Source organism: Longivirga aurantiaca, assembly GCF_042660085.1.
Classification (GTDB): domain Bacteria; phylum Actinomycetota; class Actinomycetes; order S36-B12; family CAIYMF01; genus Longivirga; species Longivirga aurantiaca.
Genome location: NZ_JBHSTI010000008.1, coordinates 725,607 through 840,179 on the forward strand (window position 1 = coordinate 725,607; position 114,573 = coordinate 840,179).

A 114,573-nucleotide genomic window follows, 5' to 3' on the forward strand; every position below is an offset into this window, starting at 1 on the left:
GATCAACCGCGTTGCCGAGCAGTTCGGTGGTGTGTCGGTCTTCGCCGGCGTCGGCGAGCGCACCCGTGAGGGCAACGACCTCTTCGGTGAGATGACCGAGTCCGGCGTCATCAACAAGACCGCGCTGGTCTTCGGCCAGATGGACGAGCCGCCGGGCACGCGTCTTCGCGTCGCCCTGTCCGCCCTCACGATGGCGGAGTACTTCCGCGACGTGCAGAAGCAGGACGTGCTGCTGTTCATCGACAACATCTTCCGCTTCACCCAGGCGGGCTCCGAGGTCTCCACGCTCCTCGGCCGCATGCCGTCCGCGGTGGGCTACCAGCCCACGCTCGCCGACGAGATGGGCCAGCTCCAGGAGCGCATCACCTCGACGCGCGGTCACTCGATCACCTCGCTGCAGGCGATCTACGTCCCAGCGGACGACCTGACCGACCCGGCCCCGGCCACCACGTTCGCGCACCTCGACGCCACGACGACCCTGTCGCGCCCGATCTCCGAGCTCGGCATCTACCCGGCCGTGGACCCGCTCGACTCGACCTCGCGCATCCTCGACCCGCGCTACATCGGCGAGGAGCACTACCGCGTCGCGGCCCGCGTCAAGGAGATCCTGCAGCGCTACAAGGACCTCCAGGACATCATCGCGATCCTCGGTATCGACGAGCTCTCCGAGGAGGACAAGATCCTCGTCGGCCGTGCCCGTCGCATCCAGCGCTTCCTGTCGCAGAACCTCTTCGTGGCCGAGCAGTTCACCGGCCAGCCCGGCTCGTTCGTGCCGGTCGAGGAGACCATCGAGTCGTTCCGGCTCCTCTGCGAGGGCGAGTACGACCACCTGCCCGAGCAGGCGTTCTTCCTCTGCGGCGGTATCGAGGACGTCGAGAAGAACGCCGCGAAGCTGGCAGGCTGACCATGGCAGAGCTCAACGTCAGCCTCGTCGCGGTCGACCGCAAGATCTGGTCGGGGACGGCGACGATGGTGGTCGCCAAGACCCTCGAGGGCGAGATCGGCATCCTGCCCCGGCACGAGCCCGTGCTCGCGCTGCTGGCGAACAGCCCGGTCCGCATCACCACGACCGAGGGCAACGTCATCTCGGCCGCGGTGCACGGCGGGTTCTTCTCGGTCGACTCGGACAACGTCTCGATCCTCGCCGAGAGCGCCGAGCTGTCGGGCGAGATCGACGTCGACCGTGCGCGGCTCGCTCTCGAGCGGGCCAAGGCGGCCGGGGCCGACACCGCCGACGAGATGGCAGCCATCGAGCGCGCCGAGGTGCGCCTGAAGGTCGCCCTCGCCGAGCAGCACAAGGAGCACGCGGCCGGCGGCCGCTGACATCCAGCACGCACAGCACGTCAGAACGGCCGGTCCCGCAGGGGGCCGGCCGTTCTGCTGTTGCCGCCGTGAAGGGGGCTCCGGCGTCCTTCTGGGCCGGGTTCCTCCGCCGGCCCTGTCGGACTGGAGCGACTGCATCCCGCCGGGGTCGAGCACGAGTGGGACGACGTGCTGCGCCAGGTCGCGGCCGCCCTGGCTGCGACGGGTGGCGAGGCGCTGGTCTAGCGCTCGCCGCCCGGCTTCCAGAGCACGTCGCCGCCCGCGGACAGGTTCGCGTGGCGCGCGAGGATGAACAGCAGGTCGGAGAGGCGGTTCAGGTACGTCGCCGTCAGCTCGTTCATGGTGGCGCCGTGCACCTCGAGCGCGGCCCAGGCCTGCCGCTCGGCGCGGCGCACGACGGTGCGGGAGACGTGCAGCAGGGCCGATCCCGGCGTGCCGCCCGGCAGGATGAACGAGCGCAGGGCCTCGAGCTGCTCGTTGTACTCGTCGCAGGCCGCCTCGAGGCGCTCGACGTAGTCGGGGAGCACGCGCAGCGGGGGGTACTCGGGGGCCGGCACGATCGGGGTGCACAGGTCGGCGCCGACGTCGAAGAGGTCGTTCTGGATGCGCGTCAGGAGAGCCACGACGTCGTCGGAGAGGCTTCCCAGGGCGATCGCCACGCCGATCGAGGAGTTGGCCTCGTCGGTGTCGGCGTACGCCAGGAGGCGCGCGTCGTTCTTGCTCACCCGGGACAGGTCGCCGAGGGCCGTGGTTCCGTGGTCGCCGGTGCGTGTGTAGATGCGGGTGAGGTTGACCATGTCGCGAGCCTATCCGTGCGGGTTCGGGACGGCCTCCCGCAGCGTGGGCGGCTGATCGCGTACCGGCTGGTAACCGATGGGCCGCCGGACGGCCTATCCTCGGGGCCGTGGAGGCCTTCCGGATCGTGGGTGGGGCCCGGCTGGCCGGCGAGGTGCGGGTCACCGGGGCCAAGAACAGCGTGCTCAAGCTGATGGCGGCCTCGCTGCTGGCCGAGGGCACCAGCGTGCTGCACGAGGTGCCGGACATCCTCGACGTCGAGTACATGGCCGAGCTGCTGCGCCGCCTCGGCTGCGACGTCGTCCGCGACCGGGCCACCCGCTCGGTCAGCATCACCGTGCCCGAGGTGCCGCACCACAAGGCCGACTACGACCTCGTCCGCAAGCTCCGCGCGTCGATCAACGTGCTCGGCCCGCTGCTCGCCCGCTGCGGCGAGGCCGACGTCGCCCTCCCGGGCGGCGACAACATCGGCAGCCGCGGCCTCGACATGCACATCGCCGGCCTCGAGCGGCTCGGCGCCACCGTGCGCAGCGAGCACGGCTTCCTCATCGCCACCCGCGACGAGCGCCTGCACGGCGCGACGGTCTGGCTCGACTTCCCGAGCGTGGGCGCCACCGAGAACCTGCTCATGGCCTCGGTGCTCGCCAAGGGCACGACCGTGATCGACAACGCCGCTCGCGAGCCCGAGATCGTCGACATCTGCACGATGCTGCAGAAGATGGGCGGCCAGATCGAGGGGGTCGGTACGTCGACCCTCGTGATCGAGGGCGTCGAGGCGCTGTCGCCCACCGAGCACACCACCGTGCCCGACCGCCTCGTGGTCGGCACCTGGGCTGTCGGTGCGGTCATGACGCGCGGCGACATCACGATCCACAACGCCGTCGCGGCTCATCTCGAGATCGCCCTCGACAAGCTCGTCCGCGCGGGCGCCATCGTCGACGAGGTGCCGGACGGCTTCCGGGTCGCGTGCCACGACCGGCCGCGCGCGGTCGACGTCGTCACGCTGCCCTACCCGGGCTTCCCGACCGACCTGCAGCCGCAGTTCATCGCGCTCAACTCGATCGCGCACGGCTCGGCGATGGTGACCGAGAACCTCTTCGAGGCGCGGTTCCGCTTCGTCAACGAGATGGTCCGCCTCGGCGCCGACGTCCGCACCGACGGGCACCACGCGATGGTGCGCGGCCGCCAGAGCCTCTCGGGCGCGCCCGTCGAGGCGGCCGACATCCGCGCGGGTGCTGGTCTCGTGCTCGCGGGCCTCGTGGCCGAGGGCTGCACCACCGTGTACGAGCCGCACCACGTCGACCGCGGGTACGACGGCTTCATCGACGACCTCGTGCGCCTCGGCGCCGACGTCTCGCGCGTCGACGTCTGACGCGCCCTAGAGGCGCTCGATCAGGGCGCGCGCCCGGTCCTCGTCGTCGGGGAACACCATCACGCGCGGGCCGGACAGCGTCTGGGTGAGCGTCGCGCGGACACCGGCGTCCTCCAGCGTGCGGCGCATGATCTCGCCCTCGACGTACGTGCCGGGGCTGGCTACGGGCACGAGGAGCCCGTACTCGTCGTCGGCGCCCGGCTTGGGCTTCCTGGCCACGACCGAGACACCGGTGCGGAAGGTCCAGCGCAGGAGCAGCACGAGGACCCCGACGCCCGCGAACGCGATCAGCGGACCCACGAGGAAGGACGCGCTGGTGCCGTTCACCGGCCCATGGTGCGCCCTCCGGCCTCCCCTGGCCACCGCGGCGCCCCGGTACACCGGGGCCCTACTGTGGGGGAGTCAGTGAGCGGGCGATAACCGGAGGAACGGACATGGTTCAGCAGGTCGCCGTCATCGGTGCGGGCCTCATGGGCGGCGGCATCGCCCAGGTCGCGGCGCAGGCCGGGTACGACGTGATCCTCCGCGATGTCACGCCCGAGGCGCTCGAGCGCGGGCTCGGCGCGATCCGCACGTCGTACGACCGGTTCGTCGACAAGGGCCGCATGACGGCCGACGACCGCGACGCCGCGCTCGCGCGCATCACGCCCACCACCGACCTCGAGGCCGTGGCACCGGCCGACCTCGTGGTCGAGGCGGTGTTCGAGAAGCTCGAGGTCAAGGCCGAGCTCTTCGCCGAGCTCGACCGGATCTGCGGCGACGGCACCACGCTCGCATCGAACACCTCGGCCATCCCGATCACCTCGATCGCCGCCGCCACCTCGCGCCCCGAGCGCGTCGTCGGCACCCACTTCTTCTCGCCCGTGCCGATGATGAGGCTCTGCGAGCTCGTCCGCGGCTACAAGACCTCGGACGAGGCGCTCGCCGTCGCGCGGGAGTTCGCCGAGGGCGTGGGCAAGACCTGCATCGTGGTCAACCGCGACGTGGCCGGCTTCGTCACCACCCGTCTCATCAGCGCGCTCGCCATGGAGGCCGTCGCCCTGCTCGAGAGCGGGGTGGCGAGCGCGGAGGACATCGACACCGCGTGCCGCCTCGGCTTCGGCCACGCGATGGGCCCGCTCGAGACGATCGACCTCACCGGCGTCGACATCATGCTGAACGCCGCGACGAACGTGTACCTCGACACCCAGGACGAGAAGTTCGCAGCGCCCGAGCTGCTGCGCCGCATGGTCGCCGCGGGCGACCTCGGCCGCAAGACCGGCCGCGGCTTCTACCCGCACGGCTAGGAGGACGACGATGCGCGACAAGCCGTGGTTGATGCGGACGTACGCCGGGCACAGCTCGGCGTCGGAGTCGAACGCGCTCTATCGGCGCAACCTCGAGAAGGGCCAGACCGGCCTCTCGGTGGCGTTCGACCTGCCCACCCAAACCGGCTACGACCCCGACGACCTCCTCGCGCGCGGCGAGGTCGGCAAGGTCGGCGTCCCGGTGTCGCACATCGGCGACATGCGGGCGCTGTTCGACGGCATCCCGCTCGACACGATGAACACCTCGATGACCATCAACGCCACGGCGATGTGGCTGCTGGCGCTCTACGCGACCGTGGCCGAGGAGCAGGGCGCGCCGTTCTCGGCGCTGTCGGGCACGACCCAGAACGACATCATCAAGGAGTACCTGTCGCGGGGCACGTACGTCTTCCCGCCCGGGCCGTCGCTGCGGCTGATCACCGACATGATCGCGTGGACCGTCACCGACGTCCCGAAGTGGAACCCGACCAACATCTGCAGCTACCACCTGCAGGAGGCCGGAGCGACGCCCGAGCAGGAGATCGCCTACGCGATGTGCACGGCCATCGCCGTGCTCGACGCCGTCCGTGACTCCGGCCAGGTGCCGGCCGAGCGCTTCGGGGAGGTCGTCGCCCGCATCTCGTTCTTCGTGAACGCCGGCGTGCGGTTCGTCGAGGAGATGTGCAAGATGCGCGCCTTCGTCCAGCTCTGGGACGAGCTCACCCGCGAGCGCTACGGCATCACCGACGCCAAGCAGCGCCGCTTCCGCTACGGCGTGCAGGTCAACTCCCTCGGGCTCACCGAGGCGCAGCCCGAGAACAACGTGCAGCGCATCGTGCTCGAGATGCTGGCGGTCACGCTGTCGAAGGACGCCCGCGCCCGCGCGGTGCAGCTGCCCGCGTGGAACGAGGCCCTCGGCCTGCCGCGACCGTGGGACCAGCAGTGGTCGCTGCGCATCCAGCAGGTGCTGGCGTACGAGAGCGACCTCCTCGAGTACGACGACCTCTTCACCGGGTCCGTCGTCGTCGAGCAGAAGGTGGCCGATCTCGTCGCGAAGGCCAAGGCCGAGATCGACCGCGTGCAGGAGATGGGCGGCGCGGTTGCGGCCGTCGAGTCGGGCTACATGAAGGGCCAGCTCGTCGCCTCGCACGCCGCGCGGCGCGGCAAGGTCGAGAGCGGGGAGGACGTCGTCGTCGGCGTCAACATGTTCACCACCACCGAGCCCAGCCCGCTGACGGAGAACCTCGAGACCGCGATCCAGTACGTCGATCCTGCCGTCGAGGCCGCCGCGGTCGAGCGCATCGCCGCCTGGCGTGCCTCGCGCGACGACGCTGCGGTCACGGCCGCGCTGGCCGAGCTGCGCCGCGTGGCCCGCACGACCGACAACCTCGTGCCCGCCACGCTGGCCTGCGCCCGCGCCGGCGTGACGACGGGGGAGTGGTCGTGGGCCCTGCGCGAGGAGTTCGGCGAGTACCGAGCGCCCACCGGCGTGAGCGGCGTCGTCGGCGTCGGGCCGCTCACGGGCGAGCTCGAGACCGTCCGCAGCGCCGTGGCGGCCACCGGCGACGAGCTCGGTGCGCACCTGCGGATGCTGGTCGGCAAGCCCGGGCTCGACGGCCACAGCAACGGTGCCGAGCAGATCGCCGTCCGCGCGCGCGACGCCGGCTTCGAGGTGGTCTACCAGGGCATCCGGCTCACGCCGGCCCAGATCGTCGCGGCCGCCGTGGAGGAGGACGTCGACGTCGTCGGCCTCTCGATCCTGTCGGGGTCGCACCTCGAGCTCGTGCCGATGGTGCTCGACGGCCTGCGCGAGGCCGGCCTGACGGACGTGCCGGTCGTGGTCGGAGGGATCATCCCCGAGGCCGACGAGCGCACGCTGCTCGAGTGGGGCGTGGCCGCGGTCTTCACGCCGAAGGACTACGACGCGACCACGATCATGGCCCAGGTGCTCGACGAGGTCCGTGCTGCGAAGGGTCTGCCGCGGCTGCTCCAGCCGGCGTGACAGGCTGGCCCCGTGCCTGCTGAGACCTCCCGCATCCTGCTCGTCCGACACGGCCAGAGCGAGGGCAACGTCGCCCGCGTGTGGACCAGTGCTCGCGGCGGCTTCCCGCTGACCGAGGTCGGGCACGAGCAGGCGCGTGCAGTGGCCTCGACCTTCGTGGGGCGCGACGTCGTCGCCGTCTACGGCTCGCCGCTCGTGCGCGCCCAGGAGACCGCCGCCGAGATCGCCGCGGTGCTCGGGCTGCAGCACGACGAGCTCGAGGGCGTGGAGGAGCTGCACGTCGGCATCCACGAAGGCGTGCACGACGACACCGTCGGCCCGGTGGCCGAGCAGGTGTTCGGCGCCTGGTGGCGCGACAACGACCTCTCGGGCGGGTTCGAGGGCGGCGAGACCGGGCTGGAGATCGCCGCCCGCATGCGGGACGCGCTCGACCTCGTGGCCGACAGGCACGTCGGCGAGAGGTCCGTCGTCGTCTCGCACGGCGGCGCGATGGCCGTGGGCGTCATCTCGCTGTGCGATCTCGACGCGGCCTTCGTCGCGACGCACCTGCTCAAGAACTGCGACGTCGTCGAGCTCGAGCGCGAGGATGGCGCCTGGCTCTGCGCCTCCTGGGCCGGCGAGCGCCCGCCCCTGCGCGCCTGAACCGGCGCCGCGTCAGTCCTCGGCGGCCTTGACGGCGACGACAGGGCAGTCGGCACCGAGCAGGATGCGCTGCGACGTGCTGCCCATGACGAACTTGCCGACCGCCGAACGCCGACGCAGCCCGATGACGAGGAGCTCGGCCCCGGCCTTGTCCACCGCGTCCAGGATCGCCTGCGCGACGTCCCCCGTGGGCGGGACCTGCCAGATCTCGGCGTTCAGCCCGAGGGCGGCGAAGCGCTCGGCGACGGCGTCCAGGGTCTGCTCGGCCGAGAACGGCGAGTCGATGTCGGCCTGCGGTCGGGTCACGTTGAGGACGACGGCGTCCGTGGCCCGCAGCTGGGTCTCCTGCACGGCGACGGTCAGGGCGGCGTCGCCCTCGGGGGTGCGGACGTAGGCGAGCAGGACGGTCACGGTTCCTCCGAGGGGCCGTTCGGTGAGCCTGAAGCCTCGCAGACCCGGCCTCGTCCCGCGCACGGAACCGAGCCGGTGCTCGTTCGGCCCTGGTCGGGACCCGCGAAACGGATGCCGCCTCCCGGGGCGACGTGCGGCGCGAACGGTGTCCGGCGGGGCAGACTCGACCTGTCTCGGGTCCGGGAGGGGAGCCATGGGCCGTCGGATCGTCGCCGCCGTGCTCGTTGCCGCCGTCGCAGCTCTCGTCGGTGCGGTCGGTGCTGCCCCGTCGTACGCCGCCGACGACGCAGCGACGCAGCTCGCGCAGAAGTACTCGCCCGTCGTGGTCGTGCGCGACCAGAGCGAGGCCTGCGCCGACGGCGAGCCCTACGTGCCGACCGCGGTCGAGACGGTGCTGGGCAACGGCGACGTCACCCTCATCGGTCCGGACGGGCAGTCGTTCGACGCGCCGACGGCGTCCGACCTCGCGGGCAAGGGCGAGGGCTGGTACCTCGACCTGCCGGGCAACCCGCTCGACCCGGGCTGCGACTACGACCGCTGGTTCCGCGAGGCCGCTGCCGGCACGCCGTCGACCGTCTACTCCCGAGTGGCCTCCGACCCGGCCGACAGGGGCAAGGTCGTCCTGCAGTACTGGATGTTCTGGGTCTTCAACGACTGGAACGACAAGCACGAGGGCGACTGGGAGATGATCCAGCTCGTCTTCCCCGCGAGCACGGCCGAGGAGGCGCTGACGGTCGCGCCCGAGAGCACGGCCTTCGCCCAGCACGAGGGGTCCGAGGTGGCCCAGTGGGACGCCGACAAGGTGCACAAGGACGGCGACCACGTCGCGGTCTACCCCGGGCAGGGCTCGCACGCGGCGTACTACACGCAGGCGCAGTGGTTCGGGAAGAGCGCCGCGGCCGGCTTCGGCTGCGACAGCACCATGGCCATGGGACGCGAGGTCCGTCCCGAGGTCGTGATGCTGCCCGAGACCCCGACCGGCGACTTCGCGTGGCTGACCTTCACCGGGCGCTGGGGTCAGAAGGCGCCGTCGTTCAACAACGGCCCGACCGGCCCGAGCAGCAAGACGCAGTGGGCCGAACCCGTGCAGTGGCAGCTCGAGCAGGGGCGGCCTGACGCCGTGCCGCTCCCGACCATCGGCGGACCCTCAGTCACGGGCTTCTGCGAGCTCACCCAGGCGGTCTCGCTGCTGTTCGTCGACCTGCTGAACTCACCCGGGATCGTGCTCGGCGTCATCATCGGGGCGCTGATGCTGCTCGCGTTCGTCGCCGCGCGCACCGACTTCTTCAACGACGACGACCCCACCATCGACCGGCGCCGCAAGGCGGGCCAGATCGCGGTGGCCTCGCTCGACCTGATGCGCAAGAAGACCGGTGCCTTCTGGGTGCCAGGACTCATCGTGATGGGCTCGGTCGCCTTCAACCTGCTCGTCGCGCGGATCCTCGTGCGCGCGACACCGGGCGACACCCTCACCGACGTCAACGGTCTTAGCGAGCAGGTCACCGGCGCCGTGCTCACGATCCTGGTGTCGCTGCTCCTGCTGCCCGTGGTGGCGTTCGCGATGGCCACCACGGTCGAGATCGTCGACGCGATCGCCCGGGGCCGGGAGATCTCCGGTCCGGTGGCGTTCCACCGTGTGCTGGTGCACCCCGGCGGCTGGGTCGTCGCGATCATCGCGTACGTCGTCGTCACGCTCATGGCGTCGACCTGGTGGCTGCTGCCGATCGCGCTGTACCTGCTGGCCCGCTGGTCGGTCGCGCTGCCCGCGACCGAGCTCGAGGACGAGGGCGTGCGGGCCGGGCTGCGGCGCAGCTCGCAGATCACGAAGGGCCACCGCCTGCGCGCGGCACTGCTCGGAGGCTTCCTCGTCTGGCTCGCTTTCTCGCTGCCCGCGAGCATCGGCGCGATCGTCCTGCTCGTCACGGGCTGGCCGTTCTGGACCACCAACCTCATCGCGCTGGTGATCGCCGCCGTCCTGGTGCCCGTCGCCACGATCGGTCTCACGCTGCTCTACTACGACTTGCGCAGCAGGCACGACGTGCCCGACCCGGTGCCGTCAGCCGCCGGGTGAGGGCAGCAGGCCGCGCTCGAGCGCGTGGGTGACGGCCGCGGTGCGGTCGGAGACGCCGAGCTTGTCGAACACGTGCAGCAGGTGCGACTTCACCGTCGCCTCGCCGATGAACAGGTCGCGGGCGATGTCCGGGTTCGACTTCCCCTGCGCCACGAGCGCGAGCACCTCGAGCTCGCGGGGCGTGAGCTGGTCGCCACCGCGCACCTGCCGCATGAGCTTGGCCGCAAGCGGTGCCGCCAGCACCGTCTCGCCCCGCGCCGCAGCCCGCACTGCGGCGAGCAGCTGGTCGCGCGGCGTGTCCTTGAGCAGGTAGCCGGTCGCGCCGGCCTCGACCGCGCGCAGGATGTCGCCGTCGGTGTCGTACGTCGTGAGCACCAGCACGCGCGCGGTTCCTGCCGCCGTGATCTCCGCGGTCGCGGACGCGCCGTCGAGCACGGGCATCCGCAGGTCCATGAGCACGACGTCCGGCGTCAGCGACGCCGCGAGCGTCACGCCCTCGCGGCCGTTGCCGGCCTCACCGACCACCTCGAGGTCGGCCTCGCTGCCGAGCAGGCCCACGAGCCCGCTGCGCACCACCGGGTGGTCGTCGACGACCAGCACGCGGATCACGGCACCCTCACCCTCACACGCGTCCCCGCCCCGGGGGTCGACTCGACCGACGACAGGCCGCCGACGGACTCGACCCGCTGAGCCAGCCCGTCGAGACCGTAGCCGGGTCGCGGGGCGGCGGGGTCGAAGCCGGCGCCGTCGTCGCTCACCGACACGGTCGCGCCGTCCTCGTCGTAATGGAGCACCACGTCCACGCGGGTCGCACCCGCGTGCTTGCGCACGTTCGCGAGCGCCTCCTGGGTGGCGCGCAGGGCGACGACGTCCGACGTCGACGACAGCGGTCCGGCCTCGCCCTCGACGCAGAACGTCGATGCGATGCCCGTGTCGCGGCTGAAGCGGTCGACGAGCCGGGCGAGCGCGTCGGGCAGCCTGTCGCCCTCGAGAGCCGGGGGCGTCATGGCGCCGACCAGTGCGCGCGCCTCGGCTAGGCCCTCGCGGGCGGTCTCCTGGATCTGGCGCAGCCGTGCGACGGCCTCGGCGCTCTGCCCGTCTGCCGCTGCGGTCTCTCCCGCCTGCGACAGCATCACGATGCTCGTGAAGCCTTGGGCGAGCGTGTCGTGGATGTCGCGCGCGAGGCGCTCGCGCTCGGCCACGGCGCCGGCCTCGCGCTCGAGGGCCGCCAGCTCTCCCTGGGTGGTCTGCAGCTGCTCGAGCAGCTGCTTGCGTGCCCGGCTCTCGCGCACGATCCCGTCGATGAACAGACCGATCACAAGTGCGAACACGATGTTGCCGACGGCCATGAAACCGTTGAGCAGCAACGCATCACGGCTGAAGCCGTCGCGAGCAGCAAGGGTGAGCGTGAAGGTCAGCGTGATCGCGACGGTCGCGATGATCGCTCCCCGTCGCTCGAGGAGCACGAAGCCGAGCGGGTAGATCGCGAACAGGATCACGAGCGACGCCGGGTCGCGGTAGGTCATGAGCGCGATGACCACGCACGCCACCACGAGGAACGGCACCGACCTGCGCAGCGAGGCGCACCCCTGGCGGGGGAACCACACGAGCAGGTACGCCGCGACCAGCACCATCAGCAGCGGGACGATGGAGGCCGCGCTGCCGTTGAGCGCGGTCAGCACCGCCGTCGCGACGACCATGGCGCCGAAGAGCACGTGCCAGCCGACGAGAGTCCGCTCGGCGAAGTCGCGCTCCTCGGTGCCGGTCATGTCGTTCAGTTCTCGCCGCGCTTGTTCCAGCGGAAGAACACCAGGCTGAGCACGAGCCCGCCGATGGTCCAGGCGATCAGCACGGCGGCGCACTTGGCGAGCTCGAACGAGCCGGTCACCTCGAGCGCCGCGGCGGACTCCGGCAGGAACACGCTGCGCATCGCCTGGGTGAGCCACTTCAGCGGGAACAGCGACGCGAACTGCTGCATCCACGTCGGAAGGTTCTGGAAGAGGAAGAACACGCCGGACGTGAACTGCAGCACCAGCACGATCGGGCTGACGACCGCCGAGGCACCCTTGGCGTTCTTGGGCACCACGCTGAACGCGATGCCGAGCAAGGTGCACGACACCAGGCCGAGCACCGACGCCCAGGCGAAGGTGAACCACTGGCTGCCGCTCGGAAGCTCGATGCCGTAGAAGGCGACGCCGATGAGGATCAGCAGCGTCACCTGGGCGGCGTACGCCACGAAGACGAGGCCGATCTTGCCGATGAAGTAGGAGACCTTCGGCATGGGCGTGCCCTGGATGCGCTTGAGCGTGCCGTCGTCGCGCTCCATCGGGATGGCGATCGCGAGGTTCTGGAAGCTCGTGTAGAGCACGCCCGAGGCGATCATGCCCGCGACGAAGTACTGCGCGAACGTGATGCCGGTGGGTCCGAGCGTCTGGCCGCCGAAGACCGAGCCGAAGATGATCATCAGCAGCATCGGCAGGGCGAAGTTCCAGACCGCGGAGTTCCTGTCGCGGAAGAACGACTTGAGCTCGATCGCGACGCGGCGGCGGCCGAGGCTGAAGGCCCCGGGGGGCGCGAGCGGCGCGGCCGGTGCGGGGTGGGCCGTGGTCGTCGTCATGATGCGTCCTCGTCCTCGTTGTCGTGACCGATGAGCGAGAGGTACACGTCCTCGAGGCTCGGCCGGTGGATGGCGAGCCCCGGCACCTCGCCGCCGAAGCGGGCGGCGAGCTCGCCGACGACCCGGGTGGGCTCGGTGGTCTGCTCGGTGCGGACCTCCTCGCCCTCCTTCCAGGTCAGCGTGGCGTGCGACTCGTCGCGGCCGCCGAGGCGCGACGGGATGTCGCAGGCGATGACGCGCCCGCGGGCGATGACCGCCACGCGGTCGGCCAGCACCTCGGCCTCGTCGAGGTAGTGCGTCGTCAGCAGGATGGTCGTGCCCTCGCCCTTGAGGTCCGCGATGAGGCCCCAGAACTCCCGGCGCGCCTCGGGGTCGAAGCCGGTCGTCGGCTCGTCGAGGAACAGCAGCTCCGGCCGCCCGATGATGCCGAGAGCGACGTCGAGCCGGCGGCGCTGGCCGCCGGACAGGTTGCTGCCGCGCGTCGTGCGCTTCTCGGTGAGGCCGACCCAGTCGATGACCTCGTCGACGTCGCGCGGTCTCGGGTAGTAGCCGGCGAAGTGCTTCACCGACTCCTCGACCGTGAGGTCGCCGAGGTCCGCAGCGGTCTGCAGGACGATGCCGAGGCGGCTGCGCCACAGCGGGTCGGTGTGCGACGGGTCCTGACCGAGCACGGACACCTCGCCGGCGTCACGGTGGCGGTAGCCCTCGAGGATCTCGGTCGTGGTCGTCTTGCCGGCGCCGTTGGGGCCGAGCAGGGCGAGCACCTCGCCGCGCACGACGTCGAGATCGACGCCGTCGCAGGCCCTGGTCTCGCCGTACGACTTGGCCAGGCCGCGCACGCGCACGGCGACGTCGGCGTCGTCGGGCACGGGGACGACCAGGGCGTCACCGGATGTCGTGGTCGTTGTCATGGGTCCACCATCCCGCAGCACAGGCATCCGACGCAGCGAACCAGCGGTTGCTTCTCGCCTCCACCGGTCGGTGGAGGCGGCAGTCCACCCGCGAGCGGTCAGAAGAGCCGGGAGTCGACGTCGTCGAGCCCTCGGAGGGCGTCGTAGTCGAGCACCACGCACTCGATGCCGCGGTCGGCCGCGAGCACCTTGGCCTGGGGCTTGATCTCCTGCGCGGCGAAGATCCCGCGCACGGGGGCCAGCAGCGGGTCGCGGTTGAGGAGCTCGAGGTAGCGGGTCAGCTGCTCCACGCCGTCGATCTCGCCCCGGCGCTTGATCTCGATCGCGACGGCGAGGCCGTCGGCGTCGCGGGCCATGATGTCGACCGGCCCGATGGCGGTCGGGAACTCGCGGCGCACGAGCCGCCAGCCCTCGCCGAGGGTCTCGATCTGGGCGGCCAGCAGCGCCTGGAGGTGTGCCTCGACGCCGTCCTTCACCAGGCCCGGGTCCTGGCCCAGCACGTGCTCGGTGTCGTGGTGCACTGCCTCGAGCGTGATCACGAGCGTCTCGCCCGCCTTGTTCGTGACGGTCCACGTGCCGGTGCCGTCGTCAGCCTCGTCCACGGCCAGGGAGCAGGGCGGGCTCATCCAGTTCAGCGGCTTGTACGACCCGCCGTCGGAGTGCACGAGCACGGAGCCGTCGGCCTTCACCAGGAGCAGCCTCATGGCGCTCGGGAGGTGGGCGGTGAGACGGCCCGCATAGTCGACGGAGCACGTGGCGATGACGAGGCGCACCCGCTGCACGCTAGTGCCTCGACCCGGTCGTCCGGACCCCCGGGTGGGCCGGACCCGGGCGCTGCTTCCGGTACATCCGGTGCCACGATGGTCCCAGACCTCGCCGCCGCGGTCGTCCGCCCCGGCGTGCCGTGCGGGGCAGCACAGACTGAGGAGACAAGTCCATGTCGCGTGACATCCGCCGGATCGGCGTCGTCGGCCTCGGCACCATGGGTGCAGGCATCGCGGAGGTGTTCGCCGCGAACGGTTACGACGTCGTCGGCGTCGACGCCAACGACGCCGCGGTCGAGCGCGGCCGCGGCCACGTCGAGGGCTCCACCTCGCGCGCCGTGAAGCGCGGGAAGCTTACCGAGGACGAGCGCGCCGCCACCCTCGGCCGGATCCGCTACGCCACCGACCTCGCCGAGCTGGCCGACCGCGACCTCGTGGTCGAGGCCGTCAGCGAGAGCCTCGATCTCAAGCGCGGGATCTTCGAGCAGCTCGACGCCATCGTCGGCCCCGACGCCATCCTCGCGACCAACACCTCCTCCCTCTCGGTCACCGACATCGCCGTCGCGACGGGCCGCCCTGCGCAGGTCGTGGGCATGCACTTCTTCAACCCGGCGCCGGTCCTGAAGTTCGTCGAGGTCGTGCGCACGGTCGTCTCCGACCCGGGTGTGGTGCAGGACGTCGAGGCGCTCGCCTCCTCGCTCGGCAAGCTGCCCGTCGTCGTCGACGACAAGGCGGGCTTCATCGCCAACGCGCTGCTGTTCGGCTACCTCAACCACGCGGTGTCGATGTTCGAGACGAAGTACGCCACCCGCGAGGACATCGACGCGTCGATGAAGCTCGGCTGCGGCCTCCCGATGGGTCCGCTCGCTCTGCTCGACCTCATCGGCCTCGACACGGCGTACGAGATCCTCGACACGATGTACAAGCAGGGGCGCGACCGCCTGCACGCACCGAGCCCGGCGCTCAAGCAGATGGTCACCGCGGGCCTGCGCGGCCGCAAGACCGGTCGCGGCTTCTACACGTATGAGGCGCCCAACTCGCCCGTCGTCATCGCCGACGCGCTCACCCCGGTCGACGGCGGTGCGTCCGACACCCCGCTGCGCCCGGTCGACAAGGTCGGCGTCGTCGGCTCCGGCACCATGGCGACCGGCATCATCGAGGTCTTCGCGAAGGCCGGAATCCCCGTGCTCTACGTCGCCCGCGGCGACGACAAGGTCGCGCGCGTGCGCACCAACCTCGAGCGCTCGCTCGACAAGGGCGTCGCCCGCGGCAAGCTCACGCAGGAGGCGCGCGACGCCGCGCTCGCGATCGTGTCCGGCACGACGGAGCTCGACGACCTCGCCGACGTCGACCTCGTGGTCGAGGCCGTGGTCGAGGACCTCGCAGTCAAGACGGTGCTCTTCGGGGCGCTCGACGAGATCTGCAAGCCGGGCGCGATCCTCGCGACCACGACGTCGAGCCTCTCGGTCGTCGACCTCGCCGCGGTCACGAAGTACCCGCAGGACGTGGTGGGCCTGCACTTCTTCAACCCCGCGCCGATCATGAAGCTCGTCGAGGTCGTCTCGACGGTCGCCACCGCGGCCGACGTCGTGGCCACGTCCGTCGACCTCTGCCGGCGCATCGGCAAGCACCCGGTGACCTGCGGCGACCGTGCCGGCTTCATCGTCAACGCGCTGCTGTTCCCCTACCTCAACGACGCCGTGCGGATGCTCGAGGCCAACTACGCCACGGCCGACGACATCGACACCGCCATGAAGACCGGATGCGGCTACCCCATGGGCCCGTTCGAGCTGCTCGACGTCGTGGGCCTCGACGTGTCGCTGGCGATCCAGCGCACGCTGTACCTCGAGTTCCGCGAGCCGGGCTTCGCGCCGGCCCCGCGGCTCGAGCACCTCGTGACGGCCGGCTACCTCGGCCGCAAGACCGGCCGCGGCTTCCGCACCTACGACTGACCTACGATCGACGGGTGGCACGTCGCAACCGTAGGGCGGAGGACTCCGGCCCCCGTCCCCTCCGCGGGGACTTCCAGCAGGTCGAGGAGCACCCGGACGGCGACTGGGCCGTGCGGAGCATCAGCGGCTCGTCGGCGTCCAAGACCTACCGCTGCCCGGGGTGCGACCAGGAGATCCGCCCGGGCGTGCCGCATGTCGTCGCGTGGCCGGCCGACCGGTCCTCGGGCGAGGACGACCGACGGCACTGGCACACGCCGTGCTGGAACGCGCGCGGCCGCCGCAGCCCGCGCACGAGCCGCGGCAGCGCCCCGCGCCACTGAGCACCCGAGTGCCGAGCACCCGCGTCACCACGAACCCGGAGGACCGAGTTGGCCGAGATCATCGCGGGGAGCGTGCTGCCCGCCCGGCGGGAGGCGCTGACGCTGACGACGTCGGACGGCTTGCGCCTCGTCGGCGAGCTCGCCCTGCCGGAGGATCGCGACCCGGTCGCCACGATCGTGTGCCTGCACCCGTTGCCCACGCACGGCGGCTTCATGGACAGCCACCTCTACCGCAAGGCCGCGTGGCGGCTCCCGGCGCTCGCCGGCGTCGCGGTGCTGCGCTTCAACACCCGTGGCACCACGAGCCCCGCGGGCACGAGCGAGGGCGCGTTCGACAGCGGCGAGGGCGAGGGCAGGGACCTCGTCGCGGCGGTCCTCGAGACCATCCACCGCGGCCTCCCCGATCCGTGGCTGGTCGGATGGTCGTTCGGCACCGACGTCGTGCTGAAGCACGGAAACACCGACCCGGTGCTCGGCGCGTTCCTCATCTCGCCGCCTCTGCGCTTCTCGGTCGACGACGACCTCGACCAGTGGGCGATGTCGGGGCGGCCGGTCACGTGCCTCGTGCCCGAGCTCGACGACTACCTGCGCCCCGACGAGGCCCGCGAGCGGTTCGCGCGCATCCCCCAGGCCGAGGTGATCGGCGTCGAGGGCGCCAAGCACCTGTGGGTGGGGGAGAAGTACGTCAGGATCGTGCACGACACGCTCGTCGAGCGGCTGGTGCCCGGCGGGCCGCCGATCGACTACGACTGGCACGGACCCATGGAGAGGTGGAGCGACCTGTGAGCAGCTTCCGGCTCGACGGCAAGACCGCACTCGTCACCGGTGCCTCGCGCGGCATCGGCCGGTCGATCGCCGAGGCGTACGCCGACGCCGGTGCGGACGTCGCACTGCTCGCGCGCGACGCCGAGAAGCTCGGCGAGGTCGCCGCGGTGATCGAGGCCAAGGGACGCCGTGCCGTCGTCCTGCCGTGCGACGTGACCGACATCGAGGCCGTGCAGGCGTCGGTGGCCCGGGCCATCGCCGAGCTCGGCCACATCGACATCCTGGTCAACAACGCGGGCGGCAACTCGTTCTCGATGCCGCTGGCCGGCATGCGCTTCTCCGGCTGGGAGAAGACGCTGCGCCTCAACCTCGACTCCGTGGTGCACGTGCTGCAGGCGACGCTCCCGCACTTCCTCGAGCGGCACAGCGGAGTCGTCGTCAACATCGCGTCGGTTGCCGGCCTGCGCGGCGCCCCGATGATGAGCCACTACGGCGCCGCGAAGGCCGCGCTCCTCTCGCTGACGCAGTCGGTGGCCGTCGAGACCGCCTGGGCCGGCGTGCGGGTGAACGCGCTCGTGCCGGGCTGGATCGAGACCGAGCTGACCGACTTCCTGCGGGCCAACGAGGACGCCGAGAAGGGCACGCTCGCGCGCGTGCCGATGGCCCGCTGGGGCACCGCGCACGAGATCGCGGACCCGGCCGTGTTCCTGGCCTCGGACGCGTCGTCGTTCATGACCGGGCAGGCGCTGGTCGTCGACGGCGGCCTGTCGGCGATGCCCTGACGGTCGTTCTGTAGGTTCATCGCATGGCCCCCGCAGTCGTGCTCCTTCACGCATTCCCGCTCGACAAGCGCATGTGGGACGACGTCGTCGGCCCGATCGCCGACAGCGGCTGGGACGTCGTCGTCCCCGACCTCATCGGCTTCGGCGAGTCCGTGCTCGACGAGGACGACCTCGACGAGACGCCGTCGCTCGCCGCGCAGGCGCGCGGTGTGCTGAGCATCCTCGACCAGATCGGCCTGTCGAACGTCGTCGTGTGCGGGCTCTCGCTCGGCGGCTACGTGGCGATGGAGATGATCCGACAGGACCCGTCGCGCATCGCCGGCCTCGCGCTCGTCGACACCAAGGCGACGGCCGACACCGAGGAGGCTCGCGCCAACCGGCTGCGCGTCGCCGACCAGGTGCTGGAGTCGGAGTCGACCGAGGCGCTCTCGCGCGCCATGCTGCCGAACCTGCTCGGCGCCACCACGCACCAGACGCGGCCCGACGTGGTCGAGAAGGTGCGCGGCTGGATCCGCGAGGCCGACCCGATCGGCGTGGCGATCGCCCAGCGCGCGATGGCCGCCCGCCCCGACTCGCTCGCCGACCTCGCCTCGCTCGCCGTCCCCGGCCTCGTGCTGTGGGGGAGCGAGGACACCCTCTCGCCGCGCGCCGAGCAGGACCTCATGGTCGACGCCATGCGCGACGCCCGCTTCGTCGAGATCCCCGGCTGCGGCCACCTCGCCGCCGTCGAGGCCCCCGAGGCCACCGCTGCCGCTCTCATCACGTTCCTGCGCGACGTCGAGCGCCTCCCCTCCGCGACTTGATCCCAGCGATTCGGTAGTGAGATCTCGCAGCGGACCGCGAGAACCCACTACCGAATCGGGAGAGGCGAGGTCAGAGGTTGCGGAAGCGGTTGATCTCGGTGAGGTGCTTCGCGCGGAGCTCCTCGTCGCGGACGCCGAGGCCCTCCTCGGGGGCGAGGCAGAGCACACCGACCTTGCCCTGGTGCAGGTTGCGGTGCACGTCGTACGCCGCCTGCCCGGTCTGCTCGAGGCTGTAGGCCTTGGACAGCGTCGGGTGGATCTTGCCGCGCTGGATGAGGCGGTTGGCCTCCCACGCCTCGCGGTAGTTGGCGAAGTGCGAGCCGACGATGCGCTTCAGGTTCATCCAGAGGAAGCGGTTGTCGTACTCGTGCATGTAGCCCGAGGTCGACGCGCAGGTGACGATCGTGCCGCCCTTGCGGGCGACATAGACCGAGGCGCCGAACGTCTCGCGGCCCGGGTGCTCGAAGACGATGTCGACGTCGTCGCCGCCGGTGAGCTCGCGGATCCTGGCTCCGAGCCGGCGCCACTCCTTCGGGTCCTGGGTGTGCTCGTCCTTCCAGAACGTGTAGCCCTCGGCCTTGCGGTCGATGATGAGCTCCGCGCCCATCGACCGGCAGATGTCGGCCTTGTCCTCGCTGGAGACGACGCACACCGGGGTCGCGCCGCCGTTGAGCGCCATCTGCGTGGCGTAGGAGCCGAGACCGCCTGAGGCGCCCCAGATCAGGACGGTGTCGCCCTGCTTCATGCCGGCGCCGTTCTGCGACACGAGCTGGCGGTACGCCGTGGAGTTCACGAGACCGGGCGAGGCCGCCTCCTCCCACGTCAGGTGCGTGGGCTTGTGCAGCAGCTGGTTGGCCTTGACGATCGCGAGCTCGGCGAGGCCGCCGAAGTTGGTCTCGTAGCCCCAGATGCGCTGCTCGGGGTCGAGCATCGTGTCGTTGTGGCCGAGCGGGCTCTCGAGCTCCACCGACAGGCAGTGCGCGACGACCTCGTCACCGGGGTTCCACGTGTGCACGCCGGGGCCGGTGCGCAGGACGACGCCCGCGAGGTCGGAGCCGATCACGTGGTACGGCAGGTCGTGCCGCTTGGCGATCGGGTTGGTGCGGCCGTAGCGCTCGAGGTAGCCGAAGGTGGAGACCGGCTCGAAGATCGCAGACCAGACGGTGTTGAAGTTCACCGCGCTCGCCATGACCGCCACGAGCGCCTCGCCCGGGCCGAGCTCGGGCACGGGGACGTCGTCGAGGTGCAGCGACTCGCGGGGGTCCTTCTCCCACGTGGACTTGCCGGCGAACATCTCCTGCTCGTCCTTGTGCACGGTGATGCCGCGGTAGGACTCGGGGATCTGCAGGGCGGCGTAGTCCGCGCTGGTCGCGGTGCCGGACAGGATCGTGTCGAGGATGGTCTTCACGTCGGCCTCCAGGGTCGGCGTACTGCTCGGGGAGCAGGTCGGTCGGTACGCGTCGGTCGCGTCCGTGAACCGACGCTAACCAGGGCATGTACCGGGCCCATGAGGCAGGGTGCGACGGTTGACGCCGCAACCGCTTGCACCTGCGGGGCGCAGGCCGCGCGGGTCAGTGGTGCGCGCCGGCCGCGGGCTCGACGAGCTCGACGAGGACGCCGCCGCAATCCTTCGGGTGCACGAAGTTCACCCGTGAGTCCGCGGTGCCGCGCTTCGGCACGTCGTACAGCAGGCGCAGGCCCGCTGCCCGCAACCGATCGGCGGCGACGTCGATGTCCGATACCCGGAACGCCACTTGCTGGATTCCCTCGCCGTTGCGCTCGAGGAACTTCCCGATGGGGGAGTCAGGCCGCAGCGGAGCCAGCAGCTGGATCGCGGAGTCGCCGATGCCGACCATCGCCTCGCGCACGCCCTGCTCCTCGTTCACCTCCTCGTGCAGGAGAGGGAGCCCGAAGGCGCGGCCGTAGAAGGCGACCGCCTCGTCCAGGTCTCGAACGGCGAACCCGACGTGGTCGATGGCGGTGACCACGGGGCCCAGGGCCTCGGCAGGGGTTGGGGTACTCACGTGAGTATCGTGACAAGGCCAGGTACCGGTGTCTGCAGAAGGTCGGGGTAGTCAACGTGGGAAACGTCATCGTCGCGGGTGCCCGTACGCCGATGGGTCGCCTGCTGGGTTCGCTCAAGGGATTCAGCGGCGCAGACCTCGGCGGCTTCGCCATCAAGGGCGCGCTGGACCGTTCGGGCGTGGCGCCCGACCAGGTCGACTACGTGATCATGGGCCAGGTCATCCAGGCCGGCGCCGGGCAGATCACCGCCCGTCAGGCCGCTGTGAAGGCCGGCATCCCCATGGACGTGCCGGCCCTCACGATCAACAAGGTCTGCCTCTCCGGCCTCGACGCGATCGCGCTGGCCGACCAGCTCATCCGCGCGGGCGAGTTCGAGATCGTCGTCGCGGGCGGCATGGAGTCGATGACCAACGCGCCGCACCTGCTGCCGAAGAGCCGCGAGGGCTTCAAGTACGGCGACGTGAACCTCGTCGACTCGATGGCCTTCGACGCGCTCACCTGTGCGTTCGACCAGGTCGCGATGGGCATCTCGACCGATAACCACAACGCGAAGTACCCCGCGGTCACGCGCGAGGCGCAGGACGCGTTCTCGGCCCGCTCGCACCAGCTCGCCGCGATCGCCCAGAAGAACGGCGTCTTCGCCGAGGAGATCGTGCCCGTCGAGATCCCGAGCCGTAAGGGCGACCCGATCGTCTTCTCCGAGGACGAGGGCATCCGCGCCGACACCACGGCCGAGTCCCTCGGCAAGCTCCGCCCGGCGTTCGCCAAGGACGGCACCATCACGGCCGGATCGTCGTCGCAGATCTCCGACGGCGCCGCTGCCGTCGTTGTGATGAGCAAGGAGAAGGCCGAGTCGCTCGGACTCACCTGGCTCGCCGAGATCGGCGCCCACGGCGTCGTTGCCGGTCCGGACGCCTCGCTGCAGGAGCAGCCGGCCAACGCGATCCTCAAGGCGCTCGCGCGCGAGAACCTCGAGGTGTCCGACCTCGACCTCGTGGAGATCAACGAGGCCTTCGCGGCGGTCGGCCTCGCGAGCACCGCCAAGCTCGGCATCGACCCCGAGAAGGTCAACGTCAACGGCGGCGCCATCGCGCTCGGCCACCCCGTCGGCATGAGCGGCGCGCGCGTGGTGCTCCACCTCGCGCTCGAGCTCAAGCGGCGCGGCGGCGGTGTCGGTGCTGCAGCGCTCTGCGGCGGCGGCGGGCAGGGCGACGCCCTGGTCGTGCGCGTCCCGTCGGCCTGACGGCGCTGACCGACAGGTGGCCGTCGACGTCGACGACCTCGTCACGCGGGCGCGCGAGGGTCAGCCTCGCGCGGTCGCGCGGCTGATCTCGTTCGTCGAGGACGGCTCACCCCTGCTGCGCGAGGTCACCGCCGCGCTCGCGCCGCACGCCGGCCGTGCCCACGTCATCGGGCTCACCGGCGCCCCCGGGGTCGGGAAGTCGACGTCGACCTCGGCGATCGTCACGCGGCTGCGCGCCCGCGACCTCCGGGTCGGAGTGCTGGCGGTCGATCCGTCGTCGCCGTTCTCCGGCGGCGCGCTGCTCGGCGACCGCGTGCGCATGCAGGAGCACGCGACCGACCCGCAGGTGTTCATCCGGTCGATGGCATCCCGCGGCCACCTGGGCGGCCTGTCGTGGGCTACCCCTCAGGCCGTGCGCGTGCTCGACGCCGCCGGCTGCGACATCGTCCTCGTGGAGACCGTCGGCGTCGGCCAGAGCGAGGTCGAGGTCGCGGGTGCTGCCGACACCACCGTGGTGCTGCTCGCCCCGGGCATGGGCGACGGGATCCAGGCGGCCAAGGCGGGCATCCTCGAGATCGGCGACCTGTTCGTGGTCAACAAGGCCGACCGCGACGGCGCCGAGTCGACCGTGCGCGAGCTCCGGCACATGCTCACGCTCGGGGCGGGTCCGCGGTCAGGTCCCGCCGGCGACCGGTGGAAGCCGCCGGTCCTCAAGACCGTCGCCGCCAAGGGCGAGGGCGCCGAGGAGGTCGTCGAGGCGCTGTTCGAGCACCACGCCTGGCTCGAGCGCACCGGCGAGCTCGCCGGGCGCCGCCGCGCCCGGGCGGCGGTCGAGATCGAGGCGATCGCGTTCGGCATGCTGCGCGCCCGCATCGGCGACCTGCGCGGCGACGCCACGCTCGACGTGCTCGCCGAGCGCGTCGCCGCCGGCGACACCGACCCGTACGCCGCGGCCGACGTGCTCGTCGCCGGTCTCGCGCTCTAGACGCCGTCGCTCTCGGTGCCGCCGCGAACGCTCACGGCGAGGGCCGCGAACGGTCGTGCTCGCGACCTACGTCGGCAGGAACTGCTGACCCGCGGCGCCTCGCGGACGCGGCTGCCCGGGGCTGCCAGGATGACGGCGTGCAGTTGACCCCGTCCGAGCGTGACCGGCTCCTGATCTTCACCGTGGCCGAGCTCGCGCGCGCCCGCCGTGCCCGCGGCCTCCGGCTCAACGTGCCGGAGGCGACCGCCCTCATCGCTGACACCGTGGCCGAGGCCGCGCGCGACGGCCGCCGGCACGCCGAAGCCATCGAGGTCGGCCGCTCGGTGCTCGGGCCCGACGACGTGCTGCCCGGCGTCGCCGACGTGCTGGCCGACGTCAAGGTCGAGGCCGTGTTCGACGACGGCACGCGGCTCGTGGTCGTGCCCGACCCGATCGGCGGGGGGCACCTCGGCCTCGGCGCCCCCGGTGCGATCGAGGTCGCGGCCGACCCGGACGCCGACCCGACCCTCGACGCCGAGCGCAGCGCGCGCCTCGACGTGATCGAGGTGGACGTGGCCAACACCGCGGCCGTGCCGATCACCGTCACCAGCCACTTCCACTTCTTCGAGGTCAACCCGCGCCTCGCGTTCGACCGGGGGGCGGCCTACGGCCGGCACCTCGACGTCGCATCAGGCAGCAGCACGCTCTTCCCGCCGGGGGAGACCGTCCGCGTGCGGCTCGTGCCCATCCGCGGCGAGCGCGTCGTGATCGGCTTCGCCGGCCTCGTCGACGGTCCGCTCGACGCCCCCGGCGCGAAGGAGGGGGCGCTGGATCTGTTGCACGCCACGGGATTCCTCGATACCGCGGTGGAGGGCGGCGACCCGGAGGGCGCCGTCGCCGCCGTACGACGTCACCTCGCGCAGCACCGTGAGGTGCAGGGATGATGGAGGGCGAGGCATGACGCTCAACCCGGCGGCCCACGCCGAGACGTACGGCCCGCGCAGCGGCGACCGCGTGCGCCTCGGCGACACCGGCCTCGTCGTGCAGGTGCAGGCGCACAGCCAGCCGGACGACGACGAGTTCCTCCTCGGCTTCGGCAAGACCGGGCGCGACGGCATCGGCCTGCGCGCGGTGACGACGGCCGAGTCGTGCGACGTCGTGATCACCAACGTCCTCGTGCTCGACGCGGTCCTCGGCATCCGGACGGCCAGCATCGGCATCCGCGACGGCCGCATCCTCGCCGTCGGGCGTGCCGGCAACCCGGACACCACCGACGACGTCGACGTCGTGGTCGGCACCGGCACGGTCGTCATCAACGGCGAGGGGCTCATCGCCACCGCCGGCGCGGTCGACACGCATGTGCACCTGCTCTCGCCGCGGGTGATGGAGGCGGCGCTCGCGAGCGGCGTCACGACCGTGATCGGCCAGGAGTTCGGCCCGTTCTGGGGCGTCGGCGTCAACGCTGCCGCGCCCCTGCGCACGGCGTACGCCGCCTTCGACGCGTACCCCATCAACGTCGGTCTGCTCGGCCGAGGCTCGGCCAGCCGCACCGGCACCATGCTCGAGGGCATCGAGGCCGGTGTCTGCGGCTTCAAGGTGCACGAGGACACCGGCGCGCACCTGCGCTCGCTCGACACCTGCCTCACGGTGGCCGAGGAGCACGACGTGCAGGTGGCCGTGCACACCGACGGCCTCAACGAGGGCCTGTCCGTCGACGACACGCTCGCGGTGTCGGACGGCCGGGTCTTCCACGCGTACCACGTGGAGGGCTGCGGCGGCGGGCACACGCCCGACGTGCTGCGCCTCGCCGGCGTCCCGCACGTGCTCGCGTCGTCGACCAACCCCACGCTGCCGTACGGCCGCGACGCGGTCGCCGAGCACTTCGCGATGATCATGACGGTGCACGCGCTCAAGCCCGACCTCCCGGGCGACGCCGACATCGTCCGCGCCCGCGTGCGCGCCGCAACGATGGCGGCGGAGAACGTGCTGCACGACCGCGGCGTCATCCCGATCACGAGCAGCGACGCCCAGGGCATGGGGCGGGCGGGCGAGACCGTGCGGCGCACCTTCCAGCTCGCGTCGGTGCTGAAGCCTGCGGACGACGACAGCCCGCACGACAACGACCGCGTGCTGCGCTACCTCGCGAAGCTCACGATCAACCCCGCTCTGGCGCACGGGCTCTCGCACGAGGTCGGCTCGCTGCAGCCGGGTCGGATGGCCGACATCGTGCTGTGGTCGCCCGCGACGTTCGGCGCCAAGCCCTACCTGGTGCTGAAGTCGGGGCTGCCGGCCTGGGGCACGGTCGGCGACCCGAACTCGGTCATCGACATCGCCGAGCCTCGCCAGATCGCCGCGCAGTTCGGCGGCATCGGCGGTGCCGCGGTCGACCTCGCCGTCGTCTTCACCAACCGCGCCGCGGTCGACTCCGGCAGCGACGTGTTCCCCACCCGCCGTCGCCGCGTGGCCGTGCGGGGCTGCCGCGATGTCGGGCTCGGCTCGATGGTCGGGCACCGTGCGTCGGCGTCCGTCGTGGTGGACCCGCGCGGGGGAGAGGTGCACCTCGACGGCGAACGCCTCGCCATGGACCCCGTGCAGCAGGTGCCGCTCTCGCGGCTGTACTTCCTGTAGTCAGGCGGTGTGCGGCCCGATGCCGAGCGCACCGATCACAGTGCGCGTGAGCGTCTCGACGAACGCGTCGTCGACATCCTCCCCGCGCACGAGCATGCGGTGCAGCAGGGTGCCGGCGAGGACGTCGAAGAGCAGGTCGGCCTGGGTGTCGGCTGCCGCAGCGTCGATATCCCCGCGCTCGACGCCCATCGCGAGCCGCTCGGCGATCATCGTGCGGGCGGGCCCGAGCACCTGGACGTCGACCGCACGCCGCAGGTCGGCGTCGCGGCCGGTCTCGGCGAGCACCGCGAGGTAGGCGGCGCGGGCTGCCGGGAGCCGGTAGACGTCGGCGGTCGCGAGGATCGAGCGGCGCACCTGCTCCTCCGGCGCGCAGTCCGGGTCGATCGGCACCATCGCGGCCTCGACGAGCTGCGCCACCGCCGCCACCGCGAGGTCGGTGCGCGAGGAGAAGCGGCGGTAGACGGTCGTCTTGGCCACGCCTGCGCGGGCGGCGACGCCCTCGATCGTCAGCGCCGCCCAGCCGTGCTCGGCCAGGAGCTCGCGGGTGGCGTCGAGGATCGCGGCATCGGCCTCGGACGACCGCGGCCGACCGCGCGGCGGCGCGGTGGCGGGGGAGGGCGATGCGTTCATCGGGCCGAGCCTCCCACGGACGTGCGGTCGCCGTTCAGGTGGACACAGCGATGGTTTATAGATACGCTACGAAGCGTAGTGATAGTCCATCGATCCTGAGGAGGCCGTCATGGCCACCACCGAGCTCCGCGCTGTGTCCACCACGACCAGCACCGCCGTGGTCGCCCCGACCCGCCCGTGGGTCGCTCCGGCCGTCGCCGCATCCGTCGGTGCCCTCGCCGCTGTCGCCACCGCCTGGTGGGTCGCCGGCCTCGAGCTGACGATGCGCACCGTCGGCTTCTGACCGGCGCACCCCGGCGCCGTGCGCGGGCTGCACCGCATAGGACAATGACGCCGTGAGCACGCCGAACCCCGCTGCCCGGGTCCCGCTCCGCGGGGCCGTCGACCTGGCCGCCGTCGCTGCGGCCCGTGAGGCCCAGGCCAAGGCCGAGGAGCGCCTCGCCCAGCAGGGCGGCGCCCCGACGTCGTCCGCGCTCGTCCTCGACGTGGACGAGGCCGGCTTCCAGGAGGTCGTCGACCTCTCCTTCCGGGTGCCCGTCGTCATCGACTTCTGGGCGACCTGGTGCGAGCCGTGCAAGGCCCTCTCGCCGATCCTCGAGCGCCTCGCGCTGCAGGACGCCGGTCGCTGGGTGCTCGTGAAGGTCGACGTCGACGCCAACCCGCGCATCGGCCAGGCCTTCCAGGTGCAGTCGATCCCCGCGATCTTCGCGATCGTGAAGGGCCAGCCCGTCCCGCTCTTCCAGGGCGCGCTGCCCGAGCCCGAGGTGCGCCAGTACCTCGACGAGCTCATGCGCGTCGCCGAGGCCAACGGCGTCACCGGCCGCATCGATCCCGAGGGTGCCGTCGAGGGCGACGCCGAGACTGTGCTCGACGACGAGCCCGTGGGCGACCCTCGCTTCGACGCGGCGTACGACGCGATCGAGAACGGCGACTGGGACGCCGCGGAGGCGGCCTACCAGGCCGTGCTGTCGCAGACACCGGCCGACGTTGACGCCAAGGCGGGCCTCGCCCAGGTGGCGCTGCTGCGTCGAACCGAGGGCGCCGATCCCGAGACGGCACTCGCCGCCGCCGAGGCCGCGCCCGACTCGCTCGAGGCCCAGGCGCTCGCGGCCGACCTCGAGCTGCTCACGGGGCGCGTCGACGAGTCGTTCGACCGGATCATCGCGCTTGTCCGGCGTACGTCGGGTGACGAGCGCGCGGCCGCCCGCGACCACCTGCTCGGGCTGTTCCTGCTCGTCGGCGACGACCCTCGCGTGACCCGCGCCCGCGCCGCCCTCGCGAGCGCCCTCTTCTAGCGGCACTGCCGGACGCCGCGCGCACGGCGCCGGCCCCGAGACCGGGCATGCCGTGGAGCCAGGACGGTCCGAGCAGACGTGCCGAGTGGGAGCGTGCCTGAGCACGGGGACGGGAAGCCGCACACGTCACAGGCTGAGCAGTCGCATGCCGGATCTCCCCGGTGAAGACTGGAGGTGGAACAGTCGACTCGCGAGTCGACTGGGCCGGTGGGGGCCGGGCCGCCAGGTAGGACGTGGATGATGAAGCGTCTCGCTCTTGGATGGTGCGTCTGCGCACTGGTGCTGGCCGGGTGCGGCACATCCGGCAGAGGCCCAGCCACCCCGACGGCAGACTCGACGCCGACAGCACCGAGGCCCGTGGCGACCAGCAGCGCTGCGCCTCACCAGGCGGGGCCCGCAGAGCCACCACTTCTCGTGGTGCCGGGCTACGGGTACGAGGACCTCACAGCTGGCCAGGCCGAAGCCCTTCGTGACCTGCGAATATGCGGGCAGATCAACGATGGTCACCCGGGGGCCTGCGTCGCGGAATCGGGGCACAACGTCCACGGACCGAACGCAGGGTGGATCACCATCTTCGAGGTCTCGCTGCGCTCCGACCAGGTGCCTGCAGGGTTCGGCAGTTCGTGGACTGACGGATACGCACGGAAGTGCGAGTCGGAAGGTGCCACCGTGCAGATCCAGATGATGTCCACGGAGAGGGTCGTCCATGCGGCATCGCCTGCGGGCGGTCACCTGTACGCGTGGGTCCACGACGACATGATCACGATCGTGGTGGGCGAGACTGCCGACGACACCGAGGCGTTCACCACCTCCTATCTCTTCGCAGCTCACATGGTCTGACGCGACGGTGATCGTCGAGGCGATGCACGTGAGCATGGACGCCGACGCCGCCGACGCCGCCGCCGACGTCTCCCTGGCCACGCCGCCCCGCAGCCCTCACCCGTTCCCGGCAAGGGGCCGGAGCCATGTCCGGGAGAGGGATCAAGGCGTGCGGCGGGGGCTCGCGTCGTAGGCGCTGTCGTCGTACGACCGCTCGTCCTCGCGCGGCTCGACGTGGGTGCTGACCTCGACGCCGTCGAGCGCGGCCTTGAGGTCGGCCTCGACCACCTCGACGACATCGTGCGCCTGCTGCACCGACCAGGCCCCGGGCACGAGCACGTGCACGGCGACGAACCGGTGGCGGCCGCTCGTGCGCGTCTGCAGGCCGTGGAAGTCGACGTCGGCGCTGCGGTGCGCCTCGAGGACCGAGGTGACCACCTCGAGCTCGCCGGGGCTGAGCGCGGCGTCGAGCAGGGCGGACGTCGAGTGCGAGACGAGCTTGGCGCCCGTCACGAGGATGTTCAGGGCGACGGCGATCGCGACGATCGCATCGAGCTGGAGCCAGCCCGTGATCGCCACGAGCAGCACGCCGACGACGACGCCGGCCGAGGTCCAGACGTCGGTCATGAGGTGCTTGCCGTCGGCGGTGAGCGTGGCCGAGCGGTGCTGGCGGCCCACGCGGATCAGCAGCAGCCCGACGAATCCGTTGATACCTGTGGCGACCAGCGAGATCGCGAGACCGATGCCGAGGCTCTCGAGCTCGACCGGGTTGAGCAGCCGCTGCACGGCGGTCACGAGGATCACGGCGGCGGCCACGAAGATCATGAGGCCCTCGATGGCGGCGCTGAAGTACTCCGCCTTGCCGTGCCCGTAGTGGTGCTCGGCGTCCGGCGGGCGGGCCGCCACCGTGAGCGCGACGAGCGCGATCACGGCGGCGACCAGGTTCACCACGGACTCAGCGGCATCCGACAGCAGGCCGACCGACCCGGTGATCCACCAGGCGCCGGTCTTGAGCGCGATCGTCGCGAGAGCTGCCGCGATCGACAGCCACGCGTACTTCGTGAGGTTCACGGCTCCCGAGGGAGCGGTGCCGTGAGGGGCCTCCTGCGGCTCGGACATGCCCTCAGCCTGCCCCACCCGCGGGCGGGTTGGCGCCTCAGGCGACCCTCACCCCGTTCAGCGCCCGGACGGCACCTGCTGCGTGATGCAGTGGACGTTTCCGCCGCCGAGCAGGATCTCCCGGCCCGGCACCGTGAGGATGCGTCGGTCGGGGAAGAGCTCCTCGTACGCCGCGACAGCAGCGGCGTCGTTCGGATCGTCGAAGACGGGAAGGACGACGATGCCGTTGCCGACGTAGGAGTTCACGTACGACCCGGCGAGCCGCTCGCCGGCCTCGCGCGGCTGGCTCCCCGGCACCACGTCGATCCCGGCGGCCTCCTCCTCCGTCATGTGCAGCGGCCCGGGCTGCGCGAGCTTCACCACCCGCAGGGGCCGGCCCTGGGCGTCCGTGGCCGCCTCGAGGACGGCGAGCGCCTCGGCGCTGCGCGCGTGCTGCGGGTCGCTCTCGTCGTCGGTCCAGGTCAGCATCACGACCCCGGGAGCGGCGAACCGCGCCATGTTGTCGACGTGGCCGTCGGTCTCGTCGAGGTGGACGCCGCGGGGGAGCCAGATCACCTTCGTCGTGCCGAGGTGGGCGTGCAGCAGCGACTCGATCTGCTCGCGGGTGAGGTCGGGGTTGCGGTTGGGGTTGAGCAGGCACTCCTCGGTGGTGAGCACCGTGCCCTCGCCGTCGACGTCGATCGAGCCGCCCTCGAGGACCAGGTCGGGCTGGTAGACGGGCACCCGCTCGAGGTCGCAGACCTTGGGGCCGACGAGGTCGTCGGCGTCCCACGGGAAGTAGAGGCCGCCGCGCAGGCCGCCCCAGGCGTTGAACCGCCACGACACCCCGCGCACCGCGCCGTCGCCGTCGCGGACGAAGGTCGGGCCGGTATCGCGCACCCACGCGTCGTTCGTGGTGGTCTCGACCAGCCGGACGTGCGGCGGGAGCTGGCCGCGGGCGTTCTGGTACTGCCGGTGCGAGACGAGCACGGTGACCGGCTCGGCCGTCGCGATCGTCTCGATGAGCTGCCGCCACACGCGCTGGGCCGGCTTCGCGCCGTCGCGCCAGTTGTCCGTGCGCTCGGGCCAGACCAGGAAGCAGCCGGCGTGGTCGTCCCACTCGCCCGGCATCCGGAAGCCGTCGGCGGCGGGCAGGCTGCTCAGGGTCTGCGACATGGCCGTCAGGGTGCCATGCGCGTCGGCGCCGCCGACCTCGGGGGAGCCGGTGAACGTCGACAGAAGGTGAGGTGAACGCTCACCCGGATGGTCCATCCGGCCGATGAAACCCCTGTGACGCACACGTACAGTGACCGTATGAGGAAACGCCCGTTGGTCGTCTTCCTCGACTCGTACTCGTGGCAGGCCTTCACCGACCTCGCCGGAGGGCTGCGGCAGCGAGGGATCCGGGTCGCCCGGGTCGGGTCGCGCACGCGGTCGCCGCGCGTCCTGCTCATGCAGACGATCGAGTCGTGGGTCTACGGCCGCACCCGTGGTCGCGTCGAGGGCGGTGTGCTGCTCGGACGCCCGGCCGAGCTCTCGCTCGCCGACCTCCGCGCCGCCGTGCCCCAGGACGCCGCGGACGTGCAGATGCAGGAGGACCTCATCGGGTTCGGCATGGCCGACGCCGGCGGCCCCGCCGACATCAGTCGCAGGGTCCGGGCGGACGTCGACCCGCGCGTGCTCGTGGACAAGTGGGTCCAGGGCGAGTGGGCCGAGCGCGCCGGCGTGCCGACGCCCCGCACGTGGGAGGGGCCCGTCTCCGAGGAGTACCCGGTCGTCGTGAAGACGCGGGTGGGCTTCGGCGGCAACGGCGTGCGCGTGGTCCGCGACGGCGACGCCCTGGCCGACGCCTGGGCGGAGCTCACCGGGCCAGACGGCCAGCCGCCCTTCCTGCAGGAGTGCCTCACCCCGTCGCTGCACACCGGCGGCGTCGCCCTCGACGGCGAGACGCTCATCAACGTGGCCTACGACGGCCGCCCCGCGCCCGACGACCCCACGGGTCCGCCGTACACGGTGTTCGCGGTCCGCGACGCCCAGGTCGTGCAGGCGACCGAGCGGTTCCTCGCCGAGATCGGCTACACCGGCTTCTTCTGCTTCGACTGGGTCGCCGACGACGACGGCACGCTGAAGCTCATCGACTTCAACTCCCGCGTGTTCGGCTCCTGGCCGGCCCTTCAGGAGCTCGGCTTCGACTTCCTGTCGGCCTACGCCCACGTGCTGGGTGCCGGGCCTCGACCGGCGACCTCGGTGGGCCGGTACGACGAGCCGACGACGACGCTGCGCTACCCGTGCCCGGACACCTCGTCGCGCGAGGCCGTCGAGCGCTGGCGCGACGAGACGCACCAGATCGTCCGCCGCCGCCGGTCCCTGCTGGGCAGCCGCTGGGCCACCGTGATCCGCATCCGCACCGCGCTGGGCACGGCCCGTGCGCTGCGCAAGCTGCGGGGCGGCTCGGGCTCGGCCCCGGCCACGCCCGACGACGCCGCGGGCGGCCGGCCAGCGGGTGGGTCGCTGACCTCCTCGAGCGCCGCGTGAGCGGCAGCAGCGCCGGCGAGATCCTCCTGCAGGACCCGTACCACCCCTACGCCGTCCGGTTCCTCGAGCTCGCGGGCGGGCGCGGGCTGCGCGCCGTGTGCCTGTACACCGACGCCGCGGACATGGTGCGCAACATCCGGAAGTTCCCGGCGCTCGCCGGGCCGCTCGTGTCGGCGAGCTACCTCGTCGAGGGCCGTTCGCTCGAGGACATGGCCGCCCACCTGCGCGGGCACCACAGCATCCAGGCAGTCGTGCCCCACATGGAGCCGACCGTCCTGCCTCTGGGGCGGATCGCCGAGCTGCTCGACCTGCCGTGGGCGCAGCCGGGCGTGCTCGAGCGGTTCCGCGACAAGTTCGCGCTGAAGTCCTACCTCCGCTCGGTGCCCGACGGCCCGCGCATCAACTCGATCGCGTCGGTGACGACGGGCGACGACGTACGCCGTGCGATCGCGACCGGCGACTTCGCGCGGTTCGTCCTCAAGCCGAACGACGGCTTCGGCAACACCACCATCGGCTTCTTCGACGCCGACGGCGACCCCGCCGAGCTCGAGCGCTACCTCTCCGACCGGGCGGGTGCCCGGCTGCTCATGGAGGAGTACATCGGCGGCGAGGAGTACTTCGTCGACGGTCAGGTGGACGCCGATGGCGAGGTGGAGAGCTTCGCCGTGTGGAAGTACCGCCGCCGCGACCTCAACGGCCGCAGGGCCGTCTCGGTGGGCGACATCGCCGTGCCCACGACCGACCCCGACTTCGGCGCGATCGTCGACTACACCGCACGCGTGATGCAGGCCTCGGGCCTGCGCAGCAGCCCGTTCCACCTCGAGCTCAAGGTGGACGACGCCGGCCCCTGCCTGATCGAGGTCGGAGCTCGCCTGGTGGGGGGCGACCTCGCCGAGTTCGACCCGCTGCTGCACGGCTCGCTCGACATGATGGCGGTCGCGCTGCACTACTACCTGGGCGAGACCGGGCACCTCGAGAGCAACCTCGACTGGGAGCACTACGACCGCAACCGGCTGGGCACGGTCAACGGCATCTCGACCACGACGGGCCTGGTCTACGAGATCGACGGCCTGGACGAGGTCGAGGCGCGGCCCGACTTCGTGGCCTGGGCGCAGCGCCCCAGGATCGGCGCCCGGCTGACTCCGACGGTCGACCTCCTCAACCGTCCGTGGCGCGCGGTCGTCCGGGTGGGGTCCGACGCCGACTACGACCGGATCGCGTCCGAGCTGCACGCCGGCCTGCGGCTCAACGACTCCTCGACCGGGGCGAGAAGGCTCGTCCGTCGGGGGCTCGGCTACGGCCCCCTCGTGCGGTCCCGGCTCGAGCGCATGCGACGTCCCCCCACGTTCGTGGTGCCGCTGCCCTGACCCGTTCCGGCGGGGCGGTTTCGTCCGGCCGGGGTCGATGGCGCAAGATGGTCTGCCCGTCGTACGACGGCACCGACCGGACGAAGGACCATGCAGGGTCATCCCGACACCGTCGAGGAGCAGGCGCACCTCGACGAGGCCTACAGCAGGCTCGACGCGCTGCGCGCGCTCTCGCGCGCCCGGCTGGCCTCGACGATGGCGCAGGGCTCGAGCGGCACGCACCAGAACCGTTCCGAGCGCGACTCCTTCGTCTCGATGTACACCGACCGGCTCGCGGCCCTGGAGTCCGTGGAGGCGCGGCTGCTGTTCGGCCGGCTCGACACCGCCACCGGTCCCACCTGGATCGGGCGCATCGGCCTCACCGACGAGTCGCAGAAGGTGCTGCAGATCGACTGGCGCGCACCGGCGGCGGCGCCGTTCTACCAGGCGACGGCGGCCAGCCCGCAGGGCGTCGTACGCCGTCGGCACATCACCACCGAGGACCGCCGCGTGGTGGGGCTCTCCGACGAGGTGCTCGACCCCGACCTCGTCGACCCGGACGCCGTCGACTCCGGCAGCGACTCCGCGCTGCTCGCAGCGCTGGGGGCGGCCCGCACCGGTCGCATGGGCGACATCGTGGCCACCATCCAGGCCGAGCAGGACCGCATCATCCGCTCGGGCGCCAAGGGTGCTCTGGTCGTGCAGGGCGGGCCCGGCACGGGCAAGACGGCCGTGGCCCTGCACCGCGCGGCCTACCTGCTCTACACGCACCGCGACCGGCTCGAGCAGTCCGGCGTGCTCGTGCTCGGCCCGACGGGCGTCTTCCTGCGCTACGTCGAGGCCGTGCTGCCCTCGCTCGGCGAGACCGGCGTGGTGCTGTCGTCGATCGCCGAGCTGATCCCCGGCGTCACCCCGACCACGCGCGATCGCGACCACGTCGCGCTCGTGAAGGGCGACTCGGTCATGGTCACGGTGCTCGCGAACGCCGTGCGTGCCCGTCAGCGCGTGCCGAAGCAGGGCGTCACCATGCGCGTCGGCGACACCGACGTGCACCTGTCGGCCGGCACGATCGCGCAGTCGGGCCGCGAGGCGCGGCGCGACAACGACACGCACAACGGCGCACGCATCGCGTTCCTCACCCACGCGCTCAACCAGTCGGCCACCCGTCTCGCGCGCAGGCGCAAGCTCGATCCGGGCGACGCCTACGTGCGCGAGGACCTGCTCGAGGAGCTGCGCGACACCAAGGCCGTCCGCCGCGAGCTCAACCTGCTCTGGATGCCGCTCACGCCGCAGCGCGTGCTGCGCGACCTCTTCGCCAAGCCCGACGTGCTCGGCGAGGCGGCGGGCGGCCTGCTGACCCGTGACCAGCAGCGCCTGCTGCTGCGCGACGCCGACTCCGACTTCACGGTCGACGACGTGCCCCTGCTCGACGAGCTCGCCGAGCTGCTCGGCGACGACGCCGTGGCCAGCACGGCCGACCGGGCCCGCGAGGCGGCGGCCGAGGCGCGCGCGGCGGCGTACGCGCAGAGCGTGCTCGACGCGACCGAGGGCATGGACGACGGCGGTCTCGACGCGATCGCGTCGATGGTGTCGGGTGCCGACGTCGCAGCCCGCTACGCCGACACCGGCCCCTCGCTCACGCTGGCCGAGCGGGCGTCGTCCGACCGCGAGTGGGCCTACGGCCACGTGGTGGTCGACGAGGCGCAGGAGCTCTCGCCGATGGCGTGGCGAGCGGTGGCGCGGCGCTGCCCGTCGCGGTCGATGACGGTGGTCGGAGACCTCGCGCAGACCTCGAGCGGCTCGGGCGCCCGGTCGTGGGCCGAGGCCCTCGACGAGGTGACGCGCGGCGTCTGGCGCGTCGAGGAGCTCACGATCAACTACCGCACGCCGGCCCGCATCGCGCGCGTGGCCGACCGCGTGCTGGCCGCGATGGATCGCGACGTCACCGCGCCGACCGCCGTGCGCGAGGGCGACCACGACCCCAGCGACCGTCTGGTGACCGACCTCCCGGCCGCGGTGCTCGACGTCGTGCGCGGGTACGTCGCCGAGCCCGGCCGCTCGGTCGTCATCGCGCCGCCCGACCTCGTCGCGTCGCTCTTGGACTCCCTGCGTGAGGCGGGCATCGACGTGGCCGCCGGCGCCCGTGGCCTCGATGCCGCGGTCGGCGTCATGACACCCACGCAGGTGAAGGGCCTCGAGTTCGACCACGTGCTCGTCGTCGAGCCGGGCGTGGTGGGGGCGGGCGCCAGCGGCCTCGCCGACCTCTACGTGGCGCTCACCCGTGCCACGTCGCGCCTCGACCTCGTGCGCACCGGCGACCTCCCGCCGTGCCTGCTCGGCGCCTTCTGACGATTCGGTAGTGGTTTCTCGCGCCAGGCTGCGAGAAACCACTACCGAATCCGGGCAGGTCACGATCCGGCGACCGGCACGGCGTCCGGCCCTGAGGGCTGCTGCACTCGGGCCATGGGGGACCAGCGCGCGCGCCGTCGTCGTACGGCGGGGTCGCTCGCCTTCGTCGTCCTCGTGACCAGCCTCGTCACGGGCCTCTTCGTGCCCGCGGCCCGCGCGAGCTGTGCAGGACCGACCATCGCGGTCGGTCCGGCCGGGACGAGCCCGTCGCCGAGCGTGGCCGGAACGGCGTCCACGGAGTCCGTGCTCGACGCGGCCGCTGGCGAGGCGCTCTCGGTCACCGGCACGTACTTCCTCGACGGCTGCGACGACACCGTGTCGTGCTCGGCCGGGTGCGGCGGCTGCCAGAGCGCGTACCCGGCCGGGCCGTTGGAGGACGTGCAGCTCGTGCTCGTCACCTCGGCGGGGGAGACGGTGCTCGGCGAGCAGGACGCCGAGGGGGATGCCGGCGAGATCCGGTGGGACGTGGCCGTCCCGTCCGGGGCTCCACCGGGCCCGGCGACGCTCGAGGCGCGGCACGCGCAGTACACGGACCCGCTGGTGCGCGTGCCGATCACCCTCACCTGAATCTTGACTAGGTCCAGAAAAGGGTGGAGAGTCGGGGCGTGCCCACGACGACGGACGTCGAGACGCTGCTGCGCAGCGCCGACCTCCGCGTGACCCGGCCCCGGGTCGCGGTGCTCACCGCCCTGTTCGAGCACCCGCACTCCGACACCGACTCCGTGATCCGCGTCGTCCGCGACGCGCACGGCGACGTGTCCAAGCAGGCCGTGTACGACGTCCTGCGCGTGCTCACCGAGTCCGGCCTCGTGCGCCGCATCGAGCCGTCGGGCTCGGTCGCGCGCTACGAGACGCGCGTTGCCGACAACCACCACCACCTGATCTGCCGCTCCTGCGGCGAGATCGTCGACATCGACTGCGCCGTCGGCGACATCCCCTGCCTCACCGCGTCCGACGACCACGGCTACTCGATCGACGAGGCCGAGGTCGTCTACTGGGGGCTCTGCCCCGCCTGCACCGCCGCTCCACGCACGTAGACCGGTCCATCGAAACGCCCTGCCCCGGAAGGATCCCCCCGTGTCTGACAGTCATGATGCAGTCGTAGGCGACATGAACGAGGACGGCGCTGCGAAGTGCCCCGTCGTGCACACCGCAGGTGGCACCTCGAACCGCGACTGGTGGCCCAACCAGCTCGACGTCAGCGTGCTCGCGGCCAACTCGCCCAAGAGCGACCCGCTCGGTGGCGACTTCGACTACGCCGAGGCGTTCAAGAGCCTCGACCTCGCCGCGGTGAAGGCCGACATCGCCGCGCTCATGACCGACTCGCAGGACTGGTGGCCGGCGGACTTCGGCCACTACGGCCCGTTCTTCATCCGCATGACCTGGCACGCGGCCGGCACCTACCGCATCACCGACGGCCGTGGCGGCGGCGGCACCGGGCAGCAGCGCTTCGCCCCGCTCAACAGCTGGCCGGACAACGGCAACCTCGACAAGGCCCGCCGTCTGGTGTGGCCGGTGAAGAAGAAGTACGGCAACGCCCTCTCGTGGGCCGACCTCCTGATCCTCACCGGCAACGTCGCGCTCGAGACCATGGGCTTCGACACCTTCGGCTTCGGCGGCGGTCGTGCCGACGTCTGGGAGCCCGAGGAGGTCAACTGGGGTGCGGAGACCGAGTGGCTCGGCGACGCCCGCTACACCGGCGACCGCCAGCTCGAGAAGCCGCTCGGCGCGGTCCAGATGGGCCTCATCTACGTCAACCCCGAGGGCCCCAACGGCGAGCCCAGCGCGCTCGCAGCCGCCCGCGACATCCGCGAGACCTTCGCGCGCATGGCCATGAACGACGAGGAGACCGTCGCACTCATCGCCGGCGGCCACACGTTCGGCAAGACCCACGGCGCCGGCGACCCCAACGAGTACGTCGGCCGCGAGCCCGAGGCCGCGCCGATCGAGCAGCAGGGCCTGGGCTGGAAGAACTCCCTCGGCACCGGCAACGGCGGCTCGACCATCACCAGCGGCCTCGAAGGCACCTGGACCCCCACGCCGACCACCTGGGACAACAGCTACTTCGAGACCCTGTTCAAGTACGACTGGGACCTCGTGAAGAGCCCGGCCGGTGCGAACCAGTGGATCCCCACCGACCCCACCGCCGCCTCGACCGTCGTCGACGCCCACGACCCCAGCAAGACCCACCCGCCGGTCATGCTCACCACCGACCTCGCCCTGCGCATGGACCCGGCCTACGCCGTGATCTCGCGCCGGTTCCTGGAGAACCCCGACCAGTTCGCCGACGCCTTCGCCCGCGCGTGGTTCAAGCTCACCCACCGCGACATGGGCCCGAAGTCGCGCTACCTCGGCCCCGAGGTTCCGGCTGAGGACCTCATCTGGCAGGACCCGGTTCCGGCCGTCGATCACCCGCTGGTCGGCGACGCCGACGTCGCTGCGCTCAAGGCCGCGATCGACGCCTCGGGCCTCTCGGTCAGCCAGCTCGTCAGCACCGCCTGGGCGTCGGCCTCGACGTTCCGCGGCACCGACAAGCGCGGCGGCGCCAACGGCGCCCGCGTGCGTCTCGCCCCGCAGAACGGCTGGGACGCCAACAACCCGGCGGAGCTCGCCGCGGTGCTCGGCACCCTCGAGGGCATCCAGGCCGAGTTCAACGCCTCGCACGTCGGCGGCGTGCAGATCTCGCTGGCCGACCTCATCGTGCTCGCGGGCGGCGTCGGCGTGGAGAAGGCGGCCAAGGCTGCCGGCCACGACGTCACCGTGCCGTTCACGCCGGGCCGCACCGACGCGTCGCAGGAGCAGACCGACGTCGACTCCTTCGCCGTCCTGGAGCCGGAGTCGGACGGGTTCCGCAACTACGCCGGCAAGGCCACCAAGCCGGCCGAGTTCGCGCTCGTGGACAAGGCCCGGCTGCTCAACCTCACGGCCCCGGAGATGACCGTGCTCGTCGGCGGTCTGCGCGTGCTCGGCGCCAACCACGGCGGCACGTCGCACGGCGTGCTCACGTCCACCCCGGGCGCGCTCACGAACGACTTCTTCGTGAACCTGCTCGACCTCGGAACCACGTGGTCGGCGACGACGCCTGCCGAGGACGTGTTCGAGGGCAAGGACCGCACCACCGGTGCCGCGAAGTGGACCGGCACCCGTGCCGACCTCGTCTTCGGCTCGCACTCGGTGCTGCGCGCCATCGCCGAGGTCTACGCCCAGGACGACGCGCAGGCGAAGTTCGCGAAGGACTTCGTCGCCGCGTGGGTCAAGGTCATGGAGCTCGACCGCTTCGACATCTGACCTCCCGCTGAACGAGCAGGGCCCCCGGCGTGATGCCGGGGGCCCTGCTCGTCGCTGACCGGGCTACGTGGCCGGGCGGAGCCAGAGGGCGCCGAGCGGGGGGACGCGGACGAGGGCCGAGAACGGTCGCCCGTGCCACGGCACCTCCTCGGCCACCACGCGGCCGAGGTTGCCGACGCCAGAGCCGCCGTACAGCTCGGCATCGGTGTTGACCACCTCGTCCCACGTCCCGCCGTGCGGCAGGCCGATGCGGTACTCCTCGTGCGGGCCGCCGGACAGGTTGACCACGCAGGCGAGCGCCGAGCCGTCGGTGCCCCAGCGCAGCCACGAGAACGTGTTGCCCGCGGAGTCGTCGGCGTCGATCCACTCGAAGCCGGCCGAGGAGTTGTCCTGCGACCACAGGGCCGGCGTGTCCTTGTAGACGCGGTTGAGGTCGGCGAGGCACTGCTGCACGCCGCGGTGGTCGGAGTTGTCGAGCAGCCACCAGTCGAGGCCGCGCGACTCGCTCCACTCGGCGTACTGCCCGAACTCCGAGCCCATGAACAGCAGCTGCTTGCCGGGGTGCGCCCACATGTAGGCGAGGTAGGCGCGCAGGCCCGCGAGCTGCTGCCAGCGGTCGCCGGGCATCTTGGCGATGAGCGAGCCCTTGCCGTGCACGACCTCGTCGTGGCTGATGGGCAGCACGTACTGCTCGCTCCACGCGTAGACGAGCGCGAACGTCATCTCGTGGTGGTGCCACTGCCGGTGGACGGGCTGGCGGTGGACGTACTGCAGCGTGTCGTTCATCCAGCCCATGTTCCACTTCAGGCCGAAGCCGAGCCCGCCGAGGTGCGTGGGCCGGGTGACGCCCGGCCACGCCGTCGACTCCTCGGCGATGGTGACGACACCCGGGGAGCGCTTGTACGCCGTGGCGTTGGTCTCCTGCAGGAACGACACCGCCTCGAGGTTCTCGCGGCCGCCGTAGATGTTGGGGCTCCACTCGCCGTCCTTGCGCGAGTAGTCGAGGTAGAGCATCGACGCGACGGCGTCCACGCGCAGGCCGTCGACGTGGAACTCCTCGAGCCAGTACGTCGCGTTCGACACGAGGAAGTTGCGCACCTCGCGGCGTCCGAAGTCGAAGACGTAGGTGCCCCAGTCGGGCTGCTCGCCGCGGCGCGGGTCGGCGTGCTCGTAGAGCGGCGTGCCGTCGAAGCGCGCGAGCGCCCACTCGTCCTTCGGGAAGTGCGCGGGCACCCAGTCGAGGATCACGCCGATGCCGGCCTGGTGGAGCTTGTCGACCAGGAAGCGGAACTCGTCGGGCGAGCCGAAGCGCGAGGTCGGCGCGAAGTACGACGTGACCTGGTAGCCCCAGCTCGGCGCGTACGGGTGCTCCATCACGGGCATGAGCTCGACGTGGGTGAACCCGAGCTCGACGACGTACGCGACGAGCTCGTCGGCGAGCTGGGTGTAGGTGAGGCCCGGGCGCCACGAGCCGAGGTGCACCTCGTACGTCGACATCGCGGAGTTCTGCGGGTCGCGCGCGGCACGGGCGGTGAGCCAGTCGGCGTCCTGCCACTCGTACTGCGAGGTGTAGACGACCGACGCGGTGGCCGGCGGGTGCTCGGTGTGCTGGGCGAGCGGGTCGGCCTTGGTGCGCCAGACGCCGTCGCGGCCGAGGATCGCGAACTTGTAGCGCGAGCCGGCGCCGACCCCCGGGACGAAGACCTCCCAGACGCCGCTCGAACCGAGCGAGCGCATCGGGGTGCCCGTGCCGTCCCAGTGGTTGTGGTCGCCGACCACGCGCACGCCCTGGGCGTTGGGCGCCCAGACCGCGAACGAGGTGCCGTGCACGTCGCCGAGCGAGGAGGGGTAGACGTGCTCGTGCGCACCGAGCACGGTCCAGAGGGTCTCGTGCCGGCCCTCGCCGAGGAGGTGGAGGTCCATGTCGCCGAGCGTCGGCAGGAAGCGGTACGGATCGTCGAGCACCGCCGGCTCGCCGCCGTACGCGACCTCGAGGCGGTAGTCGGGCACCTCGGCGAGGTCGAGCAGCCCGGTGAAGATGCCGCCGTGCTCGTGCATGAGCTCGTAGCGCTTCTCGCCGTCCGGGGTCGCGACGAGCGCCACGACCGAGGTCGCCCACGGGCGCAGGGTGCGGATGGTGACGGCGCCCGCGTGCACGTGCGGGCCGAGGATGGAGTGCGGGTCGTGGTGGCGGCCCTCGATGACGCGCTGCAGGTCGTGGACGTCGACGGGTGCGACCGTCGGCGCCTTGATCTTCTTGGCCTTCACCGGCTTGTCGGCCTTCGGCGCCTTCGCGGCAGCCTGGGGATCGGGCTTGTCGGACTTGGGCATGTCACACCGCTCCGGCTCGGACATGGATCACGTGGGCCACCTGGACGTGCGGGTCGAGGCGGACGTACGGGTGCTGGCCCCACACGTACGTGGCACCACTGATGAGGTCGCGCGCTGCGAACTGGTCGCCCCAGCCGAGGCCGAGGGCGGGCAGGTCGAGCGAGAGCACGCCCTCGCGCACACCGTACGGGTCCAGCGTGCACACCACGAGCACGACGTCGTCGCCCTCGCGCTTGCTGTAGACGACGAGCTTGTCGTTGTCGCAGTGGTGGAAGTGCAGGTTGCGCAGCCGTCGCAGCGACGGGTGCGAGCTGCGCAGCGCGTTGAGCTGCCCGAGGTACGGCGCGAGCGTGACGCCGGAGGCGTCCGCGGCCGCCCAGTCGCGCGGCTTGTACTCGTACTTCTCGGAGTCGAGGTACTCCTCGCGCCCGGGCGCGACCGGCACGTGCTCGTAGAGCTCGAACCCGGCGTACACGCCCCAGGTGGGCGAGAGCGTGGCGGCCAGGGTCGCGCGGATCGCGAAGGCCGGCGGTCCGCCGTACTGCAGGAACGTGGGGAGGATGTCGGGCGTGTTGACGAACGCGTTCGGCCGCATCGAGGCGGCGAGCGGGCCCGACAGCTCGCGGAAGTACTCCTCGATCTCCCACTTGTCGTTGCGCCACGTGAAGTAGGTGTACGACTGCTGGAAGCCGACCTCGCCGAGCAGCTTCATCATCGCGGGCTTGGTGAACGCCTCCGCCAGGAAGATGACGTCCGGATCGGTGGCGTTGATGCTGCCGAACAGCCGCTCCCAGAAGTGCACGGGCTTGGTGTGCGGGTTGTCGACGCGGAAGATGCGGACGCCCTCGGCCATCCAGTGCCGCAGGATGCGGTCGCACTCGGCCAGGATGCCGTCGAAGTCGTCGTCGAAGTAGACGGGGTAGATGTCCTGGTACTTCTTGGGCGGGTTCTCGGCGTACGCGATCGTGCCGTCGGCGCGGTGCGCGAACCAGTTCGGGTGCTCGGTGACCCACGGGTGGTCCGGGGAGCACTGGAGGGCGAAGTCGAGGGCGATCTCGATGCCGAGCTCGGCGGCGCGGCCGACGAAGTAGCGGAAGTCGTCGATCGTGCCGAGGTCCGGGTGGATCGCGTCGTGGCCGCCTGCGGCCGAGCCGATGCCCCACGGCACGCCGGGGTCGTCCGGGCCCGGGTCGAGGGTGTTGTTGCGGCCCTTGCGGTTGGTGAACCCGACCGGGTGGATCGGCGGCAGGTAGAGGACGTCGAAGCCCATCGCCGCCACGGCCGGCAGCCGCTCGGCCGCCGTACGGAACGTGCCGGACCGCACCGGGTCGAGGGTGGCCCCCTCCGAGCGCGGGAAGAACTCGTACCAGGAGCCGAAGAGCGCGCGCTCGCGCTCGACGAGCACGGGCACCTGCGTCGAGGGGGTGACGTGCTCGCGCAGGGGGTAGGCCTCGAGCAGCGCGGTGACCGTGGGGTCGAGCGCGACGGCGAGGCGGGCGGGGCCGGGGCGCTCCGCGTCGCGCAGCGCGTGGACGGCGGCCTTGAGCGGGTCGCGCACCTTGCCGCGCGGGAGGCCCGCCATCGCCGTCTCGAGGACCCGGGCGCCCTCCTCGAGCTCGAGCTCGACGTCGAGACCCGCGGGCACCTTCACCTCGGCGCGGTGCCGCCAGGTCTCGACCGGGTCGCCCCAGGCCTCCACGACGTAGTGCCCGAGGCCCTCGGTGGTCGCGGTGACCTCGGCCTCCCACCGGTCGACCCCCACGTGGCGCATGGGGACGGCGGCGCTCGAGCCGTCGGCGCCGGTGAGCACCAGGGTGGCGGCGACGGCGTCGTGGCCCTCGCGGAAGACGGTGGCCCGCACGGTGAGGCGCTCGCCGACCACGGCCTTGACCGGGCGGGTGCCGAGCGCGACGACCGGGTCGAGGTCCTCGACGGGGTAGCGGCCGACGCTGGCGGGGCGCAGCGGCGCGGCCGGAGCCGCCGGGGCGGCGGCCTTCCCGGGTGCCTGGGCGCCCTTGGCGGCGGGTCTCGGGCGCGCGGCGGGCGTGCTCGTACGGTCAGGGGCGCTGGGAGACGTCGACTTCTGGGGTTCTCCGGTCGACGTACGACGGCGAGGCGGCATCACTCTGAGCCTAGCGACGTAACAGGACGTCACGAGATGTAAACCTCATGAACCCCCTTGTAACGGCAGGGCGGGTTGCCTCCTCGTAACAAAACCGCCCTATCGTGGAGCGGGTGAGAGCAATCCGACGGTTCACCGTCCGCACAGTCCTGCCCGAAGCCCTCGAGCCGCTGGCCGCCGTCGCGGCCAACCTGCGGTGGTCGTGGAGCCCGGAGACCCAGGACCTCTTCGCCCGCATCGACCCCACCCTCTGGGACGAGGTCGGCCATGACCCGGTACGCCTGCTCGGCGAGGTTCCCGCCTCCCGCTGGGCGGAGCTCGCCACCGACGAGGACTTCGTCGGGCACGTGGGCTGGGTCGCCGACGGTCTCCAGACCTACCTGACCGGCGACCGCTGGTACCAGTCGCTCGGCGCGGACGCGCCGAAGGCGATCGCGTACTTCTCGCCGGAGTTCGGCATCACCGAGGTGCTGCCGCAGTACTCCGGCGGCCTGGGCATCCTCGCCGGCGACCACCTGAAGTCGGCGTCCGACCTCGGTGTGCCGATCATCGGCGTCGGCCTGTTCTACCGGGCGGGCTACTTCCGCCAGTCGCTCTCGCTCGACGGCTGGCAGCAGGAGCAGTACCCCGTGCTCGACCCCGACGGCCTGCCGCTGTCGCTGCTGCGCGAGGCCGACGGGTCGCCCGTCGTCATCAAGATCGGCATCCCCGGAGGCCGCACCCTGCACGCGCACGTGTGGAAGGCCGACGTCGGCCGCGTGCCGATGCTCATGCTCGACTCCGACGTCGAGGAGAACGACCGCGCCGAGCGCGAGGTCACCGACCGCCTGTACGGCGGCGGCGGCGAGCACCGGCTCCAGCAGGAGCTGCTGCTCGGCGTCGGCGGCGTCCGTGCGCTCCGCGCGTACGCCCGCATCACCGGCGCCCCCGAGCCCGAGGTGTTCCACACCAACGAGGGCCACGCCGGCTTCCTCGGCCTCGAGCGCATCCGTGAGCTCGTGCAGGCGCAGGGCCTCACCTTCGACGAGGCGCTGTCGGCAGCGCGTGCCGGCACGGTCTTCACCACGCACACCCCGGTGCCCGCGGGCATCGACCGCTTCGCCCGCACGCTGGTCGAGCAGTACTTCGGCGGGGACAACGCAGCGCCGGGCGTGCCCGTCGACCGCGTGCTCGCGCTCGGTGCCGAGGACTACGAGGGCGGCGACCCGACGGTCTTCAACATGGCCGTCATGGGCCTGCGCCTCGGCCAGCGCGCCAACGGCGTCTCGGTGCTGCACGGCGAGGTGAGCCGTGGCATGTTCTCCGGCCTCTGGCCGGGCTTCGACGAGGACGAGGTGCCGATCGGCTCGATCACCAACGGCGTGCACGCCCCGACGTGGGTGGCGCGCGAGGTGCGCGACCTGCTCGCGGCGATCGTCGGCCCCGAGGACGCCGAGGAGAGCCGCGGCTGGGAGGCGGCGACGCAGATCCCCGCCGCCGACCTCTGGTCGACCAAGCGCGTGCTGCGCGAGCGGCTCGTGCAGGACGTCCGCCGTCGCCTGCGCGCCTCGTGGGTGCAGCGCGGCGCGTCGGACGCCGAGCTCGGCTGGATCGACGACGTGCTCGACCCCGACGTGCTCACGATCGGCTTCGCCCGCCGTGTGCCGTCGTACAAGCGGCTCACGCTGATGCTGCGCGACCCCGCGCGTCTGAAGGCCCTGCTCCTGCACCCGGACCGCCCGGTGCAGCTGATCATCGCCGGCAAGTCGCACCCCGCGGACGACGGCGGCAAGAAGCTGATCCAGAAGCTCGTGCACTTCGCCGACGACCCCGAGGTCCGCCACCGCATCGTGTTCCTGCCCGACTACGACATCGGCATGGCGCGCCTGCTCTACCCGGGCTGCGACGTCTGGCTCAACAACCCGCTGCGCCCGCTCGAGGCCTGCGGCACGTCGGGCATGAAGGCGGCGCTCAACGGCGGCCTCAACCTGTCGATCCTCGACGGGTGGTGGGACGAGTGGTACGACGGTGAGAACGGCTGGGCCATCCCGACGGCCGACGGCGTCGTCGACGCCGACCGCCGTGACGACCTCGAGGCTTCCGCGCTCTACGACCTCGTGGAGAAGTCGGTCGCGTCGCGCTACTACGACCTCGACGCCTCGGGCCTGCCGATGCGCTGGATCACCATGCTCCAGCACACGCTCTCGACGCTGGGCCCGAAGGTCCTCGCCTCGCGCATGGTGCGCGACTACGTCAACAAGCTCTACGCGCCGGCCGCCGTGTCGTCGCGCGAGGTGCTCGCCGGCAACGCGGCGCTCGCCAAGGACCTCGCGACGTACGAGGCCAAGGTGCGCAAGGCGTGGAGCGGCGTCCGCGTGGAGCACGTCGAGGCCTCGGGCGTCGGCGACTCCCCGGAGCGCGGCACCCAGCTCACCGTGCGCGCGTACGTCGCACTCGGCGACCTCACGGGCGGCGACGTCGTGGTCGAGCTCGTGAGCGGCCGTGTCGACCACAACGACCGGATCGTCGAGTCGCGGCACACCGCGCTCGTCCCGGTCGAGGCGTACGAGGCCAACCGGTGGCGCTACGAGATCAAGCTGGCGCTCGAGGACACCGGCCCGTTCGGCTACACCGTCCGCGTCCTGCCGACCCACGCCGGTCTGACGAACCCGTCCGAGCTCGGCCTGCAGGCCGTGCCCACCGTGGCGGCCGCCGAGTCCGCCTGATCCACCCGCACTGCCCGTTCAGCAAGCACGACGACGGCGCCGCCCCCGCGAGGGAGCGGCGCCGTCGCCGTTGCACGCGGAGGTCAGTCGTGGAGCTGGAGGCTCGCGACGTGGGCGCCCGGCGGCAGGTCCTTCACCTGCTCGTGGATCTGGCCGAGCAGATTGACCGAGACGATGAAGTCGAGCAGCTCGATGTTGGCCGGCTCCATCTCGCCGCCGAGCACCGGCGGACGGGTGAACGAGTAGACCTCGTCCTCGCCCGGTACGACGCCCGCCGCCTCAGCGGCCTCCGCCAGGCCGACCAGGAGGTACTGCTCCTGGCCCGTGACGGTGTTGAGCTCGGCGTGGCAGGCCTCGGCGGTGTCCCAGCGACGCGTCAGCGTGCCCTCGAGCGTGTCGAGGAACCACCAGCCGTCGACGCCCTCGAGGAACACGTCGCCGAACGGCGAGCAGAAGCGCGGCTCCTTGCCGAACAGGTCGGTCCACGCCCAGGACTCCAGCGCACGGGCGTAGGCCTCGGGGCTGAATCGACGGATGACGTCCATGGCCCCATCAAACTCCGGTGCCGCGGCGGATGCACGGGGACCGACTAGGTGGTCTCGACCCGGAAGAGCGCGACCGAGCGCGGCGCCACCCGGACGGTCGAACCGGTCCTGTCGGTCTTGGTGGCCGTTGTCGGGCGCTTGTCGTCGGTGTCGAGCAGGCGTCGGTAGGAGTCGCCGTACGGCGTGCGCGGGAGCACCAGCGGCACCTCCTCGTCGCCGCGGTTGAGCACCACGAGGAACGCGGAGTCGCGCAGCGGGTGGCCGTCGACGTCGCGCTCGCCGAGCTCTCCGTTGAGCGCCATCACGAGGCAGTCGGTGCCGGGGGAGTTCCAGTCGGCGTCGGTCATGGCGGTGCCGTCGGGGCGCAGCCACTCGAGGTCCTTCGGCTGCCCCTCGGCCACCGGGCGGCCGTCGAAGAAGTTCGTCTGCCGCAGCGTGGGGTGGTGCCGGCGGGCGTTCAGCGTGACGCGCGTCCACTCGAGCAGGTCGACCTGCCACGGCTCGAGGTTCCAGTCGATCCAGGAGATCTCGTTGTCCTGGTTGTAGGCGTTGTTGTTGCCGCCCTGGGTGCGGCCCATCTCGTCGCCGGCGACGATCATCGGCGTGCCGGCCGAGAGCAGCAGCGTGGCCATCATCGCGCGGCCGGTGCGCAGGCGCGCGAGGTTGACCTCGCGGTCGGCGGTCGGTCCCTCGACGCCGTGGTTCCACGACGAGTTGTTGTCGGTGCCGTCGCGGTTGTCCTCGCCGTTGGCCTCGTTGTGCTTCTGGTCGTACGACACGAGGTCGCGCATGGTGAAGCCGTCGTGGGCGGTGAGGAAGTTGAGCGAGGCGGACGGCGTACGGCCGGAGAACACGTCCTGCGAGCCGGTGAGCCGCCACCCGAGGTCGGCGGGCGCCTCCTTCGCGGAGGGCCCTCCGCGCCAGAACCGGCGTACGTCGTCGCGGTAGGCGTCGTTCCACTCGGCCCAGGGGGATCCGAACTGGCCGAGGCGGTATCCGCCGGGGCCGAGGTCCCAGGGCTCGGAGATGAGCTTGACCTGGCGCAGGATCGGGTCCTGGTGGACGGCGGCGAGGAAGGGCGACCGCTCGTCGAAGTCCATGCGCTCGCGGGTGAGCGCGGTGGCGAGGTCGAACCGGAACCCGTCGACGTGCATCTCGGTGACCCAGTAGCGCAGCGAGTCCATCACCAGGCGCAGGACGTCGAGGTCGCCGACGTCGAGCGTGTTGCCGCACCCGGTGGTGTCGACGTAGTGGCCGCTGTGCGGCGCGAGCTTGTAGAAGTCGCGCTCGCCGAGCCCGCGGAACGACAGCGACGGGCCGTCGGGGCCGCCCTCGCACGTGTGGTTGTAGACGACGTCGAGGATGACCTCGATGCCTGCGGCGTGCAGCTCGCGGACCATGTACTTGAACTCGCCGACCTGCGCCCCGGGGCTCTTGTCGGCGGAGTACGCCGCGTGCGGCGCGAAGAAGCCGAGCGTGGAGTAGCCCCAGTAGTTCCGGGTGCCGCGCGCGGCGAGCGCCGGCTCGGCCACCGAGTGGTGCACGGGCAGCAGCTCGACGGCGGTGACACCCAGCGACGTGAGGTGCTCGATCGCCGCCGGGTGCGCGAGCCCGGCGTACGTGCCCTGGATGTTCCCGGGGATGAGCGGGTGCCGCTTGGTGTAGCCCTTCACGTGCATCTCGTAGACGACGGTCTCGCCCCACGGGGTCGCGGGCGGCTCGTCGCCGCGCCAGTCGAAGCCGTCGCTGACGACGACGCCGCGCGGCACGTACGGCGCGGAGTCGCGCGGGTCGGGCTTGGACGCATCGGTGGGCAGCCCCGGGCGCGGCACGTCGGCCGACGTGACATCGCCGGTGATCGCGCGGGCGTACGGGTCGACGAGCAGCTTGGCCGGGTTGAAGCGCAGGCCGTGGTCGGGCACCCAGGGGCCGTGCGCCCGGAGGCCGTACTGCGTCCCGAGCTCGATCCCCGGGAGGAACGCGTGGTGGACGCCGTGGCTGCGCGCCTCGAGCGGCACGCGCACCTCCTCGTCGCCGAGGAAGAGGCAGGCCTCCACGAGCTCGGCCGACGGGGCGCGGACGGCGAGGTTGAGGCCCTCGGGGGTCCAGGTGGCGCCCAGGGGGGTGGGCAGGCCGGGAGGCCGCACGACCGTCGGGGACGGCAGCTCGTGCGAGGACGCGTCCGTGGACACGCGGGGACCCCCTGGGGCCGCTGGGCCGCCGTACGGCGGGGCCGCGTGCGCGCGGCCGGGGACAGTCTGCCCGACCGTCCCGGGGTCGCGCGGGGAGGCCCGTGGCTAGGCTCGCGACGTCGGCGGCGCGGGTGCCGCGGCGGCCGCGCGGCGGCCGGAGCGCAAGGAGGACGACGTGGGCGAGCTCGTGCACCTCGAGGTGGCGGACGGCGTCGGCACGATCCGGCTCGACCGCCCGCCCATGAACGCCCTCTCCCGGCAGGTGCAGGAGGAGATCCGAGCGGCCGCGCTCGAGGCCACCGAGCGTGCCGAGGTCCGCGCCGTGGTCGTGTACGGCGGCCCGAAGGTGTTCGCCGCCGGTGCCGACGTCAAGGAGATGGCGGGCTGGTCGTACCAGCAGATGGTCGACAACTCCGTCGGGCTCGGCTCGTCGTTCACCGCCGTGGCCGCCATCCCGAAGCCGACGATCGCGGCGATCACCGGCTACGCCCTCGGCGGCGGCTGCGAGCTCGCGCTGTGCTGCGACCTGCGTATCGCCGGCGACAACGCCAGGCTCGGGCAGCCGGAGATCCTGCTCGGCATCATCCCGGGAGCCGGCGGCACGCAGCGCCTCACGCGCCTCGTCGGCCCGTCCCGCGCGAAGGACCTGATCTTCACCGGCCGCTTCGTCGACGCCGCGGAGGCGCTCGCGATCGGTCTCGTCGACCGCGTCGTCGCGCCCGACGACGTGTACGCCGAGGCCCTCGCGCTCGCAGCCAAGCTGGCCGCGGGTGCGCCGTACGCCCTGCGCGCGGCGAAGGAGGCCATCGACCGCGGGCTCGAGGTCGACCTCGCGACCGGGCTGGAGATCGAGCGGCTGCAGTTCACCGGGCTGTTCGCCACCGAGGACCGCTCGATCGGCATGGCGTCCTTCATCGAGAACGGCCCCGGCAAGGCCGTCTGGTCCGGCCGCTGACCGTCTCGTTCCTCGAGCGTCCTTCGGGTTGACGGCGGAGGACAGCGGCGTCAGGCGGTTCGACGGACGGTGTACGGCCGACATAGCCTCGGCGCATGAGCGACCCGTCCGTCGACGTCCCTGTCGAGACCGACGCGCCCGTGCCGGGTGCCGCGGCCACGCGCGAGCAGGTCGAGGCGGCGTTCCACGACCCGAAGCTCGCGAACGTGCTGTATCACGACTGGGAAGCGGCGACGTACGACGAGAAGTGGTCGATCTCGTACGACGAGCGCTGCATCGCGTACGCCCGCGAGCGGTTCGCGCACGTGGCGGGCACCGACGGCTGGCCGTACGGCTCTGCGCTCGAGCTCGGCTGCGGCACCGGCTTCTTCCTGCTCAACCTCAAGCAGGCCGGCGTGCTCGACGAGGGCCACGTGACCGACCTGTCGCCCGGCATGGTGAAGGTCGCGGTGCGCAACGCCGAGTCGCTCGGCTTCACCGTCGAGGGACGCGTGGCCGACGCCGAGTCGCTGCCGTACGACGACGACACGTTCGACCTCGTCGTGGGGCATGCCGTGCTGCACCACATCCCCGACCTCGACCTCGCGATGCGCGAGGTGATGCGCGTCCTGAAGCCCGGTGGCCGGTTCGTGTTCGCGGGCGAGCCGACCGAGAAGGGCGACTGGGTCGCGCGGCGGCTCTCGCGCCTCACCTGGTGGGCCGCGAAGAAGGTCACGCGCCTGCCGCCGCTGCAGCAGAAGTGGGCGCGGCCGGTCGCCGAGCTCGAGGAGTCCTCCCGTGCGGCGGCGCTCGAGTCGGTCGTCGACATCCACACGTTCGACCCCGACCGCCTCGCGGCCCTCGCGCTCCGGGCCGGCGCGATCGACGTACGCACCGTCACCGAGGAGCTCACAGCATCCTGGTTCGGCTGGCCGGTGCGCACGTTCGAGGCTGCGGTGAAGCCCGGAGCCCTCGGCTGGAACTGGGCGATGTTCGCCTACCAGGGCTGGCTGCGGCTGTCGTGGCTCGACGAGAACGTGATGAGCAAGGTCGTCCCAGACGAGCTCTTCTACAACGTCTGCATCACCGGCACCAAGCCCGCCGTGAATGCCTAGTTTGTTGCGCTCTGAGCAACGAGGGCCCCCTTCATCGCGAAGGTCAGGCGGAGAGGGTGCGCAGGGTGGGGCCGGTGAGCGGGAGCACCGTCTGCACGAGGCCGTCCTCGCCCTGGTGGAACTGCGGGTGCAGGGCGCCCGAGCGCAGGCGCCGCATGAGCGCGTGCGCGCCGGTCGAGGTCTGCAGCGAGTAGGTCACCACGCGGTCGATGCCCCAGGCGTCGGCCACGTCGAGCGCAGCCTCGGCCAGGGCGAGGCCGACGCCGTACCGCTGCCACGCGTCCTCCACCAGCAGCGCCAGCTCGACGGGCTGGCCCTGGTGGTCGGCGAGGTGCCCGAGCCCGACCACCTCGTGGCCCACCTCGGCCACCAGCGCGAGCCGTGTCTCGAGCAGCCGTGCCTGCAGCGTGGGGGAGATCGCGGGTACGGCGCTGAAGTACCGACGGAACACCGTGTCCGTCGAGCACCGGTGGTGCATCCGTTCGACCGCGGCGAGGTCGCCGGGTCGGGCGGTGCGCACCACGACAGGCCCACGGGCAGTCATCAGCTCGCGCGGGAGCAGGCGGCCGAGCTCGTCGGTGTCCATGCCCCCACGGTGACCCCTGCGGGTTACGCCGCCGTGTCATGGACGCGTCCTGCAGGTTGCCCCGTTCGTACGTCGCCGAGCACCCGACGTACGCTGCGCACGTGATCCTGGAGGCCGTCGGCGCAGTGGCGCGACGCGTGCGCGGCCTGCCGCCGCGCGACGCGCGCCAGGCGAAGTTCGTCACGCTCGACTCGCTCCGGTGGTGCTGGCGCAACCGCGCGTTCGACCGGTGGTACCTCACCCGCTACTGGCGGCTCATGTGGCTGCGCCTGCTCCACCCGGACGTCGTCACCGAGGGCATGGTGTTCATCGGCAAGCGCGTCGAGCTCTTCGCCCGCACCGGCTACGCGCGGCTCATCCTCGGCCGCTGGGTGCACGTCGGCGACGAGAACCGGCTGCGCGCGCACGAGGGCACGCTGCGCGTCGGCGACAAGTGCGTCTTCGGCCGCGACAACACCATCAACTGCTACCTCGACGTCGAGTTCGGGCAGGGCACGATCGTGGCCGACTGGGTCTACATCTGCGACTTCGACCACGTGTACGACGACATCCATGTGCCCATCAAGGACCAGGGCATCGTGAAGTCGCCCGTGCGGATCGGGCCCGACTGCTGGATCGGCGCGAAGGTCACCGTCCTGCGCGGCTCGACCGTGGGCCACGGCTGCGTGCTGGCTGCGCACACCGTCGTCCGCGGCGACGTGCCGCCGATGGCGATCGTCGGCGGAGTTCCGGGCAAGGTCCTCAAGGACCGCGTCGAGGTGTACGAGGCGAAGGCCGCCACGCGGGCCGCCCTCGAGGACATCGCGCGCAAGACCGCCCGCGCCGCAGGCACCCTCAAGGAGCCTGCGTGACGAGCCCGATGCGCACGATCGGTCTCCTCGGCGGCACCTCGTGGGAGTCGACCGCCGACTACTACGCCCTGCTGAACCGTGGCGCGGCCGAGCGGCTCGGCCCCTTGCGGCAGCCGCCGATCGTCCTGCACTCCGTGGACTTCGCCGAGCTCGCGGCGCTGCAGGCCGCAGACCGCTGGGACGTCCTCGCCGAGCAGTACGCCGCCATCACGCACGCGCTCGTCGACGCGGGTGCGACGGTCCTCGGCATCTGCGCCAACTCGATGCACCTGGTGGCCGACCAGGTCCGCGCGGCGGCGGGGGAGTCGGCAGCTCTCGTCCACATCGTCGACGCGACCGCCGAGGCGGTCCGCCGCGAGGGTGCCTCACGCGTCGCTCTGCTCGGCACGGCGTACACGATGGAGAAGCCGTTCTACGTCGAGGCTCTCCGGACGAGGGGCCTCGACGTCGTCGTCCCGGCCGCCGACGAGCGAGCCGAGCTGCAGCGGATCATCTACTCCGAGCTGACGCAGGGCGTGGTCCGGCCTGAGTCGCGCGCCTACCTGCTCGAGGTCGTACGTCGCTGCGCGGATGAGGGTGCCGAGGCGGCGCTGCTCGCGTGCACCGAGTTCCAGATGCTCGTCACGCCCGGCGCCCCCGACTCCGCGCTGCCGCTCGTGGACACCACCCGCGAGCACGCCCGTGCGCTGCTCGACGCCGCGATCGACGGACCGGCATGACCAAGGAGGGTGGCGTCGGACCGATCGTCGAGTCGGTGTTCGTCCCGGCAGACCCTGAGGCTGTTTACGCCGCCTTCACGGACGGCATCGGCACGTGGTGGCCGGTCGGCACGCACTCCGTCTCCGGGGTCGTCGTCGAGGGCCTCGAGCTCGAGGCGCACGCCGGCGGGCTGCTCGTGGAGGTGTGGGCCGACGGCACGCGTGCGCCGTGGGCGCACGTGGTCACCGTGGTGCCGGCGTCGCTCCTCTCGTTCGCGTGGAACCCGGGCGGCGGCCCACGCCCCGCCACGACCGTCGAGGTCGCCTTCACGGCTGTGGCCGAGGGCACCCAGGTGCGCGTGACGCACTCCGGCTGGGAGCCCCTCGGCGAGGAGGCGCGGATGGACTACGTGGCGGGCTGGCCGTTCGTGCTCGACCGCCTGGCGCTGCACGTGAGCCGACCCGGACCGCGCGCAGACTGGGCCTGAGCGGCCGCCGTCAGACCAGGGCGGCGGTGACCGTGGGCGCGGTGCGCAGCGTCTGCAGCACCACGCAGTAGCGCTCGGTGAGCCGCAGCAGCGTCGCCAGCGCGTCGGCGTCGGCGTCCGACTGGACGTCGAACGACAGGCGGATGTCGGAGAACCCGACCGGTGCCTCCTTGTCGACGCCGAGGGTCCCGCGGAAGTCGAGGTCGCCGTCGGCGGTGATGCTGCCGGAGGCGATGGTGATCCCCATCGACGTCGCCACCGCCTGCATCGTGACGCCGGCGCACGCCACGAGGGCCTGCAGCAGCATGTCGCCGGAGCAGACCGCCATGCCGCTGCCGCCGGTGGCCGGGTGAAGGCCGGCCTCCACGAGGGCGCGCCCCGTCTGCACGGAGCAGGTGAGCCCCTCGGTCAGGTCGCCGGTGGCCGACAGGGTGACGAGCGCGGTCGCAGCGTCCTCGCGGTAGCGCTCCTTGAGCGGTGCCTGCAGCGCCTTGAGCTCGTCCTGGAGCATGGCGACGTCCCTTCCTCGAAGTGCTAGGCCAGTACGAGCGCGACGACCGAGGCGAGCGAGAGCACGTACATCGCGATGATCAGCACGGCCTCGTCCTTGGCCGCCGCGCTGCCCTCCTTCTTCACCGAGCCGCCCACCACGAGGCTGAGGTCGAAGAGGAAGTGCAGCACGATCGGGAGCCACAGCGAGCCGGTCAGCACCAGCGAGGCGAAGAGGCCGAGGCCCATGAGCGCGGAGGCCACGACCTGCTGCACCGTGGTCTTCGCGTCCTGCCCGTTGAGGATGTTGGCCCCGTGCAGCAGCCCGAAGACCACCGACGAGACCACACCGACCCAGACCAGGCCGAGCCCGGCCTCCTGCAGCGCGCCGACGAAGTAGCCGCGGATGAGCAGCTCCTCGGACAGCCCCACGAGGAACGTCGCGAGCAGTGCGACGCCGACGAAGCGCCCGTTCACCTGCGACCAGGGATTGCGCACCAGGCGCAGGACGACGCCGAGCAGGATCACGACCGGGATCGCCCACAGCCACGCCGCGGAGACGGTCGGCGCGAAGGAGAAGGCGTCGGCCAGCCGTCCGGTCGCGGCGAGGAAAGCCACGAGCACCGCCGTCATGACCGCGACGGGGATGAGCACGCCCTTGCGGAGGTTCGGCTCGCTCTCGGCGATGGCGACGTACGGCACGCCTGACGCCTTCTGCAGCGCTATCAGCCCGGCCAGGTACACCGCGCACACGACGATCCCGAGCAGCATGGCACCACCTCGCCGGGCGCCGGCCCCTCGGTGGCGTCCGCACCGACTCTAGCGACGCGTGCGAGGCTGGACCCGTGGACATCTCCCGTGAGCTCGACGTCGTCGTCTTCGGTGCCAGCGGCTTCGTCGGCCGCCTGACGGCCGAGCACCTCGCCGCACATGCCCCCAGCGGCACGCGCATCGGCCTCTCCGGCCGCTCGCTCGAACGCCTCACGGAGGTGCGCGACTCGCTCGGCCCGGATGCCGCCGGCTGGCCGCTGATCGTCGCCGACGTCGACGAGCCGGCGTCGCTGCGGGCGCTCGCCGCACGCACCCGCGTGCTCGCGACCACCGTCGGTCCCTACCTGAAGTACGGCCTCGGAGTCGTCGAGGCGTGCGCGTCGGCCGGCACCGACTACGTCGACCTCACCGGGGAGGTCCTGTTCGTCCGCGAGTCTCTCGACCACTGGGCCGACGTGGCCCGCGACTCCGGCGCGCGCATCGTGCACTCGTGCGGCTTCGACTCCATCCCGTCCGACCTGGGCGTCCTGCTGCTCGCCGAGGCGGCGCACGCCGACGGCGCCGGCACGCTCGAGGAGACCGTGCTGGTCGTGCGCTCGTTCGGCGGCGGGGTGAGCGGCGGCACGATCGACTCCGCGCGGACGATGGCGATGGCCGTCGCCGACGACCGCTCCCTGCTCAAGGTCCTCGGCGACCCGTACGCCCTCAGCCCCGACCGCGACGCCGAGCCCGACACCGCGCAGCCGTCCGACAACGCGCGCATCCGCCGCAGCGCCGGGCTGGGCACGTGGGTCGGCCCGTTCGTGATGGCGTCGTACAACACCCGCGTGGTGCGGATGTCCAACGCGCTGCAGGACTGGGCCTACGGCCGCACCTTCCGCTACGGCGAGGAGATGGCGTACGGCGGCGACGTGCTGGCCCCCGTCCGTGCGGCGGCGGTGAACGCCGGGCTGGCCGCGGGCGTGGCGGCCTTCGCGTTCGGGCCGACCCGCGCGGTCGTCGACCGCTTCCTGCCCAAGCCGGGCGAGGGGCCGAGCGAGGAGACGCGGATGAACGGCCACTTCAGCGTCGAGGTCCGCAGCCGTACGACCAGCGGGGCGACGTACGGCGCGGTCATCGCCGCCGACGGCGACCCCGGCTACCAGGCGACGTCGGTGATGCTCGGCGAGAGCGCGCTCGCGCTCGTGCACGACCGCGACCGTCTGCCCGACCGTGCGGGCGTGCTCACAGCGGCGTCGGGGATCGGCAGCGTGCTCGCGGAGCGCCTGCGCGCGCAGGGCTTCACGATCACGGTCCAGCGCATCTGACTCAGGCTGGATGCCAGATCCCGGGCCCCGTCCCGGAAACCGGCATCCAACCTCGCACCTACTGGAGCTGGCTCAGGAGGAACGCCGCGGCGAAGCCGGTCGTGGTCACGAGCCCGACGAGCCGGCCGCCGTTCTCGAAGGCCTCCGGCATCATCGTGTCGGCCAGCATCGTGAGGATGGCGCCGGCGGCGAAGGCCTGGATGACTGCGAGCACGGCGGGATCCGCGTCGCCGAGCAGGACGTAGGCGAGCATCGCGACGAGGCCCGAGGCGACCGCGACGCCCGACCACAGCATCAGGATCCAGCGCGGGGAGTGGCCCGCCTTGCGCAGGCCGGTGGCCGCCGACATCGCCTCGGGGATGTTCGACAGGAAGACCGCGACGACGACCGCGAGGCCCACCGGGCCGCCGCCGACGAGCGTGATGCCGATCGCCGCCGACTCCGGGATGCCGTCGAGCAGCGCGCCGAGCACGAGGCCCTTCGCGTCCTCGCCCGGCCCGCTCTGCTTCCCGCCCGACCGCTTGCGGTGCCGGCCGCCGATGCGGTCCAGGAGCCGGTCGCCGACGTAGAACGTGAGTGCGCCCGCTGCGAGGCCGATGACCACCTCGCGCGCCCCGGCGGAGTCGTACGCCTCCTTGGTGAGCTCGAACGCGAGCGCGCTGATGAGCACGCCGGCGCCGAACGCCATGACGAGGCCGATGGTTCGCGGGGAGAACTGCCGGGCCAGGCCGAGCACGGCGCCGACCACGAGGGCGATCCCGCCCACGAAGCCCCACATCCCGGCGATCAGCACGCCGCCACCCTCTCACCGGGAGCACCGGGACGGTGGCTCGGCGAGCGCGAGATGCGTCGGCTACGGGGTCGGCGGCTTCGGGCCGAAGCGGCGTACCTCCTGGGGCCAGCCGCACGCCTCGGCGAGCCTGCCGGCCCAGTACCGCGCGGCCTCGACGTCGGGCACCTCCACGACCGTGAGCCCCCCGAGGTGCTCCTTGGTCTCGGCATAGGGGCCGTCGGTGAACACGAGCGCGCCGCTGGTGGCGTCGGCGGCGAAGGCGTCGGACGTGTCGAGCTCGAGCCCGCCGGCGAAGAGGTAGACGCCGGCGGCCTTCATCTCCTCGACCACGGCCATCGCGAGAGGTCCCCGCGACGCGAACCACTCCGCGGGGTGGTCGCCGACCCACTGGTGGTTGAAGTAGATGAGGTACTCGGCCATGGCTGCTCCTCCTGCCCCGGGCGGACGTCGTGCCCGCGTCACCACCTGTACGAACGGCGAGCGGCCCGATCGACACGGTCGTGCGGCCGCCGTGCCCACATCCTGGCGGCTCGGATCGTCCCCGTCCGGGAACGGCCGGTCAGGTGGCGTCGCGCAGGAGGTTGCCGTCGCGGACGACCATGGCGAGGCGCGGCTGGGTGTAGGGGTAGGGCGTGGTGGCGAGGAGCTCGCGCTCCTCCACGACGGCCTGCTCGTACGTCGCGACCGTGCGGGCGGCAAGGGTCGGCCAGTCGTGGTCGCGGCCGAGGACGGCCCGGGCCTGCCGCACGACGCGCTGGGCCAGCACGTCGCTGCGCAGCACCTCGGTGACGGCATCGGCGAGCGCTGCGGCGTCGAGCGCGGGGAAGGTCAGCCCGGTCTCGCCGTTGGTGACGATCTCGGCCAGGCCGCCGGCGTCCGACACCACGAGCGGTGTGCCGAGCGCCGCAGCCTCGAGCGCGACGAGGCCGAAGGGCTCGTAGACCGAGGGCACCACGGCGACGTCGGCCGCGGCCGACACGGCCATGAGCTCGGTCTCGGTGAGCCAGCCCGTGAAGACGACCGACCGCGAGACGCGGAGCCGGCGCGCGAGGTCGGCGAGCGCCTCCTGCTGCGACCCCTTGCCCACCACGACGAGGCGCAGACCTGGGAACCGGCGACGCAGCCGAGGCATCGCCTCGACCAGCGTGTGCACACCCTTCTCCCACTCCAGGCGCCCGCTGAACAGCACCAGCGGGCCGTCGCCGCCCCAGCGGGCCCGGGCCTCGCCGACCTCGGCGTCGGAGACGGTCCACTCCGACAGGTCGATGCCGTTCGCGATCACGTCGACCTTGCCGGGAGGCAGCTCGAACAGCCGCGTGACCTCCCAGCTCATGTGCTGCGAGCACGTGACGACGCGGCGGGCCTCGTAGGTGAGCCACCACTCGACGGTGTGGATGGCCTTGGAGAAGTGGTTGGGCAGCCAGCCCTGGTGCCGGCCGGCCTCGGTCGCGTGGATGGTCGCGACGATCGGCACCTCGAACGCCTGGCGCAGGCTCGCGGCGGCATGGGCCACGATCCAGTCGTGCGCGTGCACCACCTCGGGCCGCCACGTACGGCCGAGGGCGAGGCCCGCGCGCGTCATCGAGTGCTCGAGCGCGATGACCCACGCGAGGAAGTCCTCGGACATCGTGATCTCGCTCGAGTCGTGCGGCGCGCGCACCACGCGCACGCCGTTCACGACCTCGTCGAGGGCCAGCCCGACCTCCCCGGGGTGCTGCGTGACGACGACGACGTCGTGCCCGGCCGCAGCCTGCGCCTCGGCGAGAGCGTGGACGTGCCGGCCGAGGCCGCCGTACACGAGCGGCGGGTACTCCCACGACAGGTGCAGGATCCGCACGTCAGACCACCCACTCGTGGGGGAGGTCGGGATCGGCGAGCCGGCGCGCATCGAGATGGCCGAAAGGCCTGTCGGCAGAACGCATCTCGACCGCATGGCGCACGGCGTCGGGGGAGCCGCGCTCGATCAGGGTCGCGAGCTCGTGCGTCTGCAGGTGGTGCCGGCGGTGCCGGTCTCGCGCATAGCCCGCGGCGGAGTCCTTGGTGACCATGAACGCCCAGTCGCTCGAGAGCGCGAGCAGCGCCGAGCGCACGAGCTGGTCGCGTGCGGCGTCCCGCGCGTAGGGGCGCGACTCCGCGTCGAGCACCTTGAGCACCCGCTGGCGCAGCAGGGCGTTGTCGTCGACGAGGTCGGCCACGGCCTCGCCGTCCCACACCCGCCAGTCCTTGCCCGACCCCCACGAGCCCGCCTCGAGGTCGAGCGCGCCGCCCACGTGCCCTGCCTCGACCGCGCCCCGCAGCGTCGTGACCCGCACGCCCGCCTCGGGCAGCAGCCGGAGCACGCGCTCGAGCCACTGCGGCCCCTCGTGCCACCAGTGCCCGAAGAGCTCGGTGTCGTACGCCGCGACGACGAGTCCCGGCCGTCCGTCCCGCTGGGCCGCGATGTCGGCGAGCCGGCGGCGCACCACCTCCACGAAGTCGGCCGCGTCCTCCTCGACGGCGAGCCGCGCGCGGTCCGGGTCGTACGGCGCCTTCTCGTGCGACGGCGTCGTCGTGCTGGTCACGCGCGCGGGTCGGAAGCCCGACGGGTGGTCGAAGGTGTGGAAGTCGCGGTACCACCGCCCGCCCGGGTAGCCCTTCTTGGGCGACCAGACGCGGTAGGTAACCTCGAGGTCGCGCGCGAACGCCACGACGTCGCTCGACCCCACGGTCGCGGCCTCGGCGGTCGAGCCCCCGACGCCGAGGACTGTCGGGCCGTCGACGAGGAAGCGCTCGACGCCTGCCGCGGCGTAGAGGTGCTCGAGACCCGGGCGGTACCCGCACTCGGGCGCCCAGATCCCGCCCGGCCGCGACCCGAGCCGCAGGGCGGCGTCGTCGAGGCCCGTGCGCAGCGAGAACGACGTCCAGCGGTCGTCCAGCAGCGGCTGGAACGGGTGCGTGGCCGGGCCGCCGAGCAGCTCGACCGTGCCCTGGTCGACGAGCGGTCGGAGCACGGGGGAGAGGCCGCCGGACCAGCGGCCCTCGAGCTCGGCCAGCGCGCGCTGCGAGGCGCGGAACTCGCGCGACCCCGTCTCGCGCAGGTGGTCCTCGTCGCGGTGCGCGAGGCCCTCGGCGCGTGCCTGCCAGAAGCCGGCCCAGGTGCGCACCTCGCGCAGGCAGTAGGGGTCGTCGAGCTGCGCGGCGAGAACCGGTGTCATGCCGAGCGTGAGCACGTCCTCGCGACCCTCGTCGGCGAAGCGGTGCAGGAGGTCCAGCACCGGCAGGTACGACGTCGCCCACGCCTGGTAGAGCCACTCCTCGCCGACCGGCCAGGTGCCGTGGTGCGCCAGCCACGGCAGGTGCGTGTGGAGCACGAGGCAGAACGTGCCGACGGGCTCGTCCGTGCGCGCGGTCATGGCCGCACCGCCACGGCGACGAGGTCCTGCGCACCGTCGTGCCCGCCGACCTCGAAGTCGGCCGCCGTCACCGTCGCCACGAACGCCTCGAGACCGTCCGGCACGTGGCCGGAGTCCAACACCGCGGCGACCTGGGCGGCGACGATGCCGACGCCGTGCTCGGCCTCCCAGGCGGTGATGCGCGGACCGTGCTGGAGGCCGTGCACCACGACGTCGACGAAGCCGGCGTCCACGAGCAGGTCGTGCAGCTGCCCGGCGTCGAGCTCCTCCACGTGGAACGGGTTGGTCGGCTTCTCGCCGCGACCGAGGCCGGGCGAGAAGACGGGCCGGTTGGGCGTCGTCACCACGAGGGCGCCACCGGGGCGCACCGAGCGGAAGCAGGCGCGCAGGAACCCGCGCAGGTCCCACAGGTGCTCGACGACCTGCAGCGTCACGAGCAGGTCGACCGACGCGGTGGCCACGGGGAGCATCGCGAGGTTGGCGCGCACCGTGCGCACCGAGCCGTACGTCGTGTGCGCGTGCCGCGCGGACGCGTCGTCGTACTCGAGCGCGAGCACGGTCGCGGCACCCGCCGAGCGCAGCATCGCCGCGCCGTAGCCCTCGCCGCTGCCCGCCTCGACCACGGCCGCCCCGGACAGGCGGTCGGCGAGGGCGTCGACGAGCCAGGCGTAGGCCGCCTCGTGCCGGGCGAACCAGTACTCCTCGCCGCGCACGCCCGGGAGCGTGCGCTCGCCGGTCAGCGGCAGGGGGTGGCTCACGCCTCCAGACCCTAGGCGCACCTGGCCGCAGGAAGAACCTGACGAGCCCCAGGTGGGCCGTCAGGCGACCTTGCGGCTCATCGTGGCCGAGTAGCCGGTGGCGATGGTCGAGCTCCCCGTCACCGCCACGCGGAGGGAGTAGGTGGCGCGCACGGTGGGCTTCCACTTCAGTGTGACCTTGCCCGTCGACGACAGCTTCCCGGTCGCGACGGTCACCCACGACGAGCCCGACTTCTTCTGCAGCGAGGCGATGGCGCCCGCCGGCGCTCCCCCTGTCGAGACCGGCACGTAGATCGTCGAGCCGAAGGCGTACGAGGTCTTCGGCGCGAACGACGAGCTCGTCGTCTTGGCGGTCACGCCGACGTGCGGGCTCACCGTGATGATCGTGCTGCTGGCCTGGGCGGCGCCGAGGGCGACGGAGCCGAAGTACCGGGCCTGCACGGCGGTCTTCGCACCGAACGAGCGGGTGATCGACCAGGCGCCCGTGCTGGTCAGGGTGACGGTGCTGGCACGTGTCCAGGTGGCTGCGCCGTACTGCTTGATCCAGATCTGCACCTGCTGGCCCGCCTCGGACTTGCTCGTGATGGCGAGCGTGCCGCGCAGCGTGATCTTCTGCGTCGCGGAGGGCGTGGTGTCGGTGGCGGCCGCGGTCAGCGACGCGGCCGACGGGGCGGGCCCGTTCGGGGCGGCGGTCGCAGCGGCGTCGGTCCAGCCGGAGGCGCCGATCTCGTTGACCGCCGCGACCTGGGCGAGGACGGGGAAGCCGTTGAGCAGCCCCGTCACATCGACGCTGGTGCTGCCGGTCGTGGCGGTGCCCAGCACGGTCCGGGTGGTGGCGTCGACCACGCGCACGGAGTACGACGTCACGGCCATGCCGCCGTCGTCGCTCGGGGCCTCCCAGGAGACGGTGATCCTGCCGTTGCCCGGTGCGACCGTCGGTGTGCTGACGGCGCTCGGCACGGTGGCCTGGTCCCACTCCACCGCGGTCGAGAACCTGCCGGGCCCCCAGGCGCAGGTGGCTGCCACCTGGAGGTCCTGGATGCCCGGGTCGAGCGAGCTCAGGGTCACCGAGCGGGCCGCGGCACCGAGCGTGGCGACGGGGATCCCTCCGGAGTACACGACGTACCCGGTCACGGTGACACCGCCGGCCACGGACTCGGTCCACGTGACGGTGGGGTGAGCGGTGCCGGTGACCGTGACGACCGGTGCCGACGGCAGCACGCCGCGCAGCACGGTCACCGGTTCGCCCCAGCCCCAGCCCTGGGCGTTCACGGGGACCACCCGGACCTGGTGCGGGCCGTAGGTGAGGCCGGCCAGGGAGAAGGTGCGCACGGCTGCGCCGAGGGAGACCCACGGATCGCTGTCGACCTGCACGACGTAGCCCGTCACCGGCGAGCCGCCGTCGATCAGCGGCTCGTCCCACGTGACCGTGGCGTCCATGCCGTCGTTGCCCGTGAGGTTCTCGACCGGCTGCGGCGAGCGGCGGTTCACCTGCATCTGCTTGGTGAGGGTGCGCGCGGACCCCGTCTCGTCCGTGAAGGTCACGGTGACGGTGTGCGAGACCGGCGACGCGTCGGTGCCCGACGCGATCGCCTGCACCTGCCAGTCGGTCGTGTAGTGGGGCTCGGCGGGGAGGTCGAGGGTGGGACCGCCCGAGATCGAGACGGTCGCGTCGAGAACGCCGTTGGGGCACGTCGTCGAGCAGCGCAGCCCGAGGTCGATCCAGTCGCCGACCCAGGTCTTGGCGGGGGCCTCGACCGTGTACGTCACGGGCGAGAGGGCGGAGGCGGGCGCTGCAGCCGTGAGTCCCGTGCTCACGAGGGCGACAGCGGTCGCGACGGCGGCCGCGAGGCGGCGCAGGGTGCGGTTCATGTCAGGCCCTCGGCTTCGTCAGGCCGAACGTGGTCGGTCCGCTGTACCCCGGCAGCACCGTGCCGAGCTGCTCCACCGTCGCCCCGACCCGGTTGCGCAGGACGTCGGCGAGCACCGTGCGGTAGTCGGTCGTGACGGCCAGGTCGCCGTCGACCATCTCGTCGACGCCGAGCCCCGGCCAGGTGCCGTAGACCTGGCCGCCGTTGACGCCGCCGCCGAGGACGAACGTCGCGTTGCCCCAGCCGTGGTCGACGCCGTTGCTGTCGTTCTCGTACGCCCGCCGGCCGAACTCGGAGAGCGTCAGCACGGTCGTGCTGTCCATGGCGGAGCCCATGTCCTTGGCGAACGCCGCGAGCGCGGACCCGAGCTCGACGAGCTGGTTCCACATCCACCCCGCGCGCGGGTTGCCGGTGGGGCCGAGCCCTGCGTGCATGTCCCAGTTGCCGACGTCGAGGGTGACGGCCTGGACGCCGAGGCCCGACTTGATGATCCGGGCCACGTCCTTGAGCGTGTCGCCGAGGTCGCCGGACGGGTACACGGCGCCGTTCGCCGGGTGGTACGACGTCGCGGTGATCGCGGCGACGGTGGACAGCGCGCCGACCGTGGTCTGGGTGGCCGCGAGGACGGGGGCAGGAGCGCCAGCGTGCAGCATGGAGAGGGCGGTCGACCAGCGCGCGCGGTCCGACGAGGTGTTCACGCCGGCGATCGAGAAGTCGCCGAGGTCGTGCATCGCCAGCACCGGCACCGGCCCGATGACGGAGTCGGGGACGTCGCCCCAGCCCATCTGCACCGCGGCGAACGGGCCGCTCGGCGTCGTGAGGCCGAGGGTGCGCCCGATCCAGCCGGTCCGCGTGCTCGAGCCCACGGCGGCGTTCTCCATCTCGACCATGGCGTCGAAGTGCGAGCGGTTGGGGTTGGGGAGGCCGGTGGCGTGCACGACCGCGAGCGAGCCGTTGTCGTAGAGAGGCTTGAGCGCCGACAGGCCCGGGTGCAGGCCGAAGAAGCTGTCGAGCTGCACCGTCGCCGCGGCAGGGACACCGATGCCGGGTCGGCGGGCGAGGTAGTCGGGGTCGCCCACCGGCACGACGGCGTTGAGCCCGTCGAATCCTCCGCGCAGCGAGATCACGACCACCGTGTCGCCGGTCCAGTTCGCGGCGTACGCGACCTGGGTCGACACGGTCTCGAGGACGGGGAGCGTGACCAGCGCGGCACCCGTGCCGAGCAGGCCGCGCAGCAGGCCGCGGCGGGTCACCGCGCCCGCGCGCTCGGCGCGGGTGCAGTCGTCGCAGCCGGTGCGGCTGTCGGTCGTCGTCATGGCGGTCCTCACCGGTACAGGTGGTAGGGCGTGTCGAGGAGCAGGGAGACCCACGAGCGCAGCCGCCAGGTCAGCACCGACGAGTCGGGGTTGAGCGGGCTCAACGGCTTCGCGCCGAGGAAGGTGATGACGGCGTCGCGATGCGGCGTGGGGAGGATGCGGCCGAACAGCTTGGTCGAGGCCTTGTCGACCATCTCGCCGTACGTCTTCGGCGAGGTGCTGCCGAAGAGGTACGTCGCGAGGTCCGGGCGGACGAGGTCGCCCGTGCCCCAGCCCTCGACGAGGTAGCGGCTCGTCGACCAGCGGTTGAGCGTCGTCGCCGTCGAGAGCCAGGTCTCGGCCCGCTCAGGGAAGCCGTCGGGCTGCGACCAGGCCATGGGCTGCTGGCCCATGCCCCGGCACTGCCACACGAGCGAGTTCACGGCGTCGGTGCCGGACGGCCCGGGCCCGACACCCATCACGCGCAGCGTGGCGGCGACGTGCTCGAGCGGACGCCGCACCTTCAGGCCGCGGGCCGAGGCGAACTCCGCCGACGCCAGCACCTGGCGCACGACGGGGGCGATCGCGGTGTTGTTCGCCGTGTACGTCTTCGCGAGCGCCGCGACGAGTGCGGGCGACGGGTCGTCCGAGACGAACCGCTGGGCGATGCGGTAGCAGACGCGCTGCGCGGTCTTGGGGTGCTTGGCGAGGTACGAGACGAGGGCCTTGGCCACGGTCTCGCCGCCACCCGCGGTCGCGTTCGCGTGGGTGAAGCCGAAGACCGACACCGGGCCGACCCAGTGCATCCACGACTGGTACGAGAACTCGCCGGTGTCGTCGTTCACCGTCATGCCGGTGAGGACGCGGGCGGCGTTCTTGATGTCGTTCTCGTCGTACCCCGCGTCCACCCCGATCGAGTGCAGCTCGAGGAGCTCGCGGCCCTGGTTCTCGTTGGGCGCGTACTTCGTCGAGTCGCGGTTGTTGAGGTAGGTCAGCATCGCCGGGTGGCGGGTGATGCCCCAGAGCAGGTCCTCGAAGCGTCCGAGCGCCTTGCTGCGGATCGTGTACTGGTAGTTCGCGCGCGACTCGTTCGTGCCGTCGTGGGGGACCGTCACGTTGAACAGGTCGCTCCAGAGCTCCTCCATCACGGTGTGGAGCTGGCGGGTGGACCACACCGAGCGGATGACGAGCGACTTCGGCACCGACATGAACTGCTGCCAGCCGTCGATGGTCCCGGCGTCGAGGCGGGCCTTGACCGTCGTGATGGCCGTGCCGTCGTTCGGCACCGGGAGGCGGGCGAGGAGCGCACCCACCTGCGGGTCGGGGATCGAGTACGGAGCGAGCTGCCACTCGACCCAGCCCGCGAGACCGAGCCGGCTGACGTCGGCGAGCGACTTCGGGCTCGGGCCGTACGACGCCCGGCGCAGCAGGTGGTGCCGTGCGCTCGGCGTGATGTACGAGCCCCCGGTGGTGGCGGCCGCGGCGGGCGAGGCGGCGACCACCGGGACGGCCGCGGCTGCGGCCACGACCGCAGCCCCCTGCAGGACCCGTCGCCGGGTCGGTCGCGCTGTCGTCACGTCGCTGGGCAGCGCTGTGTCGGCATGGCTCACGGGAGGCCCCTCCGCCCCGGGCCCCCACGGCCCGTCGAGACCCCTTCGACGCGAACCCGGCGGGGGCTGAGGGCCCTTCCCCCGTGCGGCGCAGCCCGTCACCCACGTGAGCAGGCAGGTCCACCCGTACGCCTGCGCGCCGTCACGCAGCGTCGTCGCGGCCCGGGACGTGCCGGTGCGCGGACCGTCCGGCCGACCGCGGGCTCGCGCCGGGTGTTACTGGCGGGTAACCTGTGCTGGGATGCAGGACGGGGGCGGTGGCCGCACGCGGAACGCCCCCAGGCATCCTGTGGAGCACGTTCCCGTCCATGAGCCGCGCGCTCGTCGAGGAGGTCGGACACCGACCATGAAGATCGTCGTCCTGGTCAAGCATGTGCCGGATGCCGCGGGTGACCGTGGGTTCGCTGCTGACCGCACCACTGACCGAGCCGCTGTCGACGGCCGCCTGTCCGAGCTCGACGAGTACGCCGTCGAGCAGGCTCTGCAGGTGGTCGAGAAGGCGGGCGAGGGTGAGATCACCTACCTGACCATGGGCCCCGAGGCCGCCGGCGAGGCGCTGCGCAAGGCGCTGTCGATGGGCGGCGATGCCGCGGTGCACGTCGTCGACGACGCGCTGCACGGCAGCGACGCGCTCGCGACGTCGCTGGTGCTGGCCAAGGCCCTGGGCACCCTGGAGTACGACCTCGTCGTGTGCGGCATGGCCTCGACCGACGGCACGATGAGCGTGGTGCCGGCGATGCTGTCCGAGCGGCTCGGCCTGCCCGGCCTGACCTTCGCGTCGTCCCTCGCCGTCGAGGGTTCGACCGTGACGATCCGTCGTGACGGCGACGACGCCTCGACGACGATCACGGCGTCGCTGCCGGCGCTGGTGAGCGTCACCGACCAGACCGGTGAGGCCCGCTACCCGTCGTTCAAGGGGATCATGGCGGCGAAGAAGAAGCCGGTGACGACGCTGACGCTGGCCGACCTCGGCATCGACCCGGCCTCGGTCGGTCTCGGTGCGGCGTGGTCCGTGGTGGAGGACGCCTCCAAGCGTCCGCCGCGTCAGGCCGGCGTCGTGGTCACCGACGAGGGCGACGGCGGCGTGAAGCTCGCCGAGTTCCTCGCGACCGGCAAGTTCATCTGAGAGGCGTGGCAGTCATGGGACAGATCCTCGTTGTTGTCGACCACGCCGACGGCGCGGTCAAGAAGCCGACCACCGAGCTGCTCACGATCGCGCGCCGCATGGGCGAGCCGGTCGCCGTGTTCCTCGGCCAGGGCTCGGCGAACGCGCTCGACACCCTCGGCCGCTTCGGCGCCACGACGGTGTTCGTCGTGGACGCCCCCGAGCTCGACTCGACGCTGGTCGCGGCCAAGGCCGAGGCCCTGGCAGCGGTCGTGGCGCAGGTGGGCCCGTCAGCGGTGCTGGTGACGAGCTCCGCCGAGGGCAAGGAGATCGCCGCGCGCCTGGCGGTCAAGACCGGCAGCGGCATCATCACCGACGCGGTCGATGTCGCCGCGGACGGCACGGCCACGCAGTCGGTGTTCGCGGGCTCGTGGTCGGTGCAGGCCAAGGTCACCACCGGCACGCCGATCATCACGGTGAAGCCCAACGCGGCTGCGCCGGAGGAGGCCCCGGCCACCCCCGCGGTCGAGAACGTCGCCGTGACCTTCAGCGAGGTCGCGACGTCGGCGAGGATCACCGGCGTCGAGCCGCGCGCCAAGTCCGGTCGCCCCGAGCTCACCGAGGCCGCGATCGTGGTCTCCGGCGGGCGCGGTGTGGGCGGGCCGGAGGGCTTCGCCACGGTCGAGGCGCTCGCCGACGCGCTCGGTGCCGCGGTCGGCGCCTCGCGCGCCGCCACGGACGCGGGCTGGTACCCGCACGCGTTCCAGGTGGGGCAGACCGGCAAGACCGTGTCGCCGCAGCTGTACATCGCGAACGGCATCTCGGGTGCGATCCAGCACCGTGCGGGCATGCAGACGTCCAAGACCATCGTCGCGGTCAACAAGGACGCCGAGGCCCCGATCTTCGAGCTCGCCGACTACGGCGTCGTGGGCGACCTGTTCACGGTCGTCCCGCAGCTCACCGACGAGGTCGTCAAGCGCAAGGGCTGAGCGGTCCACGCACGTCCCGAGGGGCCCGGCCGGTCACGGCCGGGCCCCTCGGCGCGTGCTGACCTACACTCGCGGGCGTGGTGGATGCGACAGGGCGCGAGGCGGTCTACCTCGACCACGCGGCGACCACCCCGCTGCGCCCCGAGGCGCGCGCGGCCCTGCTCGCCGAGCTGGACCTCGTCGGCAACCCGTCCTCCCAGCACAGCGCCGGTCGTCGCGCCCGTCGCGTGGTGGAGGAGTCGCGCGAGTCGATCGCCATCGCGCTCGGCGTCCGCGCCGGGGACGTCGTGTTCACCTCGGGCGGCACCGAGGCCGACAACCTCGCCGTCCTCGGCCTCTACCGGGCGCGCCGGTCCGAGGACCCTCGGCGCACCCGCGTGATCGCGAGCGCCGTCGAGCACCATGCCGTGCTCGACCCGGTCGACTGGCTCGGCGAGCACGAGGGTGCCGAGATCTCCTGGCTCCCGGTCGACGACGTCGGACGCGTGGACCTCGCGTGGCTCAAGGCCGAGCTCGACGAGCACGCGGACGAGGTCGCGCTCGTCACCGTGATGTGGGCGAACAACGAGATCGGCACGGTGCAGCCGGTCGCCGAGGTGGCCACGCTCTGCGCCGACCGCGGGATCCCGTTCCACAGCGACGCCGTGCAGGCGGTCGGGTCGCTCGAGGTCGACGCGTCGGTCGTCGACTCGCTCGCGCTGTCCGGCCACAAGTTCGGTGCACCCGTCGGCGTCGGCGCCCTCGTGCTGCGGCGCGGCCTCAGCCCCGTGCCCCTCGTCCACGGAGGCGGGCAGGAGCGCGAGATCCGGTCGGGCACGGTCGACGCCGCCGGCATCGCGTCCCTGGCCGCCGCGCTCACGGCGTCGATGGCCGACTTCGACGTGCGCACCGCGCGCATCGCCCGGCTGCGCGACGACCTCGTCGCCCACGTGCTCGCCACGGTGGACGGCGTGTCCCGCAACGGCGACCCCTCCTGCAGCCTCCCGGGCATCGCGCACCTGTCGTTCGAGGGGTGCGAGGGCGACTCGCTCCTGCTGCTGCTCGACGCGGCGGGGGTCGAGTGCTCGCGCGGGTCGGCCTGCTCGGCGGGGGTGCCGCAGCCCAGCCACGTCATGCTCGCCCTGGGGGTCGAGCCGGTCGCCGCGCGCGGGTCGCTGAGGCTCTCGTTGGGGTGGAGCTCCACCGACGACGACGTCGCCCGCCTCGTCGAGGCGCTGCCGGCCGTCGTGGCACGGGCGCGTCGAGCAGGGGTCGGCCGGTGAGGGTCGTCGCGGCGCTGTCCGGCGGCGTCGACTCCGCGGTCGCCGCCGCGCGCGCGGTCGAGGCGGGGCACGACGTCACCGGCATCCACCTCGCGCTCGCACGCAACCCGCAGAGCCACCGGACGGGTGCGCGCGGCTGCTGCACGCTCGAGGACGCGCGCGATGCGCGACGCGTGGCCGACGTGCTCGGGATCCCGTTCTACGTCTGGGATCTCTCCGAGCGGTTCGCCGAGGACGTCGTGGACGACTTCGTCGCCGAGTACGCCGCCGGTCGCACCCCCAACCCCTGCCTGCGCTGCAACGAGAAGATCAAGTTCTCGGCGGTGCTCGACCGCGCGCTCGGCCTCGGCTTCGACGCCGTCGCCACCGGCCACTACGCCCAGATCGTGGACGGCCCCGGAGGGCGCGAGCTGCACCGCGCCGCGGACGAGGCCAAGGACCAGTCGTACGTGCTGGCCGTGCTCGACGCCGCGCAGCTCGCCGGCGCGATGTTCCCCCTCGGCGGCTCGACCAAGCACGAGGTGCGTGCCGAGGCCGCCCGCCGGGGCCTGCTCGTAGCGGACAAGCCCGACAGCCACGACATCTGCTTCATCCCCGACGGCGACACCGGAGGCTGGCTGCGAGACCGCCTCGGCGAGGCACCGGGCGACATCGTCGACGCGGAGTCGGGGGAGACCCTCGGGCACCATGACGGCGCCTTCGCGTTCACCGTCGGACAGCGCCGCGGGCTGCACCTCGGCCGCCCGGCGGACGACGGCGGGCGCCGCTACGTGGTCGGGGTCGACGTGCCGAGCTCGACGGTGCTCGTCGGCCCGCCGGTGCTGCTCGAGGTCGACCGGGTCGAGGGGGTGCGGCCGCGCTGGTGCGGCGCCGCCCCGGACGGGCCGCTCGAGGGCACGGTGCAGCTGCGCGCCCACGGCGAGCCGATCGAGGCCGTCGTCGCGCGGGAGACCGCCGCGGACGGCGAGGTGCTCGTCGCGTCGCTGCGCACCCGCACGCGCGGCGTCGCGCCGGGGCAGGCCGTCGTCGTGTACGACGGCACCCGCGTGGTCGGCAGCGCCACCATCAGCCGCACCTCCCGGCTCTGACGCAGCCGCGCCGGTCCGGAGCGCCCGGCCCGTGCGCGTAGGGTCGGCGGGTGCTCGAGGACCTCACGCCCGCTGCCGTCACCACCGTCGGCTCGATGCCGGGCACGTCGTCGTTCGAGGCCGTCTCCCTCGTCGTGGGCGAGCTGTCGGAGGGCGACGGCGTCCCGCACCTTCCGGAGCTCCCCGCGCGCGGGCCGGGCGCCGACATGGTCGGCCGGACGGCGGGGCTGCTCGCCTCGGTCGTGCCGGACCTCGCCGTGGAGACCACCGCCGCGGGCTGGCGGTTCGCCGATGCGCCCGGGCGCGAGATGCGCCGGGCGCGCTCCTGGCTCGCCGAGGACCTCGACGCGTTCGAGGAGGCCCTCGACGGCTTCGACGGATGGGTGGCGTCCTCGCTCGTCGGCCCCTGGACCCTGGCCGCGGCAATCGAGCTGCGCATCGGGGAGCGAGCGGTGAAGGACCGCGGCGCCAGCCGCGACCTCGCAGGCGCGCTGGCCCACGCCGCCACCGACCACCTCGCCGAGCTCCGTCGCAGGGTGCCCGGTGCCCGGCTCATGCTGTGGATCGACGAGCCCGCGCTCCCCGCCGTCCTCGAGGGGTCCCTGCCCACCCAGAGCGGTCGCGGCCGCTACGCGGCCGTGGAGCAGCCCGTCGCCGAGACGGCGCTGGCAGCCGTGGTCGAGGCGATCCAGGGGGCCGGTGCCGCGGCCGTGCTGCACTGCTGCACCGAGCGTCCGCCGCTCGAGCTGCTGCGCCGCACCGGTGCCGACGCCCTCTCCGTCGACCTCCTCCTGCACGACCAGCGCGACGACGACGAGCTCGGCGAGCTGATGCAGGCGGGCCGGCTGCTGGTGGCCGGAGTGGTGCCCGGGACAGGTCCCGCGGGCGCGTCGCCGGCGTCGGAGGTCGGCGATACCGTCGGTCACGTGACGGCACTCGGACACCGCCTCGGCCTCGCCCCCGAGGACCTCGCGCGCAGCGTCCTCGTCTCGCCCACCTGCGGGATGGCGGGCGCGACCCCCGCGGCCGCCCGCCGGGCGCTCGCCGTGCTGCGGGGCGCCGGTCGGGCGCTGCGCCAGGACGACCCCGTCACCGTCGCCGTCGACGAGGAGCGCTGAGGTGACCAAGTCCACGGTGGATCCGGCGGCGCGGTGGCGCGAGCTCGTCGAGCAGGTCGAGGAGGCGCGACGGCGCTACTACGTCGACGACTCCGCGACCCTGTCCGACATCGAGTACGACACGCTCTTCCGTGAGCTCGAGGCGCTCGAGGCCGAGCACCCGGAGCTGCGCTCGGCCGACTCGCCCACGCAGTCGGTCGGCGGTGAGGCCGCCGGGATGTTCACGCCCGTCGAGCACCTCCAGCGGATGCTCAGCCTCGACAACGCCTTCAGCACCGAGGAGCTCGAGGCGTGGGCCGGCCGGGTCGAGCGCGACCTCGGCTCGCTGCCGCGCCTCCTGTGCGAGCTGAAGGTCGACGGGCTCGCGGTCGACATCGTCTACGAACGCGGCCGGATGCGGTCGCTCGCGACCCGGGGCGACGGCCGGGTCGGCGAGGACGTCACGTACAACGCACGCTTCATCGATGCGATACCGAAGACGCTCACCGGCTCGGCGGGCCATCCGGTGCCCGAGCTGGTCGAGGTGCGCGGCGAGGTCTACTTCCCGACCGCCGCCTTCGACGCGCTGAACGCCGAGGTGACCGCGCAGGGGCTGTCGCCGTTCGCCAACGCGCGCAACGCCGGTGCCGGCACGCTGCGCCAGCGCATCGACAGCCGGGAGAACGAGCTCGCCGCGATGCGCGCCAAGGGGTCCACCACCGTGCCCCGGCTGCAGGGCGAGCTCGACCTCGCCCTGAAGCGGCTCGCCGGCCTGCAGCTCGTCGTGCACGGCATCGGCGTGTGGCACGGCTACGAGCCGTCCACCCAGTCCGAGGCGTACGACGCCCTGAGCGCCTGGGGGCTGCCCACCTCCGACCGGGCCACGGTCGTCGACACGCTCGCGGGGGTGCGGGCGTACGTCGACCACTACGGCGAGCACCGGCACGACGTCGAGCACGAGATCGACGGCGTCGTGGTCAAGGTCGACGACCTCGCGACCCAGGGCCGGCTCGGGTCCACCTCGCGCGCCCCTCGCTGGGCGATCGCCTACAAGTACCCGCCCGAGGTGGTGCGCACGCGGCTGCTCGACATCGAGGTCAACGTCGGACGCACCGGCCGGGTCACGCCGTTCGCGGTCATGCAGCCCGTCAAGGTGGCCGGCTCCACCGTGGCCATGGCGACGCTGCACAACCAGGAGGAGGTCGTCCGCAAGGGCGTCCTCATCGGCGACGTCGTGTTCCTGCGCAAGGCGGGCGACGTCATCCCCGAGGTGCTCGGCCCGGTGGTCGAGGAGCGCGACGGAAGCGAGCGCGCCTTCGTCATGCCCACCCACTGCCCGTCCTGCGGCACTCCGCTGGCCCCGGCCAAGGAGGGCGACGTCGACATCCGCTGCCCCAACCAGCGGTCCTGCCCGTCGCAGCTGCGCGAGCGCGTCTTCCACGTCGCCTCGCGCGGGGCTCTCGACATCGAGGGTCTCGGGTTCAAGGCGGCGGTGGCCCTGCTCGACGAGGGCGTCGTGGAGGACGAGGGCGACGTCCTCGGCCTCACCGCCGACGAGCTGCGCGCGAGCCAGTTCTTCACCCGCGACGGCGGCTCCGAGGGCCGGGTGCTCACCGCCAACGCCGAGAAGCTGCTCGTCGAGCTCGAGGCCGCCAAGTCCCGCCCGCTGTGGCGGGTGATCGTCGCCCTGTCGATCCGGCACGTCGGTCCGACCGCCGCCCAGGCGCTGGCCCGCGAGATCGGCGACCTCGACCTCATCGCCGCGGCCACGCGCGAGCAGCTCGCCGGGGTCGAAGGCGTGGGTCCGATCATCGCGGACGCGGTCATCGAGTGGTTCGCGGTCGACTGGCACCGCGACGTCGTGCGCAAGTGGCGCGAGGCCGGCGTACGGATGGCGGAGGAGCGCGTCGACACCGGGCCGCGCCCGCTCGACGGCGTCACCGTGGTGATCACCGGCACGGTGGAGGGATGGTCCCGCGACGGCGCCACCCTCGCCGTTCAGGAGGCGGGCGGCAAGGTCAGCGGCTCGGTCTCGAAGAAGACCGACTTCGTGGTCGTGGGGGAGAACCCCGGCTCCAAGGCCGACAAGGCCGAGGCCCTCGGGCGCCCGATCCTCGACGCGGAGGGCTTCCGGGTGCTGCTCGAGCAGGGGCCCGACGCCGCCCTGGCGTTCCTCGCCGCACGGTCCGGCTCCTAGCAGCGGTCAAGGAACCCCCCCTTTCGGCCGAAGCACCTCCTGAGGGCTGAGCGTCACCGGTCGGTGGCGCTGGCCAGCCACGTCCGGAGGGGTCATGGGGTCGCGTGCACGTCCGTCGCTGCTGCGATGGTCGCTGTTCGCCGTGACCTGGCAGGTGTCGGTCTGGCTCGGCTGGGGCCTGATCCTGCTCGCCGCCCTGCTGCTGGACACGAACGCGCTCTTCGGCGACTACGGCTGGCAGCTCGCCATGATCGCGGCGCTGGCGTTCCTCGGCGAGCTGCGCCCCGTCATCGCCTCGGACTTCCGCGAGGCCGAGGGCGTCCCGATCTCCGCGACCTTCGTGTTCGCGGCGCTCTACCTGTGGGGCTTCGCGCCGGCAGTCATCCTGCAGGCGCTCGCGATCCTGCTCAGCGAGATGGTCGCCCGCAAGGACGTCTGGAAGCTGATGTTCAACGTCGGCCAGTACGTCATCAGCCTCGTGGCCGCCTGGGTCGTGCTCGCGTGGGGCGGCGTCACGGGGCTCGCGTTCCGGCCCGACGCGTCGTTCCAGCCGCGCGACCTGGCCGTCCTCATCGTCGCGTGGTGGGTGTTCCACCTCGTCAACGTGACGCTCGTCGCCGGGCTCGCCCGCGAGAACGGCCAGACCTGGTGGGAGTCGTTCAGCGAGGACTGGTGGTTCTACGCCTTCTCCACGCTGACGCCGCTCGCGATCTCGCCGTTCGTCGCCGTCATGGCGTACCAGGTGCCGATCATGCTGCCGCTCCTGCTGGTGCCGCTGTTCGCCGTCTACCGGACCGCGGCCATGGCGCGCGACAGCCAGCACCAGGCCCTGCACGACGCGCTGACGAACCTGCCGAACCGCGTCTACCTCGAGTCGCGCGCGACTCAGGCGCTCGACGAGGCCCGCCAGCAGCAGGACACGGTCGCCCTGTTCCTCCTCGACCTCGACCGGTTCAAGGAGGTCAACGACACCCTCGGCCACCCGGCGGGTGACGCGCTGCTCGAGGTCGTCGCCCGACGGCTGATCAGCGCGGTGCGCCCGATCGACGTGGTGGCGCGTCTCGGTGGCGACGAGTTCGCGGTGCTGCTGACCGACGTGGAGCAGCCGACCGACGCGATCGAGGTGGCCGGACGAGTCCGTGCCGCGCTGGCCGAGCCCGTCCGGCTCGAGGGCGTGCTCATGGACGTCGACGTCAGCATCGGCATCGCGCTGTCTCCTGTGCACGGCCACGACTTCGAGCAGCTCATGCGTCGTGCCGACGTCGCGATGTACGTCGCGAAGGGCGAGGGCACCGGCATCGAGCTCTACGACGCCGCCCGCGACCCGAACTCTCCCGCGCGGCTCGGCACGGTCTCCGCCCTGCGCGAGGGGATCGAGCAGGGCCAACTCGAGCTGCACTACCAGCCGAAGGTCTCGCTGCGGGACGGCACGGTCGTGGGCGTCGAGGCCCTCGTGCGCTGGCAGCACCCCGAGCGCGGCATCGTGCCGCCGGACGAGTTCATCCCGCTCGCCGAGCGCACAGGCCTCGTGCACCAGATCACCGCCCACGTCCTGCGCGAGGGCCTGGGCCAGGCGCGGCTGTGGTGGGACCTCGGCCTGCAGGTCCCCATCGCGGTCAACGTCAGCATGCGCGACCTGCACGAGACCGACCTCGCCGGCCTCGTCGTCGCCGAGCTCGACCGGCACGGTCTGCCGCCCGACGCGATCGTGCTCGAGGTGACCGAGAGCGTCCTCGTGCTCGATGCCGGCCGCGCGGTGGCCACCCTCCGCGAGCTGCGCGAGCTCGGCGTCAGCGCGTCGCTGGACGACTTCGGCACCGGCTACTCGTCGCTGCTGCTCCTCGAGCAGCTGCCGGTCGACGAGGTGAAGATCGACCGGTCGTTCGTCCGACGCCTGGACGAGGAGGGCGGGGACCCGGCCATGGTCCGGTCCATCGTCGACTTCGCCCACGGTCTCGGCCTGTCCGTCGTCGCCGAGGGGCTCGAGACCTCGCACGCGTGGCGGCTCCTGCGGGAGTTCGGCTGCGACGTCGCCCAGGGCTACCGCATCTCGCGCCCCATGCCCTCCGACCAGGCCACCCAGTGGCTCGTCGAGCGCGTCGTGCGTGGGCCGGCCGAGCGGGCCGGGCTGCGCGCGGTGGGCTCGGCCCGGATCGTCGCGGACATCTGAGCCGCGGACGGAGGCCACCGGCGGCCTCCGTAGGATGAGCGGCATGTCGGACACCCCCTCGATCTCGCGGGACGACGTCGCCCACCTCGCGCGGCTCGCCCGGATCGACCTCCCGCCCGAGTCCCTCGACCACTACGCCGAGCAGCTCGGCGTGATCCTCGGTGCGGTCGCCCAGGTGTCGGAGGTGGCCGCGGCCGACGTCCCCGCCACGAGCCACCCGATGCCGCTCGTGAACGTCTTCCGCGAGGACGTCGTGCGTCCGTCGCTCACCAACGCGGAGGCCCTCTCGGGTGCCCCCTCGGTCGAGGCCGAGCGGTTCCGGGTGCCGCGCATCCTGGACGAGGAGTGACCCGGTGAGCACAGCGAGCACCGACCTGACCCGACTCACCGCCGCCGACACAGCGGCCAAGGTCGCGGGGGGCGAGGTGTCCGCCGTCGAGGTGGCCACCGCCCACCTCGACCGGATCGCCGCCGTCGACGACCGCGTCCACGCGTTCCTGCACGTCGACCGCGACGGCGCGCTCGCCGCGGCGTCCGCCGTCGACACCGCGCGGGCCGCCGGGGAGACGCTGTCCCCGCTGGCCGGAGTGCCCCTGGCGCTCAAGGACGTGCTCACCCAGAAGGGGATCCCGACCACCTGCGGGTCGCGCATCCTCGAGGGGTGGCGCCCGCCGTACGACGCCACAGTCACCGCGCGGCTCAAGGCCGCCGGCGTCGTGATCCTCGGCAAGACCAACATGGACGAGTTCGCCATGGGGTCCTCGACCGAGCACTCGGCGTACGGACCCACCCACAACCCGTGGGACCTCGAGCGGATCCCCGGCGGCTCGGGCGGCGGCTCCGCCGCGGCCGTCGCGTCGTTCGAGGCGCCGCTCGCGATCGGCACCGACACCGGTGGCTCGATCCGCCAGCCCGCCGCCGTCACGGGCACCGTCGGCGTGAAGCCGACGTACGGCGCCGTCTCGCGCTACGGCCTCGTCGCGCTCGCGTCCTCGCTCGACCAGGCGGGCCCGTGCGCGCGGACGGTGCTCGACACCGCGCTGCTGCACTCGGTGATCGCCGGGCACGACCCGATGGACTCCACGTCGCTCGACGTCCCCGTGCCCGACGTCGTGGGTGCCGCCCTGCGCGGCGACGTGAAGGGCGTGCGCATCGGGATCGTCAAGGAGATCGGTGGCGAGGGCTTCCAGGCGGGTGTCCGCCAGCGCTTCGACGAGGCGGTCGAGATCCTGACCGGGCTCGGCGCCGAGGTCGTCGAGGTGTCGGCGCCGCACTTCCCGTACGCGCTCGCGGCGTACTACCTGATCCTGCCGAGCGAGTGCTCGAGCAACCTCGCCAAGTTCGACGGCGTGCGCTTCGGCCTGCGTGTGGGCGAGGACGACGGCAACCCGTCGATCGAGCAGGTCATGGGGCGCACCCGTGCTGCCGGCTTCGGCGACGAGGTCATCCGCCGCATCATGCTCGGCACGTACGCGCTGTCGGCCGGCTACTACGACGCCTACTACGGCTCGGCCCAGAAGGTCCGCACCCTGATCCAGCGCGACTTCGCCGCCGCGTTCGAGCAGGTCGACGTCCTCATCTCGCCCACGGCGCCGACGACGGCGTTCAAGCTGGGGGAGAAGCTCGACGACCCGCTGGCGATGTACCTCAACGACGTCGCCACCATCCCGGCCAACCTCGCGGGCACACCCGGCATGTCGCTCCCGATCGGCCTCGCGCCCGAGGACGGCCTGCCCGTGGGTCTGCAGATCATGGCTCCCGCCATGGCCGACGACCGCCTGTACAACGTCGGCGCGGCGCTCGAGGCGGCGCTGCTCGACCGATGGGGTCACCCGATCCTCGAGGAGGCTCCGGCGCTGTGAGCACCCAGACGACCGAGAAGGTCCTTCCCTACGACGAGGTCGTGGCGCGCTTCGACCCGGTGCTCGGGCTCGAGGTGCACGTCGAGCTCGGCACGGTCACGAAGATGTTCTGCGGCTGCCCGACCGAGTTCGGTGCCGCACCGAACACCCAGGTGTGCCCGGTGTGCCTCGGTCTGCCCGGTGCGCTGCCGGCGGTCAACGCCGTGGCGGTGGAGTCGGCGATCCGCATCGGCCTCGCGCTCAACTGCTCGATCGCCGAGTGGTGCCGCTTCGCGCGGAAGAACTACTTCTACCCGGACATGCCGAAGAACTTCCAGACCTCGCAGTACGACGAGCCCATCGCGTACGACGGCTACCTCGACGTCGAGGTCGAGACCGACGAGGGCATGACGACCTTCCGCGTCGAGATCGAGCGCGCGCACATGGAGGAGGACACCGGCAAGACCAGCCACCAGGGCGGCGCGACCGGTCGGATCCACGGTGCCGACTACTCGCTCGTCGACTACAACCGCGCCGGCATCCCGCTGATCGAGATCGTCACCAAGCCGGTCGCGGGCACCGGCAAGTACGCGCCCGAGGTGGCGCGCGCCTACGTCACCGCGCTGCGCGAGGTGCTGCGCGGGTTGGGCGTCTCGGACGTGAAGATGGAGCAGGGCTCGCTGCGCTGCGACGCCAACGTGTCGCTGCGGCCGTCGCCCGAGTCTCCCCTCGGCACGCGCACGGAGACCAAGAACGTGAACTCGCTGCGCTCGGTCGAGCGCGCGGTGCGCTACGAGATGACGCGGCAGGCGGCGATCCTCGCCGACGGCGGTCGCATCGTGCAGGAGACCCGGCACTGGCACGAGGACACGGGCATCACGACCTCGGGCCGCGAGAAGTCCGACGCCGAGGACTACCGCTACTTCCCGGAGCCCGATCTCGTCCCGATCGCGCCCTCGCGCGAGTGGGTCGAGCAGCTGCGGGCGACGCTCCCGGAGAACCCCGCCGTCCGTCAGGCGCGCCTCAAGGCGGCGTGGGGCATCACCGACTTCGAGATGGCCTCGGTGGTCAACGCGGGCGCCCTCGACCTCGTGGAGCAGACCGTGGCGGCCGGTGCCGACCAGGGTGCCGCGCGCAAGTGGTGGACCGGCGAGCTCGCCCGCATCGCGAACGAGCGCGGCGCCGAGGTGGCCGACCTCCCGATCACTCCGGCCGACGTCGCGCGGGTCGAGGCCCTCATCGGGGAGGGCGCGCTCAACGACAAGCTCGCCCGCCAGGTGATCGAGGGGGTCCTCGCGGGCGAGGGCAGGCCGGACGACGTCGTCGCCTCGCGCGCGCTCGCCGTCGTCAGCGACGACGGCCCGCTGCTCGCAGCCATCGACGATGCGCTCGCCGCCCAGCCCGACGTCGCCGACAAGATCCGCGGCGGCAAGGCGGCCGCGGCCGGTGCCATCGTCGGGGCGGTCATGAAGGCGACGCGCGGCCAGGCCGACGCCGGCCGCGTGCGGGCACTGCTGCTCGAGCGCCTCGGCGTCACCGAGGAGTAGCCGAGCCGTGGTCCCTGACCCGCGGGGCGTGCTCGAGGCGTTCGCGCTCCCGGGTGAGCCGACGGCGTACGTCGAGGTCGCCGGCGGGTGGTCGAACCTCGTCCTCCGGCTGACCACGACGCACGGCGACTACGCCGTGAAGGAGCTGCGCAACGCCTGGGGCGAGCCGCGGTGGCTCGACTGGCTGGCGGAGGGCTGGCGGCTCGAGACCGCATGTGCCGCAGCCGGTGTGCCGGTGCCCGAGCCCGTCCCTGCTCCGGACGGCGGCTGCCTCGCCTGGGTGCCGTCGACCGACGGTGGCGCCGACGTCCCGGTGCGCGTGCACCGGTGGGCGGAGGCGAGCACCGTGCCGCGCGAGCCTGTCGGCGCCCCGCTCGCCGAGTGGCTCGGTCGCACGCTGGCCGCCGTGCACCGGCTCGCGCTGACGCCGCTGCGCCCCGACCTGTACGCCGGACGCGTCGGTCTCACGACCGCGGGCGTCTGGCCGGACCTCGTCGGCCGGGCGACGTCGGCAGGCGTGCCGTGGGCATCGGACCTCGCGGATGCCGAGCCGGTGGCCCGAGCGGCCTCGGCGCTGCTCGCGGAGGGAGACCGGGACGGCGAGGTGCTCTGCCACGGCGACGTCGACCAGAAGAACCTCCTGCTCGGCGCAGGCGGGCCGCTGCTCATCGACTGGGACGTCGTCCTGCCCACGGTGCCCGCCCACGACCTCGCGCACGCCGCGCTCACGATGGCTGCCTGGAGCTCCCCGGAGGTCGCTGGCGCGGTGGTCCGCGCGTACCGCGCCTCCGGCGGCGACCCCGCCCCGGTCGAGCCGCAGCACCTCGGCCCGGCCCTCGCTTCCCGGCTCGGCTGGATCCGCTTCACGGTCGACCGCGCCCTGGATGCGGGTGCGTCGGTGCAGGACCGGGCGGCGGGCGACGCGGTACCCGGGCTCCTGGCCGACCTCCGGCACCGCGTGGCGACGGCCGAGCGCATCACGACCTGGCTCTCGTGACCGTCGCTGCACCCGCTGCCACAACCATGACCTGCCCGCTGGCTCTGCTCCTGGGCGGGGGTCGGCACGAAGGTCGTCGTGGTCCGCTGAGGCGGCGGTCGGGCGCTAGCGTCGACCCATGCCCGACGACGTCCTCCTGCTCCCGTGGCACGACCACGCCACCTCGCTCGGCGGCGCCACCGACGGGCTCGAGGTGCACTCCTGGGCCGAGGGTGAGGAGGCGCCGAGCACGGACGTGCTCGAGCGCGTCACCTTCTACGTCCCGCAGTACCTCGGCGGTCGATCTGCGCTCGAGGCCATGACCCGCATGCCGTCGCTGCGGACGGTGCAGTCGCTCTGGGCGGGCGTCGACGCGGTGTGGCCGTTCCTGCCGGACGGCGTCGCGCTGCACAACGCCGCCGGCGTGCACGACGCGAGCACGGCGGAGCTCGCCGTCGGGCTCGCGCTGGCGCGGCTGCGCGGGCTCGACGAGTTCGCCCGCAACCAGACGACCGGCTCCTGGCTCCCGCGGCGCAACGACGCGATCGCCGACAAGCGCGTGCTGATCCTCGGATTCGGCCGCATCGGCCAGGCGATCGAGCAGCGGCTCGCGGGCTTCGAGTGCGAGGTGGTCCGCGTCGCGCGTTCCGCGCGCACGCTCGACGACGGGCGGCACGTGCAGGCGATGTCCGAGCTGCCCGACCTGCTCCCGACCGTCGACGTCGTGATCCTCATCGTCCCGGCGACGGAGGAGACGGTCGGGCTGGTCGACTCCGGGTTCCTCGCGCTGATGCGGCCCGGAGCACTGCTGGTCAACGTGGCGCGAGGGCCGGTCGTGGTGACGGACGACCTCGTGGCCGCGCTGCACGACGGGCGGGTACGCGCGGCTCTCGACGTCACCGACCCCGAACCACTGCCGGCCGACCACCCGCTGTGGTCCGCTCCCGGGGTCCTGATCAGCCCGCACATCGGCGGCAACAGCAGCGCCTTCGAGCCGCGGGCACGTCGCCTCGTCGCGGCGCAGATCCGCCGCCTCCGCGCGGGCGAGCCGCTCGACAACCTCGTGGCCCGCCCGTAGCGTCGCCCGCGCAGACCCCAGGGGCAGGGTCGCTGAGGGGGAGACATGAGCGTTCCGCTCGCCGCTGGGTCGATGCCGGGCAGCGCTGCTGCCGACGGCCTGTTCGCGATCGTGCCCGTGCTCATCGGTATCGGCTTCGTGGTCGTGATCGGCACGATCATCTACCGGTTCTACGCGGCGCGCCGCGAGGGGCTCGACCCGCTGGCGGGCGACCTCCAGCTCATGGCGGCGGCGAGGGACTCCCAGCTGCTCGCGCCCGAGCGCAGCCCCGAGGAGCGCCTCGCCGAGATCGACGCGCTGCTCGCGGCCGGCACCATCACCGAGGACGAGCACGAGGCGGCTCGGGCCCGCATCATCAGCACCCTCTGACGCCCTCCCAGGACAGGCCCTTCATCTCGTGGGGCTCCGGCGGTGGTACGGCGGGGGACCTCGTAGGCTCGGCCCGTGAGCACCGAGACCCCCGACATCAAGCCACGCAGCCGTACCGTCACCGACGGGCTCGAGCGAGCCGCCGCGCGCGGCATGCTCCGCGCCGTCGGCATGGGTGACGACGACTGGGTGAAGCCGCAGATCGGCATCGCCTCGTCGTGGAACGAGATCACCCCCTGCAACCTGTCCCTCGACCGCCTTGCGGACGCCGCCAAGAACGGCGTGCACGCCGGCGGCGGCTACCCGCTCGAGTTCGGCACGATCTCGGTGTCGGACGGCATCTCGATGGGCCACGTGGGCATGCACTTCTCGCTCGTGAGCCGCGACGTCATCGCCGACTCCGTCGAGTGCGTGTTCGAGGCCGAGCGGCTCGACGGCGGCGTGCTTCTCGCAGGCTGCGACAAGTCCGAGCCCGCGATGCTCATGGCCGCCGCCCGCCTCGACATCGCCGCGGTGTTCCTCTACGCGGGGTCGATCCTGCCGGGCAAGGTCGGCGACAGGGACGTCACGATCATCGACGCCTTCGAGGCGGTCGGCGCCTGCGCCCGCGGGCTCATCACCCGCGAGGAGGTCGACGCCATCGAGCGGGCGATCTGCCCGGGCGAGGGCGCGTGCGGCGGCATGTACACGGCCAACACCATGGCCGCTGCGGCCGAGGCCATGGGCATGAGCCTCCCCGGCTCCGCCGCGCCCCCCGCGGTCGACCGCCGACGCGACGGCTTCGCGCACCGCTCGGGCCTGGCCGTGGTCGAGCTGCTCCGCCGCGGCATCACGACCCGCGACATCATCACGCGCGAGTCGCTGCTCAACGCGATCGCGGTCGTCGTCGCGCTCGGCGGCTCGACCAACGCCGTGCTGCACCTGCTCGCGATCGCGCACGAGGCGCACGTCCAGCTCGACATCGAGGACTTCAACACCGTCGCCGACAAGGTGCCGCACCTCGCGAACGTCAAGCCGTTCGGCCAGTACGTCATGAGCGACGTCGACCGCATCGGCGGCATCCCCGTCGTCATGAAGGCCCTGCTCGACGCCGGCCTGCTCGACGGCGACTGCCTCACGGTCACGGGCAAGACGATGGCGGAGAACCTCGCCGCCATCGCCCCGCCGGACCCGGACGGCAAGATCCTGCGCTCCCTCTCGGACCCGATCCACAAGACGGGCGGCCTCGCCATCCTCTCGGGCTCGCTCGCGCCCGAGGGCGCCGTGGTCAAGACCGCGGGCTTCGACAGCGACGTCTTCGAGGGCAACGCCCGCGTGTTCGACGGCGAGGCCGGCGCGATGCAGGCGGTCGAGGACGGCACGCTGCAGAAGGACGACGTCGTCGTCATCCGCTACGAGGGGCCCAAGGGCGGCCCCGGCATGCGCGAGATGCTCGCCGTCACCGGCGCCATCAAGGGTGCCGGGCTCGGCAAGGACGTCCTGCTGATCACCGACGGCCGGTTCTCCGGCGGCACGACCGGCCTGTGCGTCGGGCACGTGGCGCCCGAGGCGGTCGACGGCGGCCCGATCGCGTTCGTGAAGGACGGCGACCGCATCCGCCTCGACGCCGCGGCCCGCACGCTCGACCTGCTCGTGGACGACGCGGAGCTCGAGGCCCGCAAGGCGGGCTGGCAGCCGCCGGCACCCAAGCACCAGCGAGGCGTCCTCTCGAAGTACGCCAAGCTCGTCGGCTCGGCCCGGTACGGCGCCGTCCTCGACTGAGCCGGCACGCCCGCGCCGCGGCCCGACCCCACGACGGGGTCGGGCCGCGGCCGTTCTGGGACCTGTCGCGACCTCAAGGTCCCCCCACCTGCGCCGATGTACGCAGAGTGACGTCCTCGCCCGCGCCTGCAGCCGCTCGGCCGGCACCCCGCCGACCGGTCTGGATGCTGCTGCCGGTGCTCGCCGTGGCCCTTGCCACCGGTGCCGTGCCGGTGGTGCTGGGCGGCGACGGCAGCCCCTCGTGGATGTTCGTCTACGTCGCCCTGATCGCACTCCTCACGGGCGCCTCCCTGGTCGTCGTGGCCGCCCGTGCCGCGGGACGCCTGCGCGCGGCCTGGGGGCTCCTGGCGGGCTCGTGCCTCGTGGCCTCGGTCGCCCTCGGCGAGCTCGCCGTGGTCGATCTGCCCAGCCAGGCCTCGTGGGTACCGCGCCTGCTCGCGGCGCTCCTCGCCGCAGCAGCGCTCGGGACGTTCCCGGGCACCGTGACGGGCCTGCAGCGCTGGGTGCTCCTCGGGCTCGACGGCTGGCTCCTCGGCGGCTCGGTCTTCGTCGCGCTCTGGCTCGCAACCGTCCCCGGGGCCCGGCTGCTCGACTCGCCCGAGAGCCTCGCGCTCGGCTCGATCTGGCTGCTCGGCGACCTCGCCCTCGTGAGCACCGTGCTCGCGCTCACGCTGCGGCTGCCGCGGGGCACCCGGGTCGGCGGAGCCGCCCTCGCCCTCGTGGGCGTCGCGCTCGCGCACGGCGACCTCTACCGCGCCTTCGTCGGGGCCGGCGCGTGGACCCCGATCACGCAGGCGGCGTACGTCGCCTCCTGGACGACCGCGGGCGTGCTCATCGCGGCGACGCCGTGGATCGCGCCGAGCCCGTTCCGGGCCGGGACGATGCGGGTGCCCACCGGACCGGGGCTGCGGCTTCCGTACCTCGTCGCCTGCATCGCCATCGCGGCCACCACGATCGCCTGGGCGCTCGGCCGCCCCTCGGACCCGCTGCTGTCGGCCGTGGTCCTCACGCTCCTCTGGTCGCTCGTCACCAGCCAGGTGCTCCTCGCCATCGAGAACCGCCGGCTCGTCACCCAGGTCAGCCGCCAGGCCGACATGTTCCGCACCAAGGCGACCCAGGACGGCCTGACCGGCCTGCCCAACCGCAGCGAGTTCACCGGCCGCGTCGAGGCCGCCCTGCACAGCCCCACGCGCGGGCAGGTGGCGGTCCTGTTCATCGACCTGGACGGCTTCAAGGACGTCAACGACTCGTTCGGGCACGCCGTCGGCGACGAGCTGCTCATCGAGACCGCCACCCGTCTGGCGGCGGAGATCCGCGAGACCGATGTCGTCGCCCGGTTCGGCGGCGACGAGTTCGTCGCGCTGCTCAGCGACTGCTCCGACGAGACCGCCGTCGAGGTCGCGGAGCGCCTGCGTGCCTCGCTGTCGGCGCCGTACCGCATCGGGCACCGCGAGGTCGTGGTCTCGGCGAGCATCGGCCTCGCCCGCCCGGGGGAGGACGACGACGCCGAGTCGGCGCTGCGCAACGCCGACCTGGCGCTCTACCGCGCCAAGGAGAGCGGCCGCGACCGGGTCTCGGTCTTCGAGCCCGCCATGCACGCGTCGGCCCTGCGTCGACTCGACGCCGCCGCCCGTCTGCGGCACGCCCTCGCCCACGACCGGCTGTCGCTCGCGTACCAGCCGATCGTCGACCTGCGCACCGGCGAGATCTACGCCGTCGAGGCCCTGCTGCGGTTCGACCACGAGGACTTCGCCGACTGGACCGTCACCGAGGTGATCGAGGCGGCCGAGGAGAGCGGGCTCATCGTGCCCGTCGGCGGCTGGGTGCTCGACAGCGCAGTGCAGATGCTCGGGCAGTGGCTGCGCGCCGGCATCCGCGCACGTCTCAACGTGAACGTGTCCGCCCGCCAGCTCGAGTCGGGTGGCGAGCTCGCGCTCCAGGTCGAGAACGCGCTCATCTGCTACGGCGTCCCCGCCGACATGCTCTGCCTCGAGATCACCGAGCACCAGCTCGTCCGCGACCTCGACCACACGACCGTCGAGCTGGAGAAGATCCGCCGTCTCGGTGTGCGCGTGGCGCTGGACGACTTCGGCACCGGCTACTCGTCGCTGTCCTACCTGCCGCGCCTCCCGCTGGACTCCCTGAAGATCGACCGCGCCCTCACCTGCCGTGTCGGCTCGGCCCGCGACACGCTGCCGGCCGTCCTGCGCCTCGGCCGCGACCTGGGCCTCGCCGTCGTCGTCGAGGGCATCGAGCGGCACGACCAGCTCGTCCTGCTCAAGGCGTCGGGGGCCGTGCTCGGCCAGGGGCACCTGCTCAGCCTGCCGCTGGGGGAGCGGGCCGCGACCGATCTGCTGCGCATCGGCTCGATCCGGATCGAGAACCTGGTCGACGTCGTCCCGTCCCGTCCCGGTGACCGGACTCCGCGTCTCGCGATCTGAGACGTTCGTGTCAGCACGTGACACGGTCCGGGCACCCCTGTAGCCTCGTTATCGTGTTCACCAGCAACGTCGTCGTAATCCGCGGGCGCGCAGCCTGACGGTCTTGTCGTCGACTGCGCGCACCCCTCGCCGCCCGTTCGGGCCGGGGGGTTTTTCGTTGCCCGACCCGCCTGACACCACCCGAGAACCACGCACCCCAGCGAGGAAGCCATGACAGACCGGATCACCGGAGCCCAGAGCCTCGTGCGCTCGCTGGAGCGCGCTGGGGTCGACGTCGTCTTCGGTATCCCGGGCGGAGCCATCCTCCCGGCGTACGACCCGCTCATGGACTCGCAGCAGGTACGCCACATCCTCACCCGCCACGAGCAGGGCGCCGGCCATGCGGCCGAGGGCTACGCGCAGGCGACCGGACGCGTCGGTGTCTGCATGGCGACCTCCGGCCCGGGCGCGACCAACCTCGTGACGCCGATCGCCGACGCCTACATGGACTCCGTGCCGATGGTCGCGATCACCGGTCAGGTGCCGAGCGCCGCGATCGGGACCGACGCCTTCCAGGAGGCGGACATCCGTGGCATCACGATGCCCATCACCAAGCACAACTTCCTCGTCACCAACCCGGCGGAGATCCCCGGCGCCATCGCCGCGGCGTTCCACATCGCCGGCACCGGCCGGCCCGGGCCCGTGCTGGTCGATATCGCCAAGGACGCGCTGCAGGCCCAGACCGGCTTCAGCTGGCCCGAGTCGATCGACCTGCCCGGCTACCGCCCGGTGACGCGCCCGCACGCCAAGCAGGTGCGCGAGGCCGCGCGGATGATCGTCGAGTCCAAGCGTCCGGTGCTGTACGTCGGCGGCGGCATCATCAAGTCGCGCGCGCACGCCGAGCTGCTGCGCCTCGCGGAGCTCACGGGCATCCCCGTGACCACCACGCTCATGGCGCGCGGCGCGTTCCCGGACAGCCACCCGCTGCACCTCGGCATGCCCGGCATGCACGGCACCGTGGCCGCGGTCGGCGCGCTGCAGAAGAGCGACCTGCTCATCTGTCTCGGCGCCCGCTTCGACGACCGCGTGACGGGCAAGCTCGAGTCGTTCGCCCCGGACGCCCAGGTCATCCACGCCGACATCGACCCGGCCGAGATCTCCAAGAACCGCACGGCCGACGTGCCGATCGTGGGCGACGCCCGCGAGGTGATCACCGACCTCATCGTGGCCCTCCAGGCCGAGCTCGACGCCGGCCACGCCGGCGACTACGCCGAGTGGTCGCAGCTGCTCGAGCACATGAAGGCGACGTACCCGCTGGGCTACGACCTGCCCGAGGACGGCACGCTGTCGCCGCAGTACGTCATCGAGCGGCTCGGCAGGATCGCCGGTCCCGAGGCGATCTACGCAGCGGGCGTGGGCCAGCACCAGATGTGGGCCGCGCAGTTCATCAACTACGAGATCCCGGGCACGTGGCTCAACTCCGGCGGCGCCGGCACCATGGGCTACTCCGTGCCCGCGGCCATGGGGGCCAAGGTCGGCCGTCCGGACGCCACGGTCTGGTCGATCGACGGCGACGGCTGCTTCCAGATGACCAACCAGGAGCTCGCGACCTGCGCGATCAACGACATCCCGATCAAGGTCGCGGTCATCAACAACTCCTCGCTGGGCATGGTGCGCCAGTGGCAGACGCTCTTCTACGAGTCGCGCTACTCGAACACCGACCTGCACAGCCACCGCATCCCCGACTTCGTGAAGCTCGCGGACGCCTACGGCTGCCACGGACTGCGCTGCGAGAGCCCGGACGACGTCGACGCCACGATCGAGAAGGCGATGGGCATGAACGACGCGCCCGTGGTCGTCGACTTCATCGTGAGCCGCGACGCCATGGTGTGGCCGATGGTCGCCGCCGGCACGAGCAACGACGACATCAAGTACGCGCGCGACCTGGCCCCGCGCTGGGACCGAGAGGACTGAGCGACATGACCCGTCACACCCTGTCCGTGCTCGTCGAGGACCAGCCCGGCGTGCTCGCCCGCATCTCGGCCCTGTTCTCCCGTCGCGGCTTCAACATCGAGAGCCTCGCGGTCGGCCAGACCGAGATCGCCGGGATCTCGCGCATGACGATCGTCGTCGCCGTCGACGACCTCCCGCTCGAGCAGGTCACCAAGCAGCTCAACAAGCTGGTGAACGTGCTCAAGATCGTGGAGCTCGAGGCGGACTCCGCCGTCGCCCGCGAGCTCGTGCTGGTCAAGGTCAAGGCCGACCAGGACATCCGCTCCCAGGTGCTCCAGGTCGCGGAGGTCTTCCGCGCCAAGGTCGTCGACGTGGCGCTCGAGACCGTGACCCTCGAGGTCACCGGCAGCCGCGACAAGACCGAGGCCATGCTCAAGCTGCTCGAGCCGTTCGGCATCAAGGAGCTGTCGCAGTCGGGCATCGTCGCCATCGGCCGCGGTCCGCGGTCGATCTCCGACCGCAGCCTGCGTCCGGCCGAGCGCTCGGCCTGATCAAACCCCCGGCCCGGTCACGGGTCGGACCCCCTGTCAGACTCATCCCCGACTTTCCGAATCCCAGCAAGGAGAAGCCCCCGTGGCCGAGCTGTTCTACGACGACGACGCCGATCTCTCGATCATCGCCGGCCGCAAGGTCGCCGTTCTCGGGTACGGCAGCCAGGGCCACGCCCACAGCCTCAACCTGCGCGACTCGGGCGTCGACGTCCGCGTCGGTCTGCCCGAGGGCAGCAAGAGCCGCGCCAAGGCCGAGGCCGAGGGCCTGCGCGTCCTCACGCCCGCAGAGGCGTCCGCCGAGGCCGACGTGATCATGATCCTCGCGCCCGACCACGTGCAGCGTCACCTGTACAAGGAGTCGGTCGAGCCGCACCTCACCGCCGGCAAGGCGCTGTTCTTCGGCCACGGCTTCAACATCCGCTTCGGCTACATCACGCCCCCGGCCGATGTCGACGTGATCATGGTGGCCCCGAAGGGCCCCGGTCACCTCGTGCGCCGCGAGTACGCCGCCGGTCGCGGCGTCCCCGTTATCGTCGCGGTCGAGCAGGACGCCACCGGCAACGCCTGGGCGCTCGCCCTCTCGTACGCCAAGGGCATCGGCGGCCTGCGCGCCGGCGGCATCAAGACGACCTTCACCGAGGAGACCGAGACCGACCTGTTCGGCGAGCAGGCCGTGCTGTGCGGCGGTGCCTCGCAGCTCGTCATGTACGGCTTCGAGGTGCTGACCGAGGCCGGCTACCAGCCCGAGGTCGCGTACTTCGAGTGCCTGCACGAGCTCAAGCTGATCGTCGACCTCATGTACGAGGGCGGCATCGCCAAGCAGCGCTGGTCGGTGTCCGACACCGCGGAGTACGGCGACTACGTCTCCGGCCCGCGCGTGATCGACCCGCACGTCAAGGACAACATGCGCGCCGTCCTCGCCGACATCACCTCCGGCGCGTTCGCGAAGCGCTTCATCGACGACCAGGACGCCGGCGCACCGGAGTTCAAGGCGCTGCGCGCCAAGGGCGCCGAGCACCCGATCGAGGCGGTCGGCAAGGACCTGCGCGGCATGATGAGCTGGGTCAAGAAGTCAGACGACGACTACGCCGAGGGCAACGCCGCCCGCTAGTCACGAACCCACCCGCCAAGGACAGATCGCGCCCCCAACGGCGCGATCTGTCCTTCGCTCTTCCACCCCTGGGGTCGATCACGGCAGTTCAACTGCACGATCCGACCCGTACTCGCGATCTTGGTCGGTCGTACGGCGGACTCGGGCCTCAGAAGCGCAGGACGCCGTCCACGAACGACGCCGGCCGTACGTCGTCGACCAGAGCCACCGGCACCGCGGCGTAGAGGTGGGGGAACTCGACACCCGGCGCCGTCTCGTCGAAGCGCACGGGCACACCACCGGCCTCGAGCCGGTCGGTGTCCAGCACCAGGACGACGAGGGGCTCGGTGCGCCCGGCGTAGTAGCGCGACGCCGTGCCCTGCACCTGCTCGGGCGTCGAGGCGTGGATGAACCCCTCCTCGTCGATCGTGCGGCCGATCGTGGAGATGCGGTACGCACCGGCGGCGACGGCGTCGTCCCAGTCGGGGAGGAGCGCGATGTGGAGGATCTGCACGCCGTGAACCCTAGGGGACCGGCGCGATCCTGACCCGTGAGACAGCGGTCTCAGGATCCGGACCTCGTGAAGGAGTTCACAAGGGCGCCGTTAGACTTCGTGACGTCTCCTGACGTCGTCTCGAAGGTGCCCCCAGTGAGCAAGCCCGTCGTCCTCATCGCCGAAGAGCTGTCCCCCGCCACTGTCGAGGCCCTCGGCCCCGACTTCGAGATCCGCCACGTCGACGGTGCCGACCGCGCCGCGCTGCTGCCCGCGATCGCCGACGTGGACGCCATCCTCGTGCGCTCCGCCACCAAGGTCGACGCCGAGGCCATCGCGGCCGCCACGAAGCTCAAGGTCGTCGCCCGCGCGGGCGTCGGCCTCGACAACGTCGACGTGAAGGCCGCGACCCAGGCCGGTGTCATGGTCGTGAACGCGCCGACCTCCAACATCGTGAGCGCCGCCGAGCTCGCCGTGGCGCTGCTGCTCGCGACCGCCCGCAACATCGCGCCCGCGAACGCCGCCCTCAAGGCCGGCCAGTGGAAGCGCTCGAAGTACACCGGCGTCGAGCTCACCGACAAGACCGTGGGCGTCGTGGGCCTCGGCCGGATCGGACTGCTCGTGGCGCAGCGGCTCTCCGCCTTCGGCGTGAAGCTCGTGGCGTACGACCCCTACGTGCAGCCCGCCCGCGCCGCGCAGCTCGGCATCCGCATGCTGTCGCTCGACGAGCTCCTCGCCGAGGCCGACTTCATCACCGTGCACCTGCCCAAGACGCCGGAGACCGTCGGCCTCATCGGCGAGGAGGCGCTGCGCAAGGTGAAGCCGAGCGTGCGCATCATCAACGCCGCCCGCGGCGGCATCGTCGACGAGCACGCGCTGTACGTCGCGATCAAGGAGGGCCGTGTCGCGGGCGCAGGGCTCGATGTGTTCACCAGCGAGCCGTGCACCGACTCGCCCCTGTTCGAGTTCGAGCAGGTCGTGGCCACGCCGCACCTCGGCGCCTCCACCGACGAGGCGCAGGAGAAGGCCGGTATCGCTGTCGCGCGCTCGGTGCGCCTCGCACTCGCCGGCGAGCTCGTGCCCGACGCCGTCAACGTCAAGGGCGGCTCGATCGCGGAGGCTGTGCGCCCCGGCATCTCGCTCGCCGAGAACCTCGGCCGCGTCGCGGGCTCGCTCACCGGTGCCGCCCTCGAGGCGATCGAGGTCGAGGTGCTCGGCGAGATCGCCGACCTCGACGTCAAGATCCTCGAGCTGTCCGCGCTCAAGGGCGTGTTCTCGGTCCTCAACGACGCCCCCGTGTCGTACGTCAACGCGCCGGTCATCGCGGGCGAGCGCGGCGTGGCCGTGTCGCTCACGACGTCGGCCGAGTCGCCGGACTGGCGGAACCTCATCCGGGTGAAGCTCACGCTGACCGACGGCGAGACCGTCGCGGTGGCCGGCACCGTCACCGGGCCGCGCAGCCTGCAGAAGATCACCGAGGTCGACGGCTTCGACGTCGACGTGCCGTTCAGCGCGCACCTCGCGTTCCTGCGGTACGCCGACCGCCCGGGCGTCGTCGGCATCGCCGGCAAGGTGCTCGGCGACGCCGGGGTCAACATCGGCGGCATGCAGGTCTCGCGCGACGAGGCGGGCGGCCAGGCGCTGATCGCCCTCACCGTCGACTCGGCGATCCCGGCCGGCGTCCTGGCCGAGATCGCGGCGGCCGTCGGCGCCACGAGCGCCCGCGCCGTCGACATCGAGCTGTAAGAGCCCCTGGCGCACGCCTCCGGGCCCTAGGCTCGCGGGCGTGCGAAGGGGCGGCGCGGCATGGAGCTGATCGACTACCTGCTCCTGCTCGCCATCTGCGCGGTGGCGTACGCCGCGGGCGAAGGACTCGCCCGGGTCCACATCCCGCGCCTCCCCGTCTACCTCGCGGTCGGCGCGATCTCGGGCGCGCTCGTCGCCCGGGCGCAGGACGGAGCGTCGCTCACCTTCCCGCGGGTGTCGACCGTTGCGCTCGCGTTCATCGGCTTCGTCGCGGGCAGCCACCTCGTGTGGAGGGTGATCGCCCCGCGGCTGCGGCCGATCATCGCGCAGGTGCTCGGCCTGTCGATCGCCGTGCCGATCGTCGTCGGCATCACGATCTTCGTCGTCACCTCCGAGCTGCCGATGACCGTACGGCTCGCCGGCGCGATCCTCGCGGGCACGGTGATGCTGGCGCTGTCGCCGCCCGAGGCGATCGCGGTGATCTCCGAGAACCGCTCCGCCGGGCCGTTCACCAAGCTCGTGCTCGGCGCGACCGTGGTCATGGACGTCGTGGTCGTGTCCGCGTTCTCGGTCACCCTGCTCGTCGCCCAGAACCTCGTGGAGGAGGAGGCCGACGGCGCCTCGATCGTGGCGAGCGTCGTCGCTGTGCTCGGCCTCGCACTCCTCGGCGGTGCGCTGGTCGGCTTCCTCCTGCGCACGGTCATCGAGCGCACGCGGTCCGACCTGTGGGTGGGCCTGCTCGTCATCGCCGTCGCGGCGGTGGCGGCCGTGCTGGCACCGCTCATGACCGAGTGGGCGGCCGACGAGCTCGGCCTGCGCATCGAGATCGACTCGCTGCTGATCGCGATGATCGCCGGCGTCATCGTGGCCAACTGGACCACCAAGCCGGAACGGTTCGCGGGGCTCCTCGAGCGGATGGTGCCCTACGTCTACGTGGTGTTCTTCACCCTCACCGGGCTCGGGCTGCACCTCGATGCGCTGGCCGCCGCCGCGGGGGCGGCGGCGCTGCTGTGGGTCGCGCGGCTCGCCGGAATCGCCACCGGCAGCACCGTCGCGATGCGCCTCGTCCGCGAGCCCGAGGTCGTGCGCCGGGTCGCGTGGCGCGCATACATGCCGCAGGCGGGCATCGCGCTGGCCCTTGCGGCGACCATCGCGTCGGACTTCGGCGCGGGCGGCGAGGAGCTCGCGACGATCATCATCGCCACCGTCGTGCTCAACGAGGCGACCGGGCCGTTCTTCCTGCGCTCGGCCCTGCGCGCGACGGGCGAGACCGTCGTCGAGACGGAGCAGCTCGACTGACGCCGCTGATCAGTGCCAGAAGCCCGCGTGCGGCGCAGCGGCGTCGTCCTCGCGGTGCGGGCCGTCGACCCGCATCGGCGAGGTCGTGGCCGCGGCGAGCTGGGCGGCGGTGATCGTGAACCCGTACGCCGTGCCGCCGGGAGCGGTCGAGATGCGGTTCAGCGTCGAGGCGGCGAGCCCGAACACGATGTGCCGCGCACCGGCCCAGAACATCGCGCCGACGCAGAGCGGGCAGGGCTCGCACGACGCGTAGACGACACCGTGCGCCAGCTCGTCGAGCCGGCCCTCGCGCTCGAGCAGGCGCACGAGCTCGGTCTCGGCGTGCGCGGTCAGGTCGCGCGCGCTGTTCACGCGGTTCAGCGCCTCGGCCACGACCACGCCGTCCACGGCCAGCAGCGCGCCGAACGGGTGGTCGCCGTGGGTGCGCGCCTGCGCCGAGAGCCCGATCACGCACGTCATGAGGTCGTCGTCGTACGCAGCCATGCCGCCGACCGTACGTCACTGCGCTGAGGGCGAACGAGGGTGCCGCGCGGGGCGGTCGCGGGGGAGGGTCGCGGCATGAGGCTGCTGGTGCTGGGCGGGACGCAGTTCGTGGGGCACGCGGTCGTGGCCGACGCCGTGGCGCGCGGCTGGGACGTGACGGTCGCCAACCGCGGCCTGTCCGGCTCGCCGCACGAGGGCGCGACCACCGTGACGCTCGACCGCACCGAGCCGGGAGCGTTCGACGTGCTCGCGGGCCAGGAGTTCGACCTCGTGGCCGACACGTGGTCGGGCGCGCCGTCCGTGGTGCGCGACAGCGCCCGGGCGCTCGGCGACCAGGTGGGCCGCTGGGTCTACGTGTCGAGCCGCTCGGTCTACGCCTGGCCGCCGCCCCCGAACGGCGACGAGTCCGCCCCGGTCGTCGACGGCGACCCGGACGCCGACTCGACCGAGTACCCGCGCGACAAGCGCGGAGCCGAGCTCGCGCTCGAGCGCGAGCTGGGCGCCGACCGCGTCGCGCACCTGCGCGCCGGTCTCATCCTCGGGCCACGTGACAACGTTGGACGGCTTCCGTGGTGGTTGCGACGTATCGCGCGCGGCGGCCGCACGCTCGCCCCCGACCGCCCCGGGCTCCCGATCCAGTACGTCGACCCGCGTGACCTGGCGACGCTCGGCCTCGACGCGGGCGAGCAGGGTCGGAGCGGCCCGGTCGACGTCGTGTGCCCGCACGGCACGGTGACCCTCGGCGAGCTGCTCACGACGTGCGTCGAGGTCACCGGGAGCGACGCGGCGCTCGACTGGGTCGATCCGGCGTTCCTGCTCGGCTCCGACGTCGCCCCCTGGACCGAGCTGCCGGTCTGGCTCCCCGAGAGCGAGGAGGCGTACGCGCTGCACACCGGTGAGGTCGCCCGCGCGCTGTCGTGGGGCATGCGCAACAGGCCGGTGCGCGAGACCGTCGCCGACTGCTGGGCGTGGGTGCAGCAGGTGGACGCCGACGGCACCGCGCCGCCGCCGCGCGATGACATCGGCATGGACCCGGCCAAGGAGGAAGCAGTCCTCGCCGCCTGGGATGCCCGCTAACTCTCGCCTCACACACCGAATTGCCAGAAACCGCACGGGATTTCTGGCACTTGCGTAGGTAAGGCGGGTCTAGAGGGCGTAGTCGAGGTCGAGGTGGGCGCCCGCCTCGGTGTGCTCGATCGTGCCGCTGCCGGTGAGGCCCACGAGGTCGCGCGTGCCCGAGCCGACCACGACCGACAGGTCGAGCGACGGCACGCCGTCGACGATCGCACCCGCGTGCTGCAGCACGAACGCGCCGGCCCGCCCGTCGAGCGTGCCCTCGACCCGCTCGAGCGCGACGTACGCCAACGGACCCGATTCGGCTGCAGTCGACACGAAGTGCACCACGCTCGTGCCCTCGATCGCCCCGCCGGCGAAGACCTTGTCGAAGGTCGTGCGCCCCACCGCGGGGAGCTCGGTCACCTCGGCGTCCTCGGCGGGGCGGGCGGTGATGATGAACGGCGCTCGGATGCTCGGCATGCCCGCACGTTAGCCCCCGGGTCCGACGACGGGAGACGGACGCGACGAGGCCCGGCTCCCTCGCGGGGGAGCCGGGCCTCCGACGTGGTTCGGTCTATGCGGTCGCAGCCTCGTCGCGCTCGGCGCGGTTGACCGCGGACACGATCGCCTTGAGCGACGACGTCACGATCGACGGGTCGATGCCCACGCCCCAGAGCACTCGGCTGCCGACGGCGCACTCGAGGTACGACGCGGCCACGGCGTCGCCGCCGGACGACATCGCGTGCTCGTTGTAGTCGAGCACACGGACGTCGACGCCGTAGCCCGCCATCGCGTCGCAGAACGCGGCGATCGGGCCGTTGCCGGTGCCCTCGAGCTCGACCTCGGTGCCGTTGTCGACGATCGTCACGCGCAGGTGCGTGGCGCCGTCGACGTCGGAGTCCTGCTTGACCGAGCGCAGCGTGAACCGGCCCCACGGCGCGGCCGGGTTGGGCAGGTACTCGTCCTGGAAGAAGTCCCACATCGCGGCGGCGGTGACCTCGCCGCCCTCGGAGTCGGTGACCTTCTGCACGACGTGGCTGAACTCGATCTGCAGGCGGCGCGGCAGCTCGAGCTTGTGCTCGGTCTTCATGATGTACGCGACGCCGCCCTTGCCGGACTGCGAGTTCACGCGGATGACGGCCTCGTACGTGCGGCCGACGTCCTTCGGGTCGATCGGCAGGTAGGGGACCTCCCAGCGGAAGTCGTCGATGCCGACGCCCGCCTCGTCGGCGTCGCGCTGCATCGCCGCGAGGCCCTTGTTGATCGCGTCCTGGTGCGAGCCCGAGAACGCCGTGAAGACGAGGTCGCCGCCGTACGGGTGGCGCTCGTTGACCGGCAGCTGGTTGCAGTACTCGACGGTCCGGCGGATCTCGTCGATGTTGCGGAAGTCGATCTGCGGGTCGATGCCCTGGCTGAACAGGTTCATGCCGAGGGTGACGAGGCAGACGTTGCCGGTGCGCTCCCCGTTGCCGAACAGGCACCCCTCGATGCGGTCCGCACCGGCCATGAAGCCGAGCTCGGCGGCGGCGACGCCGGTGCCGCGGTCGTTGTGCGGGTGCAGCGACAGCACCAGCGAGTCGCGGCGCGCGAGGTTGCGGTGCATCCACTCGATCGAGTCGGCGTAGACGTTGGGCGTGGCCATCTCGACGGTCGCCGGCAGGTTGACGATCGCCTTGCGGTCAGGCGTCGGCTCCCACACGTCGAACACGGCGTCGCAGACCTCGACGGCGAACTCGAGCTCGGTGCCGGTGTACGACTCGGGGGAGTACTCGTAGAAGACCTCGGTGCCCTTGAGGTTCTCGGCGTACTTCAGGCAGAGGCGCGCCCCGTGGGTCGCGATGTCCTTGATCCCGTCGCGGTCCAGGCCGAACACGACGCGGCGCTGCAGCGTCGAGGTGGAGTTGTAGAGGTGCACGATCGCCTGCGGCGCGCCGGCGATGGCCTCGTACGTGCGCTCGATCAGGGGCTCGCGCGCCTGGGTCAGCACCTGGATGACGACGTCGTCCGGGATGTGGTCGCCCTCGATGAGCAGGCGGACGAAGTCGAAGTCGGTCTGGCTGGCCGACGGGAAGCCGACCTCGATCTCCTTGTAGCCCATGTCGACGAGGAGCTTGAACATCCGCATCTTGCGCGCGGGCGTCATGGGGTCGATCAGCGCCTGGTTGCCGTCACGGAGGTCGACCGCGGCCCAGCGGGGGGCCTGGGTGATGACCTTCGAGGGCCAGGTGCGGTCGGCCAGGTCGACGGGGGTGAAGGGGCTGTAGCGGCGCCAGGCCATCGGCGACGGCTTCTGGGCGTTGCGCTCGTCGTACGGGAAGGGGGCGGTCACGGGGTCCTCGCTGGATGTGTGGGGTGAGGTGGGTCAGGTACGACCGGCACGCCAGCACCCCGCAGCGAGGAGGCCGGTCCTAGGCCTCGCTGCGGCCGCTAAGGAGAAGCGCCACGTATGACATCTCGGTCAGAGTAGCAGCGACCTGAGCCGAACCGCGGTCGGGGGGCGCGTCGTGTCTCAACCCTTGGGACGCCGATACCGGATGCTGGGACGCGGTCCTACCCTTTCGGCCATGTCGAAGACCCTGAAGCTCGCAGTCATCCCCGGTGACGGGATCGGTACCGAGGTCGTGGCCGAGGGCCTGAAGGTGCTCGACGTCGCGGCCGGCCGGCACGGGCTGGCCTTTGACCGGGTCGAGTACGACCTCGGTGCGCGCCGCTACAACGCGACCGGGGAGACGCTGCCCGAGTCGGTCCTGGCCGAGCTCCGCGGCGTCGACGGCATCCTGCTCGGCGCGGTCGGCGACCCGAGCGTGCCCCCGGGCGTGCTCGAGCGGGGCCTGCTGCTGAAGCTGCGCTTCGAGCTCGACCACTACCTCAACCTCCGCCCCGTGAAGCTGTTCCCGGGCGTGGCGACCCCGCTGGCGGGCAAGGGCCCCGAGGACATCGACTTCGTCGTGTGCCGCGAGGGCACCGAGGGCCCCTACGCCGGTGCGGGCGGCTGGCTGCGCCAGGGCACGCCGCAGGAGATCGCGACCGAGGAGAGCGTCAACACCGCGTTCGGCGTCGAGCGCATAGTGCGCGACGCCTTCGAGCGGGCCACCAAGCGCGCGAACAAGGTGACGCTGGTGCACAAGACCAACGTGCTCGTGCACGCGGGCGGGCTGTGGCAGCGCACGTTCGATCGGGTGGCCGCCGAGTACCCCGCCGTCACGACCGACTACTGCCACGTCGACGCGGCGAGCATGTTCTTCCTCACCCAGCCCGAGCGGTTCGACGTCGTCGTCACCGACAACCTGTTCGGCGACATCCTCACCGACATCGGCGCGGCGATCGCGGGCGGCATCGGCCTGGCCGCGAGCGGCAACGTCAACCCGGCCCGCACGAGCCCCAGCATGTTCGAGCCGGTGCACGGCTCGGCGCCGGACATCGCCGGCCAGGGCAAGGCGGACCCCACCGCGACCGTGCTCTCCGTCGCGATGCTGCTCGACCACCTCGGCGAGGACAAGGCCGCAGCCGAGGTGGAGGCGGCCGTGTCTGCCGATCTCGCCGCGCGCGGCTCGGCCGTGCGCAGCACGTCGCAGATCGGCGACGCGCTCGCTGCCCGAGTAGCCGGCTAGCCGCACCCGCCGGCCCCGCTGGGGGCACGGTGCCCGGAGCGGCAGACGCCAGCCCATTCGTCGCTCCCGCAGATGATCTCGGGGGCTCCTGAGAGGTACCGTCACGCCATGTCGACTTCGACGATCGTCCGTACGCCGTCCGCCGCGCCCCGCTCCGCCGAGGAGATCGCGGCCATCCTCGAGAACCCGGGCTTCGGCCGGGTCTTCACCGACAACATGGTGACGATCCGCTGGACCGAGGCCGAGGGCTGGCACGACGCGCAGCTCGTCCCGTACGCGCCGATCCCCATGGACCCGGCCACCAACTTCATCCACTACGGCCAGTCGATCTTCGAGGGGCTCAAGGCCTACCGCCAGCCCGACGGGTCGATCGCGACCTTCCGCCCCGAGGCGAACGCCGCCCGCTTCGCGCGGAGCGCCGCGCGGCTCGCGATGCCCGCCCTGCCCGAGGAGCTCTTCCTCGAGTCGCTGCGCGTGCTGGTGGAGCAGGACTCGACGTACGTGCCGGACGACCAGGAGAAGTCCCTCTACCTCCGGCCGTTCATGTTCTCGACGGAGGTCGGGCTGGGCGTCCGCCCGGCCAACGAGTACCTCTACGTGCTCATCGCATCGCCCGCCGGCGCCTACTTCCCGCGCGGCGTGAAGCCGGTGTCGGTGTGGCTCTCGACCGAGTACGTGCGGGCCGCGCCCGGCGGCACGGGCGAGGCCAAGTGCGCCGGCAACTACGCCGCATCGCTCATCGCCCAGGCGCAGGCCGCGGCACAGGGCTGCGACCAGGTCGTGTGGCTCGACGCCCACGAGCACCGCTGGGTCGAGGAGATGGGCGGCATGAACCTGTACTTCGTGTACGGGTCCGGCGACGACGCCCGCATCGTCACCCCCGAGCTCACCGGCTCGCTGCTCCCGGGCGTCACCCGCGACTCGTTGCTGTCGGTCGCCAAGGACCTCGGCTACGGCTCGGGGGAGGGACGGATCTCGATCGACGACTGGCGCGAGGGCAACGCGTCCGGCGAGCTCACCGAGGTGTTCGCCTGCGGCACGGCAGCGGTCATCACGCCCGTCGGCTCGGTCAAGAGCGCCGACCACTCGTGGACGGTCGGCGACGGCGGCAGCGGCGCGGTGACGATGCGCCTGCGCCAGGCGCTGCTCGACATCCAGACCGGCGTCACGCCCGACGTCCACGGCTGGCTGCACACCCTCGTGCCCGCCCAGGCCTGACCGGGGCGATGCATCGATGAACGAGGTCGCGAGCTTCTACGGCGGCTCTGGTGGACTCGTGTCGGCGATCGGTTCCGCGCTGGACCGAGCCGGGGTGGACCGGTCGGCCCTGCGGGCCTCCGACCTCGCTCCGATCGACGAGTTCCACATCCGCGGTCGTTCGGCATCCCTCGAGATCATCGAGGCGCTCGGCCTCACGGCCGGCTCCCAGGTCCTCGACCTCGGCAGCGGGCTCGGCGGGCCCGCCCGCACGATCGCCGAGCAGACCGGATGCACGGTGACCGGAATCGACCTGACACCGGAGTTCTGCGCGGCGGCGACGGCGCTCTCGGAGTGGACGGGCCTGGCCGGGCTCACCAGCTTCCGGGTGGGCGACGCGACCGTCACCGGTCTGGCCGACGCATCGGTCGACGCGGTGCTCACCGTGCACGTGGCGATGAACATCTCCGACAAGCCTGCGCTCTACGCCGAAGCCCTCCGGTTGCTGCGTCCCGGCGGCAGGTTCGTGGTGTACGACGTCCTGCAGGGGGAGGGGGGCGACGTCCGCTACCCGGTGCCGTGGGCGAACGACCCGTCGACGAGCTTCCTCGCCACTCCGGCCGAGATGCGTGGCTTTCTCCGAGGAGCGGGCTTCGAGGTGGTCGCCGAGGTCGACTCGTCCGAGGAGAGCCTCGCCTGGTTCCAGGCGGTGCGCGCCCGCATCGAGCGCGACGGGCCGCCACCCGTCACCTTCTCGGCGTTCCTCGGTGACGCCTTCGCCGAGATGGCCGCCAACCAGGTCGCCAACCTCGCCGAGCGGCGCATCCGCACCGTGATGCTCACCTGCCGGCGCCCGTCCTGATCGCACGCGCCGCACCAGCTGCGAACCGCGCCGGACCTCAGGGGGTCGGGGTCGGAGGCGCAGCGGCCACGCTGGGCGGCGGTGTGCTGGCGGGCGGCGGGGCCGAGGTCTTCGGCGGCGCGGACGTCGTGGCCGGCGGCGGCGTGGACGCCGGGGCGCTCGAGCTCACCGGCTCCGACGGGCTCGGCGTACCGGAACCGGTGGGCGGTGCCGGATCGATGCTGGCCGTCGGCGTGGTAGACCCGACCGGTGTCGCGGTCGGCCCGGTGCCCGAGCCGTTGCCCGTGTCGGACCCTCCGCCGGCGATCGGGCCGTAGAACACCGACAGGGGCAGGTACTGCTTGCTGGCCCGCGGCGCGTTGGGGTCGAGCGGCGAGCAGGCCTCGGAGGCCGCGGCGAACGCGTTGGCCCGGCCGATCGAGCCCTCCCGGTTGGGGTGGATGCCGTCGCCGCCCATCCAGGCCGGGTGCGTGGCGACGAGCTCGGTCCACTGGAGCACCCGCACGTTGTCGCGTCCCGCGGCCGCCCGGTCGATCGCGGCGTTGAGCTCCGACGCCGGTGAGTACTGGCTGTCCGGGCGTACGACGTCCACCCACACCACGCAGCGATCGGGGCCGAGGATGTCGAGGATCGCGGTGGCGTCGGCCTCGAGGACGTCGCCGCTCGGGTCGTTGGTGCCCGAGCTCACGACCACCATGCTCGGGATGGAGCCCATGCCGCGCAGGGCGGCGAGGGTGCCGGCCGTCGTCCGGCCGACCTCGGCCTCGTACGACACGTAGCGGTCGGGCACGAGGTCGGCGAGGTACGGGTAGACCGTGAGGCCGAGGGAGTCCCCGAGCACGAGGGTGTCCTCGCCCGCGGGCAGCATCGGCTCGGTCTGGGTGATGCCCGGGGCCGCGGCGGGGTCGACCGCCGACGCCGACAGCGTGCCGGTCGCGCTCGGCGTGGCGTTCGGGCTGCTGCCGGGGCCGGCCGTGGGCGAGCCGCCCCCGCGCGTGAGCGCCCAGGCCGACACCCCGCCGACGACCAGCAGGACAGCGGCGAGCACGCCGGCCGTCCGCTTCCACGACCGCGGTGCCTGCTCGGGCACGACCGTGGCCGCGTGCTTGGGAGCCGGGTGCTCGACCGCGCCGTGCGGGGCCGCGTGGGCGTGCTCGAGGGTGCGCTCGTGGTGGTGACGCGCGGTCTCGGCGGCGGCGGCAGCCTCGGCTGCCAGCTCGGGCGTCAGGGCCGGCTGGGGCGCCGTGGCGGCGTCCTCGGTGGGGCCCCCGACCGGTTCGGCCGGCCCCCCGTGCGTCGTCCCGTCCACCCCATGAGGGTACGCGAGGTTCCCGGCGTCCCCGTCTCCGGCGACCCGGCCTCCCGCTGCCGAGGTGACGTATGGCACTCTGGACCCATGACCGCCCGGGTGATCATTACCTAGCGCGTCGCCGACACCCGTCGCCGACGCGCAGCCTCTCGCACCCTGCGAGGGGCTTTTTCGTTGCCCGGCACCCTTCCCGACCGAGCTGTTTGAGGAACCCCGATGACCACCGACGCCTTCCACGTCTACGACACAACGCTGCGCGACGGAGCCCAGCGCGAGGGCATCTCTTACTCCGTGCAGGACAAGCTGGCCGTGGCGCGGCTGCTCGACGACCTCGGGGTGCAGTTCATCGAGGGCGGCTGGCCCGGCGCCATGCCCAAGGACACCGAGTTCTTCGCCCGCGCCCGCACCGAGCTCGACCTGAAGTCGGCCCTGCTCGTGGCCTTCGGGGCCACCCGCAAGGCCGGCGTGAAGGTCGAGGACGACGCGCAGGTGGCGGCGCTGCTCGACTCCGAGGCGCCGGTGATCACGATCGTGGCGAAGTCCGACGTGCGGCACGTGGCCGAGGCCCTGCGCACGACGAACGAGGAGAACGTCGCGATGGTGCGCGACACCGTCGCCTACCTCGTCAGCAAGGGCCGTCGGGTGTTCGTCGACTACGAGCACTTCTTCGACGGCTACCGCAACGACCCCGACTACGGCGTCGCCCTGATCACGGCGGCGACCGAGGCGGGCGCGTCCGTGAACGTTCTGTGCGACACCAACGGCGGATGCCTGCCCAGCCGCATCACCGCTGTCGTCACGGACGTCCTCGCCCGCACCGGTGCGCGCCTCGGCATCCACTGCCAGGACGACACCGCGTGCGCCGTCGCCAACAGCATCGCCGCCGTCGAGGCGGGCGCGACCCACGTCCAGTGCACCGCCAACGGGTACGGCGAGCGCACGGGCAACGCCGACCTCTTCGCCGTGATCGGCAACCTCGAGATGAAGCTCGACATGCGCGTGCTGCCCGAGGGCAGGCTGCCGGAGATGGTCCGCGTGTCGCACGCCATCGCCGAGATCGCCAACCTCCCCGCGAACACGCACCAGGCGTACGTCGGCGTCTCGGCCTTCGCGCACAAGGCGGGCCTGCACGCGAGCGCGCTCAAGGTGAACTCGGACCTCTACAACCACATGGACCCGGCCCTGGTCGGCAACGACATGCGCGTGCTCGTCACCGAGATGGCCGGTCGTGCCTCGGTCGAGCTCAAGGGCCGCGAGCTGGGCATCGACCTCTCGGACGACCCGGACGTGCTCACCCGGGTGGTCGAGCGGGTCAAGGACCTCGAGGCGGGCGGCTGGACCTTCGAGGCGGCCGACGCCTCGTTCGAGCTCCTCCTGCGCGACGAGATGACGGGCGGCCGACGTCGCCACTTCACGGTGGAGTCGTGGCGCACCATCGTCGAGCAGCGGGCCGACGGCACGGTCGCGAGCGAGGCGACCGTGAAGGTGCACGCGAACGGCGAGCGCATCGTGGCGACCGGTGAGGGCAACGGCCCCGTCAACGCCCTCGACAACGCGCTGCGCACGGCGCTCACCTCCGCGTTCCCCGAGCTCGCCGCCCTCGAGCTCGTCGACTACAAGGTGCGCATCCTCGACGGCAGCGCCGGCACGGACGCCGTCACCCGCGTGCTGGTCGGCACCACCGACGGGGCCCACGACTGGACCACCGTCGGGGTGCACGAGAACGTCATCGCGGCCTCCTGGCTGGCCCTCGAGGACGCCGTCGCGTACGGCCTGCTCAAGGCCGGGCGCGAGACGGGTGAGCAGGCCTAGCTCCGGGAGCAACTAGGCTCCGACCGTGCGTATCGCGAGGTGTGGCGGGCCCGAGGGTGTCATCGGCTTCGGCGTGGTCGAGGGCGTGGACGAGGCCGGCGCGGTCACCGCGGAGTCGACGTTCACGCCGATCCTCGGCCACCCGTTCGGCCAGATCGAGGTCGCGGGGCCGCCCGTGCCGCTCGAGGGGCTGCGGCTGCTCGCGCCCACGTTGCCCAGCAAGGTGATCGCGGTCGGGCGCAACTACGCCGACCACGCGCGCGAGCTCGGCAACGAGGTGCCCGACGAGCCGATCATCTTCCTCAAGCCGTCGACGTCGGTGATCGGGCCGGGCGAGGCGATCGTGCTGCCCGAGCAGTCCGAGCAGGTCGAGCACGAGGCCGAGCTGGCCGTGGTGATCGGACGCCTCTGCAAGGAGGTGCCGCTGCACCGCGTGCCCGAGGTGATCCTCGGCTACACGGTCGCCAACGACGTCACCGCGCGCGATCTGCAGCGCGCCGACGGACAGTGGACCCGCGGCAAGGGCTTCGACACCTTCTGCCCGATCGGGCCGTGGATCGAGACCGACCTCGACCCGGACGACCTCACCCTCACGTGCACGGTCGGGGACGAGCTGCGCCAGGCGACCAGCACGTCGCACATGGAGCGCCGTGCGCACGAGCTCGTCGCGTGGATCAGCAACGTCATGACCCTCATCCCCGGCGACGTGATCCTCACCGGGACGCCTGCCGGCGTCGGTCCGCTGCGCGACGGCGACTCCGTCAGCGTCACCATCAGCTCCATCGGCACTCTCACGAACCGGGTGGTCTCCTCGTGACTGCGATCCCGTCCCTGCCCGCCACGGGCTCCTCCCCGATCCGGGTGCGCTTCTGCCCGTCGCCCACGGGCAACCCGCACGTCGGCATGGTGCGCACCGCGCTGTTCAACTGGGCCTACGCCCGCCACACCGGCGGCACGTTCGTCTTCCGCATCGAGGACACCGACTCGGCCCGCGACAGCGAGCAGTCGTACGAGGACCTGCTCGGCGCCCTGCGCTGGCTGGGCATGGACTGGGACGAGGGCCCGGTCGTCGGCGGCCCGCACGCGCCCTACCGCCAGAGCCAGCGGATGGACATCTACGCCGACGTCGCGGCGAAGCTGGTCGAGGCCGGTCTCGCGTACGAGTCGTTCTCGACCCCGGACGAGGTCGAGGAGCGTCGCAGGGCCGCGGGGCAGGACCCGAAGCTCGGCTACGACAACAAGGACCGCGACCTCACCGACGAGCAGAAGGCGGCGTTCCGCGCAGAGGGCCGTCTCCCCGTGCTGCGCATGCGCATGCCCGACCAGGACTGGACGTGGGACGACCTCGTCCGCGGCGACGTCACGTTCGGCCGCGAGCACGTGCCCGACTTCGTCATCGTGCGGGGCAACGGCGAGCCGCTCTACACGCTCGTGAACCCGGTCGACGACGCCCTCATGGGCATCACGCACGTGCTGCGCGGCGAGGACCTGCTCTCCAGCACCCCGCGCCAGCTCGCGATGTACGCCGCCCTCGCCCAGATCGGCGTCGGCGACGGCAGCACTCCGCGGTTCGGCCACCTGCCGTACGTCATGGGGGAGGGCAACAAGAAGCTCTCCAAGCGCGACCCGCAGAGCTCGCTCAACCTCTACCGCGAGGAGGGCTACCTCCCCGAGGGTCTGCTCAACTACCTCGCGCTGCTCGGCTGGTCGGCCGGCGACGACCTCGAGTTCTTCTCGCCGACCCAGCTGGCCGAGCTGTTCGACCTCGGCCGCGTGCAGCCCAACCCGGCGCGCTTCGACCCCAAGAAGTGCCTCGCCATCAACGGCGACTGGATCCGGCACATCTCCGCCGACGATCTCGCCTCTCGGCTCGTCCCGTACCTCGTCGCCGTGGGGGCGCTCGACGGCGACCCGACGCCCGAGCAGAAGGCCGTCATCGACGCCGCGGTGCCGCTGGTCCAGGAGCGCATGGAGACCCTGCGCTCGGGTGCCGAGCAGCTGCGGTTCCTGCTGGTGGACGAGGCCGACTTCGTCGTCGACGCGGAGGACCGCGAACGGGTGCTCACCGAGGACGCACGACCGACCGTGCAGGCGGCGTACGACGCGCTCGCGGGCCTCGCCGGCTTCGATCACGCCTCGGTCGAGGCCGCGCTGCGCGAGGCGCTGGTGGAGGGTCTCGGCCTGAAGCCGAAGCTCGCCTTCGGACCCGTTCGGGTCGCGGTGACCGGGCGCCGCATCTCGCCGCCGCTGTTCGAGTCGATCGAGCTGCTCGGCCGTGACCGCACGCTCGCGCGTCTCCAGGCGGCGCTCGCCTGATCCGTTGCGGGCCAGGCGGTCCGGTGCTCGACCTCTCGGGCCGATCTCCGGCCACCACGGCCGGTTTGGGAACGGGTGCGCGCACGGGCTACTATTTCCGACGTCGACGGCCCGCACGGGTCGACGGCATTGGGGTATGGGGTAATTGGCAGCCCAACTGATTCTGGTTCAGTTAGTCTAGGTTCGAGTCCTGGTACCCCAGCTGGTCGAGATCGATCGCACGGTGGCTCACGTCACGCGGCATGAATTTGCCGCTCCGACAAGCCCTCGGGTACCGTCTCTGACTCGCTGGCAGATCGCTCCCAGAGCGGTCGAACAGCACCCACGGCCCCGTTGTGTAGCGGCCTAGCACGCCGCCCTCTCAAGGCGGTAGCGCGGGTTCGAATCCCGTCGGGGCTACGTGGAGAAAGGCCCAGGTCCACGACCTGGGCCTTTCGCATGTCCGGGGCCGGGGCGGTCGATCGGCGGGAAGCGCAGCGCGAGCGGGCGCGCCCGGTGAGCGTGGCGCGACCGCGGTCAGGGACTCGGGCCGTGCCCGACGAGTGCCCGCAGCGCCGCACACGACGGGAGACACCATGAAGGTCCTGCTGCTCGGCGTCGGCACTGTCGGCGAGGCCATCGCCCGGCTCAGCGCCGGACGACCCTGGCTCGAGACGATGGTGCTGGCCGACCACGACGTCGAGCGCGCGCAGGCGCTGGCGGACTCCATCGGTGACCCGATGAGCCACCCGGTGGCGCAGATCGACGGGTCGGACGCCGACGCGGTGGCCGCCCTGGCTCGTGAGCACGGCGTCGTCCTGGTGATGAATGCCCTCGACCCGCGCTTCGTCATGCCCGTGTTCCGCGGTGCACTCGAGGCCGACGTCGACTACCTGGACATGGCCCTCAGGCCTGCTGGAGCGGGGGCGTGGCTCACCAGATCTGGATGCGCTCCTGGCGGGGCCGCATGACGGGTGCGTCGTCGGGGAGCCCGAAGGCCTGCTGGAACGCGTCGCTGTTGGACAGCGGGCCGTGTACGCGGGCCTTGCGCGGGCTGTGCGGGTCGATCTGGGCGAGCGTGCGCGCGAGCTCCTCGCTCGTGTTGCCGCGCCACACGGCCGCGTTGGCGAGGAAGAACCGCTGCGCGGGGGTGAGCCCGTCGATGTCGGGGGAGCCGGCGCTCACGCGGGCGTGCGCGCGCTGGGCGAGCGCGATGCCGCCGAGGTCGGCGATGTTCTCGCCGAGGGTGAGGCGGCCGTTCACGTGCACCTCGCCGACCGCGACGTACTCGTCGAACTGGGCCACGAGCCGCTCGGCCAGGCCGGTGAAGTGGGCCTGGTCCTCCTCGGTCCACCAGTCGCGGAACGCGCCGTCGGCGTCGAATCGGCGTCCCTGGTCGTCGAACCCGTGCGTGACCTCGTGCGCGATCACGGTGCCGATTCCGCCGTAGTTCACGGCGTCGTCCGCTGCGGCGTCGAAGAACGGCTCCTGCAGGATCCCCGCCGGGAAGACGATCTCGTTGCGCACCGGGTGGTAGTAGGCGTTGACGATGTGCGGGGGCATGTCCCACTCGGCGGTGTCGACGGCCTCGTCCAGCTTGCGCAGCTGGCGGGCGAGGTCGAAGCGGGATGCCGCGAGGCGGTTGGCTGCGTAGGACTGGCGACCGATCTCGAGGCCGTCCCACGAGCGCCACTCGTCGGGGTATCCGATCTTCACGCCGAACGAGTCGAGCTTGGTCAGCGCCTTGGCGCGCGTCTGCTCGCTCATCCAGTCGCGGGTCTCGAGCGAGTGCCGCATCTCGGCGAGGATCTCGCCGACCATCGCCTCGGCACGCTCCTTGGCCGCCTCGGAGAACGTGGCGTGCACGAAGAGCTGGGACAGTGCCTCGCCCATGTCGGAGCCGATCGCGGCCACCACGCGCTTCCAGCGGTCCTTGGGCTCCTGCTTGCCCTCCACCCGCTTCCCGTAGAACTCGAACGCCTCGTCCTCGAACGCCGCGGGCAGCGCGCTCGCGGTCGCCTTGATCACCTGGAAGACGGCGTACGCACGGAGCACCTCGACGTCGGTGGCGTCCACGATCGGGCGCAGCGCCTCGAGGTAGGCGGGCTCGGACACGTTGACGACCTGCGTGGAGCCGGCACCGATCGCGGCGACGTACGCGGGCAGGCCCAGCGCGGGCGAGAGCGCCGCGAGGTCGTCGAGGCTGCGCTTGTTGAGGGTGCGCCCGCGGTCACGCCGCTCCTCGGCCTTGAGCTGCGGCTCGGCGAGGCGCGTCTCGAGCTCCAGCACGCGCGGAGCGAGGGCGGCTGCGGCACCGGGCTCGGTCCCGGCGTTGACCAGCTGTGCTGCGACGTGGTCGACGTACGCCGCCCGCAGGGCCGCCGCGGCCTCGCTCTCAGTGACGTACGAGTCGCGGTCGGGGAGGCCGAGCCCGCTCGGCACGACCCACAGCAGGTAACGGCTGGAGTCCTCGTGGTCGACTGTGGCGCCCGCGGCGTAGAGCAGCGGCAGACCCTCGCGCAGGAACGGGGCGTGGAGGTCGAGGAAGGACTGCGGGGAGTCGATGGCCGCGACCGCGTCGAGCAGGTGCTGGATCGGTGCGAGGCCGGCGGCCTCGATGGCCTCGGTGTCCATGCCGGAGGCGTAGAAGTCGCCGAGCCGGCGCTCGAGGTCGTCGTGGGGGTCGGTGCCCGCGCGCTCGAGCTCGCTGCGCAGGACGAGCTCGTTCCGGGTCAGCACCTCCTCGAAGGAGCCCCACGCGCCGAAGCCCGCCGGGATCGGGTGCGCATCCATCCAGCCGCCGTTGGCGAACCGGTAGAAGTCCGCGCCCGGGTCGACCGACGGGTCGCGGTCCTCGGCGTGCAGCGTCATCTCGGCCCCTCCGGCTGTATGGCTCTCGGGGGGAACCTACCTGCGGGGATCAGGACTCCGCGGGCCGGTCGCCGTCGGGTTCTGCGAGGGTCTCGCGCTCGGCCTCGGGCTCGGCCGCCTGGACCTCGGCCATCAGGCCGTCCGGCGGCGGCAGCATCAGGCCGCCCCGGTCGGTGCGCCACTCCTGGGCGCGCAGGCCGACGATCATCGCGACGAAGACGACGAGGTAGACCTGACCGACGACGGCGAGCGTGGTGGCGGCCAGGCGTCCTGCCTCGGTGACGGCCGAGAGGTCGCCGTACCCGACCGTCGTGACGGTGACGAGTGCGAAGTACATGAACGACGTCGACGGCTGCGGCTCTCCGAAGAAGGGGGTCGTGGACCAGTCGTCGATCGCCACGAAGACGTGGAAGAACGCGAGCGGGATGAGGAGGTACGCCGAGATCGCCCCGAGCAGCGTGGCCGAGCTGACCCGCGCGTGCCGCAGGAGCCGGCGCACGACCACGAACGGGATGGCGACCGAGAGGAGGGCGACGACGCCGGTCGGGTTGTAGCGGTTGTCCACGACCGTGTCGTCGGTGAACAGGGCGATGGCGGTGATGACCGTGATCCCGCTGAGCCCGATCAGGACGAGCACGTCGATGAAGCGCTGGCGTCGTGCCGCGAGACCGCTGGCGCGCAGCGCGATGAGCAGCGTGGCGGCCACCGTGACCGATGCGGCCCAGGAGCCGATCTCGGCGACAGCCGACTCGCCCTCGGGGTCGGTGATGTCGAAGAGCGAGAGGCCGACGATGCTCGCGGCGGTAACGCCGAGCAGCAGCCCGAACCGGTCGACGTACGGGCCGTCGTCGGTGAACGCCTGGGGCCGGAGGATCCCGCGGCGCGCCCTGCCGCTGGCCGCCACCATCACGAGCCGCCGTTGCGTCGCAGGGCCTCCGTCAGCCGCGCCGCAGCCGTGACCACGGCCTGGGCGTGCAGCCGGCCAGGTGCGCGGCCGAGCCGCTCGACCGGGCCGCTGACCGACACGGCGGCGACGACGCGGCCGGCGGGCCCTCGCACCGGCGCGGACACCGACGCCACGCCGAGCTCGCGCTCGCTGACGCTCTGGGACCAGCCGCGGCGGCGCACACCGGCCAGCGCCGTAGCGGTGAACTTCGCGCCCATGAGGCCTCGGTGCATGCGCTCGGGCTCCTCCCAGGCGAGCAGCACCTGGGCGGCGGATCCGGCGTGCATCGAGAGCACGGCCCCGATCGGCACCGTGTCGCGCAGCCCGGTGAGGCGCTCGGCCGCGGCGACGCAGATGCGCTGCTCGCCCTGGCGCCGATAGAGCTGGCACGACTCGCTCGTGGCATCGCGCAGCGCCGTCAGCACCGGGCCGGCGGCGGCGAGGAGGCGGTCCTCGCCCGCGGCCGTCGCGAGCTCGCCGAGGCGGGGGCCGAGGATGAACCGGCCCTGCAGGTCGCGGGCGACCAGGCGGTGGTGCTCGAGGGCGGTGGCGAGGCGGTGGGCGGTGGGCCGGGCGAGGCCCGTCGCCTGCACGAGCCCGGCCAGCGTGAGCGGCCCGGCCTCGAGGGCACCGAGCACGGTCGCGGCTTTGTCGAGGACGCCGACTCCGCTAGTGTTGTCCATGTGCTGATACTGCCGTCTCAGCATCCGAGATGGCAAGTCACTCGTACGAACTCGAGAGGTGAGTCGGATGGGCACCACGCTGGCAGAGAAGGTCTGGGACGCGCACGTCGTCAGCCGGGTCGAGGGTGAGCCCGACCTCCTCTACATCGACCTGCACCTGGTCCACGAGGTCACGAGCCCCCAGGCCTTCGACGGCCTGCGCGCGGCCGGACGCCCCGTCCGCCGCCCTGACCTGACCCTCGCGACCGAGGACCACAACGTCCCGACGTTCGACATCGACAAGCCGATCGCGGACCCGATCTCGCGCGCCCAGGTCGAGGCGCTGCGGGTGAACGCCGCGGAGTTCGGCGTACCGATCTACTCGCTCGGCAACGCCGAGCAGGGCATCGTGCACGTGGTCGGCCCGCAGCTCGGGCTCACCCAGCCCGGCATGACGGTCGTCTGCGGCGACTCGCACACGTCCACCCACGGCGCCTTCGGCGCGCTGGCGTTCGGCATCGGGACGAGCGAGGTCGAGCACGTGCTGGCGACCCAGACGCTCTCGCTCAAGCCGTTCAAGACGATGGCGATCGAGATCGACGGCCCGCTGCCCGAGGGCGTGACGGCGAAGGACATCATCCTGCGCGTCATCGCCGAGATCGGCACCGGCGGCGGCCAGGGCTACGTCCTGGAGTACCGCGGCGAGGCCATCCGCGCCCTCTCCATGGAGGCGCGCATGACGATCTGCAACATGTCGATCGAGGCCGGCGCCCGCGCCGGTCTCATCGCGCCCGACCAGACCACGTTCGACTACCTCGAGGGCCGCGACCGCGCCCCGAAGGGAGCCGAGTGGGACGCCGCCGTCGCGTACTGGCGCACGCTGGTGACCGACGCCGACGCCAGCTTCGACAAGGTCGTGCGGATCGACGCCTCGACCCTCGCGCCGTTCGTCACCTGGGGCACCAACCCGGGCCAGGGCGTGCCGCTCTCGGCCACGGTGCCGTCGCCGGACGACTTCGCGGACGAGTCCGAGCGCACCGCCGCCGAGCGCGCGCTCGAGTACATGGGCCTGACCGCCGGGACGCCGCTCAAGGACATCGCGGTCGACACGGTCTTCATCGGCTCGTGCACCAACGGCCGCATCGAGGACCTGCGCGCGGCCGCCGCGGTCATGCGCGGCCGGCGGGTGGCCGAGGGCGTCCAGGCGCTCGTGGTGCCGGGCTCGGTCCGCGTCCGCCTCGCCGCCGAGGCCGAGGGCCTCGACAAGGTGTTCGAGGAGGCCGGCGCCGAGTGGCGCAACGCGGGCTGCTCGATGTGCCTCGCGATGAACGCCGACAAGGTGGCGCCGGGCAAGCGCAGCGCCTCGACGTCCAACCGCAACTTCGAGGGACGCCAGGGCCCCGGCTCGCGCACCCACCTCGTGTCCCCGCAGGTCGCCGCCGCCACCGCAGTGGTCGGCCGCCTCGCCTCGCCCGCCGACCTGGTCTGACAGGAGCACCGCCATGGAGAAGTTCACCGTCCACACCGGTCGTGCCCTGCCGCTGCGCCGCAGCAACGTCGACACCGACCAGATCATCCCGGCCGAGTACCTCAAGCGGATCACGCGTCACGGCTTCGAGGACGCCCTGTTCGCCGCCTGGCGCCAGGACCCCGACTTCGTGCTCAACGACCCGCGGTACACCGACGTCTCGGTGCTCGTCGCCGGCCCGGACTTCGGCACCGGCTCCTCGCGCGAGCACGCCGTCTGGGCGCTGCAGGACTACGGCTTCAAGGTCGTGCTCTCCTCCCGCTACGCCGACATCTTCCGCGGCAACAGCGGGAAGATCGGCCTGCTCACCGCCGTCGTCGACCAGGACGTCGTCGAGCAGCTCTGGGCCGCGATCGAGGCGGACCCCGCCCTCGAGATCACCGTCGACCTGGTCGAGCGCCAGGTGCGCGCGGGCGACCTCGTCGCCCCGTTCGAGGTCGACGACTATGTCCGCTGGCGCCTGCTCGAAGGCTTGGACGACATCGGTCTGACGCTCCAGCACGCCGACGAGATCACCACCTTCGAGGCGGCGCGACCTGCCTTCAAGCCCGTCACCGCCTGACGCGCTTTCCGTCGCACCCCCGCCCGCCGTCCTCGACGTGCGTGCGGGGGTGAGCCATCTCCGGGCTCTACCAGCTCGCGCTCGCGCGCTCGGCGATGCCCGCCGTGCGACCGCGTCGAAGCGGGCCGCCGCCACCGTCGACTCAGCGAATCGCGTGCGACGTGCCGAGGGAGATCGGTCTGCGGCTACCGGGGTGATGGGTGGTGCGCCCTGACGTGTGCGTGCGGTCAGGGCCTGGGTCGGTCGGGTGGGGTGAAGGCCCAGTAGTCGGGGAGTCGGGGGTCGGTGCCGGCGGCGGTGATGGTCCATCCGCCTTCGTGGACTGCTCGGTGGTGGGTCTCGCAGAGCAGGACGCAGTTGTCGATGTCGGTGGGGCCGCCGTGCTCCCAGTGCTCGACGTGGTGGGCGCGGCAGCGTCTCACGTTGACCCGGCAGCCGGGGAAGGCGCAGTGGCCGTCGCGGTGCTCGAGGGCGCGTCGGAGGCGGGGTGGGACGACGCGGTAGTCGCGGCCGACGTGGAGGAACGGCTCGTTGGCCTCGCGCAGGACCAGGTCGATGGGTCCGAGGGTGTCGCTCGGGTTGGCGGTGATGATGGGGGTGATCTCGGCGTCGCACAGGAACCGGCGGAAGGTGTCGGGGATGACGACGGCGGGGGTGTCGTGCCCGGGGAGCAGCAGCTCCCCGCCGAGGCCGACCGCGAGGCGGTCCAGGCTCCCGGTCAGGGTGATCCGGGGGACGAGCCCGTGGTGGGTGCCCAGGGTGCCGGATTCGAGGGCGTCGGTGCAGATCTGGGCCAGGGCCAGGGCGTGCAGGTGGGCTTGGCGCTGGCGGCGCTTGCGGTCGGCGGCGCGGGTGTCGTCGTCGGGGTCGATCCGATCCTCGTCCGGGAGTGCACCCTCGCGGTACCAGCCGTCGACGGTCTGCTCGAGCGCGGTGCGGATCTGGGCGTAGGTCTCGTTCGACAGGTAGCCCTTGACCTGCACCCCGGATCCGACGGGGGTGAAGCGGATGTGCTGCTCGTCGTGGGCGTCGATCTCGGCCTGGTTGGCGCCGTCGGGGTCGACGTTGGCGCGCAGGTCCTTGAGGGCCTTGGCCATGCGGTCGGGGGTGCGGTGCTCGGCGTGGGGGAGCAGGTCGGCGACCATCGAGCTGCGGATCGCGGGGCGTTCCTTGCTGGGCACTCGGACCAGGCAGGTGTCGATGCCGTGGCGCAGGGTGGCGGCCATCGGGCCGGAGATGTCGCCGGTGAGCCAGGCGTCGAGCAGGTCGGAGTAGTCCTCGGCCAGGGACCTGGCTCCGGCGATGAGGCCGTTGGCGTCGCGGCCGGGCAGGCCGGCGGCCACTTCGAGCCAGCGTCCGAGGGATGCCTGTCCGTCGGGGAGCCACCCCGAGGCGTGCACGGCACCGACGGCGACGGTGGCGGCGGCCTTGGCCTGGTCCGCGCTGCGCAGCACTGCCATCGCCAGGGCGGGCTGCACGACGGCGGGCGCTGCGGCGAAACCACCCTCGCGTGCGGCCTCGGCGACTGCCTCGGCGGCCTCCATGAGAGCGGTGACTGCGCGGGCGGCCTTCTGCTCCAAGGGGAGGGCGGCAAGAGTCGAACGCATGTATGAATCCAAGCATGGGCCTCCGACAGTCGTCAACCCCCGAATCGCAACAACCGCAACGGTTTCCGGGCGGAGTTGTCCACAGGCAGCGGCGTACGGCGTGTCGTCCACAGGCGAGCGTCGGACGGACGCCCAGCTCGTCGGCCGGGACACCCGCATCCCTCACACGAGCGGTGCGAGCGGGCGGGAGGCCATGGGCTCCAGGGGGTTTGGGGGCGTGACCTGCACCACTCCCGCTGTCTGTCAAGGGGGCCCCGGGGCGAAATCCGTTGCGCCTGCTCGGATTTCTCGGCGGCGTGTCGCTGTCCCCTTGCGGCGACTGGGTGGGGGTCGGCGGTTAGGTTTGCTCCGAGTGCCGGACGGTGGGTCCGGCCGTTCCCCGGAGGATTCCCGTGGCAGAGAGCGTCAACAAGGCAGAGCTGATCGACCGTCTCGCGGCTCGTCTCGAGATCACCAAGAAGGCCGCCGGCGAGGCCATCGAGGCCATCGTCGACGAGATCACCAAGTCGGTCGCCAAGGGCGACAAGGTCGCGATCAGCGGCTTCGGCGTCTTCGAGAAGGCCGACCGCGCGGCCCGCGTGGGCCGCAACCCGCAGACCGGCGCTACCGTGAAGATCAAGGCGACCTCGGTGCCGAAGTTCCGCGCCGGCGCCGAGTTCAAGTCCACCGTGGCCGGCAAGAAGAAGGCCCCGGCCAAGAAGGCTGCTCCGGCCGCCAAGAAGGCCCCGGCGAAGAAGGCCGCCCCGGCCAAGAAGGCTGCTCCGGCCGCCAAGAAGGCTGCTCCGGCCAAG

Annotated in this window: 99 protein-coding genes, 2 tRNA genes and 2 pseudogenes (2 of these 103 running past the window's edge); 66 read left to right on the forward strand and 37 right to left on the reverse strand. The window is 72.2% G+C overall.

Going from position 1 to position 114,573, the window contains the following annotated elements; all coding sequences use genetic code 11:
* Both atpD and ACFQGU_RS07390 read left to right on the forward strand, forming a co-directional pair.
* Positions 1 to 904, forward strand: the 3' portion of a protein-coding gene (gene atpD / locus ACFQGU_RS07385) for a F0F1 ATP synthase subunit beta (RefSeq protein WP_386765232.1). Its footprint begins 533 nt before the window's first position; only the last 904 of its 1,437 coding nucleotides appear in the window; the start codon falls outside the window, past its left edge; its stop codon occupies positions 902 to 904.
* 2 nt (positions 905 to 906) lie between these two features.
* Positions 907 to 1,323, forward strand: coding sequence for a F0F1 ATP synthase subunit epsilon (locus tag ACFQGU_RS07390; RefSeq protein ID WP_386765233.1), 417 nt, complete (start codon positions 907 to 909; stop codon positions 1,321 to 1,323).
* Between the two features lie 221 nt (positions 1,324 to 1,544).
* On the opposite strand, the gene ACFQGU_RS07395 is transcribed toward ACFQGU_RS07390, so the two are convergent.
* Positions 1,545 to 2,120 (reverse strand): cob(I)yrinic acid a,c-diamide adenosyltransferase, encoded by a 576-nt coding sequence (locus ACFQGU_RS07395; RefSeq protein WP_386765235.1) that lies wholly within the window; start codon positions 2,118 to 2,120, stop codon positions 1,545 to 1,547.
* An 11-nt stretch (positions 2,121 to 2,131) separates the two neighbouring features.
* On the opposite strand from ACFQGU_RS07395, the gene murA reads away from it, so the two are divergent.
* Entirely contained in the window at positions 2,132 to 3,490 is a 1,359-nt protein-coding gene (murA, locus tag ACFQGU_RS07400) for a UDP-N-acetylglucosamine 1-carboxyvinyltransferase (RefSeq protein WP_386768191.1), read from the forward strand.
* A 6-nt stretch (positions 3,491 to 3,496) separates the two neighbouring features.
* Here the strand turns inward: murA and ACFQGU_RS07405 are convergent, their stop codons facing one another.
* Complete coding sequence (locus ACFQGU_RS07405; RefSeq protein ID WP_386765237.1) at positions 3,497 to 3,817, reverse strand: hypothetical protein; 321 nt, start codon at positions 3,815 to 3,817, stop codon at positions 3,497 to 3,499.
* Positions 3,818 to 3,924: 107 nt separating this feature from the next.
* Between ACFQGU_RS07405 and ACFQGU_RS07410 the strand changes: the two genes are divergently transcribed.
* From ACFQGU_RS07410 to ACFQGU_RS07420, 3 genes are read left to right on the forward strand one after another with little or no spacing between them, the layout of a single operon-like run.
* Positions 3,925 to 4,776, forward strand: coding sequence for a 3-hydroxyacyl-CoA dehydrogenase family protein (locus tag ACFQGU_RS07410; protein ID WP_386765239.1), 852 nt, complete (start codon positions 3,925 to 3,927; stop codon positions 4,774 to 4,776).
* A 10-nt stretch (positions 4,777 to 4,786) separates the two neighbouring features.
* Positions 4,787 to 6,778 carry a protein meaA gene (locus ACFQGU_RS07415; protein ID WP_386765241.1) on the forward strand — a complete coding sequence of 664 codons (1,992 nt, stop codon included), beginning with the start codon at positions 4,787 to 4,789 and terminating at the stop codon, positions 6,776 to 6,778.
* Positions 6,779 to 6,790: 12 nt separating this feature from the next.
* On the forward strand, positions 6,791 to 7,420 hold the full coding sequence (locus tag ACFQGU_RS07420; RefSeq protein WP_386765243.1) for a histidine phosphatase family protein: 630 nt from the start codon (positions 6,791 to 6,793) through the stop codon (positions 7,418 to 7,420).
* Positions 7,421 to 7,432: 12 nt separating this feature from the next.
* Here ACFQGU_RS07420 and ACFQGU_RS07425 read toward each other — a convergent pair whose 3' ends face one another.
* Complete coding sequence (locus ACFQGU_RS07425; RefSeq protein WP_386765244.1) at positions 7,433 to 7,831, reverse strand: universal stress protein; 399 nt, start codon at positions 7,829 to 7,831, stop codon at positions 7,433 to 7,435.
* A gap of 193 nt (positions 7,832 to 8,024) precedes the next feature.
* Between ACFQGU_RS07425 and ACFQGU_RS07430 the strand changes: the two genes are divergently transcribed.
* Positions 8,025 to 9,902, forward strand: a complete 1,878-nt coding sequence (locus tag ACFQGU_RS07430; protein WP_386765246.1) for a hypothetical protein — start codon at positions 8,025 to 8,027, stop codon at positions 9,900 to 9,902.
* On the opposite strand, the gene ACFQGU_RS07435 is transcribed toward ACFQGU_RS07430, so the two are convergent.
* The 5 genes from ACFQGU_RS07435 to nucS all read right to left on the reverse strand — a co-directional run bounded on the left by ACFQGU_RS07435 (position 9,888) and on the right by nucS (position 14,203).
* The gene (locus tag ACFQGU_RS07435) at positions 9,888 to 10,511 is read right to left on the reverse strand and encodes a response regulator (RefSeq protein WP_386765247.1); all 624 of its coding nucleotides are present in this window, start codon (positions 10,509 to 10,511) and stop codon (positions 9,888 to 9,890) included. The genes ACFQGU_RS07430 and ACFQGU_RS07435 overlap by 15 nt on opposite strands.
* Positions 10,508 to 11,671: a sensor histidine kinase gene (locus ACFQGU_RS07440; protein WP_386765249.1), complete on the reverse strand. Its 1,164-nt coding sequence runs from the start codon at positions 11,669 to 11,671 to the stop codon at positions 10,508 to 10,510. Before ACFQGU_RS07440 ends, ACFQGU_RS07435 begins: the two co-directional genes overlap by 4 nt.
* 5 nt (positions 11,672 to 11,676) lie before the next feature.
* A complete protein-coding gene (locus ACFQGU_RS07445; protein WP_386765251.1) occupies positions 11,677 to 12,519 on the reverse strand; it encodes an ABC transporter permease in 843 nt (280 codons plus the stop codon).
* Positions 12,516 to 13,430, reverse strand: a complete 915-nt coding sequence (locus tag ACFQGU_RS07450; RefSeq protein WP_386765253.1) for an ABC transporter ATP-binding protein — start codon at positions 13,428 to 13,430, stop codon at positions 12,516 to 12,518. The genes ACFQGU_RS07445 and ACFQGU_RS07450 overlap by 4 nt, the downstream gene beginning before the upstream one ends.
* Before the next feature lie 98 nt (positions 13,431 to 13,528).
* Complete coding sequence (gene nucS / locus ACFQGU_RS07455; protein ID WP_386765255.1) at positions 13,529 to 14,203, reverse strand: endonuclease NucS; 675 nt, start codon at positions 14,201 to 14,203, stop codon at positions 13,529 to 13,531.
* Positions 14,204 to 14,367: 164 nt separating this feature from the next.
* Here nucS and ACFQGU_RS07460 point away from each other — a divergent pair, with 164 nt between their 5' ends.
* The 5 genes from ACFQGU_RS07460 to ACFQGU_RS07480 are packed head-to-tail and all read left to right on the forward strand — an operon-like array spanning position 14,368 to position 18,816.
* Positions 14,368 to 16,146, forward strand: a complete 1,779-nt coding sequence (locus ACFQGU_RS07460) for a 3-hydroxyacyl-CoA dehydrogenase family protein (RefSeq protein WP_386765258.1) — start codon at positions 14,368 to 14,370, stop codon at positions 16,144 to 16,146.
* Positions 16,147 to 16,160: 14 nt separating this feature from the next.
* Positions 16,161 to 16,466, forward strand: a complete 306-nt coding sequence (locus tag ACFQGU_RS07465; RefSeq protein WP_386765260.1) for a hypothetical protein — start codon at positions 16,161 to 16,163, stop codon at positions 16,464 to 16,466.
* 48 nt (positions 16,467 to 16,514) lie between these two features.
* On the forward strand, positions 16,515 to 17,252 hold the full coding sequence (locus tag ACFQGU_RS07470; protein WP_386765262.1) for an alpha/beta hydrolase: 738 nt from the start codon (positions 16,515 to 16,517) through the stop codon (positions 17,250 to 17,252).
* Complete coding sequence (locus ACFQGU_RS07475) at positions 17,249 to 18,013, forward strand: SDR family NAD(P)-dependent oxidoreductase (protein WP_386765264.1); 765 nt, start codon at positions 17,249 to 17,251, stop codon at positions 18,011 to 18,013. The genes ACFQGU_RS07470 and ACFQGU_RS07475 overlap by 4 nt, the downstream gene beginning before the upstream one ends.
* Positions 18,014 to 18,036: 23 nt before the next feature.
* The gene (locus ACFQGU_RS07480) at positions 18,037 to 18,816 is read left to right on the forward strand and encodes an alpha/beta fold hydrolase (protein WP_386765266.1); all 780 of its coding nucleotides are present in this window, start codon (positions 18,037 to 18,039) and stop codon (positions 18,814 to 18,816) included.
* 70 nt (positions 18,817 to 18,886) lie between these two features.
* On the opposite strand, the gene ccrA is transcribed toward ACFQGU_RS07480, so the two are convergent.
* Together ccrA and mce are read right to left on the reverse strand one after the other, a co-directional pair.
* A complete protein-coding gene (ccrA, locus tag ACFQGU_RS07485; protein ID WP_386765268.1) occupies positions 18,887 to 20,224 on the reverse strand; it encodes a crotonyl-CoA carboxylase/reductase in 1,338 nt (445 codons plus the stop codon).
* Between the two features lie 163 nt (positions 20,225 to 20,387).
* Positions 20,388 to 20,840, reverse strand: a complete 453-nt coding sequence (mce, locus tag ACFQGU_RS07490) for a methylmalonyl-CoA epimerase (protein WP_386765270.1) — start codon at positions 20,838 to 20,840, stop codon at positions 20,388 to 20,390.
* A 56-nt stretch (positions 20,841 to 20,896) separates the two neighbouring features.
* On the opposite strand from mce, the gene ACFQGU_RS07495 reads away from it, so the two are divergent.
* The 4 genes from ACFQGU_RS07495 (at position 20,897) to ACFQGU_RS07510 (ending at position 25,676) form a co-directional block, all read left to right on the forward strand.
* On the forward strand, positions 20,897 to 22,084 hold the full coding sequence (locus ACFQGU_RS07495; RefSeq protein WP_386765272.1) for an acetyl-CoA C-acetyltransferase: 1,188 nt from the start codon (positions 20,897 to 20,899) through the stop codon (positions 22,082 to 22,084).
* Between the two features lie 16 nt (positions 22,085 to 22,100).
* A complete protein-coding gene (gene meaB / locus ACFQGU_RS07500) occupies positions 22,101 to 23,069 on the forward strand; it encodes a methylmalonyl Co-A mutase-associated GTPase MeaB (protein WP_386765274.1) in 969 nt (322 codons plus the stop codon).
* 137 nt (positions 23,070 to 23,206) lie between these two features.
* Positions 23,207 to 23,992: an urease subunit gamma gene (gene ureA, locus ACFQGU_RS07505; RefSeq protein WP_386765276.1), complete on the forward strand. Its 786-nt coding sequence runs from the start codon at positions 23,207 to 23,209 to the stop codon at positions 23,990 to 23,992.
* A 13-nt stretch (positions 23,993 to 24,005) separates the two neighbouring features.
* A complete protein-coding gene (locus ACFQGU_RS07510; RefSeq protein ID WP_386765278.1) occupies positions 24,006 to 25,676 on the forward strand; it encodes an urease subunit alpha in 1,671 nt (556 codons plus the stop codon).
* On the opposite strand, the gene ACFQGU_RS07515 is transcribed toward ACFQGU_RS07510, so the two are convergent.
* Positions 25,677 to 26,306 carry a TetR/AcrR family transcriptional regulator gene (locus tag ACFQGU_RS07515; RefSeq protein ID WP_386765280.1) on the reverse strand — a complete coding sequence of 210 codons (630 nt, stop codon included), beginning with the start codon at positions 26,304 to 26,306 and terminating at the stop codon, positions 25,677 to 25,679. It lies immediately after the preceding gene.
* A 109-nt stretch (positions 26,307 to 26,415) separates the two neighbouring features.
* On the opposite strand from ACFQGU_RS07515, the gene ACFQGU_RS07520 reads away from it, so the two are divergent.
* The 3 genes from ACFQGU_RS07520 (at position 26,416) to ACFQGU_RS07530 (ending at position 28,441) form a co-directional block, all read left to right on the forward strand.
* Positions 26,416 to 26,589, forward strand: coding sequence for a hypothetical protein (locus ACFQGU_RS07520; protein ID WP_386765282.1), 174 nt, complete (start codon positions 26,416 to 26,418; stop codon positions 26,587 to 26,589).
* 52 nt (positions 26,590 to 26,641) lie between these two features.
* Complete coding sequence (locus tag ACFQGU_RS07525) at positions 26,642 to 27,601, forward strand: tetratricopeptide repeat protein (RefSeq protein ID WP_386765284.1); 960 nt, start codon at positions 26,642 to 26,644, stop codon at positions 27,599 to 27,601.
* A gap of 357 nt (positions 27,602 to 27,958) precedes the next feature.
* Entirely contained in the window at positions 27,959 to 28,441 is a 483-nt protein-coding gene (locus tag ACFQGU_RS07530; RefSeq protein ID WP_386765286.1) for a hypothetical protein, read from the forward strand.
* Between the two features lie 141 nt (positions 28,442 to 28,582).
* On the opposite strand, the gene ACFQGU_RS07535 is transcribed toward ACFQGU_RS07530, so the two are convergent.
* Together ACFQGU_RS07535 and aguA are read right to left on the reverse strand one after the other, a co-directional pair.
* Positions 28,583 to 29,539, reverse strand: a complete 957-nt coding sequence (locus tag ACFQGU_RS07535) for a cation diffusion facilitator family transporter (RefSeq protein ID WP_386765288.1) — start codon at positions 29,537 to 29,539, stop codon at positions 28,583 to 28,585.
* A gap of 57 nt (positions 29,540 to 29,596) precedes the next feature.
* Complete coding sequence (gene aguA, locus ACFQGU_RS07540; RefSeq protein ID WP_386765290.1) at positions 29,597 to 30,694, reverse strand: agmatine deiminase; 1,098 nt, start codon at positions 30,692 to 30,694, stop codon at positions 29,597 to 29,599.
* A 138-nt stretch (positions 30,695 to 30,832) separates the two neighbouring features.
* Between aguA and ACFQGU_RS07545 the strand changes: the two genes are divergently transcribed.
* The 6 genes from ACFQGU_RS07545 to katG all read left to right on the forward strand — a co-directional run bounded on the left by ACFQGU_RS07545 (position 30,833) and on the right by katG (position 39,096).
* The gene (locus tag ACFQGU_RS07545) at positions 30,833 to 32,053 is read left to right on the forward strand and encodes a hypothetical protein (RefSeq protein ID WP_386765292.1); all 1,221 of its coding nucleotides are present in this window, start codon (positions 30,833 to 30,835) and stop codon (positions 32,051 to 32,053) included.
* The gene (locus ACFQGU_RS07550) at positions 32,050 to 33,420 is read left to right on the forward strand and encodes an ATP-grasp domain-containing protein (protein ID WP_386765294.1); all 1,371 of its coding nucleotides are present in this window, start codon (positions 32,050 to 32,052) and stop codon (positions 33,418 to 33,420) included. The genes ACFQGU_RS07545 and ACFQGU_RS07550 overlap by 4 nt, the downstream gene beginning before the upstream one ends.
* A gap of 90 nt (positions 33,421 to 33,510) precedes the next feature.
* Positions 33,511 to 35,748, forward strand: a complete 2,238-nt coding sequence (locus ACFQGU_RS07555) for a HelD family protein (RefSeq protein ID WP_386765296.1) — start codon at positions 33,511 to 33,513, stop codon at positions 35,746 to 35,748.
* A gap of 114 nt (positions 35,749 to 35,862) precedes the next feature.
* Positions 35,863 to 36,375, forward strand: coding sequence for a hypothetical protein (locus ACFQGU_RS07560; RefSeq protein WP_386765298.1), 513 nt, complete (start codon positions 35,863 to 35,865; stop codon positions 36,373 to 36,375).
* A 38-nt stretch (positions 36,376 to 36,413) separates the two neighbouring features.
* Positions 36,414 to 36,845 carry a Fur family transcriptional regulator gene (locus ACFQGU_RS07565; RefSeq protein WP_386765300.1) on the forward strand — a complete coding sequence of 144 codons (432 nt, stop codon included), beginning with the start codon at positions 36,414 to 36,416 and terminating at the stop codon, positions 36,843 to 36,845.
* A 40-nt stretch (positions 36,846 to 36,885) separates the two neighbouring features.
* The gene (katG, locus tag ACFQGU_RS07570; protein ID WP_386765302.1) at positions 36,886 to 39,096 is read left to right on the forward strand and encodes a catalase/peroxidase HPI; all 2,211 of its coding nucleotides are present in this window, start codon (positions 36,886 to 36,888) and stop codon (positions 39,094 to 39,096) included.
* 63 nt (positions 39,097 to 39,159) lie between these two features.
* Here katG and glgB read toward each other — a convergent pair whose 3' ends face one another.
* On the reverse strand, positions 39,160 to 41,427 hold the full coding sequence (gene glgB, locus ACFQGU_RS07575) for a 1,4-alpha-glucan branching protein GlgB (protein WP_386765304.1): 2,268 nt from the start codon (positions 41,425 to 41,427) through the stop codon (positions 39,160 to 39,162).
* Between the two features lies 1 nt (position 41,428).
* Positions 41,429 to 43,549, reverse strand: a complete 2,121-nt coding sequence (locus tag ACFQGU_RS07580; protein WP_386765306.1) for an alpha-1,4-glucan--maltose-1-phosphate maltosyltransferase — start codon at positions 43,547 to 43,549, stop codon at positions 41,429 to 41,431.
* 113 nt (positions 43,550 to 43,662) lie between these two features.
* Between ACFQGU_RS07580 and glgP the strand changes: the two genes are divergently transcribed.
* The gene (gene glgP, locus ACFQGU_RS07585) at positions 43,663 to 46,254 is read left to right on the forward strand and encodes an alpha-glucan family phosphorylase (protein WP_386765308.1); all 2,592 of its coding nucleotides are present in this window, start codon (positions 43,663 to 43,665) and stop codon (positions 46,252 to 46,254) included.
* An 83-nt stretch (positions 46,255 to 46,337) separates the two neighbouring features.
* Here the strand turns inward: glgP and ACFQGU_RS07590 are convergent, their stop codons facing one another.
* Both ACFQGU_RS07590 and glgX read right to left on the reverse strand, forming a co-directional pair.
* Entirely contained in the window at positions 46,338 to 46,799 is a 462-nt protein-coding gene (locus ACFQGU_RS07590; RefSeq protein WP_386765310.1) for a T6SS immunity protein Tdi1 domain-containing protein, read from the reverse strand.
* Between the two features lie 44 nt (positions 46,800 to 46,843).
* Positions 46,844 to 48,991, reverse strand: a complete 2,148-nt coding sequence (gene glgX, locus ACFQGU_RS07595) for a glycogen debranching protein GlgX (RefSeq protein WP_386765312.1) — start codon at positions 48,989 to 48,991, stop codon at positions 46,844 to 46,846.
* Between the two features lie 175 nt (positions 48,992 to 49,166).
* Here glgX and ACFQGU_RS07600 point away from each other — a divergent pair, with 175 nt between their 5' ends.
* Together ACFQGU_RS07600 and ACFQGU_RS07605 are read left to right on the forward strand one after the other, a co-directional pair.
* Entirely contained in the window at positions 49,167 to 49,946 is a 780-nt protein-coding gene (locus tag ACFQGU_RS07600) for an enoyl-CoA hydratase/isomerase family protein (RefSeq protein WP_386765314.1), read from the forward strand.
* Positions 49,947 to 50,041: 95 nt separating this feature from the next.
* Complete coding sequence (locus tag ACFQGU_RS07605) at positions 50,042 to 51,040, forward strand: class I SAM-dependent methyltransferase (protein WP_386765316.1); 999 nt, start codon at positions 50,042 to 50,044, stop codon at positions 51,038 to 51,040.
* Positions 51,041 to 51,083: 43 nt separating this feature from the next.
* On the opposite strand, the gene ACFQGU_RS07610 is transcribed toward ACFQGU_RS07605, so the two are convergent.
* Entirely contained in the window at positions 51,084 to 51,626 is a 543-nt protein-coding gene (locus ACFQGU_RS07610; RefSeq protein ID WP_386765318.1) for a GNAT family N-acetyltransferase, read from the reverse strand.
* Between the two features lie 104 nt (positions 51,627 to 51,730).
* Here ACFQGU_RS07610 and ACFQGU_RS07615 point away from each other — a divergent pair, with 104 nt between their 5' ends.
* From ACFQGU_RS07615 to ACFQGU_RS07625, 3 genes are read left to right on the forward strand one after another with little or no spacing between them, the layout of a single operon-like run.
* Complete coding sequence (locus tag ACFQGU_RS07615) at positions 51,731 to 52,477, forward strand: acyltransferase (RefSeq protein ID WP_386768193.1); 747 nt, start codon at positions 51,731 to 51,733, stop codon at positions 52,475 to 52,477.
* Complete coding sequence (locus tag ACFQGU_RS07620) at positions 52,474 to 53,196, forward strand: aspartate/glutamate racemase family protein (protein ID WP_386765320.1); 723 nt, start codon at positions 52,474 to 52,476, stop codon at positions 53,194 to 53,196. Before ACFQGU_RS07615 ends, ACFQGU_RS07620 begins: the two co-directional genes overlap by 4 nt.
* Positions 53,193 to 53,663, forward strand: a complete 471-nt coding sequence (locus tag ACFQGU_RS07625; protein ID WP_386765322.1) for an SRPBCC domain-containing protein — start codon at positions 53,193 to 53,195, stop codon at positions 53,661 to 53,663. Before ACFQGU_RS07620 ends, ACFQGU_RS07625 begins: the two co-directional genes overlap by 4 nt.
* A 10-nt stretch (positions 53,664 to 53,673) precedes the next feature.
* Here the strand turns inward: ACFQGU_RS07625 and ACFQGU_RS07630 are convergent, their stop codons facing one another.
* Complete coding sequence (locus ACFQGU_RS07630) at positions 53,674 to 54,174, reverse strand: OsmC family protein (RefSeq protein ID WP_386765325.1); 501 nt, start codon at positions 54,172 to 54,174, stop codon at positions 53,674 to 53,676.
* A 23-nt stretch (positions 54,175 to 54,197) separates the two neighbouring features.
* The gene (locus tag ACFQGU_RS07635) at positions 54,198 to 54,923 is read right to left on the reverse strand and encodes a CPBP family intramembrane glutamic endopeptidase (protein ID WP_386765327.1); all 726 of its coding nucleotides are present in this window, start codon (positions 54,921 to 54,923) and stop codon (positions 54,198 to 54,200) included.
* Positions 54,924 to 54,997: 74 nt separating this feature from the next.
* Between ACFQGU_RS07635 and ACFQGU_RS07640 the strand changes: the two genes are divergently transcribed.
* Positions 54,998 to 56,230 (forward strand): saccharopine dehydrogenase family protein, encoded by a 1,233-nt coding sequence (locus ACFQGU_RS07640; protein WP_386765329.1) that lies wholly within the window; start codon positions 54,998 to 55,000, stop codon positions 56,228 to 56,230.
* A 58-nt stretch (positions 56,231 to 56,288) separates the two neighbouring features.
* On the opposite strand, the gene ACFQGU_RS07645 is transcribed toward ACFQGU_RS07640, so the two are convergent.
* The 8 genes from ACFQGU_RS07645 to ACFQGU_RS07680 form a co-directional block, all read right to left on the reverse strand.
* A complete protein-coding gene (locus tag ACFQGU_RS07645) occupies positions 56,289 to 57,023 on the reverse strand; it encodes a ZIP family metal transporter (RefSeq protein WP_386765331.1) in 735 nt (244 codons plus the stop codon).
* Positions 57,024 to 57,083: 60 nt separating this feature from the next.
* Complete coding sequence (locus ACFQGU_RS07650) at positions 57,084 to 57,443, reverse strand: YciI family protein (protein WP_386765333.1); 360 nt, start codon at positions 57,441 to 57,443, stop codon at positions 57,084 to 57,086.
* Positions 57,444 to 57,582: 139 nt separating this feature from the next.
* Complete coding sequence (locus ACFQGU_RS07655) at positions 57,583 to 58,860, reverse strand: glycosyltransferase family 4 protein (protein ID WP_386765335.1); 1,278 nt, start codon at positions 58,858 to 58,860, stop codon at positions 57,583 to 57,585.
* A 1-nt stretch (position 58,861) separates the two neighbouring features.
* A complete protein-coding gene (locus tag ACFQGU_RS07660; protein ID WP_386765337.1) occupies positions 58,862 to 60,415 on the reverse strand; it encodes a 1,4-alpha-glucan branching protein domain-containing protein in 1,554 nt (517 codons plus the stop codon).
* Entirely contained in the window at positions 60,412 to 61,173 is a 762-nt protein-coding gene (locus ACFQGU_RS07665) for a class I SAM-dependent methyltransferase (RefSeq protein ID WP_386765339.1), read from the reverse strand. Before ACFQGU_RS07665 ends, ACFQGU_RS07660 begins: the two co-directional genes overlap by 4 nt.
* Before the next feature lie 60 nt (positions 61,174 to 61,233).
* Positions 61,234 to 63,045 (reverse strand): fibronectin type III domain-containing protein, encoded by a 1,812-nt coding sequence (locus ACFQGU_RS07670; RefSeq protein WP_386765341.1) that lies wholly within the window; start codon positions 63,043 to 63,045, stop codon positions 61,234 to 61,236.
* Between the two features lies 1 nt (position 63,046).
* Positions 63,047 to 64,360, reverse strand: a complete 1,314-nt coding sequence (locus ACFQGU_RS07675; RefSeq protein ID WP_386765343.1) for a DUF1501 domain-containing protein — start codon at positions 64,358 to 64,360, stop codon at positions 63,047 to 63,049.
* Between the two features lie 8 nt (positions 64,361 to 64,368).
* Positions 64,369 to 65,949, reverse strand: a complete 1,581-nt coding sequence (locus ACFQGU_RS07680; RefSeq protein WP_386765345.1) for a DUF1800 domain-containing protein — start codon at positions 65,947 to 65,949, stop codon at positions 64,369 to 64,371.
* Between the two features lie 346 nt (positions 65,950 to 66,295).
* Between ACFQGU_RS07680 and ACFQGU_RS07685 the strand changes: the two genes are divergently transcribed.
* From ACFQGU_RS07685 to ilvC, 18 genes and pseudogenes are all read left to right on the forward strand, one after another.
* Complete coding sequence (locus ACFQGU_RS07685; protein ID WP_386765347.1) at positions 66,296 to 67,075, forward strand: electron transfer flavoprotein subunit beta/FixA family protein; 780 nt, start codon at positions 66,296 to 66,298, stop codon at positions 67,073 to 67,075.
* 14 nt (positions 67,076 to 67,089) lie between these two features.
* Complete coding sequence (locus ACFQGU_RS07690; RefSeq protein ID WP_386765349.1) at positions 67,090 to 68,043, forward strand: electron transfer flavoprotein subunit alpha/FixB family protein; 954 nt, start codon at positions 67,090 to 67,092, stop codon at positions 68,041 to 68,043.
* Between the two features lie 77 nt (positions 68,044 to 68,120).
* Positions 68,121 to 69,305 (forward strand): cysteine desulfurase family protein, encoded by a 1,185-nt coding sequence (locus ACFQGU_RS07695; RefSeq protein WP_386765351.1) that lies wholly within the window; start codon positions 68,121 to 68,123, stop codon positions 69,303 to 69,305.
* Positions 69,302 to 70,393, forward strand: coding sequence for a tRNA 2-thiouridine(34) synthase MnmA (mnmA, locus tag ACFQGU_RS07700; protein WP_386765353.1), 1,092 nt, complete (start codon positions 69,302 to 69,304; stop codon positions 70,391 to 70,393). Before ACFQGU_RS07695 ends, mnmA begins: the two co-directional genes overlap by 4 nt.
* 50 nt (positions 70,394 to 70,443) lie before the next feature.
* On the forward strand, positions 70,444 to 71,511 hold the full coding sequence (locus tag ACFQGU_RS07705; RefSeq protein WP_386765355.1) for a methionine synthase: 1,068 nt from the start codon (positions 70,444 to 70,446) through the stop codon (positions 71,509 to 71,511).
* Between the two features lies 1 nt (position 71,512).
* Entirely contained in the window at positions 71,513 to 73,687 is a 2,175-nt protein-coding gene (ligA, locus tag ACFQGU_RS07710) for an NAD-dependent DNA ligase LigA (protein WP_386765357.1), read from the forward strand.
* Positions 73,688 to 73,781: 94 nt separating this feature from the next.
* Positions 73,782 to 75,857: a putative bifunctional diguanylate cyclase/phosphodiesterase gene (locus ACFQGU_RS07715; protein ID WP_386765359.1), complete on the forward strand. Its 2,076-nt coding sequence runs from the start codon at positions 73,782 to 73,784 to the stop codon at positions 75,855 to 75,857.
* A 43-nt stretch (positions 75,858 to 75,900) separates the two neighbouring features.
* Complete coding sequence (gatC, locus tag ACFQGU_RS07720; RefSeq protein ID WP_386765361.1) at positions 75,901 to 76,206, forward strand: Asp-tRNA(Asn)/Glu-tRNA(Gln) amidotransferase subunit GatC; 306 nt, start codon at positions 75,901 to 75,903, stop codon at positions 76,204 to 76,206.
* 4 nt (positions 76,207 to 76,210) lie between these two features.
* Complete coding sequence (gatA, locus tag ACFQGU_RS07725; protein ID WP_386765363.1) at positions 76,211 to 77,719, forward strand: Asp-tRNA(Asn)/Glu-tRNA(Gln) amidotransferase subunit GatA; 1,509 nt, start codon at positions 76,211 to 76,213, stop codon at positions 77,717 to 77,719.
* Positions 77,680 to 79,245, forward strand: a complete 1,566-nt coding sequence (gene gatB / locus ACFQGU_RS07730) for an Asp-tRNA(Asn)/Glu-tRNA(Gln) amidotransferase subunit GatB (protein WP_386765365.1) — start codon at positions 77,680 to 77,682, stop codon at positions 79,243 to 79,245. The genes gatA and gatB overlap by 40 nt, the downstream gene beginning before the upstream one ends.
* Before the next feature lie 7 nt (positions 79,246 to 79,252).
* Entirely contained in the window at positions 79,253 to 80,242 is a 990-nt protein-coding gene (locus ACFQGU_RS07735; RefSeq protein WP_386765367.1) for a phosphotransferase, read from the forward strand.
* Between the two features lie 118 nt (positions 80,243 to 80,360).
* Complete coding sequence (locus ACFQGU_RS07740; RefSeq protein WP_386765369.1) at positions 80,361 to 81,299, forward strand: 2-hydroxyacid dehydrogenase; 939 nt, start codon at positions 80,361 to 80,363, stop codon at positions 81,297 to 81,299.
* Between the two features lie 45 nt (positions 81,300 to 81,344).
* Positions 81,345 to 81,668 carry a hypothetical protein gene (locus ACFQGU_RS07745; RefSeq protein ID WP_386765371.1) on the forward strand — a complete coding sequence of 108 codons (324 nt, stop codon included), beginning with the start codon at positions 81,345 to 81,347 and terminating at the stop codon, positions 81,666 to 81,668.
* Positions 81,669 to 81,743: 75 nt separating this feature from the next.
* Complete coding sequence (gene ilvD, locus ACFQGU_RS07750; RefSeq protein WP_386765373.1) at positions 81,744 to 83,429, forward strand: dihydroxy-acid dehydratase; 1,686 nt, start codon at positions 81,744 to 81,746, stop codon at positions 83,427 to 83,429.
* 164 nt (positions 83,430 to 83,593) lie between these two features.
* A complete protein-coding gene (locus ACFQGU_RS07755; protein ID WP_386765375.1) occupies positions 83,594 to 85,870 on the forward strand; it encodes a putative bifunctional diguanylate cyclase/phosphodiesterase in 2,277 nt (758 codons plus the stop codon).
* 198 nt (positions 85,871 to 86,068) lie between these two features.
* Positions 86,069 to 87,823: pseudogene (locus ACFQGU_RS07760) on the forward strand (acetolactate synthase large subunit); the annotation flags it as partial.
* 5 nt (positions 87,824 to 87,828) lie between these two features.
* Entirely contained in the window at positions 87,829 to 88,353 is a 525-nt protein-coding gene (gene ilvN, locus ACFQGU_RS07765; RefSeq protein ID WP_386765377.1) for an acetolactate synthase small subunit, read from the forward strand.
* A gap of 82 nt (positions 88,354 to 88,435) precedes the next feature.
* Complete coding sequence (gene ilvC / locus ACFQGU_RS07770; protein ID WP_386765379.1) at positions 88,436 to 89,464, forward strand: ketol-acid reductoisomerase; 1,029 nt, start codon at positions 88,436 to 88,438, stop codon at positions 89,462 to 89,464.
* 148 nt (positions 89,465 to 89,612) lie between these two features.
* On the opposite strand, the gene ACFQGU_RS07775 is transcribed toward ilvC, so the two are convergent.
* Entirely contained in the window at positions 89,613 to 89,957 is a 345-nt protein-coding gene (locus ACFQGU_RS07775) for a DUF952 domain-containing protein (protein WP_386765381.1), read from the reverse strand.
* A gap of 135 nt (positions 89,958 to 90,092) precedes the next feature.
* On the opposite strand from ACFQGU_RS07775, the gene serA reads away from it, so the two are divergent.
* A complete protein-coding gene (serA, locus tag ACFQGU_RS07780; protein ID WP_386765383.1) occupies positions 90,093 to 91,682 on the forward strand; it encodes a phosphoglycerate dehydrogenase in 1,590 nt (529 codons plus the stop codon).
* A 60-nt stretch (positions 91,683 to 91,742) separates the two neighbouring features.
* Positions 91,743 to 92,981, forward strand: a complete 1,239-nt coding sequence (locus ACFQGU_RS07785) for a cation:proton antiporter domain-containing protein (RefSeq protein ID WP_386765385.1) — start codon at positions 91,743 to 91,745, stop codon at positions 92,979 to 92,981.
* 9 nt (positions 92,982 to 92,990) lie between these two features.
* Here the strand turns inward: ACFQGU_RS07785 and ACFQGU_RS07790 are convergent, their stop codons facing one another.
* On the reverse strand, positions 92,991 to 93,464 hold the full coding sequence (locus ACFQGU_RS07790) for a nucleoside deaminase (protein WP_386765387.1): 474 nt from the start codon (positions 93,462 to 93,464) through the stop codon (positions 92,991 to 92,993).
* A gap of 75 nt (positions 93,465 to 93,539) precedes the next feature.
* Between ACFQGU_RS07790 and ACFQGU_RS07795 the strand changes: the two genes are divergently transcribed.
* Positions 93,540 to 94,541 carry a reductase gene (locus ACFQGU_RS07795; protein WP_386765389.1) on the forward strand — a complete coding sequence of 334 codons (1,002 nt, stop codon included), beginning with the start codon at positions 93,540 to 93,542 and terminating at the stop codon, positions 94,539 to 94,541.
* Positions 94,542 to 94,610: 69 nt separating this feature from the next.
* On the opposite strand, the gene ACFQGU_RS07800 is transcribed toward ACFQGU_RS07795, so the two are convergent.
* Together ACFQGU_RS07800 and leuA are read right to left on the reverse strand one after the other, a co-directional pair.
* The gene (locus tag ACFQGU_RS07800; RefSeq protein WP_386765391.1) at positions 94,611 to 95,000 is read right to left on the reverse strand and encodes a DUF3224 domain-containing protein; all 390 of its coding nucleotides are present in this window, start codon (positions 94,998 to 95,000) and stop codon (positions 94,611 to 94,613) included.
* 94 nt (positions 95,001 to 95,094) lie between these two features.
* On the reverse strand, positions 95,095 to 96,798 hold the full coding sequence (gene leuA, locus ACFQGU_RS07805) for a 2-isopropylmalate synthase (RefSeq protein WP_386768195.1): 1,704 nt from the start codon (positions 96,796 to 96,798) through the stop codon (positions 95,095 to 95,097).
* Positions 96,799 to 97,084: 286 nt separating this feature from the next.
* Between leuA and ACFQGU_RS07810 the strand changes: the two genes are divergently transcribed.
* The 3 genes from ACFQGU_RS07810 to ACFQGU_RS07820 all read left to right on the forward strand — a co-directional run bounded on the left by ACFQGU_RS07810 (position 97,085) and on the right by ACFQGU_RS07820 (position 100,190).
* Positions 97,085 to 98,131, forward strand: a complete 1,047-nt coding sequence (locus ACFQGU_RS07810) for a 3-isopropylmalate dehydrogenase (RefSeq protein WP_386765393.1) — start codon at positions 97,085 to 97,087, stop codon at positions 98,129 to 98,131.
* Positions 98,132 to 98,239: 108 nt separating this feature from the next.
* Entirely contained in the window at positions 98,240 to 99,349 is a 1,110-nt protein-coding gene (locus ACFQGU_RS07815; RefSeq protein ID WP_386765395.1) for a branched-chain amino acid aminotransferase, read from the forward strand.
* Positions 99,350 to 99,365: 16 nt separating this feature from the next.
* A complete protein-coding gene (locus ACFQGU_RS07820) occupies positions 99,366 to 100,190 on the forward strand; it encodes a class I SAM-dependent methyltransferase (RefSeq protein WP_386765397.1) in 825 nt (274 codons plus the stop codon).
* Positions 100,191 to 100,227: 37 nt separating this feature from the next.
* Here the strand turns inward: ACFQGU_RS07820 and ACFQGU_RS07825 are convergent, their stop codons facing one another.
* Complete coding sequence (locus ACFQGU_RS07825) at positions 100,228 to 101,499, reverse strand: hypothetical protein (RefSeq protein WP_386765398.1); 1,272 nt, start codon at positions 101,497 to 101,499, stop codon at positions 100,228 to 100,230.
* Between the two features lie 216 nt (positions 101,500 to 101,715).
* Between ACFQGU_RS07825 and cimA the strand changes: the two genes are divergently transcribed.
* From cimA to ACFQGU_RS07860, 7 genes are all read left to right on the forward strand, one after another.
* Entirely contained in the window at positions 101,716 to 103,311 is a 1,596-nt protein-coding gene (cimA, locus tag ACFQGU_RS07830) for a citramalate synthase (RefSeq protein WP_386765400.1), read from the forward strand.
* Positions 103,312 to 103,336: 25 nt separating this feature from the next.
* Entirely contained in the window at positions 103,337 to 104,128 is a 792-nt protein-coding gene (locus tag ACFQGU_RS07835; protein WP_386765402.1) for a fumarylacetoacetate hydrolase family protein, read from the forward strand.
* On the forward strand, positions 104,125 to 105,627 hold the full coding sequence (gene gltX, locus ACFQGU_RS07840; RefSeq protein WP_386765404.1) for a glutamate--tRNA ligase: 1,503 nt from the start codon (positions 104,125 to 104,127) through the stop codon (positions 105,625 to 105,627). The genes ACFQGU_RS07835 and gltX overlap by 4 nt, the downstream gene beginning before the upstream one ends.
* Before the next feature lie 23 nt (positions 105,628 to 105,650).
* Complete coding sequence (locus ACFQGU_RS07845) at positions 105,651 to 105,788, forward strand: PEP-CTERM sorting domain-containing protein (RefSeq protein ID WP_386765406.1); 138 nt, start codon at positions 105,651 to 105,653, stop codon at positions 105,786 to 105,788.
* Positions 105,758 to 105,829 (forward strand) — tRNA-Gln (locus ACFQGU_RS07850). Before ACFQGU_RS07845 ends, ACFQGU_RS07850 begins: the two co-directional genes overlap by 31 nt.
* A gap of 124 nt (positions 105,830 to 105,953) precedes the next feature.
* A tRNA-Glu gene (locus ACFQGU_RS07855) sits at positions 105,954 to 106,026 on the forward strand.
* A gap of 176 nt (positions 106,027 to 106,202) precedes the next feature.
* A complete protein-coding gene (locus tag ACFQGU_RS07860) occupies positions 106,203 to 106,577 on the forward strand; it encodes a saccharopine dehydrogenase NADP-binding domain-containing protein (RefSeq protein ID WP_386765408.1) in 375 nt (124 codons plus the stop codon).
* Here ACFQGU_RS07860 and ACFQGU_RS07865 read toward each other — a convergent pair.
* From ACFQGU_RS07865 to ACFQGU_RS07875, 3 genes are read right to left on the reverse strand one after another with little or no spacing between them, the layout of a single operon-like run.
* Positions 106,540 to 108,477: a M13 family metallopeptidase gene (locus ACFQGU_RS07865; protein ID WP_386765410.1), complete on the reverse strand. Its 1,938-nt coding sequence runs from the start codon at positions 108,475 to 108,477 to the stop codon at positions 106,540 to 106,542. The two genes, ACFQGU_RS07860 and ACFQGU_RS07865, sit on opposite strands and share 38 nt — an antisense overlap.
* 49 nt (positions 108,478 to 108,526) lie before the next feature.
* On the reverse strand, positions 108,527 to 109,384 hold the full coding sequence (locus tag ACFQGU_RS07870; protein ID WP_386765412.1) for a potassium channel family protein: 858 nt from the start codon (positions 109,382 to 109,384) through the stop codon (positions 108,527 to 108,529).
* On the reverse strand, positions 109,384 to 110,106 hold the full coding sequence (locus tag ACFQGU_RS07875; protein WP_386765414.1) for an IclR family transcriptional regulator: 723 nt from the start codon (positions 110,104 to 110,106) through the stop codon (positions 109,384 to 109,386). Before ACFQGU_RS07875 ends, ACFQGU_RS07870 begins: the two co-directional genes overlap by 1 nt.
* A 67-nt stretch (positions 110,107 to 110,173) precedes the next feature.
* On the opposite strand from ACFQGU_RS07875, the gene leuC reads away from it, so the two are divergent.
* The gene (leuC, locus tag ACFQGU_RS07880) at positions 110,174 to 111,574 is read left to right on the forward strand and encodes a 3-isopropylmalate dehydratase large subunit (protein ID WP_386765416.1); all 1,401 of its coding nucleotides are present in this window, start codon (positions 110,174 to 110,176) and stop codon (positions 111,572 to 111,574) included.
* Positions 111,575 to 111,587: 13 nt separating this feature from the next.
* Entirely contained in the window at positions 111,588 to 112,175 is a 588-nt protein-coding gene (gene leuD / locus ACFQGU_RS07885) for a 3-isopropylmalate dehydratase small subunit (protein ID WP_386765418.1), read from the forward strand.
* 227 nt (positions 112,176 to 112,402) lie between these two features.
* Here the strand turns inward: leuD and ACFQGU_RS07890 are convergent, their stop codons facing one another.
* Entirely contained in the window at positions 112,403 to 113,782 is a 1,380-nt protein-coding gene (locus ACFQGU_RS07890; protein ID WP_386765420.1) for an HNH endonuclease signature motif containing protein, read from the reverse strand.
* Positions 113,783 to 114,174: 392 nt separating this feature from the next.
* On the opposite strand from ACFQGU_RS07890, the pseudogene ACFQGU_RS07895 reads away from it, so the two are divergent.
* Positions 114,175 to 114,573: pseudogene (locus tag ACFQGU_RS07895) on the forward strand (HU family DNA-binding protein) (its annotated part continues 21 nt past the right edge of the window); the annotation flags it as partial.

What these genes read in the sequence shown, in the direction of transcription:
- ACFQGU_RS07390 (WP_386765233.1), top strand. Translation starts at nt 907, where the DNA reads ATGGCAGAGCTCAACGTCAGCCTCGTCGCGGTCGACCGCAAGATCTGG.
- ACFQGU_RS07395 (WP_386765235.1), bottom strand. Translation starts at nt 2,120, where the DNA reads ATGGTCAACCTCACCCGCATCTACACACGCACCGGCGACCACGGAACC.
- ACFQGU_RS07410 (WP_386765239.1), top strand. Translation starts at nt 3,925, where the DNA reads ATGGTTCAGCAGGTCGCCGTCATCGGTGCGGGCCTCATGGGCGGCGGC.
- ACFQGU_RS07415 (WP_386765241.1), top strand. Translation starts at nt 4,787, where the DNA reads ATGCGCGACAAGCCGTGGTTGATGCGGACGTACGCCGGGCACAGCTCG.
- ACFQGU_RS07430 (WP_386765246.1), top strand. Translation starts at nt 8,025, where the DNA reads ATGGGCCGTCGGATCGTCGCCGCCGTGCTCGTTGCCGCCGTCGCAGCT.
- ACFQGU_RS07440 (WP_386765249.1), bottom strand. Translation starts at nt 11,671, where the DNA reads ATGACCGGCACCGAGGAGCGCGACTTCGCCGAGCGGACTCTCGTCGGC.
- ACFQGU_RS07445 (WP_386765251.1), bottom strand. Translation starts at nt 12,519, where the DNA reads ATGACGACGACCACGGCCCACCCCGCACCGGCCGCGCCGCTCGCGCCC.
- ACFQGU_RS07450 (WP_386765253.1), bottom strand. Translation starts at nt 13,430, where the DNA reads ATGACAACGACCACGACATCCGGTGACGCCCTGGTCGTCCCCGTGCCC.
- ACFQGU_RS07460 (WP_386765258.1), top strand. Translation starts at nt 14,368, where the DNA reads ATGTCGCGTGACATCCGCCGGATCGGCGTCGTCGGCCTCGGCACCATG.
- ACFQGU_RS07480 (WP_386765266.1), top strand. Translation starts at nt 18,037, where the DNA reads ATGGCCCCCGCAGTCGTGCTCCTTCACGCATTCCCGCTCGACAAGCGC.
- ACFQGU_RS07510 (WP_386765278.1), top strand. Translation starts at nt 24,006, where the DNA reads ATGACGCTCAACCCGGCGGCCCACGCCGAGACGTACGGCCCGCGCAGC.
- ACFQGU_RS07515 (WP_386765280.1), bottom strand. Translation starts at nt 26,306, where the DNA reads ATGAACGCATCGCCCTCCCCCGCCACCGCGCCGCCGCGCGGTCGGCCG.
- ACFQGU_RS07520 (WP_386765282.1), top strand. Translation starts at nt 26,416, where the DNA reads ATGGCCACCACCGAGCTCCGCGCTGTGTCCACCACGACCAGCACCGCC.
- ACFQGU_RS07535 (WP_386765288.1), bottom strand. Translation starts at nt 29,539, where the DNA reads ATGTCCGAGCCGCAGGAGGCCCCTCACGGCACCGCTCCCTCGGGAGCC.
- aguA (WP_386765290.1), bottom strand. Translation starts at nt 30,694, where the DNA reads ATGTCGCAGACCCTGAGCAGCCTGCCCGCCGCCGACGGCTTCCGGATG.
- ACFQGU_RS07545 (WP_386765292.1), top strand. Translation starts at nt 30,833, where the DNA reads ATGAGGAAACGCCCGTTGGTCGTCTTCCTCGACTCGTACTCGTGGCAG.
- ACFQGU_RS07555 (WP_386765296.1), top strand. Translation starts at nt 33,511, where the DNA reads ATGCAGGGTCATCCCGACACCGTCGAGGAGCAGGCGCACCTCGACGAG.
- ACFQGU_RS07560 (WP_386765298.1), top strand. Translation starts at nt 35,863, where the DNA reads ATGGGGGACCAGCGCGCGCGCCGTCGTCGTACGGCGGGGTCGCTCGCC.
- glgB (WP_386765304.1), bottom strand. Translation starts at nt 41,427, where the DNA reads ATGCCCAAGTCCGACAAGCCCGATCCCCAGGCTGCCGCGAAGGCGCCG.
- ACFQGU_RS07580 (WP_386765306.1), bottom strand. Translation starts at nt 43,549, where the DNA reads ATGCCGCCTCGCCGTCGTACGTCGACCGGAGAACCCCAGAAGTCGACG.
- ACFQGU_RS07590 (WP_386765310.1), bottom strand. Translation starts at nt 46,799, where the DNA reads ATGGACGTCATCCGTCGATTCAGCCCCGAGGCCTACGCCCGTGCGCTG.
- ACFQGU_RS07605 (WP_386765316.1), top strand. Translation starts at nt 50,042, where the DNA reads ATGAGCGACCCGTCCGTCGACGTCCCTGTCGAGACCGACGCGCCCGTG.
- ACFQGU_RS07610 (WP_386765318.1), bottom strand. Translation starts at nt 51,626, where the DNA reads ATGGACACCGACGAGCTCGGCCGCCTGCTCCCGCGCGAGCTGATGACT.
- ACFQGU_RS07625 (WP_386765322.1), top strand. Translation starts at nt 53,193, where the DNA reads ATGACCAAGGAGGGTGGCGTCGGACCGATCGTCGAGTCGGTGTTCGTC.
- ACFQGU_RS07630 (WP_386765325.1), bottom strand. Translation starts at nt 54,174, where the DNA reads ATGCTCCAGGACGAGCTCAAGGCGCTGCAGGCACCGCTCAAGGAGCGC.
- ACFQGU_RS07635 (WP_386765327.1), bottom strand. Translation starts at nt 54,923, where the DNA reads ATGCTGCTCGGGATCGTCGTGTGCGCGGTGTACCTGGCCGGGCTGATA.
- ACFQGU_RS07650 (WP_386765333.1), bottom strand. Translation starts at nt 57,443, where the DNA reads ATGGCCGAGTACCTCATCTACTTCAACCACCAGTGGGTCGGCGACCAC.
- ACFQGU_RS07660 (WP_386765337.1), bottom strand. Translation starts at nt 60,415, where the DNA reads ATGACCGCGCGCACGGACGAGCCCGTCGGCACGTTCTGCCTCGTGCTC.
- ACFQGU_RS07670 (WP_386765341.1), bottom strand. Translation starts at nt 63,045, where the DNA reads ATGAACCGCACCCTGCGCCGCCTCGCGGCCGCCGTCGCGACCGCTGTC.
- ACFQGU_RS07675 (WP_386765343.1), bottom strand. Translation starts at nt 64,360, where the DNA reads ATGACGACGACCGACAGCCGCACCGGCTGCGACGACTGCACCCGCGCC.
- ACFQGU_RS07685 (WP_386765347.1), top strand. Translation starts at nt 66,296, where the DNA reads ATGAAGATCGTCGTCCTGGTCAAGCATGTGCCGGATGCCGCGGGTGAC.
- ACFQGU_RS07690 (WP_386765349.1), top strand. Translation starts at nt 67,090, where the DNA reads ATGGGACAGATCCTCGTTGTTGTCGACCACGCCGACGGCGCGGTCAAG.
- ACFQGU_RS07715 (WP_386765359.1), top strand. Translation starts at nt 73,782, where the DNA reads ATGGGGTCGCGTGCACGTCCGTCGCTGCTGCGATGGTCGCTGTTCGCC.
- gatC (WP_386765361.1), top strand. Translation starts at nt 75,901, where the DNA reads ATGTCGGACACCCCCTCGATCTCGCGGGACGACGTCGCCCACCTCGCG.
- gatB (WP_386765365.1), top strand. Translation starts at nt 77,680, where the DNA reads ATGGGGTCACCCGATCCTCGAGGAGGCTCCGGCGCTGTGAGCACCCAG.
- ACFQGU_RS07740 (WP_386765369.1), top strand. Translation starts at nt 80,361, where the DNA reads ATGCCCGACGACGTCCTCCTGCTCCCGTGGCACGACCACGCCACCTCG.
- ACFQGU_RS07745 (WP_386765371.1), top strand. Translation starts at nt 81,345, where the DNA reads ATGAGCGTTCCGCTCGCCGCTGGGTCGATGCCGGGCAGCGCTGCTGCC.
- ACFQGU_RS07755 (WP_386765375.1), top strand. Translation starts at nt 83,594, where the DNA reads ATGCTGCTGCCGGTGCTCGCCGTGGCCCTTGCCACCGGTGCCGTGCCG.
- ilvN (WP_386765377.1), top strand. Translation starts at nt 87,829, where the DNA reads ATGACCCGTCACACCCTGTCCGTGCTCGTCGAGGACCAGCCCGGCGTG.
- ACFQGU_RS07785 (WP_386765385.1), top strand. Translation starts at nt 91,743, where the DNA reads ATGGAGCTGATCGACTACCTGCTCCTGCTCGCCATCTGCGCGGTGGCG.
- ACFQGU_RS07790 (WP_386765387.1), bottom strand. Translation starts at nt 93,464, where the DNA reads ATGGCTGCGTACGACGACGACCTCATGACGTGCGTGATCGGGCTCTCG.
- ACFQGU_RS07795 (WP_386765389.1), top strand. Translation starts at nt 93,540, where the DNA reads ATGAGGCTGCTGGTGCTGGGCGGGACGCAGTTCGTGGGGCACGCGGTC.
- ACFQGU_RS07800 (WP_386765391.1), bottom strand. Translation starts at nt 95,000, where the DNA reads ATGCCGAGCATCCGAGCGCCGTTCATCATCACCGCCCGCCCCGCCGAG.
- leuA (WP_386768195.1), bottom strand. Translation starts at nt 96,798, where the DNA reads ATGGCCTGGCGCCGCTACAGCCCCTTCACCCCCGTCGACCTGGCCGAC.
- ACFQGU_RS07810 (WP_386765393.1), top strand. Translation starts at nt 97,085, where the DNA reads ATGTCGAAGACCCTGAAGCTCGCAGTCATCCCCGGTGACGGGATCGGT.
- ACFQGU_RS07815 (WP_386765395.1), top strand. Translation starts at nt 98,240, where the DNA reads ATGTCGACTTCGACGATCGTCCGTACGCCGTCCGCCGCGCCCCGCTCC.
- ACFQGU_RS07820 (WP_386765397.1), top strand. Translation starts at nt 99,366, where the DNA reads ATGAACGAGGTCGCGAGCTTCTACGGCGGCTCTGGTGGACTCGTGTCG.
- cimA (WP_386765400.1), top strand. Translation starts at nt 101,716, where the DNA reads ATGACCACCGACGCCTTCCACGTCTACGACACAACGCTGCGCGACGGA.
- ACFQGU_RS07860 (WP_386765408.1), top strand. Translation starts at nt 106,203, where the DNA reads ATGAAGGTCCTGCTGCTCGGCGTCGGCACTGTCGGCGAGGCCATCGCC.
- ACFQGU_RS07865 (WP_386765410.1), bottom strand. Translation starts at nt 108,477, where the DNA reads ATGACGCTGCACGCCGAGGACCGCGACCCGTCGGTCGACCCGGGCGCG.
- ACFQGU_RS07870 (WP_386765412.1), bottom strand. Translation starts at nt 109,384, where the DNA reads ATGGTGGCGGCCAGCGGCAGGGCGCGCCGCGGGATCCTCCGGCCCCAG.
- ACFQGU_RS07875 (WP_386765414.1), bottom strand. Translation starts at nt 110,106, where the DNA reads ATGGACAACACTAGCGGAGTCGGCGTCCTCGACAAAGCCGCGACCGTG.
- leuC (WP_386765416.1), top strand. Translation starts at nt 110,174, where the DNA reads ATGGGCACCACGCTGGCAGAGAAGGTCTGGGACGCGCACGTCGTCAGC.
- leuD (WP_386765418.1), top strand. Translation starts at nt 111,588, where the DNA reads ATGGAGAAGTTCACCGTCCACACCGGTCGTGCCCTGCCGCTGCGCCGC.
- ACFQGU_RS07890 (WP_386765420.1), bottom strand. Translation starts at nt 113,782, where the DNA reads ATGCGTTCGACTCTTGCCGCCCTCCCCTTGGAGCAGAAGGCCGCCCGC.